Source organism: Streptomyces sp. NPDC088400, assembly GCF_044753355.1.
Taxonomy (GTDB): Bacteria; Actinomycetota; Actinomycetes; order Streptomycetales; family Streptomycetaceae; genus Streptomyces.
Genome location: NZ_JBIVMZ010000012.1, coordinates 112,089 through 227,431 on the forward strand (window position 1 = coordinate 112,089; position 115,343 = coordinate 227,431).

General features: G+C 70.4%; 88 protein-coding genes (2 of these 88 cut by a window edge). 39 read left to right on the plus strand and 49 right to left on the minus strand.

Annotated elements, in window-relative coordinates; all coding sequences use genetic code 11:
* From ACIQD6_RS27475 to ACIQD6_RS27490, 4 genes are all read left to right on the plus strand, one after another.
* Window positions 1–558 carry the 3' portion of a mannitol dehydrogenase family protein gene (locus tag ACIQD6_RS27475; protein ID WP_401887152.1) on the plus strand. It extends 996 nt beyond the left edge of the window, so only the last 558 of its 1,554 coding nucleotides appear in the window; its start codon lies off the left edge, out of view; the stop codon is at window positions 556–558.
* A 96-nt stretch (window positions 559–654) separates the two neighbouring features.
* Window positions 655–1,689, plus strand: coding sequence for an NAD(P)-dependent alcohol dehydrogenase (locus ACIQD6_RS27480; protein ID WP_401887155.1), 1,035 nt, complete (start codon window positions 655–657; stop codon window positions 1,687–1,689).
* A gap of 130 nt (window positions 1,690–1,819) precedes the next feature.
* Window positions 1,820–3,256: an MFS transporter gene (locus ACIQD6_RS27485; protein ID WP_401887158.1), complete on the plus strand. Its 1,437-nt coding sequence runs from the start codon at window positions 1,820–1,822 to the stop codon at window positions 3,254–3,256.
* A 126-nt stretch (window positions 3,257–3,382) separates the two neighbouring features.
* The gene (locus ACIQD6_RS27490) at window positions 3,383–4,540 is read left to right on the plus strand and encodes an ROK family transcriptional regulator (RefSeq protein WP_401887161.1); all 1,158 of its coding nucleotides are present in this window, start codon (window positions 3,383–3,385) and stop codon (window positions 4,538–4,540) included.
* Between the two features lie 41 nt (window positions 4,541–4,581).
* Here the strand turns inward: ACIQD6_RS27490 and ACIQD6_RS27495 are convergent, their stop codons facing one another.
* Window positions 4,582–5,346, minus strand: a complete 765-nt coding sequence (locus tag ACIQD6_RS27495; protein ID WP_401887163.1) for a GntR family transcriptional regulator — start codon at window positions 5,344–5,346, stop codon at window positions 4,582–4,584.
* Between the two features lie 317 nt (window positions 5,347–5,663).
* Here ACIQD6_RS27495 and ACIQD6_RS27500 point away from each other — a divergent pair, with 317 nt between their 5' ends.
* From ACIQD6_RS27500 to ACIQD6_RS27510, 3 genes are all read left to right on the plus strand, one after another.
* A complete protein-coding gene (locus ACIQD6_RS27500; RefSeq protein ID WP_401887166.1) occupies window positions 5,664–7,286 on the plus strand; it encodes an alkaline phosphatase D family protein in 1,623 nt (540 codons plus the stop codon).
* A 330-nt stretch (window positions 7,287–7,616) separates the two neighbouring features.
* On the plus strand, window positions 7,617–9,152 hold the full coding sequence (locus ACIQD6_RS27505) for a GNAT family N-acetyltransferase (RefSeq protein WP_401887168.1): 1,536 nt from the start codon (window positions 7,617–7,619) through the stop codon (window positions 9,150–9,152).
* A 229-nt stretch (window positions 9,153–9,381) separates the two neighbouring features.
* Complete coding sequence (locus ACIQD6_RS27510) at window positions 9,382–11,064, plus strand: DUF885 domain-containing protein (RefSeq protein WP_401887171.1); 1,683 nt, start codon at window positions 9,382–9,384, stop codon at window positions 11,062–11,064.
* Between the two features lie 81 nt (window positions 11,065–11,145).
* Here ACIQD6_RS27510 and ACIQD6_RS27515 read toward each other — a convergent pair whose 3' ends face one another.
* Window positions 11,146–12,210: a glycoside hydrolase family 113 gene (locus ACIQD6_RS27515; RefSeq protein WP_401887173.1), complete on the minus strand. Its 1,065-nt coding sequence runs from the start codon at window positions 12,208–12,210 to the stop codon at window positions 11,146–11,148.
* Between the two features lie 188 nt (window positions 12,211–12,398).
* Complete coding sequence (locus ACIQD6_RS27520; RefSeq protein WP_401887176.1) at window positions 12,399–14,279, minus strand: DUF2334 domain-containing protein; 1,881 nt, start codon at window positions 14,277–14,279, stop codon at window positions 12,399–12,401.
* A gap of 588 nt (window positions 14,280–14,867) precedes the next feature.
* Here ACIQD6_RS27520 and ACIQD6_RS27525 point away from each other — a divergent pair.
* The 3 genes from ACIQD6_RS27525 (at window position 14,868) to ACIQD6_RS27535 (ending at window position 18,438) form a co-directional block, all read left to right on the plus strand.
* Window positions 14,868–16,109: a glycosyltransferase family 2 protein gene (locus tag ACIQD6_RS27525; protein ID WP_401887179.1), complete on the plus strand. Its 1,242-nt coding sequence runs from the start codon at window positions 14,868–14,870 to the stop codon at window positions 16,107–16,109.
* 362 nt (window positions 16,110–16,471) lie between these two features.
* Complete coding sequence (wecB, locus tag ACIQD6_RS27530; RefSeq protein ID WP_401887516.1) at window positions 16,472–17,734, plus strand: non-hydrolyzing UDP-N-acetylglucosamine 2-epimerase; 1,263 nt, start codon at window positions 16,472–16,474, stop codon at window positions 17,732–17,734.
* Window positions 17,731–18,438: a family 16 glycoside hydrolase gene (locus tag ACIQD6_RS27535; protein WP_401887181.1), complete on the plus strand. Its 708-nt coding sequence runs from the start codon at window positions 17,731–17,733 to the stop codon at window positions 18,436–18,438. Before wecB ends, ACIQD6_RS27535 begins: the two co-directional genes overlap by 4 nt.
* Before the next feature lie 240 nt (window positions 18,439–18,678).
* On the opposite strand, the gene ACIQD6_RS27540 is transcribed toward ACIQD6_RS27535, so the two are convergent.
* The 17 genes from ACIQD6_RS27540 to ACIQD6_RS27620 form a co-directional block, all read right to left on the minus strand.
* Window positions 18,679–19,521: an ABC transporter permease gene (locus tag ACIQD6_RS27540; RefSeq protein ID WP_401887183.1), complete on the minus strand. Its 843-nt coding sequence runs from the start codon at window positions 19,519–19,521 to the stop codon at window positions 18,679–18,681.
* 1 nt (window position 19,522) lies between these two features.
* Window positions 19,523–20,335 (minus strand): ABC transporter permease, encoded by an 813-nt coding sequence (locus ACIQD6_RS27545; RefSeq protein WP_401887186.1) that lies wholly within the window; start codon window positions 20,333–20,335, stop codon window positions 19,523–19,525.
* A complete protein-coding gene (locus tag ACIQD6_RS27550; protein ID WP_401887188.1) occupies window positions 20,332–21,456 on the minus strand; it encodes an ATP-binding cassette domain-containing protein in 1,125 nt (374 codons plus the stop codon). The genes ACIQD6_RS27545 and ACIQD6_RS27550 overlap by 4 nt, the downstream gene beginning before the upstream one ends.
* Complete coding sequence (locus ACIQD6_RS27555; RefSeq protein WP_401887191.1) at window positions 21,449–22,582, minus strand: glycosyltransferase family 4 protein; 1,134 nt, start codon at window positions 22,580–22,582, stop codon at window positions 21,449–21,451. Before ACIQD6_RS27555 ends, ACIQD6_RS27550 begins: the two co-directional genes overlap by 8 nt.
* 38 nt (window positions 22,583–22,620) lie before the next feature.
* On the minus strand, window positions 22,621–22,977 hold the full coding sequence (locus ACIQD6_RS27560; RefSeq protein ID WP_401887194.1) for a hypothetical protein: 357 nt from the start codon (window positions 22,975–22,977) through the stop codon (window positions 22,621–22,623).
* Window positions 22,978–23,050: 73 nt separating this feature from the next.
* Window positions 23,051–24,061: an NAD-dependent epimerase/dehydratase family protein gene (locus ACIQD6_RS27565; protein WP_401887196.1), complete on the minus strand. Its 1,011-nt coding sequence runs from the start codon at window positions 24,059–24,061 to the stop codon at window positions 23,051–23,053.
* A gap of 19 nt (window positions 24,062–24,080) precedes the next feature.
* Window positions 24,081–25,427 carry a nucleotide sugar dehydrogenase gene (locus tag ACIQD6_RS27570; protein ID WP_401887198.1) on the minus strand — a complete coding sequence of 449 codons (1,347 nt, stop codon included), beginning with the start codon at window positions 25,425–25,427 and terminating at the stop codon, window positions 24,081–24,083.
* Window positions 25,428–25,461: 34 nt separating this feature from the next.
* Window positions 25,462–27,138, minus strand: coding sequence for a carbamoyltransferase C-terminal domain-containing protein (locus ACIQD6_RS27575; protein WP_401887201.1), 1,677 nt, complete (start codon window positions 27,136–27,138; stop codon window positions 25,462–25,464).
* Between the two features lie 34 nt (window positions 27,139–27,172).
* Window positions 27,173–28,012: a phytanoyl-CoA dioxygenase family protein gene (locus ACIQD6_RS27580; RefSeq protein WP_401887204.1), complete on the minus strand. Its 840-nt coding sequence runs from the start codon at window positions 28,010–28,012 to the stop codon at window positions 27,173–27,175.
* Window positions 28,009–29,241: a glycosyltransferase gene (locus ACIQD6_RS27585; protein WP_401887206.1), complete on the minus strand. Its 1,233-nt coding sequence runs from the start codon at window positions 29,239–29,241 to the stop codon at window positions 28,009–28,011. Before ACIQD6_RS27585 ends, ACIQD6_RS27580 begins: the two co-directional genes overlap by 4 nt.
* A gap of 83 nt (window positions 29,242–29,324) precedes the next feature.
* The gene (locus ACIQD6_RS27590; protein WP_401887209.1) at window positions 29,325–30,242 is read right to left on the minus strand and encodes a phosphotransferase family protein; all 918 of its coding nucleotides are present in this window, start codon (window positions 30,240–30,242) and stop codon (window positions 29,325–29,327) included.
* Between the two features lie 57 nt (window positions 30,243–30,299).
* Window positions 30,300–31,988, minus strand: a complete 1,689-nt coding sequence (locus ACIQD6_RS27595) for a carbamoyltransferase (protein ID WP_401887212.1) — start codon at window positions 31,986–31,988, stop codon at window positions 30,300–30,302.
* 95 nt (window positions 31,989–32,083) lie between these two features.
* Window positions 32,084–34,066, minus strand: a complete 1,983-nt coding sequence (locus tag ACIQD6_RS27600) for a carbamoyltransferase (protein WP_401887518.1) — start codon at window positions 34,064–34,066, stop codon at window positions 32,084–32,086.
* Window positions 34,067–34,079: 13 nt separating this feature from the next.
* Entirely contained in the window at window positions 34,080–35,240 is a 1,161-nt protein-coding gene (locus ACIQD6_RS27605) for an aspartate aminotransferase family protein (protein WP_401887214.1), read from the minus strand.
* A gap of 689 nt (window positions 35,241–35,929) precedes the next feature.
* On the minus strand, window positions 35,930–38,950 hold the full coding sequence (locus tag ACIQD6_RS27610) for an AAA family ATPase (RefSeq protein ID WP_401887217.1): 3,021 nt from the start codon (window positions 38,948–38,950) through the stop codon (window positions 35,930–35,932).
* Window positions 38,947–40,113, minus strand: coding sequence for an exonuclease SbcCD subunit D (locus tag ACIQD6_RS27615; protein WP_401887220.1), 1,167 nt, complete (start codon window positions 40,111–40,113; stop codon window positions 38,947–38,949). The genes ACIQD6_RS27610 and ACIQD6_RS27615 overlap by 4 nt, the downstream gene beginning before the upstream one ends.
* A complete protein-coding gene (locus ACIQD6_RS27620) occupies window positions 40,110–40,730 on the minus strand; it encodes a YigZ family protein (protein ID WP_401887222.1) in 621 nt (206 codons plus the stop codon). Before ACIQD6_RS27620 ends, ACIQD6_RS27615 begins: the two co-directional genes overlap by 4 nt.
* Window positions 40,731–40,793: 63 nt before the next feature.
* Between ACIQD6_RS27620 and ACIQD6_RS27625 the strand changes: the two genes are divergently transcribed.
* Together ACIQD6_RS27625 and ACIQD6_RS27630 are read left to right on the plus strand one after the other, a co-directional pair.
* The gene (locus ACIQD6_RS27625; RefSeq protein WP_401887225.1) at window positions 40,794–41,243 is read left to right on the plus strand and encodes a CoA-binding protein; all 450 of its coding nucleotides are present in this window, start codon (window positions 40,794–40,796) and stop codon (window positions 41,241–41,243) included.
* An 84-nt stretch (window positions 41,244–41,327) separates the two neighbouring features.
* Window positions 41,328–42,308 (plus strand): acetylxylan esterase, encoded by a 981-nt coding sequence (locus ACIQD6_RS27630; protein ID WP_401887228.1) that lies wholly within the window; start codon window positions 41,328–41,330, stop codon window positions 42,306–42,308.
* 97 nt (window positions 42,309–42,405) lie between these two features.
* Here the strand turns inward: ACIQD6_RS27630 and ACIQD6_RS27635 are convergent, their stop codons facing one another.
* Entirely contained in the window at window positions 42,406–43,449 is a 1,044-nt protein-coding gene (locus ACIQD6_RS27635; protein ID WP_401887230.1) for a LacI family DNA-binding transcriptional regulator, read from the minus strand.
* A complete protein-coding gene (locus tag ACIQD6_RS27640) occupies window positions 43,446–45,959 on the minus strand; it encodes a glycoside hydrolase family 2 protein (protein WP_401887233.1) in 2,514 nt (837 codons plus the stop codon). The genes ACIQD6_RS27635 and ACIQD6_RS27640 overlap by 4 nt, the downstream gene beginning before the upstream one ends.
* Window positions 45,960–46,263: 304 nt before the next feature.
* Here ACIQD6_RS27640 and ACIQD6_RS27645 point away from each other — a divergent pair, with 304 nt between their 5' ends.
* From ACIQD6_RS27645 to ACIQD6_RS27655, 3 genes are all read left to right on the plus strand, one after another.
* Complete coding sequence (locus ACIQD6_RS27645; RefSeq protein WP_401887235.1) at window positions 46,264–47,607, plus strand: ABC transporter substrate-binding protein; 1,344 nt, start codon at window positions 46,264–46,266, stop codon at window positions 47,605–47,607.
* Window positions 47,608–47,690: 83 nt separating this feature from the next.
* Window positions 47,691–48,692, plus strand: a complete 1,002-nt coding sequence (locus ACIQD6_RS27650; RefSeq protein ID WP_401887238.1) for a carbohydrate ABC transporter permease — start codon at window positions 47,691–47,693, stop codon at window positions 48,690–48,692.
* Window positions 48,689–49,603, plus strand: a complete 915-nt coding sequence (locus tag ACIQD6_RS27655; protein WP_401887241.1) for a carbohydrate ABC transporter permease — start codon at window positions 48,689–48,691, stop codon at window positions 49,601–49,603. Before ACIQD6_RS27650 ends, ACIQD6_RS27655 begins: the two co-directional genes overlap by 4 nt.
* 3 nt (window positions 49,604–49,606) lie before the next feature.
* Here the strand turns inward: ACIQD6_RS27655 and ACIQD6_RS27660 are convergent, their stop codons facing one another.
* Window positions 49,607–50,185: a helix-turn-helix domain-containing protein gene (locus ACIQD6_RS27660; RefSeq protein ID WP_401887244.1), complete on the minus strand. Its 579-nt coding sequence runs from the start codon at window positions 50,183–50,185 to the stop codon at window positions 49,607–49,609.
* Between the two features lie 651 nt (window positions 50,186–50,836).
* Here ACIQD6_RS27660 and ACIQD6_RS27665 point away from each other — a divergent pair.
* The 5 genes from ACIQD6_RS27665 to ACIQD6_RS27685 all read left to right on the plus strand — a co-directional run bounded on the left by ACIQD6_RS27665 (window position 50,837) and on the right by ACIQD6_RS27685 (window position 55,369).
* On the plus strand, window positions 50,837–52,609 hold the full coding sequence (locus tag ACIQD6_RS27665; protein ID WP_401887247.1) for an ATP-binding protein: 1,773 nt from the start codon (window positions 50,837–50,839) through the stop codon (window positions 52,607–52,609).
* A 118-nt stretch (window positions 52,610–52,727) separates the two neighbouring features.
* Window positions 52,728–53,147, plus strand: coding sequence for a roadblock/LC7 domain-containing protein (locus tag ACIQD6_RS27670; RefSeq protein WP_401887250.1), 420 nt, complete (start codon window positions 52,728–52,730; stop codon window positions 53,145–53,147).
* Window positions 53,144–53,500 carry a DUF742 domain-containing protein gene (locus ACIQD6_RS27675; RefSeq protein WP_401887253.1) on the plus strand — a complete coding sequence of 119 codons (357 nt, stop codon included), beginning with the start codon at window positions 53,144–53,146 and terminating at the stop codon, window positions 53,498–53,500. Before ACIQD6_RS27670 ends, ACIQD6_RS27675 begins: the two co-directional genes overlap by 4 nt.
* Complete coding sequence (locus ACIQD6_RS27680; RefSeq protein WP_401887256.1) at window positions 53,481–54,095, plus strand: GTP-binding protein; 615 nt, start codon at window positions 53,481–53,483, stop codon at window positions 54,093–54,095. Before ACIQD6_RS27675 ends, ACIQD6_RS27680 begins: the two co-directional genes overlap by 20 nt.
* On the plus strand, window positions 54,092–55,369 hold the full coding sequence (locus ACIQD6_RS27685) for a cytochrome P450 (RefSeq protein ID WP_401887259.1): 1,278 nt from the start codon (window positions 54,092–54,094) through the stop codon (window positions 55,367–55,369). Before ACIQD6_RS27680 ends, ACIQD6_RS27685 begins: the two co-directional genes overlap by 4 nt.
* A gap of 153 nt (window positions 55,370–55,522) precedes the next feature.
* Here ACIQD6_RS27685 and ACIQD6_RS27690 read toward each other — a convergent pair whose 3' ends face one another.
* The 3 genes from ACIQD6_RS27690 to ACIQD6_RS27700 form a co-directional block, all read right to left on the minus strand.
* On the minus strand, window positions 55,523–56,749 hold the full coding sequence (locus ACIQD6_RS27690) for a cytochrome P450 (RefSeq protein ID WP_401887261.1): 1,227 nt from the start codon (window positions 56,747–56,749) through the stop codon (window positions 55,523–55,525).
* A 194-nt stretch (window positions 56,750–56,943) separates the two neighbouring features.
* Window positions 56,944–57,600, minus strand: coding sequence for a DedA family protein (locus ACIQD6_RS27695; protein WP_401887263.1), 657 nt, complete (start codon window positions 57,598–57,600; stop codon window positions 56,944–56,946).
* Between the two features lie 157 nt (window positions 57,601–57,757).
* Window positions 57,758–58,195 (minus strand): DUF4442 domain-containing protein, encoded by a 438-nt coding sequence (locus ACIQD6_RS27700; RefSeq protein WP_401887520.1) that lies wholly within the window; start codon window positions 58,193–58,195, stop codon window positions 57,758–57,760.
* A 109-nt stretch (window positions 58,196–58,304) separates the two neighbouring features.
* Here ACIQD6_RS27700 and ACIQD6_RS27705 point away from each other — a divergent pair, with 109 nt between their 5' ends.
* A complete protein-coding gene (locus tag ACIQD6_RS27705) occupies window positions 58,305–59,369 on the plus strand; it encodes a hypothetical protein (RefSeq protein WP_401887265.1) in 1,065 nt (354 codons plus the stop codon).
* Between the two features lie 132 nt (window positions 59,370–59,501).
* Window positions 59,502–60,854, plus strand: coding sequence for an MFS transporter (locus tag ACIQD6_RS27710; protein ID WP_401887268.1), 1,353 nt, complete (start codon window positions 59,502–59,504; stop codon window positions 60,852–60,854).
* Here the strand turns inward: ACIQD6_RS27710 and ACIQD6_RS27715 are convergent.
* Window positions 60,816–61,661 carry a spermidine synthase gene (locus ACIQD6_RS27715; protein ID WP_401887271.1) on the minus strand — a complete coding sequence of 282 codons (846 nt, stop codon included), beginning with the start codon at window positions 61,659–61,661 and terminating at the stop codon, window positions 60,816–60,818. The genes ACIQD6_RS27710 and ACIQD6_RS27715 overlap by 39 nt on opposite strands.
* Window positions 61,662–61,780: 119 nt before the next feature.
* On the minus strand, window positions 61,781–62,950 hold the full coding sequence (gene tuf, locus ACIQD6_RS27720) for an elongation factor Tu (RefSeq protein WP_401887274.1): 1,170 nt from the start codon (window positions 62,948–62,950) through the stop codon (window positions 61,781–61,783).
* 324 nt (window positions 62,951–63,274) lie between these two features.
* Between tuf and ACIQD6_RS27725 the strand changes: the two genes are divergently transcribed.
* The gene (locus tag ACIQD6_RS27725) at window positions 63,275–63,991 is read left to right on the plus strand and encodes a TVP38/TMEM64 family protein (protein ID WP_401887277.1); all 717 of its coding nucleotides are present in this window, start codon (window positions 63,275–63,277) and stop codon (window positions 63,989–63,991) included.
* A gap of 31 nt (window positions 63,992–64,022) precedes the next feature.
* Here ACIQD6_RS27725 and ACIQD6_RS27730 read toward each other — a convergent pair whose 3' ends face one another.
* The 4 genes from ACIQD6_RS27730 to mutA all read right to left on the minus strand — a co-directional run bounded on the left by ACIQD6_RS27730 (window position 64,023) and on the right by mutA (window position 70,693).
* A complete protein-coding gene (locus ACIQD6_RS27730) occupies window positions 64,023–65,087 on the minus strand; it encodes an enoyl-CoA hydratase/isomerase family protein (protein WP_401887279.1) in 1,065 nt (354 codons plus the stop codon).
* A 506-nt stretch (window positions 65,088–65,593) separates the two neighbouring features.
* Window positions 65,594–66,586 (minus strand): methylmalonyl Co-A mutase-associated GTPase MeaB, encoded by a 993-nt coding sequence (meaB, locus tag ACIQD6_RS27735; RefSeq protein ID WP_401887282.1) that lies wholly within the window; start codon window positions 66,584–66,586, stop codon window positions 65,594–65,596.
* Between the two features lie 4 nt (window positions 66,587–66,590).
* On the minus strand, window positions 66,591–68,813 hold the full coding sequence (gene scpA / locus ACIQD6_RS27740; RefSeq protein ID WP_401887285.1) for a methylmalonyl-CoA mutase: 2,223 nt from the start codon (window positions 68,811–68,813) through the stop codon (window positions 66,591–66,593).
* A complete protein-coding gene (gene mutA, locus ACIQD6_RS27745) occupies window positions 68,813–70,693 on the minus strand; it encodes a methylmalonyl-CoA mutase small subunit (RefSeq protein WP_401887288.1) in 1,881 nt (626 codons plus the stop codon). The genes scpA and mutA overlap by 1 nt, the downstream gene beginning before the upstream one ends.
* A gap of 383 nt (window positions 70,694–71,076) precedes the next feature.
* Between mutA and ACIQD6_RS27750 the strand changes: the two genes are divergently transcribed.
* Both ACIQD6_RS27750 and ACIQD6_RS27755 read left to right on the plus strand, forming a co-directional pair.
* The gene (locus tag ACIQD6_RS27750; RefSeq protein WP_401887291.1) at window positions 71,077–71,949 is read left to right on the plus strand and encodes an undecaprenyl-diphosphate phosphatase; all 873 of its coding nucleotides are present in this window, start codon (window positions 71,077–71,079) and stop codon (window positions 71,947–71,949) included.
* Between the two features lie 133 nt (window positions 71,950–72,082).
* On the plus strand, window positions 72,083–72,253 hold the full coding sequence (locus ACIQD6_RS27755; RefSeq protein ID WP_401887293.1) for a hypothetical protein: 171 nt from the start codon (window positions 72,083–72,085) through the stop codon (window positions 72,251–72,253).
* 131 nt (window positions 72,254–72,384) lie between these two features.
* On the opposite strand, the gene ACIQD6_RS27760 is transcribed toward ACIQD6_RS27755, so the two are convergent.
* Window positions 72,385–73,059 (minus strand): formylglycine-generating enzyme family protein, encoded by a 675-nt coding sequence (locus ACIQD6_RS27760; protein ID WP_401887296.1) that lies wholly within the window; start codon window positions 73,057–73,059, stop codon window positions 72,385–72,387.
* Window positions 73,060–73,298: 239 nt separating this feature from the next.
* Here ACIQD6_RS27760 and ACIQD6_RS27765 point away from each other — a divergent pair, with 239 nt between their 5' ends.
* A complete protein-coding gene (locus ACIQD6_RS27765) occupies window positions 73,299–73,796 on the plus strand; it encodes a hypothetical protein (RefSeq protein WP_401887299.1) in 498 nt (165 codons plus the stop codon).
* Window positions 73,793–76,594: a GMC family oxidoreductase gene (locus ACIQD6_RS27770; RefSeq protein WP_401887302.1), complete on the plus strand. Its 2,802-nt coding sequence runs from the start codon at window positions 73,793–73,795 to the stop codon at window positions 76,592–76,594. The genes ACIQD6_RS27765 and ACIQD6_RS27770 overlap by 4 nt, the downstream gene beginning before the upstream one ends.
* An 85-nt stretch (window positions 76,595–76,679) precedes the next feature.
* On the opposite strand, the gene ACIQD6_RS27775 is transcribed toward ACIQD6_RS27770, so the two are convergent.
* From ACIQD6_RS27775 to ACIQD6_RS27805, 7 genes are all read right to left on the minus strand, one after another.
* Window positions 76,680–78,029, minus strand: a complete 1,350-nt coding sequence (locus ACIQD6_RS27775) for an MFS transporter (protein WP_401887304.1) — start codon at window positions 78,027–78,029, stop codon at window positions 76,680–76,682.
* 93 nt (window positions 78,030–78,122) lie between these two features.
* Window positions 78,123–79,640 (minus strand): FAD-dependent oxidoreductase, encoded by a 1,518-nt coding sequence (locus ACIQD6_RS27780; protein WP_401887307.1) that lies wholly within the window; start codon window positions 79,638–79,640, stop codon window positions 78,123–78,125.
* A complete protein-coding gene (locus tag ACIQD6_RS27785) occupies window positions 79,637–80,158 on the minus strand; it encodes a hypothetical protein (protein WP_401887309.1) in 522 nt (173 codons plus the stop codon). The genes ACIQD6_RS27780 and ACIQD6_RS27785 overlap by 4 nt, the downstream gene beginning before the upstream one ends.
* The gene (locus tag ACIQD6_RS27790; RefSeq protein ID WP_401887311.1) at window positions 80,158–81,576 is read right to left on the minus strand and encodes an aspartate aminotransferase family protein; all 1,419 of its coding nucleotides are present in this window, start codon (window positions 81,574–81,576) and stop codon (window positions 80,158–80,160) included. The genes ACIQD6_RS27785 and ACIQD6_RS27790 overlap by 1 nt, the downstream gene beginning before the upstream one ends.
* Window positions 81,569–82,939, minus strand: a complete 1,371-nt coding sequence (locus ACIQD6_RS27795; RefSeq protein WP_401887314.1) for an NAD(P)/FAD-dependent oxidoreductase — start codon at window positions 82,937–82,939, stop codon at window positions 81,569–81,571. Before ACIQD6_RS27795 ends, ACIQD6_RS27790 begins: the two co-directional genes overlap by 8 nt.
* Complete coding sequence (locus tag ACIQD6_RS27800; protein WP_401887316.1) at window positions 82,939–83,865, minus strand: glycosyltransferase family 2 protein; 927 nt, start codon at window positions 83,863–83,865, stop codon at window positions 82,939–82,941. Before ACIQD6_RS27800 ends, ACIQD6_RS27795 begins: the two co-directional genes overlap by 1 nt.
* Before the next feature lie 564 nt (window positions 83,866–84,429).
* Window positions 84,430–84,963, minus strand: a complete 534-nt coding sequence (locus ACIQD6_RS27805; protein WP_401887319.1) for a hypothetical protein — start codon at window positions 84,961–84,963, stop codon at window positions 84,430–84,432.
* Window positions 84,964–85,350: 387 nt separating this feature from the next.
* On the opposite strand from ACIQD6_RS27805, the gene ACIQD6_RS27810 reads away from it, so the two are divergent.
* Both ACIQD6_RS27810 and ACIQD6_RS27815 read left to right on the plus strand, forming a co-directional pair.
* Window positions 85,351–87,165: a rhamnogalacturonan lyase gene (locus ACIQD6_RS27810; protein WP_401887523.1), complete on the plus strand. Its 1,815-nt coding sequence runs from the start codon at window positions 85,351–85,353 to the stop codon at window positions 87,163–87,165.
* Window positions 87,166–87,245: 80 nt separating this feature from the next.
* Window positions 87,246–88,052: a pectate lyase gene (locus tag ACIQD6_RS27815; RefSeq protein ID WP_401887321.1), complete on the plus strand. Its 807-nt coding sequence runs from the start codon at window positions 87,246–87,248 to the stop codon at window positions 88,050–88,052.
* A 149-nt stretch (window positions 88,053–88,201) separates the two neighbouring features.
* On the opposite strand, the gene ACIQD6_RS27820 is transcribed toward ACIQD6_RS27815, so the two are convergent.
* The 3 genes from ACIQD6_RS27820 to ACIQD6_RS27830 all read right to left on the minus strand — a co-directional run bounded on the left by ACIQD6_RS27820 (window position 88,202) and on the right by ACIQD6_RS27830 (window position 92,461).
* The gene (locus ACIQD6_RS27820; RefSeq protein ID WP_401887323.1) at window positions 88,202–89,641 is read right to left on the minus strand and encodes an Nramp family divalent metal transporter; all 1,440 of its coding nucleotides are present in this window, start codon (window positions 89,639–89,641) and stop codon (window positions 88,202–88,204) included.
* Between the two features lie 117 nt (window positions 89,642–89,758).
* Window positions 89,759–90,709 (minus strand): phosphoglycerate dehydrogenase, encoded by a 951-nt coding sequence (locus ACIQD6_RS27825; protein ID WP_401887325.1) that lies wholly within the window; start codon window positions 90,707–90,709, stop codon window positions 89,759–89,761.
* A gap of 444 nt (window positions 90,710–91,153) precedes the next feature.
* Window positions 91,154–92,461 carry an aldehyde dehydrogenase family protein gene (locus tag ACIQD6_RS27830; RefSeq protein WP_401887328.1) on the minus strand — a complete coding sequence of 436 codons (1,308 nt, stop codon included), beginning with the start codon at window positions 92,459–92,461 and terminating at the stop codon, window positions 91,154–91,156.
* Window positions 92,462–92,888: 427 nt separating this feature from the next.
* Here ACIQD6_RS27830 and ACIQD6_RS27835 point away from each other — a divergent pair, with 427 nt between their 5' ends.
* Window positions 92,889–94,109, plus strand: a complete 1,221-nt coding sequence (locus tag ACIQD6_RS27835) for a Cmx/CmrA family chloramphenicol efflux MFS transporter (RefSeq protein WP_401887331.1) — start codon at window positions 92,889–92,891, stop codon at window positions 94,107–94,109.
* 161 nt (window positions 94,110–94,270) lie between these two features.
* A complete protein-coding gene (locus ACIQD6_RS27840; protein WP_401887526.1) occupies window positions 94,271–98,572 on the plus strand; it encodes a molybdopterin-dependent oxidoreductase in 4,302 nt (1,433 codons plus the stop codon).
* A 40-nt stretch (window positions 98,573–98,612) separates the two neighbouring features.
* On the opposite strand, the gene ACIQD6_RS27845 is transcribed toward ACIQD6_RS27840, so the two are convergent.
* Together ACIQD6_RS27845 and ACIQD6_RS27850 are read right to left on the minus strand one after the other, a co-directional pair.
* On the minus strand, window positions 98,613–100,220 hold the full coding sequence (locus ACIQD6_RS27845; RefSeq protein WP_401887333.1) for an AbgT family transporter: 1,608 nt from the start codon (window positions 100,218–100,220) through the stop codon (window positions 98,613–98,615).
* Complete coding sequence (locus ACIQD6_RS27850; protein ID WP_401887336.1) at window positions 100,220–101,503, minus strand: amidohydrolase family protein; 1,284 nt, start codon at window positions 101,501–101,503, stop codon at window positions 100,220–100,222. The genes ACIQD6_RS27845 and ACIQD6_RS27850 overlap by 1 nt, the downstream gene beginning before the upstream one ends.
* A 151-nt stretch (window positions 101,504–101,654) precedes the next feature.
* Here ACIQD6_RS27850 and ACIQD6_RS27855 point away from each other — a divergent pair, with 151 nt between their 5' ends.
* Window positions 101,655–102,752 carry an Lrp/AsnC family transcriptional regulator gene (locus ACIQD6_RS27855; protein WP_401887339.1) on the plus strand — a complete coding sequence of 366 codons (1,098 nt, stop codon included), beginning with the start codon at window positions 101,655–101,657 and terminating at the stop codon, window positions 102,750–102,752.
* Window positions 102,753–102,859: 107 nt separating this feature from the next.
* On the opposite strand, the gene ACIQD6_RS27860 is transcribed toward ACIQD6_RS27855, so the two are convergent.
* Window positions 102,860–104,146, minus strand: coding sequence for an acyltransferase family protein (locus ACIQD6_RS27860; RefSeq protein WP_401887342.1), 1,287 nt, complete (start codon window positions 104,144–104,146; stop codon window positions 102,860–102,862).
* Between the two features lie 41 nt (window positions 104,147–104,187).
* Window positions 104,188–106,485, minus strand: a complete 2,298-nt coding sequence (locus ACIQD6_RS27865; RefSeq protein ID WP_401887344.1) for a glycosyltransferase — start codon at window positions 106,483–106,485, stop codon at window positions 104,188–104,190.
* A 657-nt stretch (window positions 106,486–107,142) separates the two neighbouring features.
* On the opposite strand from ACIQD6_RS27865, the gene ACIQD6_RS27870 reads away from it, so the two are divergent.
* From ACIQD6_RS27870 to ACIQD6_RS27880, 3 genes are all read left to right on the plus strand, one after another.
* Window positions 107,143–108,141 (plus strand): sporulation protein, encoded by a 999-nt coding sequence (locus ACIQD6_RS27870; RefSeq protein ID WP_401887347.1) that lies wholly within the window; start codon window positions 107,143–107,145, stop codon window positions 108,139–108,141.
* A gap of 113 nt (window positions 108,142–108,254) precedes the next feature.
* A complete protein-coding gene (locus ACIQD6_RS27875) occupies window positions 108,255–108,614 on the plus strand; it encodes an ArsR/SmtB family transcription factor (RefSeq protein WP_401887350.1) in 360 nt (119 codons plus the stop codon).
* Window positions 108,615–108,737: 123 nt separating this feature from the next.
* Window positions 108,738–110,102 carry an MFS transporter gene (locus ACIQD6_RS27880; protein ID WP_401887353.1) on the plus strand — a complete coding sequence of 455 codons (1,365 nt, stop codon included), beginning with the start codon at window positions 108,738–108,740 and terminating at the stop codon, window positions 110,100–110,102.
* Window positions 110,103–110,160: 58 nt separating this feature from the next.
* Here ACIQD6_RS27880 and ACIQD6_RS27885 read toward each other — a convergent pair whose 3' ends face one another.
* A complete protein-coding gene (locus ACIQD6_RS27885) occupies window positions 110,161–110,760 on the minus strand; it encodes an RICIN domain-containing protein (RefSeq protein WP_401887355.1) in 600 nt (199 codons plus the stop codon).
* A 255-nt stretch (window positions 110,761–111,015) separates the two neighbouring features.
* On the opposite strand from ACIQD6_RS27885, the gene ACIQD6_RS27890 reads away from it, so the two are divergent.
* On the plus strand, window positions 111,016–111,474 hold the full coding sequence (locus tag ACIQD6_RS27890; RefSeq protein WP_401887358.1) for a nuclear transport factor 2 family protein: 459 nt from the start codon (window positions 111,016–111,018) through the stop codon (window positions 111,472–111,474).
* A gap of 97 nt (window positions 111,475–111,571) precedes the next feature.
* Entirely contained in the window at window positions 111,572–113,392 is a 1,821-nt protein-coding gene (lnt, locus tag ACIQD6_RS27895; protein ID WP_401887361.1) for an apolipoprotein N-acyltransferase, read from the plus strand.
* Here the strand turns inward: lnt and ACIQD6_RS27900 are convergent.
* The gene (locus tag ACIQD6_RS27900) at window positions 113,316–114,221 is read right to left on the minus strand and encodes a Gfo/Idh/MocA family protein (protein WP_401887364.1); all 906 of its coding nucleotides are present in this window, start codon (window positions 114,219–114,221) and stop codon (window positions 113,316–113,318) included. The genes lnt and ACIQD6_RS27900 overlap by 77 nt on opposite strands.
* 228 nt (window positions 114,222–114,449) lie before the next feature.
* On the opposite strand from ACIQD6_RS27900, the gene ACIQD6_RS27905 reads away from it, so the two are divergent.
* Together ACIQD6_RS27905 and ACIQD6_RS27910 are read left to right on the plus strand one after the other, a co-directional pair.
* Entirely contained in the window at window positions 114,450–114,980 is a 531-nt protein-coding gene (locus tag ACIQD6_RS27905; RefSeq protein ID WP_401887528.1) for a DinB family protein, read from the plus strand.
* A gap of 160 nt (window positions 114,981–115,140) precedes the next feature.
* On the plus strand, window positions 115,141–115,343 hold the 5' portion of the coding sequence (locus ACIQD6_RS27910) for a hypothetical protein (protein WP_401887366.1). The gene runs 235 nt beyond the window's last position; the window shows 203 of its 438 coding nt (coding positions 1–203); the start codon lies at window positions 115,141–115,143; its stop codon lies beyond the right edge, outside the window.

Below are 115,343 nucleotides of genomic sequence, written 5' to 3' on the forward strand. Positions count from 1 at the left end.
GACGAGTATCTGCCGAGCCTGACCGTGCCCGCCGATGTCGACCTCGATGATTATGTGGGGCAGTTGTTCGACCGCTGGGGCAATACGGCCCTGGGCCATCGCACCCGGCAGGTCGGTTCCGACGGGTCGGTGAAGCTGCGCCAGCGGGTACCCGACCCCGCCCTGCTCCACCTTCGCGCGGGCCGGATGCCGCACCATCTGGCGCTGACCGTGGCGGCGTATCTGTGCTGCGTGGCGCCGCCGCCCGGCTTCTCGCCGGGGCCGCAGGCCGCCGCCATGGTGGATCCGGCCCGCGAGAGGCTCGCCGGGATCACCGGCCGGGCTCCCCTCGGTTCCCGTGCCGCCGACGCCTCCGGCGTCGAAGCCGTCCTGGCGAGCGGGCTGCTCGGCGACGGGCTCACCGAATACCCGGCCTTCGCCGCCCGTATCGCCGAACTCATCGGCGTCATCGTCCGCCACGGACCGGCCGCCGCCGCGGCCGATGCCTTCGGTGCCGATGCCACCGCGGACGCACGTGCCGTCGGTGCCGCGGAGGGGGTGGCACGGACCGGCCACTGACAGCGTTCCCTCCCCGATTCCCTTCCGATACCTCCCATCCCTCCCGTCTCTCCCATCCCTTCGACCCACTCCGGACGCTCACAAGGACGTGAGAACGTGTTCGCTCCCGATTCGACCCGCGCCGCCGTACTGCACGGCCCGGGTGACCTCCGTATCGAAGACATCCCGCTGCGCGCCCTCGGCCCCGACGACGTGCTGGTCACGGTCGACGCCGTCGGGGTCTGCGGCTCCGACATGCATTACTTCGCCGACGGCCGCAACGGCCAGAACGTCCTGCGCCAACCGACGGTGCTCGGACATGAAACCGCCGGGACCGTCACGGCGACCGGTTCCGGTGTGGCGCTGGAGGCCGGTACCCGTGTCGCGGTGGAACCCGCCGTGGGCTGCGGCACCTGCCCCACCTGCCGCTCCGGGCGCTACAACCTCTGCCCGGTGGGCGTCTGCCTCGGGTCACCCCCGACCGACGGCACCTTCGCCGAGTACGTCATCGCTCCCCGCCGCGCCGTACACCCACTGCCCGACGCCATCCCGCTGGAGGTCGGCGCGCTGATCGAGCCGCTGGCCGTGGCGGTATGGGCGGTGCGGCGGGCGGAGGTCGAACTCGGTGACCGGGTGCTGGTCACCGGAGCCGGCCCGATCGGCATCCTCGTCATGCAGGTGGCGCGGGCCGCCGGGGCGGCCGAGGTGATCGTCACCGATGTCAATGACGCCCGGCTCGCGCAGGCGCGTGCACTCGGCGCGAGCGCCGTACTGAACACGGCCGACCGCGCCCCCGAACTCACCGGTGTCGACCGGCTGCTGGAGTGCTCGGCCCATCCGGCCGCCCTCTGGCAGGGGCTGCACACCCTGCGCCCCGCCGGCCGGGCGACCGTCGTCGGGCAGGCCGCGCCCAGCGTCGATGGTCTGCCGCTCGCGCATCTCCAGCGCTGGGAGATCGAGTTGGCGACCGCGTTCCGTTACGCGCACGCCTTCCCCACCGCCATCGCGATGGCCGCCGACGGCCGGGTGGATCTCGCGCGGGTGCTCACCGGACGGTTCCCGCTCGACGACGCGGCCGACGCGCTGCGCGCACCGGTGAAGGATCCGTCGCATCTCAAGGTCGTCGTCCGTCCCGGTGACCGGGCCGTCTGACCCTCTCCGAATCTCGTACCGCACCCCGCTCCGCACCCTTCCTCACTCACTCCTTCACTCCACCGTTTTGCCCTACTCCGGGCCGCTCCGCTCCACTTTGGAATTCGATCCGTTCAAGGAGGCATGGATCATGGACAGCAACACCGCTCCCGCCGCGACACCGCTGCCGTCGTCGGCCGACGCCCCGTCCGGGGAACCGCCCGCCGACCCCAAGGCCGTACGACGCGCCGCCTGGGCCGGTCTGATCGGCACCGCGCTCGAACAGTACGACTTCGTCATCTACGGCACCGCCTCGGCGCTGATCTTCAGCGACCTGTTCTTCCCCAACGTCTCGTCGTCCGTCGGCATCCTCGCCAGCTTCAGCACCTATGCGGTGGGGTTCGCCGCCCGGCCGCTCGGCGGGCTCTTCTTCTCCCGTTACGGGGACCGCCTCGGCCGCAAGTGGGTGCTGGTCGCCACACTGCTGCTGATGGGTGGCTGCACCCTCGCCATCGGCCTGCTGCCCACCTACGGCCAGGTCGGACTGCTCGCCCCGATCCTGCTGCTGATCTGCCGCATGGGGCAGGGCTTCGGCGCGGGCGCGGAGCAGTCGGGAGGCGCCACCCTGCTCACGGAGACGGCTGCCACCGGACAACGCGGGAAGTTGTCCTCCCTGGTCATGGCGGGCGCGGCGCTGGGCACGGCACTCGGCGCGGTGGCCTGGATACTCGCCCAACGGCTGTCCGACGACGCCCTGATGACCTGGGGCTGGCGGCTGGTCTTCTGCAGCAGTCTCGTCGTGACCGTCGTCGCCATGGTCATCCGGCGGAAGCTGAACGAGAGCCCCGTCTTCAAGGAGCTCAAGCAGCAGCATGAACGGCCCACTTCGCCGGTGAAGGAGGTCTTCAAGCACGGCCGGAAGCCGATGTTCCTGGTCCTCTTCATGAACTTCGGCATCAGCACACAGTCGTACACCTACCAGGTCTTCATGGCCTCCTACCTGGTGTCCACCGTGGGCGTCGACAAGGACTTCGTGCCGGAGGTACTGCTACTCGGCGCCATCTGCGGCGGTATCGCGGCGATCAGCTTCGGTACGCTCTCGGACCGCTTCGGGCGCCGCCCGGTGTACACACTGATCCTCAGCGCGCTGGTGCTGCTGCCGGCTCCCACGTTCATCGCGCTGAACTCCGGGTCCAAGGTCGCGATCACCGTGGCGATCGTCGTCGGCTTCATCCTGGCCTGTCAGGGCGCGGTGGGCGTACAGATGAGCTACTTCCCGGAGCTGTTCGGAAACCGCTACCGCTACGCCGGGGTCACCCTGGGCCGGGAGTTCTCCTCCGTCATCGGCGGCGGGGTCGCGCCGCTGATCTGTACGGCGCTGGTCACCGCGTTCTCCGGCTCCTGGATTCCGGTCGCCGTGTACATGATGCTGGTCACAACGGTCAGTCTCATCGCGACCCGGATGTCCCCGGAGACACTCGACCGCGATCTCAACACGGCCGCCGACAGCACGGACCCCGCCGCGTCCCGCGCCCGGCAGGAACAGGCCCCGCGCACCGGCCCGTTGGAGGGCGCGGCCCTCGACTGACCACGGGCGAAGGGTCGTTCGGGAGCCGGGCCCGCCCCCTCGGCACTCGCCGCGCCCTCGGCCACCGAGTAGCATCCGGCACACACTCGAACACCGGAACACTCGGACCAGCGGGGAGGACAGGCCTTGGGGCGGCTGACCGGCGGAGACCCTTCCCTCCTGCGGCGGATCAACTCCGCGGTGGTCCTCCACTCCCTGCGGGGCGCCGGGTCGTTGACGCTCACGGATCTGACCCGGGCCACGGGTCTGTCCAGGCCGACGGTCGAGGGTGTGGTCGAAGGGCTGATCGAGGCGGGCCTGGTCATCGAGTCCGCGCCGGAGGAGGGCGGGGCCCGCAGGCAGGGCCGCCCGGCACGGCGGTTCCGGTTCCGGGCCGAGGCGGGGCATCTGCTGGGCATCGAGATCGGACCGCACCGGGTGGCCGCGCTGCTCTCCGGGCTGGACGGCCGGATCGTCAACTCCGGTTCGCGGGAGGTCTCGGAGAAGGCCGACGCGGACGAACGCCTGGAGCGGGTCCGCCTCGTCGTCGCGGACGTGCTGCGGCGGGCGGGAGTGGCGCGCGGTTCCCTGCGGGCGGTGGGTGTCGGCAGCCCCGGCATCGTGGAGGCCGACGGGACCGTCCGGCTCGGCACCGCGCTGCCCCAGTGGACGGGACTCCCGCTCGGCGAACGGCTGCGCCGCTCGTTCCGCTGTCCGGTGCTGGTGGAGAACGACGCCAACGCGGCGGCCGTGGCCGAGCAGTGGAAGGGCGCGGCAACCGACTCCGACGACATCGTCTTCGTCCTGGCCGGGCTCAGCCCCGGGGCGGGCGCCCTGATCGGCGGGCGGCTGCACCGCGGCTTCGGCGGGGCGGCCGGTGAGATCGGCGCGCTGCACCTGCTGGGGCGCGAGGTGACACCGGAGACGCTGCTGTCGATGACGGACGAGCCGCTCCACCCTCTCGACGAGCAGGCGGTGGCCAAGGTCTTCGCCCATGCCAAGGAGGGCGACGCGAGCGCCTGTGCGGCTGTCGAGCGGTTCATCCAGCGGCTGGTGCACGATGTGGCGGCGCTGGTACTGGCGTTGGATCCGGAGCTGGTCGTGATCGGCGGCTGGGCGGCCGGGCTCGACGGCGTACTGGATCCGCTGCGCGACCAGTTGTCCCGCTACTGTCTGCGCCCGCCTCGGGTGACGCTCTCGCTGCTCGGGGAGGCCGCGGTGGCCACGGGCGCGCTGCGGCTGGCCCTCGACCATGTCGAGGAGCAGCTGTTCGCGGTGGAGGGAACGGTGACGGCCCGCCGCTGAGCGACGGGCCGTCATTCTGGAGACGGGTACCTGAGGCCGGTTCAGGAGGCTTCGCGCTCCTGCGGCTGGTCGCTGATCTCCAGGTCGCCGGAGTCCCCGAAGGTGAGCCGGCAGGTGTCCGCGCGGTACGTGGCCACCGAGACGGCGGCGATACGGCCCTCGACGACATAGCGCGTCGTCACCACCAGGACCGGGGCGCCCGGGAGGCGGTCCAGCTCCTTGGCGTCGTCCGCGCGCGCCGACCCCAGCTCCACCGCGCGCTCCTGGCCGTCGAGGCCGAGATGCTGGAGCTCACGCAGGACGGCGCGGGCGCGGGCGGGTCCGGACGGCGCGTCGATGGCGGAGAGCCCGGGCACCGACGAGGACGGTACGTGGAGCAGCTCGGCGGCCACGGACTGGCCGTGCGAGACCCGGATCCTGCGGACCGTGTGGATCTCTTCGCCGGTGTCCGACTCCAGCAGCCGGACGACGGCGGTGGACGCGGGCGCCGTGGCGCAGTCGAGCGGACGCCAGGAGTCCTGTGCGGCGCCCGGCCATTCGTGCTGGACCGTGGAGACGTCCACGCCGAGTCTCGGCGGGGCGACGGTCGTGCCGACTCCGCGGCGGCGCTGGAGCCGGCCTTCCAGCTCCAGTTGTTCGAGCGCCTGCCGGAGCGTGGCGCGGGCGACGCCGAAACGGGCGGCCAGTTCACGCTCGTTGGGGAGGATCTCCCCCACCGCGAAGTCCGAGTCGAGTGCTTCGCCGAGCACGTTCTTGAGATGCCAGTACTTAGGCTCCGGCACCGATTCCAGCTGCGTGGTCCCCACCCTGCTCCTCCGCAATCGCCGTCTGTCCGGCGGGTTTTCCCTGACCTTATTTATTAAAGGTTCCTGCACTAACTAGCGACCATAGGACCGCACACCCCCTTGGTCAAGACCAATACTCCGCCCACCACCAAGGGGAATCGCACTGTGGAGTCGGTCCTTTACAGAACGTTCGTACCGGGGTGACAGTCGCGGCACAAACCCGAGCACCTCGTCCCACTCCGGTCTGCTTTGTTCACTCGGGGTTAGCACTCCGGCCGCCGCCAGGCGTTAGGCATGGCATCACAGCCCCGGCTCTCATCTGCCCAGGAGACTCCTCGATGTCGCACGACCCCCAGAAATCCTCACGCCGCTCACCGGCCACCGACGCCCCCGCCGCCCCCGGCCGCCGCGGCGTGCTGCGTGGTTCGCTCGCCGCTTCGGCGGCGCTGGCCCTGCCCGGCGGCGCCCTTGTCGCGGCCGCCGCCCCGGCGCAGGCCCTGTCAGGACGGCCGCGCGCCGGCTGGGGTGTACAGGCGGGCGATGTCACCTCGTCCAGCGGGCTGGTGTGGGTGCGGTCCGACCGGCCCGCGCGGATGATCGTGGAGACCTCGGCCACCGAGTCGTTCCGCCGCGCCCGCGCCTGGCACGGCCCGCTGCTGGGCCGCGGCACCGACTTCACGGGGACGGTCCCGCTGCACGGCCTCCCGGCGGGTGAGCAGGTGCACTACCGGGTGACGCTCGCCGATCCCGAGGACCCCCGCCGTACCGGGGAGCCGGTGTACGGCACGTTCCGTACGGCGCCCACGAAGCGCCGTCAGGATGTCCGGTTCACGTGGTCGGGCGACGTCGCGGGTCAGGGCTGGGGAATCAACCCGGACATCGGCGGCTACACCGTCTACGACGAGATGCGCCGGCTCGACCCGGACTTCTTCCTGTGCAGCGGCGACAACATCTACGCGGACGGGGTGATCGAGCCGAGCGTGACGCTGCCCGACGGCCGCGTCTGGCGCAACATCACCACCGAGGAGAAGTCCAAGGTGGCCGAGACCCTCGCGGAGTACCGGGGCAACTTCCGCTACAACCTGCTCGACTCCAACGTCCGGCGCTTCAACGCCGCGATCCCGTCGATCACTCAGTGGGACGACCACGAGGTACGCAACAACTGGTACCCCGGACAGATCCTGGACGACGACCGCTACACCGAGAAGAACGTCGATGTGCTCGCCGCCCGCTCCACGCAGGCGTTCCGTGAGTACTACCCGATCTCGACGCTGCACGCGCGCGGGGCGGACCGGCGTGTCCACCGGGTGGTCAACCACGGCCCCCTGCTCGATGTGTTCGTCCTCGACATGCGGACGTACCGCAACGCCAACTCCCCCGGACGGCAGACCGACGACACGACCGGCATCCTGGGCGCCGAGCAGCTTCAGTGGCTCAAGCGTGAGCTGTCGCGTTCGCGCGCGACGTGGAAGGTGATCGCCGCCGACATGCCGATCGGTCTGGTCGTGCCGGACGGTACGGCGAACATCGAGGCGATCGCGCAGGGCGACCCGGGTGCCCCGCTCGGCCGGGAGCTCCAGATCGCCGACCTGCTGCGGTACATCAAGCACCAGCGGATCACCGGCACACTGTGGCTGACGGCGGACGTCCACCACACGTCGGCGCAGCACTATCTGCCCGAGCGGGCCGCGTTCAAGGACTTCGAGCCCTTCTGGGAGTTCGTCACGGGCCCGATCGCGGCGGGCCAGTTCCCGGCCAGCGCCCTGGACAGCACGTTCGGCCCGGACCGGGTCTTCGTCAAGGCACCCGAGGGGCAGAACCTCTCCCCCATGGAGACGCCGCCGCTCTTCGGCGAGGTGGAGATCGACGGCGTCAGCGGGGAGCTGACGGTCCGGCTGCGCGAGGAGGGCGGCACGGTGCTGTTCAGCAAGGTGCTCCAGCCGGGCAAGGTCGGCCAGTAGAGGCCTACCGGTAGGGGCCCGACCGGTAGGGGGCCGACCGCCTCCGCCCGGGCACCTGCCCGCTCGACCACTCCCTGCCGCACCCGCGGCTCCTCCGGGCCCGGACCACTCGGTCCGGGCCCGGAGTGGGAGAGAGAAGAAGGCGGCCACGCGAGCGGTCTGTCCACCCGTCTGCCGGCCCGGGCCGCGCGCCCGCCATTTTGCGTCGCTGAGCCGATCACTCCACTCCAAAAATGGTCAAAGGTGGCACAAATGGGATCAGATCCATCCTTAACCCATCAGTCACAAACCGTTCGTGATCGCGCAACACCATTCCGTCAGAGTGAGGTCATGACCAATGTGACATCTGCGAAAAGTGCCCGGCGCCCCCACCACTGGCGGCGGGATCTTGTCGAACTGGCCGCCCTGTTCACCGCCGTGGCGGTCGCCGACGCCGTGGCCAACATGATCGTGCACGGTCCCGACGGAGCGTTCCTGCTGGTCGTCTCCGCCGCGGCACTGACCGCCACCGCCACGTTCCACACATGGTGGGCACGGAGGCACGGTCATGCCCCTCCGGCGTCCGGCACGGGCGGGGCCGAGTCCGGCGATCCGGCTTCGCCCGGCACTCCGGCCGCGTCCGTCTCGTCGGCCGCTCCGTCCGTACGGAACGGAAGCCGAACGGGACCGGCGGCCCTGGCCGATCCGGCGGACACCACGCTCTGGCGGATGCGGACCACCGTGCGCGACGAGCCCGGCAGTCTCGCGGCACTGTGCACCACCTTCGCCGCGCACGGCGTGGACATACTGACCCTCCAGACCCATCCGCTGGCCGAGGGCACCGTCGACGAATTCCTGCTGCGCGCCCCGGCCGCGCTCCAGGCGAGGGACCTCACCCGCGAGGTCTCGGCCGCCGGCGGCAGCAGCACCTGGATCGAGCGCGCCGACGCGCACGACCTGGTGGACACCCCGACCCGGGTGCTCGGCCTGGCCACCCGTACCGCCCTGGACACCGCGGAACTTCCCCTCGCACTGCGCCAGTTGCTCGGCCGCTGCACCATTCACTACCTGCCCGCGGCATCGGTCACCGGCCACGCCGCCGGGGAGAGCGCGCCCGTCGAGGGGGCGCTGGACGAGACGGAGATGCGGCTGCGCGACCCGAACGGCGGCAGCATCACCGTCGAGCGCCCGTATCTCCCCTTCACACCCACCGAGTTCGCCCGCGCCCGCGCGCTGGTCGAGCTGGACACCCGGCTCGGTCCGCGCATCCCCCGCAGCAAGGACGTCCTCACCCTCCCGGAGGGTGAGGAGATCACCGTCCGCCGCGCCGACCTGGACGATCTCGACGCCGCCCGCGCCATGCACACGCGCTGCTCCGACCACACGCTGAGCCTGCGCTACCACGGCCCCTTGGACGACGCCGACCGCTATCTGGACCATCTGCTCAGCCCGCGCTACGGACGTACGCTCGCCGTCCAGACGGCCTCGGGCAGCCTGGTCGCCCTCGGCCATCTGCTCTGGGACGGTGACGAGACCGAGATCGCCCTGATCGTCGAGGACGCCTGGCAGCGGCGGGGTATCGGCTCCGAGCTGCTCGACAGGCTGGTCGCCCTCGCCGTCGAGGCCCGCTGCTCCAGCGTGTACGCGGTCACCCAGGCATCGAACACGGGCATGGTCGCGGCGATGCGGGACCTCGGACTGCCCCTGGACTACCAGATCGACGAGGGCACCCTGGTCATCACGGCCCGGCTGGACCCGGCGGCGGTCCGGGCCCGTGCCGAGCGGGCGGACCGCACCGAGCGGACCGAGACGTACAAGAGGGCCGGCCGTACCGAGCGGATCAAGACGTACGAGCTGCGCGAGCAGCACGAGCAGGCGGATCGCTGACCGCGCGACCCACGCACCACCCACCGCCGCCCCCGGCCCGGCCACCGTGCCCGGCCGGGGGCGGCCCCCATTGGTCCCCGTCCCGTCTCCGTCCACCTCCCGCGTCCCGCGGGGTTTGGCCGGATCGGGGCGCGGCCGACGCCCCGATCCGGCCAACCCCGGGCCGTCGCGGCGCGCGGGACGGAAAGCCGAGGTGACGGAGAACGGCTGTCTTCGAGAGGATGTCGGCATGTCAGACACAACCGGCAGCGCGCTGCCCCGCCAGGTCGCCGACGCCTACGTCGACGCACTCATCGCACTCGATCCGATCACCGGCACCTACCTGGGGGTCGCGGAGAGTTCCGGGCGTCTCCCCGACTTCTCCCCGGCCGGTCAGCGGAAGCTGGCCGACCTCGGCCGCGCGACACTCGCCCGGCTCGACGAGGCCGAGAAACTGCCGGGCGCGGACAGCGACGCCGAGCGGCGCTGCGGTCGGCTCCTGCGCGAGCGGCTCACCGCCGAACTCGCCGTCCACGACGCCGACGAGGGGCTGCGCGGGGTCAGCAACATCCACTCCCCGGTGCACCATGTCCGCGATGCCTTCAGCCTGATGCCGACCGCGACGGACGAGGACTGGTCGGCGATCGCCGAGCGGCTGCGGGCCGTACCCGCCGCCGTGGAGGGGTTCCGCTCCTCGCTGGCCCTCGGTCTTGAGCGGAAGCTGCCGGCCGGCCCCCGGCCGACCGCCACCTTCATCGGCCAGCTCACGGAGTGGGCGGGCGAGGGACGTGGCTGGTTCGAGGAGTTCGCCTCGGCCGGCCCGGACTCCCTCCGTACCGAACTGGACGGCGCGGCCCGGCTGGCCACCGCGGCCGTCGCGGAGTTCCGGGACTGGATGCGCGACGTCTACGCACCGGCCGTCGAGGGCGCGCCCGACACCGTCGGCCGGGAGCGGTACGCCCGCTGGTCGCGGTACTTCAACGGCACGGACCTCGATCTGGACGAGGCGTACGCGTACGGCTGGTCCGAGTACCACCGGCTGCTCGCCGAGATGAGAACCGAGGCCGACAAGATCCTGCCCGGCGCGGGCCCCTGGGAGGCGCTCGCCCACCTCGACGAGCACGGCGAGCACATCGAAGGGGTCGACGAGGTCCAGGCGTGGCTCCAGGGCCTGATGGACGAGGCGATCGAGGCGCTGGACGGCACCCACTTCGAACTCGCCGAGCAGGTACGGAAGGTGGAGTCCCGGATCGCCCCGCCCGGCGGGGCCGCCGCGCCGTACTACAGCAGCCCGTCCGAGGACTTCTCGCGCCCCGGCCGCACCTGGCTGCCCACCATGGGCGCGACCCGCTTCCCTGTCTACGACCTGGTGTCGACCTGGTACCACGAGGGTGTGCCGGGCCACCATCTCCAGCTCGCCCAGTGGACGCTGGTCGCCGACCGGCTCTCCCGCTACCAGGCGACGGTCGGCATGGTCAGCGCCAACGCGGAGGGCTGGGCGCTGTACGCGGAGCGGCTCATGGACGAGCTGGGCTTCCTGCCGGACGCGGAGCGCAGGCTCGGTTACCTGGACGCGCAGATGATGCGGGCGTGCCGGGTGATCGTGGACATCGGCATGCACCTGGAGCTGGAGATCCCGGCGGACTCGCCGTTCCACCCGGGCGAGCGCTGGACGCCCGAGCTGGCGCAGGAGTTCTTCGGCAACCACAGCGGCCGGCCGGCGGACTTCGTGGAGAGCGAGCTGACCCGCTACCTGTCGATGCCGGGCCAGGCGATCGGCTACAAGCTGGGCGAGCGCGCCTGGCTGCTCGGCCGGGAGAACGCCCGTAAGGCGCACGGCGACGCGTTCGACGCGAAGGCGTGGCACATGGCGGCGCTGTCGCAGGGCTCGCTGGGCCTGGACGATCTGGTGGACGAGCTGTCGAAGCTCTGATCCCTGGCGGACGGTACGACGACGGCCAGCTCGGGCCTCTCGGCTGAGCCCGGCCGTCGTCAGCGGGTAGCTGCGGCTCGCTCACTCCCGCCACCAGTCGCGCAGCACCTCCTCGGCGGGCTTGCCGTGCGGTGTGTAGGCCAGGCGCCGCGCGGTCTCGCCGCTGTCCGGCCAGTCGTCCCACATCCACCAGCACACTCCGGCCCACCACGGCCGGCCGTCGAAGGCGGTCAGCAGGGACTGGTAGGCGGCGGACTGTTCGTCCGCCCCGGCGCGCCCGCTGACGGTCCAGGAGTACGGGGCCGCGGCGGTGCCGTGCTGGCTGACGTATCCGGCCTCGGTGAACAGGATCTTCTTGTCCTGCCGGGCGGCGAACGCGGCGAGTTCGGTGACGATCGGTTTCCAGCCCTTCGCCAGCCGCGCCGGGTCGGTCGTGGCGGAGTCCGCCAGTGGCCAGTAGGCGTCGATGCCGATCAGGTCGAGGGAGGTCCAGAACCGGATGCGGGCGTACTCGTCGTAGTTGGCGGCGTAGGTCAGCGGGCCCCGGTAGGTGTCGCGCACCGCGGCGATCACCTTCGTCCAGCGGCCGCGGTCGGTGGAGGTGCCGGCCAGTTCGGTTCCGACGGCGAACTGTTCCACGCCCAAGTCCTCGGCCAGCGCGGCGTAGTGGGTGATGAAGCGTTCGTAGGCGGTGAACCAGGCGTCCCGGTCGGCCGGCCGGATGCCGGCCCGGTCGCCGCCGTCCATCAGGTCCACATGCGGTTTGAGCATCACCTTCAGCCCGGCGGCGTGGGCCAGGCCGACGATCCGGCGCACACTGCGGTCGCTCGCCGTCTCCTCGCTGGTGTGCATGGTGGAACGGCCGGTCCCGTCCTGGTACCAGGTGGGGGTGAAGACCACCCACCGGGCGCCGGTGTCGGCGATCTGCCGCAGATAGGTCCGGGCCTCGGGCCGTTCGTAGTCGTCCGTGTTCCAGGCGGGCAGGGTGATCCCCCGTACCGGTTGCGACGGCCCCCCGCCGGGCGTCGCGGAGCCGGTGGGGCCGCCGGGCCGCGGGGCGTGCGGGGCGTTCCCGCCGGCCGAGCATCCGGTCAGGACGGCGACGGCGGCGGTCACCGCCGCGGTCGCCCGCCTCAGCGCTTTCATCGGGGCAGAGCCTTCCTCGGGCGTGGCCCGGGTGACACGCGCCGTTCCCGGCCCGCGCGAGGCGGACCGGGAACGGCGACGGGTGGTGAGTTCCGGACATGGGACGTGAGAGACATGGAACGTGAGAGCCGGGACTCACGAATCGTGAGATGTGGAGCGTGAGTTGTGCGGCGTGGGACCGGACCGCGTCAGATCAGGCTCTCGGGGCTGACGAAGGTGTAACCGAGCGCCAGAATGCCCTCCACGGTCTCCTTCAGCGGCTCGACGGGCTGGTAAGGGTGGTAGTAGAAACTGGCGAAACCGTCCCGCACGGCGAGGTTGGCCTTCGCGTTCTTGATCAGGTCGGCCGCCAGCCGGGGCGGGTTGTTGTTGTGGGCCTCCGGCTCGTAGCTGCCCAGGTTCTCCGGGAGCACCTTCGTGCCGTAGACGTCGGTGACCGGGTACGGGAAGAACTGCCCGAGGTAGCGGCTGTTGTCGGTCGGGGCGCCGCTCAGCGTCCCGGAGAAGTACAGCGGACGCTCCATCCGGGCCTCGAAGTTCTGCGCGAACACCTTGTAGTCGGTGGCCGAGGCGGCGTAGTGCGGTGTGGTCCACAGCTTCGGCTTGGGCAGGCCCACCCGCGCGAACTCGGCCAGGGCCGCGGTGACCCGTCCCTGCGCCCACTCGGCGGAGTCCTCGGTCGCCGGACCGTCGTAGACCACCGTGTCGGTGGCGTCCACGTGGGCCTGGAAGAACTCGAAGTCGTCGGCGGTCAGCCCGTTGTACGGGTTGTCCGCGTTCCCGTACTGGTGGGTGTAGCCGTGGTCCATCAGCACCGCGCCGTTGGCCAGCATGTACTTGAGGGTGTTCACCAGCGCGGGCCGCTGGGAGAGCCGGACGGTACGCGCCACGCCGTTGTTCTGGACACCCTTGGGGTCGCTGTACACCGGGATGACGTTGATGCCGTACGGGATGTTCTGCGACTTCAGGTAGTCGGCGACCGCGCGCATGCTGGTGGCGTCGGACATCGGTGTGATGTCCTCCAGGCGCACCATGGCCCGGTGCTGCTCGGCCGTCTGCGGGGCCAGCGCGTCGAAGAGCAGGTCCTGGAAGGCGAGGAGCCGGTCGGTCTCGGAGACATAGGTGAAGGGGATCTCACCGACGTACGTGAGGTTGCCGGAGCGGATCGCCCACGGGGAGGTCTTCTCCGTGCCCCCGGCCGTGTCCACCGCCTGGGCCACCTCGGTCACCTGCGGATAGCCCGCGCCGGTCTTGAGGGCGGGGTGGAGCACACCGCCGTCCTGGCCCGCCGGAATCTTGCGGGTGAGCTCCTGGCCCTTGTACTTGACCTTGGTGATCTCGCCGACGCTGCCGTTGTTCTCGTAGAACGAGGACGTCGGGTCCCAGCCGTACCGGAACTCGAACTCCTGGAGGCTGACGGAGTTCGCCATGTTCCAGATGTTCTCGCCGACCCAGACCACCGGCCGCTCGGACAGCAGGGTGTCCAGGTAGAAGTCGTCCGGCACGGCGTCGGGGAGCTCGTCGCCGTAGTAGGTGGAGCCGATGTAGACGGTGGCGTCGAAGGTCTCCATCAGCCCGGCGGTGTACTCCTGGACCGGCTTGGCGGTCACGGTGCCGAAGTGGCCGCCGAGGTTCGCCACCCCCATCGCGTAGAGCTCGCCGAGGTGTCCGAACGGGCCCGCCGTGTCGTACAGCACCAGCGTCTTCGCCTCGCCGGGCTCGGCGGCGCGCGGCGCTGTCGCGGCCCGCGGCGCTTTCCTGGCCTGCGGCCCGGTGGCCGGGAAGGAGAGCCGGGACGGCTTCGATGTCCGGTTCTCGCCGGTGTGTCCTGCGGCCTTCTCGGCGCGCCGTTCGGCGTCGGCGGACCGGTGCGCGGCGGCCCAGCCCTTGACATCCTCGGCGCGCACGCCGGTGGAGGAACCTTGCGGCGCCGACCGGTCGGCGTCCCCGCGCCCGTCCCGAGCGACCGCCGCCGTCGGCGCCAGGAACGCACCGCCCAGCAGGGCCGTGATGGCGAGAGCGATCAACGCCAGCCAGGCCGGCCGTGATCTTCTCCAGGGTCCACTCATACTCTTTACCCCCTCGATTTCGGTCCCGCATTGCGTGGAACGAGGCACTGGGAAAGCAAACGATCATGGCCGATTCGCGACGCCAGGATCGTGCCCGAGCCGTCACAAAATTCCACAGGCGGGAATACGGAGCTGAACAACCCCGATAGTTCTGACCATTCCTACCGGCTGTCAATGGGGCCTACGGGCATGGGTCCTACGGGCAGAAGATTGCGCTTTGAAAATTCAACAGAAGAACCCTCCTACCGAGGTGGGGTGTCTGGTACTTTCCGTAAGCGCGCAGAGGTCGGCCCGTTGGGGACGGGTCCAACGCCCCTGCGCCGAACCGAAGGTGGGGGTGGGGGGACCGATGTACGGTAGGTCTGCTTTGGGATCAGCGCTGCCCTTGGTGGGTCTGGCGGCGGCGCCGGAAATGATCCCGGGAATTCCGGTGGCCAGGGCTTTACAAGCGACCGCCGGGGCGGGCTTTCTGTTGTACTGCCTGGTTGTTTTCGGACTCCTGGTGGCCCGTTTGCGATTACGTGTCCGTCCCGCCGTGACCGATCCGAGCGCCGCCGGGCGGCCGGACCGGGCCACGGTGGACCAGTCGTGACCGATGAGCCCCTGATATGGGCCAGCATCGGCATCATCGCCATGGCCGGTACGTACAACTTCGGTCTGTTCCTGCTCTCCCGGCGCCGGGTGCCGCACCGTCCCGACTCCGGCGAGCAGCGTTTCTACGTCTTTCTGCTCGCCTGCCTCAACGAGGAGAAAGTGCTGGCCGAGAGCCTCGCCCGGATCACCGCGCTGCCCGCCGGGAACTGTGTCGCCCTGGTCATCGACGACGGCTCCGACGACCGGACGGCCGAGATCGCGCGGGCCGCGGATCCCGAACGGGTGTGGCTGCACCGGCGTGAGCTGCCGAACGCCCGGCACGGCAAGGGCGCGGCGCTCAACGACGGTGTGCGCCGACTGCGCGCCTCGGGCCTGCTCGGCAGCAGGGACCCGCAGGACGTGATCGTGTGCGTGGTGGACGCGGACGGCCGGCTGGACCGGCATGTGATCGAGGCGGTCGACCCGTTCTTCAACGACCGGCGGACCGGGGCCACCCAGATCGGTGTCCGGATGTACAACCGGCGGGCGGGACTGCTGGCCCGGCTCCAGGACATGGAGTTCGTCGTCTACGGCGACATCTTCCAGAGCGCCCGCCGCTTCATCGGCAGCGTCGGGATGGGCGGCAACGGCCAGTTCATGCGGCTGTCCGCGCTCGACTCGCTGGGCGAGGATCCGTGGAGCGACAGCCTGACCGAGGACCTGGATCTCGGGGTGCGGCTGATAGCACGCGGCTGGACCAACCAGCACTGCACCACGGCGGCGGTCTCCCAACAGGCCGTGCTGGACCTGCGGCGGCTGGTCCGCCAGCGCTCCCGCTGGTTCCAGGGGCACCTCCAGTCGGCCAACCTGGTCCCGCTGATACTGCGTGACGTGCCCGGCCGGGCGGCGATGGACCTGATCTACCACCTGTCCAGCCCGGTGCTGATCCTGCTCACCTCACTGCTGCCGCTGTCCTTCCTGGTCGCCGTACTCGGTACGGTCGCCGGCTCCATCCAGGCCGGCCGCCCGCTGGTCTCCGTGATGTGGTTCCTCGGCCCGTACGTACTGTCGTTCACCGCGGCCTGGATCTACGGGTTCGTGTACCGGGGGCGCGAGCGGTCGCTCGGCGCGCTCCACGCCGTCCTGCTCGGGCATATCTTCGTGCTCTACGGCTACATCTGGTTCGCGGCCGGGTGGTGGGGGCTGTGGCGGACCGTCACCGGCAAACGGACCTGGCTCAAGACCGCCCGTACCTGATCCGCGTACCGCACCACACCGCACGACCAGCACCGCGACCGGCGCCGCATCACACCGCGTCATCAGCACCACACCGCGCCGCCCGAACCGCACTGCGTACCTCGTACCTCGTACCTCGCACCGTGCCGTCCGATCCGTGGAACCGCGCACTGTGCTGTCCGAACCGTTCGTGCTCCTTCCGCTCACCTTGCCAGGGGAGACTCATGTCGTTATCAGAGAGACCCAGCAGATCAAGCAGACCCGGCGGACCTGACGGCCCCGTTCCCTCGTCCACGGACGCGGCACCCGGGCCCCGTCCCGCAGGGCCCGCTCCGGCCCCCCTCCTGAACCCCGTCCCGGCCCGGTCCGGCGCCGTGCGCGCCATGGTCGTGCTCGGCACCCGTCCGGAGGCGATCAAACTGGCCCCGGTGATCCGGGCGATGACCGCCTCCTCGCTGTTCCAGCCGGTGGTGGTGACCACCGGTCAGCACCGCGAGATGCTGCAGCAGATGCTCGGCATGCTCGGGGTCGGGGTGAAGTCCGACCTGGCGGTGATGCGGGACCGGCAGCGGCTGTCGGAGCTGACCGCGCGGCTGGTGGACGGGCTGGGCACGGCGATCCGGACCGAACGGCCCGACCTGGTGGTGGTCCAGGGCGACACCACCACGGCGCTGTGCGGCGCGCTGGCCGCCTTCTACGAGCGTGTCCCGGTGGCCCATGTCGAGGCGGGTCTGCGGACCGGTGTACTGGACAACCCGTTCCCCGAGGAGCTCAACCGCAGGCTGATCGGCCGGGTGGCCCGCTGGCACTTCGCCCCCACCGCACGGGCCGCGGGCCACCTGCGGGCCGAGGGCGTACCGGCCGAGCAAGTGATCACCACGGGCAACACCGTCGTCGACAACCTGCTGTGGGTCCTGGCGGAGGGCGCCGGGCGCAGCGCCTTCCGCACCGACGGCCGGCGGGTGCTGCTGACCCTGCACCGCCGGGAGAACCAGGGCGACCGGATGCGTTCGATGGGCGCCGCACTGCGCCGGCTGGCCGACCGGGGCGACGTGGAGATCGTGCTGCCGCTGCATCGCAGTCCGGCGGTACGGGAGGCCCTGCTGCCCGCGCTGGCCGGCCACCCGGGGGTGAGGGTGGTGGATCCGCTCGACTACCTGGACTTCGCCGCCACCCTGGAGGCCTGCGACCTGGTGCTGACCGATTCCGGCGGGCTCCAGGAGGAGGCTCCCAGTCTGGGCAAGCCCGCGCTGGTGCTGCGGACCACCACCGAGCGCCCGGAAGCGGTGGAGGCGGGGGCGGCCCGGCTGGTGGGCACCGACCCGGAGACGATCCTGGCCGCCGCCGAGCGGCTGCTGGACGACCCGGACGCGTACCGGCGGATGGCCGGGGCGGGGAACCCGTTCGGCGACGGCCACGCCGCCGAACGTATCGTGGCCCGGCTCACCGAGGACTTCGGCGGTGAACCCGCCCCGGAAACGGCCTACTTGGGCGAGTGGGCGAGTATCCGGGACACGGCGGCGGAGAACGGACGCACCTCACGTGACACGGCCGTCGCGTCCGCTGCCGCCGCCTCCGTCGCCTCGGCCGTCGTTCCCGCACCGGGGCGGGGCGACCCGGCCGGCTCGTATGATCCGGTGGCATGACATCCGTACGGTGGCGTACCTGTCTGCGGATCGGGGGGCTCCTGCTGGCCGTCGCCCTCGTGGTGAGCGGTGGGCTGGTGCTGGCCGGGGTCTGGGACGAGGAACGGCGGCCCGAGCCGGTCGAGTCCTGGCAGGACGGTTCGGTGCACGGCCCCTGGCGGTCGGTGTTCCACGGCTACGGCGGCAACACCGGCGGGGCGGACGAACTGACGCTCGCCCCCCGCGCAGCCCGCGAACGGAGCCGTACACACGCCGGCCTGGTGGTTTCCACCGCCCGGTACGAGCGCCTGGACTACCGCGCCCGGATGCGCACCGTCGAGCAACTGCGCGCGACCGACCCCAACCCGTGGGAAGTGGCATGGCTGGTGTGGGCGTACACCGACCCGGAGCACTTCTACTACCTGGCGCTCAAACCCAACGGCTGGGAACTGGGCAAGCGCGACCCCGAGTACCGGGGCGGTCAGCGGTTCCTGGCCACCGGTACTCCCCCGTTCCCGGTCGGCGACTGGTCGGACGTCCGGGTGCGGCAGCGCGGCCCGCGGATGACGGTGGAGGTGGACGGCCGTACGGTGGCGGACTTCACCGACCGGGAACGCCCGTACACGGAAGGCAGTGTGGGCGGGTACACCGAGGATGCCCGCGTGGAGTTCCGTGACATCAGCGTCTCGCCGGAGCGGTCGGCCACCGCCGCGCGGATGCGATGAAATGCGCGGCCGGGGGTGCTCGGCCGGTGTCAGTGTCGGTGTCAGTTCCGGTGTTACGGCGGTATGGGGCACCGGAACTGACACCGACACCGGCATTCGCCTTTCCGACGGCGGACATCGACTGGCGGACATCGACATCGCCGATATCGAACTCGCGTTTTAGCAATTAATTCAGGCCGTAGGCACAGCAGTTCGAGTTCCGGTTCGAAAAGCGGGGCAGCCCTCGCATCGACGCGGGCTTCAGCCGTTCACCCCCTGGTACCGGTGGACGCTCGCGTTCCACAGCAGCCGACTCGCCACGAAGGCGACGAGCCCGACGGCGGGAGCGGCGAAGGCGAGCGGGACGGGGACGGCGGTGCCGTCGAGGTGACCGGTGATGACGGCGGCGGGGAGGTAGGCGATGAACGCGACCGGCAGCACGTAGGTGAGAAGGAGCTGGGCGGCCGCCGGGAGGATGCTCAGCGGATACACCGCGAACGTCGCCATCACGTTCTGCACCCACCACGACCAGAACTGCCAGCCGGGGAAGTGCAGCGCCACGCTCGACATCACGATCACCACGGCGGCCTCCAGCAGGAATCCGCCCAGCACCCCGGCCACGAGGTAGGCGATCCGCAGCCCGGTCCACGGCAGGTCGAACCACATCACCGACACGGTGAGCATGGTCGCGGCCACGGCGAGGTCTCCGAACGCGTTGACGCCGAAAGAGGACAGCTGGACCTGGCGGAACACCGACAGCGGCCGCAGCAGGTAACCGTCGATCCGTCCCTCGCGGACGATCCGGCCGACCATGTCGACGGGCCCCAGGATCAGCGTGACGAGGCCATGGCTGAACAGGCGCATACTCGCGATCAGCAGCACCTGCTGGCTCGACCAGCCGCCGAGGCCCGGGAAGCGCACCAGCAGTACCGAGGCGAAGACCACCACGGACGCCTGCCACACGACCCCCAGGGCGATGCCCATGACGAATTCGGTGCGGTACTCAAGTGCCGCGCGCAGGTTCATCTTCGTGATGGACCAGGCGATGCGCAGCCTTCGTGCCCGGCGGGTCCCCCTGAGTCCTTCCTTGACGGCGTGATTCATGTCAGCCGCCCTGGACCAGAACGCGCCGGGCCGCCCGCGCCCACATCCAGCGGGTCAGGACCGCCAGCGCGGCCACCCACGCCACCTGCACGGCCACCTGCCCGGGGACACCCGGCATCGGGACGCGCCCGGTGTAGATGGACATGGGGACGCTGATGATGCCCTGGAAGGGCAGTACGGAACTCATGGTCCGGAACCAGTCGGGGAAGAACCACAGGGGCGCGAAACCGCCCGCGAGCAGCGTCTGCACGAACTCCATCAGTTTGACGAGCTGGCGGTTCATCACCGTCCAGAAGCACAACAGGTCCACCACCAGGCGCAGTTGGTGGGCGATGACCTGGCCCAGCAGCAGGCTCACCGCGGACGCCACCGCCGCCTGGGCCGAGACGGGGGGCGCCACGACGCCGAGGCTCAGGCAGACGGTGTACCCGGCCGCGAGCCAGAGCATGGCGTAGGCGATCTCTCCGCAGGAGCGCGCCAGGTGATAGCGGCGGGGCGACATGGGACGCACGAACCAGTACAGGATGGTGCCGGCGTACACGTGGTCGGCGACCGTGTCCGACGTCGTGGTACCGACGCGCAGGTGCGTCACCATGGCCGCGAGAACGGCGTAGGTCACCGCCTGTTCGTAGGTCACACCCGCCGCCGTCGGGGTCCGCGCGTACAGGGCCCGCCACAGGGCCGAGGCCAGGAAGACCCAGATGGCGAGTCGCACCACCGTGCCCATCAGCCGACCGGGCAGCAGGGTCTCGGTCATCGGGGTGAGCCGGGCCACCAGCCAGTGGCGGCGGGGCAGGACCGCGCCCCGGATCACCGGCCGCTCCTCCCCTGCCCGCTGCCCGCCGGCGCGGCGGCGGGCAGGGCGGCCCGGTCCTCCGCGGTCCGGGTGGACCGGTACACCGCTCGCATCACGTCCTCCAGGTCGTCCGTCTCCACCGCGACGCTCTCGACGTGGAAGGCGCGCACGACCCGCGCCAGCGCGTCGTCCACCCGTATCGGGTCGGGGGCGCCCTCGTGCGGGCCGAACACCACCACAGGGCCGTCCTCGCGGACGACTCGAATGCCGGGAAGGTCACGGCACGGCCCCGGACCGAGCAGCGTCACACGCAGACGCCACGAGCCGCCATAGTCGCGCCGGATGTTGTCGAGGGAGTCGTCCACGATGACGCGTCCGTCGTTGATGACCAGTACCCGGGCGGCCAGTTGGGCCACCTCGGCCATGTCGTGCGTGGTGAGCAGGACAGTCCGTCCGCGGTCGCGCACCTGAGCCCGCAGGAACTCCCGGACCTGCTCCTTCACCACCGCGTCCATGCCGATGGTCGGCTCGTCCAGGAACACCACGGGCGGGTCGTGCAGCAGCGCGGCGGCCAGGTCGCAGCGCACTCGCTGTCCCAGGGAGAGATGCCGCACGCGGGTGTCCCAGAAGTCCGACAGGCGCAGCAGGTCGTCGAATTCGGCGAGCCGCCGGCGGTAGGCCCGCGGGTCGACCTCGAAGATGTCCCGCAGTATCGCCAGCGAGTGGCGGGCGGGCAGGTCCCACCACAACTGGGTGCGCTGGCCGAACACCGCGCCCACGTTGTGGGCGTTGCGCTCCCGGTCCCGGTGCGGCACCAGGCCCGCCACCCGCAGTTCGCCGGAGGTCGGCACGAGGATGCCCGTGAGCATCTTGATCAGCGTGGACTTGCCCGCGCCGTTCGGGCCCAGCAGCGATACGAGCTGCCCCTCGGGCACGTCGAAGGACACCTCCCGTACGGCGGCTCTGGCGACCCTGCGCGGCGCCACCAGGGAACCGAGCGCCCCCAGGACACCCGGTCTGCGCGTCACCGTGTGGAACACCTTGCACAGGTCCCGGACCTGGATCACCGGGCCGCCGCGCCTCTCTCGGGACCCGTCGGCACCGGTCCGGTCCGGTGCGGCCCGCCTGCCGTCACGCATGCGACGCACCCCCATGACCCGCCCGGCCGAGCGCCTGCCGGTAGAAGGCGAGGGTCGCGCGCGTCATCGGCTCCATGGTGTACCGCTGCTCGAACTTCCTGCGGGCCGCGTCCGCGCAGCGGTCGGCGACGTCCTTGTTCCCCAGCAGGTACGCGACGGCTTCGGCCAGTTCCCGCGGTGCCCCGGGCGCCACCAGCAGCCCGTCGACCTGATCGGTGATCAGCTCGGTCACTCCTTCCACCGTGGTGGTGATCACCGGGATGCGGCTGGCCATCGCCTCCAGGACAGTCAGCGGACACGCCTCCGACCTCGGCTTCGACGGGGCGATCAGTGCCGCCGCGCCCAGCCGGGGGTGGATGACGTCGAGTACCTCCCCGTGGAAGACCACCACGTCGTCGAGCCTCCTGTCCGTGACGAGGGCGCGGTATTCGGCCGACTGCGGGCCGTCTCCGAAGACGTGCAGCACGGGGCAGTCCGGGCCGGACCGTTCGCGCAGCAGCTCCATGGCGGCGATGGCGGTGTCGAGTCCCTTCGGCTCGGCCAGGCGTGCGGCGTAGACCAGATGACGCCTGCCGTCCCGGGGAAGCAGGTGGCCGGGCTCGCAGTCCGCGGGGTCGGGCACGCCGTTGGGGATGTGGACCACCCGCTCCGGGGGTACCCCCTCGCGCACCAGCAGGTCCCGGGCGGCGCCCGCCACGGTGATGACATGCAGATCAGTGCCGGTCATCAGGTCTCGGTCGTACGGCGCGAGTTTCACCACGTGCTGGGTCTGGACGAGAGGCACGTCCAGCCGCCGCGCCAGCAGACTCGCGATCCCCAGACCGGCGCTGGGCAGATGGGCGTGGATGAGGTCGGGCCGCAGGGCCGCGACGCGCGGGTGTGCCTGGACCGCCGCGTCCGCCAGGGCGTGCTGCCGCGAGACGTCCTTCTTCTCCGCCAGGTGCAGATCGGTGTCCACCAGGACGGGAATGGACCATTTCTCGCAGGCCTCGGACAGGCGCCCGTGCCTCGTGGTGAGGACGACCGGGTCCCAGCCGCACTCCCGCTGCCGCCGGGCCAGCGTGAGAACCGACCGCACCACACCGTTGACCGTCATCGATGTAGCGGCATGAAGTACGCGTGGCACCGCTGCTCCTTCTCGTTCCCGGGGACGGCGGCCGGTGTTCACGACGGCGGAACGGGACGGGCGGGCGGCCCGCCGTGGCGTCCGGCGCCGTGCAGCGCCCGTACCGCACAGGTCGTGGCCACCACGGCCGCCCTGGCGCAGGCCAGTGCCTCGCGTGCCAGCCGGACGGCCTCCTGGTCACCGTGGCTGTCCTGTTGGGCTCTGTCCGAGGCGGCGGCGATCTGCAGTGCCGCCTCCAGCGAGGCGATACCCGCCTCCCTGAGAGCGTCGCCGCGGTCGCCGGTGCTCATCAGCTCGTCCAGGGCGGCGGCGATGAGCCGTGTGGTCGACGGCACCGCCTCAGCCTGTTCCGTCACGGCCCGCTCACGCGTCGAAGTCACTGTCAGGAATCCCATCGGACGTATCGGAGGGCGCGGGGCCCGGCCGGCCGGCGGGGCGCGGCGCGAGAGCCGGGTCCGGCGCCGCCGGTCAGGAGTCGCCGCCGAGCACTTCCTCGCGCACCCACTCGACGACTTCGTCCACCATGGCCTCCAGCGTCATGGCGGGGTCGAACCCCAGCAACCGCTTGGCCTTCCCTATGTCGGGGTGGCGCGCCCGCACGTCGTTGGGAAAACCGGGCACGTGCTCCAGGACCAGTGACACGCCCGGGTTGACCCTGTCCCACACAAGTCGCGCGAGCCCCTCGATGGTGCGGCCGTGGGGGCCGGAGAGGTTGAAGTCCTCGTTGGCCGCCGCTTCCCGCTCCATGGCGAGGGCGATTCCGGTCGCCATGTCGCGTGCGTAGGTGAAGGTACGGAACTGCTGTCCGTCCCCGAGGATGCGGAAGGGATTCTCGCGCCGCAGGGCACGCTCGGCGAAATCCGGAATCACATGGCCCCGGACGAGGCCCTGTCCGGTCTCCCCGTGGGCCGTCAGGCGCTCGCCGGCGCCCACGCAGTTGAAGGGCCGGACGATCGTGTAGGGCAGGCCGTACTGCTCCCGGGCGGCCTTCGCGTAGTACTCGACGGCGAGTTTCTGGAAGCCGTACGCGGTGGCCGGCGGGGGGAATTCGAGCTGGTCGCCCTCCGTGATGTTCCCGTCCTCGACCTTCTCGAAGACCATGGAGGAGCTGACGTAGGTCACCTTGCGGAGCGCTCCCGTGCGGTGTGCCTCGATACCGGCGTAGGCCGCGGCGCTCACCAGCCGGTTGTTCTCCGCCAGGATGTCCAGGGGCAGTTCGGCCATGTACCGTACGCCGCCGATCAGGGCGGCGTTCGCGATGAAGTGCTCGCAGCCGTCCAGGAGTTCACGCAGGAGCGTCCGGTCCCCGGCGTCGCCGAGGACCGAGGTGTACCGGGGGTGGTCCGGCAGGGACCGGGCGGGCCGCCCGTACTTGGAGAGATTGTCCAGCCCGACCACGGTGTGGCCGCGGGCCAGGAGTTCCTCGACGAGGTATCCGCCGATGAACCCCGCCGCGCCGGTCACGAGCACCTTCGTCATGTCGTGTGCCACCAATCGGTCAGCCGGGTCGGGATACGAGGAACTGGCCCTCGCCGAACGCGAGGTAGGTCGTACCCTGCGGAAGCTTCCCGCTCTCCCGGGCGTGCAGGGCCCATACGTCGTAGATGACACAGCCGGTGTCGGCGTGCCCGGCCACGTCCGCCAACGGCATGTCGGCGTAGTCCTTGTGGTTGGTGCCGATGATGACCACCTGGGCCCCGTAGACCGTCTCCTTGACGGTGGCGCAGGGCTCGTAGCCGAGATCGCTCTGCCGTTGCCTGCTCACCAGCGGATCGTGCGAACGGACCCTGGCCCGGGGGAAGCGTTCGCGGATGCGGTCGATCAGGTCGACGGACGGGGACAGGCGCGCGTCGTCCGTCGGGGGGTCGCCCTTGAACGCGACGCCCAGCAGCGCGATGTCCGGCGGGCCGGTGGCCGTGAGTTCCCGCGCGTGGTCCAGGATCACCTCGGCCATCCGGGACGGCACGCCGTCGTGTAACCGCGAGACGCTGTCCAGCAGCGGGGAGGCGCTGGGGGTGAAGTCCCCGAACGCCCGGGCGAGGATCTTCGCGTCCTTCGGCAGGCATGATCCTCCGGCCGGTCCGGGCAGCGGTATGGCTCCCCGTCCGTATCCGCTGGAGGCGGCCCGGTGGGTCTCGCTCATGCTGACACCCACGCTCTCGCACAGCCGGGCCAGTTCGTTGGCGAAGGCGAATATCGTGTACCGGAAGGAGTTGCAGGCGAGTTTGGCCATCTCCGCCGTCTCCGGTTCCGCGACGTCGACGATCCGGTCCGTCAGATCCTGGAAGAGCCGGGCGGCCCTGGCCCGGGCGCGGACGCTGTCGCCCGCGACGATCTGGGGGAGGCTGCGCAGTTCCTCGACCGCGAGCCCCTGCACGGTCCGTTCGGGGCAGAAGGCGATGTCGAGGTTCCGGCCCTCGGCCGCCAGGTAGCGGTCCCGGAGCCGCCGGGTGGTGCCGACCGGGACGGTGGAGCGCAGCACCACGAGGGCTCCGTCGCCGGCCACCTCGGCGAGCTCCTTGATGACGGATTCCACCTGGGCGAGGTCGGGCCGTCCGTCGTTGTCGACGGGGGTGCCGACACACACCACGTACGCGTCTATCGCGGGATCGCCCGGGATGGTGTCGAGGACGCGCAGCCGTCCGCTGTCGATGGCCTCCTCCAGCTGAAGTCCGTCTTCGTGTACGTGTGAGGTCTTCTCGGAGAGCATCCGGCAGATCTCCCGGTCGCGCTCGACGCCCACCACGTGCCGGCCGCGCGCGGCCAGCGTGACGGCCAGGGACGTTCCCACGTAGCCGAGGCCGATCACGCACACCTTGTGCGGCCCGGTGCCTGATTCACCCACTGTCGTTGCTTCCTTCCTTGTGGCAGGGCCCCTGTCAGGGGGCGGTGGGCGCGGCGGAGGAGGCGGGCCGGTCACGCAGGACCACGATCCGGTCGTCCAGGACGATGAAGTCCAGTCCGATGACGTGGGCTGCCTTCAGCGCGTCGGCGGGGGCGTCGACCAGGGGCTCGCCGCGGGTGTTGAAGGACGTGTTGATCAAGACCGGTTCGGCGCCGGCCGCCCGCATCGCCAGGAGCACGTCATGGACGATGCCCGTGTCGCTGTCGGCGACCTGGGGACGTGCCGTGCCGTCGACGTGGCTGATGGACGGAACGGTGGCGCGGCCGGTCGCGCTGACCTCCGCCGCCCCGACCATGTACCGGTGCAGCAGCGGGCCGGCCTTCCAGTGGACGTCCTCGCACTCGGCCAGTCCGACCGGGCCCAGGGGCCGCCACAGTTCCCTGCCCTTCGCGGTGTTGACCCGGTCCTTCATCGCGGCGCTGCCCGGATAGGCGATGATCGACCGATGGCACAGGGCTCGCGGCCCCACCTCGGCCCTGCCCGTCACGACGGCGCCGATCTGGCCGTCCAGCAGGCGCGCGGCGATGTCGGCGGGGTCGGCGCCGCCCGCGGTCAGCCCCGCCGTGTCCAGTTCCCGGTCGACGTCCTGCCGCCGCAGGGGACGACCGAGGTACGGGTCGAGCGGGCGGCCGGTGTATTTCGGTGGTGCCACGGTCCAGGCGGCGCCCAGGGAGACGCCGATGTCGCCCGCGACCGGGGGCACGTAGACCGTCCCGGGAAGCAGGCCGTTGGCGGAGCAGTTCAGGGCCACGCCACCGGACAGGCACAGGTCCTGGATGCCGGTCGTGCGCCGGGCGTTCGCCGCCAGCAGTCCCATGACCTCCTGCAAGCTGTGCTGTGCGCTCCATGCCAGCCGTACCGCGTCCTCGTCCTCGTGGAGGACGTCCGACGGCGTTCCGCGGTAGCTGAAACCCAGCCGTGCGAAGTGCTCGTGCCACGCCTTGATGACCTCGCCGTGGGTCGCGTGTTCCGGCAGGTCGAAGGGGGGCGACCAGGCACCGTCCGCCACGTCGAACACCGGGAGGGGCGCCACGCCGCGGGCCCGGCCGTACGCGGCCAGTCCCATCGTCTTGCCGGCCTCCAGGAAGTACAGCCCGATCGCACGCGACACGGCGTCGTACATGTAGCCCACGGAGTGCGGCAGGGGCCACCGCGCGTGGCGCTTCATCGGCCGGCCGTACGCGGCGGAATAGATGGAGACGCTCTCCTCGTCACCGTTCCCGTCGACCACCACGACGGCGGCCTCCCGCATGCCGGAGGCGTAGAAGGAGAGCTGGGCGTGCGCGAGGTGGTGCGGTACGTAGACCACGTCCGGATAGTCGAACGGGCCGAAGCTGTGCCCGAGACACCGCTCGACGAAGTCGCGGGTGTCGCCGAACTGCCAGGTTCTGCCGGGCAGCGGGGGATCGAGCCGGTCGAGGTCGGTGCGGGCGGCCTGGCGCGGAAGGTCCCAGCCCAGTGCGATGACGTCGATGTCCCGCGGTGTGATGCCCACCAGGTCCAGGCACGCCTGCACCGCGTTGCGCGGATACACGTGCACCCCGTGCTTGACCCGGCTGACGCGCTCCTCCTCGATGAGGGCGTGCACCGTGCCGGTCTCGTCGATCAGGCACGCCGCGGTGTCGTGCCAGCCGAGGGGAGGCGCGTTCAACCCAAGAATCCACATGGCTTCTCCGTTGTTCCGGTCACAGCGGCCCTTGGTCGTCGGGAAAGATGCGGTCGGTGTTCACCGGACCGGTTCTGCTGGGACGTCCCATCCAGTGGCGCGGTATCCCGTCCACGACGCCCAGACCCTGCCAGGCGTCGTAGCCGAGGAGCGCCCGTGCCCTCGGTGACAGCCCGGAGCGGATCTCCGGGTCGAGCGACCGGAAGACGTTCTCCTGTTGTCTGAGGAACGGCACGCAGTAGTAGGCGAAGATGCCGTGCCGGTGCTGGTCCTGGGAGGTGTTGACGCCGGTTCCGTGCCACACGCGGCCGTCCAGCAGGGCGATGCCGCCGGCCGGGCCGGTGATGGAGACGGTGCGGATGTCCTCGGTGACCGGTCTGCGGCCGAGCAGATGCGTTCGGGGTATGACGCGGGTGCCGCCGTTCTCCTCGGTGAAGTCGTCGAGCATCCATACGACCTGGAGCGTGGCCGCGTAGGTCCACGGCTCGGTGATGTACTGCTGGTCGGTGTGCAGAAGTTGGGGGACGTTGTCCGGGTGGGCGACGTTCGCCGTGATGCTGGACAGCAGCGGATGCGGTCCCAGCACCCGCTCGGCGAACTCGACGGCGACGGGGTGCTCGATCAGGTCGACGAAGCACGCGCCCCGGTTGAGCAGGTTGAACACCCGCTGGTTTCCGTTGGAGAACCACGCCTGCCCACTGTGCTGCTCCCGCTCGGCCACCTCGGCGACGCAGCCGCGCAGTTCCTCGACCTCCCGCGGGCTCAGCACGTCCGGGATGGTGGCGAATCCCTCGGTGTCCAGATCCTTCATGGCCCGCTCCACGGCGTCGTCCCGCGCCGCCCAGTCCCATGTCCTCATATCCCCGATCCCTGTGTCTGTGGTGGCCGGTCCGCCGGGATCAGCCGCGACGGACGCCCTGCCAGTGACCGCCAGGCGTCGCCCAGGTCGCGGGCCGTCTCCTCCCAGGTGGTCAACTCGGCGGCGGCCGCCCGTTGGGCCCTGCTGCGACGGTCCCTGGACGTCGCGTCCTCCAGAAGGGCGACGACCGCGCCGGCGAACGCCTCCGGCTCGTCGTGCACCGCCATCTGGGCGGTGATGCCGCCGGGGAAGCCCTGGGCCCCCACCGGGCTGGTCACCACCGGAACCCCTCTGGTGACCGCTTCGAGCATCTTGAGTTTCACCCCGCCCCCGACCCGCAGGGGGCAGACGAACAGGTCCGCCGCGTCGAGGGTGTCGCGGATGGAGTCGACGAAGCCCGTCACATCGACCCGCGTCCGCCCGGCGGCCAGCCGTCGGATCTCGTCGCTGGGGCCGCGTCCCACGAAGGACAGCCGGGCGGCCGAGTACCGGTCGGCGACTCGTGGCCAGATCTCGGTGAGCAGGTGTACCGCCGCGTCGTGCGTGGGCGGATACGTGTAGTCGCCGACGAACACCACCGACAGCTCCTCCCCGGGCGGCGCGGCGGTGCGCCGGTCCGCCTCGGGGGACAGCAGGTCGAGGTGGTCGCACCCGTGGGGCACGTACACCGGTCTGATGTCCGGGGCGACTTCGCGCATGTGGTCGTAGTCGTCCTGGCTGACCACTCCGCACAGGTCCGCCCGGTGCCACTGCTCCCGTTCCAGCCGCTCGGTGGCGCGCCAGGTGTCCAGGCCACCGGCCAGGGCGTCCCACTGCCGGTCGATGAGGTATTCGATGTTCTCCTCGACCAGCATGACCGCCGGGAGCGGCGCCCCTCGTGCGTCCGAGCCGGTCGGCGGGTCCGGAACGGGAAGGTACTGCATCATGTAGTAGCCCTCGACGTGCACCAGGTCGACGGCGCCGGAGTCCAGCATCTCCGCCACGTCCTGCCGCATGCGGTGGCTGCGCTGCTGCCACATCCGCTGCGGGATCGGCTCGGGCCGGTCCGCCGGCGGGTCGGCCTCGTAGAGCCGGACGGAGTCGCAGTATCGGCCCATCTCGGCGACGCCGGTGGCGTCCACTTCCAGGAACCTGGTGCAGACCCACAGATGGATCGAGAAGTCCCGGCTCAGCCTCTTGATCATGTTGTATTCGCGGAGCTGGCCTCCGCTCAGTGGCGGAGAAGACATTCTCGAAGTGATGTACAAGACCGACGGCTTCTTCACTGTGCTCCCTCCGTGGGGCGGACTCCAGTGGCGTACTCGTCCCGGGCTCAGAAATTGTTCAGCAGAGCCTGGAGGTAATTTTCCAGACGTGCGATGTCGGTCGCGCCGAATGACGACTCGATGGGTTCCGGCGTGAGATCGACAAGGGTGCGCAGATCCCAGTAGGGGTGGTGGGAGAATCGACCGGGGGCGTTTTTGGTATAAGCCGCCAGGAATTCGTCGGCGGCTTCCTTTCCATACCCCACGACAAGGTTCCAGCGCATATGGGCGATATCGATGGAGGCGGGCCCCTGGGAGGCGTATCCCCAGTCCACGATCCCGGTGAGCCGACCCTCGGTCCACAGGGTGTTGCCGAAGTGGTAGTCCCGGTGGATCAGGCACGACTCCTCCGGCGGCGGGCCCGCGGCCACGATCTCGAAGGCACGCAGCCACAGGTCGGGGTGCCGGCACGGGGCCGGCACCCTGGGGTCCTCCAGGGAGTTGTACGGACGGTAGGGCGGCAGCTCCTGTTTCACGCGCAGTTGGTGCGTCTCGACGGCCGCGAGCGCGAGTTGCTCCAGGAAGGAACCGAGATCGGCGGGCCCGGGGTCCGGCGCGCTTCCCGGCAGAAAGCTCATGAGCAGTGCCGGCACATCGCAGTGCCGGCCCCGTTCGTCAGCCGCCAGCGGCCGCGGCGTGGCGAACGATGTGGCGGCGACGGTCCGCAGCGCCAGCGCTTCCCGCGCCACGGTGAAATCCGGGTCCGTCACCTGCCAGTCGGGGCGCGCCCACCGACGCAGAACCACGGTGTGGAATTCCCCCCGAGGATCCTTCAGAACAATAGCGTGAATTGCGCTGGAAACACCACCGGTCAGCCGCCGAATTTCGGTGACCGTACTCCCCGGTTCGAAGGTGCCACGCACCCATTCGACCGCCGCCGACGGTGGCACGGCGGTCAGATACGGCTTTTCCGGTGCTGTTCCCACGGTCTTTCCTTTCGCGAACCTGATTCAGCGGTGGGCGGCGCCCGACCGGGGCAGCCCTTACTGGGCGGAGTCCCTGACCGCCAGGTAGGAGCCGATCGCCAACGCGTCGGCCCCGCATTCGATGAACGTACGCACCGTGTCCTGAGGCGACGAGCACAGGGGTTCCTCGGCGACGTTGAGCGAGGTGTTGACGAGGACAGGAATCCCGGATATTCGTTCGAACTCGCGGATGAGTCCGGCGTACTTCGGATTGGTCGTCCCGGACACCGCCTGAGGCCGTGCGGAGCCGTCGACGTGCACCACCGCCGGGATGAGGTGCCGCGCCTCGGGCCTCACCCGGGCAGCGACGATCATGAACGGGCTGGCGGTCCCGGTGAAGTAGTCGTCGAAGCGTTCGGCGAGGACACTGGGCGCCAACGGCCGCCACATCTCGCGCCGTTTCATCTGATTGAGCCGTACCAGTGTCGCGCGCGAGCGCGGATCGCCGAGCAGGCTGCGCGCCCCCAGCGCCCGCGGACCGGCCTCGCCGCGCTCCTGGTGCCAGGCGACGATGCCGCCGTTCGCGATGATGGCGGCCGTGCGCCGCAGCAGTTCCGGGGTGTCGAGCTTCTCGGCCCGCAGTCCGGCCCGCTTGAGTTCCGCCTCCACGTCGCTGTCATCGGTCGGCTGCCCCCAGTACGCGTGCGTCATGGGAGTCCATCCGCCCACGTCCTGTCCCCAGCGGTGGCCGACCACGAGCGCCGCCCCGAGGGCCACCCCGGCGTCGTGGGCCATGGGCTGCACCCAGACCTCGTCGAAGATGCCGGACTCGGCGAGCAGCCCGTTGATCGTGCAGTTCAGGCCCACTCCGCCGGCCACGACGAGCCGCGAGTGGCCCGTCAGTTCCCGCAGACGCCTCGTCAGCGCGAGGACCACCTCCTCGGCTGCGCGCTGGACGGACGCGGCGAAGTTCGCGTACGCCATGACGTCCTCCGTGCAGCCCCGCGTGTAGGGGAAGCAGGTGCGCTCGAAGTGGTCGACGAGCTGGCTCATCCGGTCCTCGATCAGCGCCCTGCCGCGCAGGCCCGACTCCTGGACCGGGCACCAGCGAATCCCGTCCGGCCCGTATTCGAGGCCCACGTCCTCGGTGGGCCGCCCGTAGGGGGCCAGGCCCATCAGCTTTCCGGCGTTGTCCCGTCCCAGACCGATGTAGTCGCAGGCCGCCTCGTAGAAGAAGCCCAGCGACACGCCGACCGGGTGGCTCTCCAGGACGCGGATGCCGTCGGGGCCTCCCACCGCGAGAGACGTCGAGCAGTCCTCGCCCATCGCGTCCATGATGAGGATCGCGCACTCCTCGAACCCGCTCGGCCAGAAGCAGCTGCCGGCATGGGCGTCGTGGTGGCGCACCGGCACCAGCGGCGGACGCCGTCCTTCGCCGAACACACGATGGGGGAACAGCCAGTCGGGGCTGTCGTAGGGGAGCATGACGGGCCGGCGCTCTCCCTCGTACCCCATCCACTGCGCGAGCAGGTCGTGTTCGGATCCGAGCGCCACCGCGTCCACGTCGCCCAGGGTGATGCCCGCGAACTCCAGGCAGAACCGCAGGGCGTCGGCCGGTGACTCGCCGAGCGCGCGCTTGTTGCGCGACACTCTCTCCTGCTCGATCGTCACGATCAGCTCGCCGTCTTTCAGAAGCGCGCAAGAACTGTCGTGCGGACCGTGGTTGAGGCCCGCCAGCCAGCCCGACCTGAGGACTGCCTCCGTCACGTTCCTGTCTCCTTTCTGGGAGGTGGTGTCCCCTGTTGGGGACGACCGGCCGAGCGCTGCGCCGGCCGCGCCGGTGTCGCCGGTGCGGCAGGTGCTCATGGAACGGGCGTGAGGCTGATCAGACGGCGCTCCCACAGCGCCCACAGCTCTGCGACGGTCTGCGTGGCGTCGTCCGGCCCGTCCAGCAGGTCACCGACCGGCACTCCGGGACGTTCGGCGGCCCGCCGGACCAGCGCCGCGGTGGCCCGGCCGACCTCGTGGGCCTTGTGCGGGACGCTGCGGCGGCGCAGCACGCATGTGTCGCCCCGTGCGTCGTGGCGCGTCTCCACCAGGCAGTACGGGGAGAGGGCGAGGCGCAGACCGAGCACCTCCTCCGGCGCCACATCGCGCTTGGCGACCAGGTACGGGCCGAGCACGACGTACGCCAGTCCGCTGGTGAGCAGGGTGCGCAGCACGTCGTGGGCGTCCTGCACCATCGGTTCCGCGTAGTTGTTGAAACTCGTGTTGAGCAGGACCGGCACGCCGGTGAGTTCCCCGAAGGACTCGATCAGCCGCCAGTACAGCGGGTTCTGCTCCCGGCCGACGACCTGCACCCGAGCGGTGCCGTCCACGTGGGTCACCGCTCGCAGTACCTCCCTCTGATCGGGGCGTACGTCCACCACGAACCCCATGTAACTGTGGTCCGCTCGGGTGGCGGGCAGGTCGAAGAAGTCGGCGGCGCGGGTGTCGAGGACCGCGGGCGCGAGAGGCCGGTATTCCTCACGGCCTTTGATCAGCGTGTTGACCAGGTCGCGGTTGGCTTCGGGACGCGGATCCGCCAGGATGCTGCGGTTGCCGAGGGCACGCGGACCGTACTCGGACCGGCCCTGGGCCCAGCCGATCACCTCGCCGTCGGCGAGCAGCCGGGCGGCCTCGGCCGCCACGTCGCGCGGTTCGCGCCAGGTGACGAACCGGTGCCACCGCCCCAGTTCCCGGGTGAGTGCCTCCCGGTCCGGCAGGGCCGGGCCGAGATAGGCATGAGGGAGCCGGACCGGCTCACGGACCGGCCCGCGCAGGGCCCGGTCGACCGCGTAGGCCGCGCCCAGGGCGGCCCCGCCGTCGTGCGACGCGGGGTGGACGTAGACGTCGAGGAAGGACCCCTCGCGCAGCAGCCTGCCGTTGAGGCTGGTGTTCTGTCCGACACCACCGGCCAGGCACAACGCGGGCAGGCCGGTCCGGTGCTGCCAGTACCGGACCAGGTGCAGCACCACCTCCTCCAGCAGACGCTGCGCGGCGGCCGCCAGGTCGGCGTGGACGGGGCCGAAATCCTCTCCGGCGCGGCGGGGCAGGAGGCCGGCGTCGAGCAGCAGGCCCGGCACCGCGGCCACGTCGAGTTCGTAGTCTCCCTCGCGCAGGGTGCACAGCCGGGACAGCAGACCGTGGAAGCGTTCGGCGTCCCCGTACGGGGCCAGCCCCATCACCTTGTACTCGTCGAACCTCTCGTAGCCGATGAACCGGGTGATCTCGGTGTAGAAGTGGCCGAGGGAGTTCCGCCGCGAGTAGGAGACGAGCCGCGTCAGCCCGGTGGGCCGGCCCGCGAAGAAGCTGACTCCCTCGCATTCCCCGTTGCCGTCGATCACCGCGACCAGCGCCTCGGCCAGTCCCGAGTCGCGGTAGGCCGCCTCGGCGTGGGTCAGGTGATGCTGCACGAAGTGCACCCGCTCGGAGCCGAGGCTGCCTCCCAGTTGCTTCTCCAGCCGTTCCCGCACCAGGTCGCGGCTGCCGCGGAAGGGCATCTCCGGGCGGGCGACGCACTCCAGCCGCAGTTCCCGGTCGGTGAAGTCCTCGGCGAAGAAGTAGGCGACCGCGTCCAGGTCGTCAAGGCCGAGCCCCGCCTGTTCGAGGCAGGCGGCGGCTGCCCGCAGCGGGAACCGGTTGGTGTGCTTCTCGCGGTTGAGCCGTTCCTCCTCCACCGCCGCCACGACCGTGCCGTCCACGACGAGGGCCGCGGCGGCGTCGTGGAAGAAGGCGTTGGGGACGTCGATCGGGTAGTCGTCGTACTCGGTCCCGAACAGCCCAGAGATGCCGAGGACGTGCATGTCCACACTCCAATCACACGGCGAGAAGCTGACGGACCGCCTGGTATCCGTCCCTGGCGGCGGCCACTGCGTGGTCGATGTCGTCCGGGGACATCGCCGCGCAGACGAACCAGTGGTGCGAGGCGTGGAAGAGCACTCCGCTGCGGGCGGCCACCCGGCAGAACTCCCGGTGCGCCGCCGCCGCCAGGTCCGGCGGCAGGTCGAACGCGTGGAACGGCATGGGCGGGATCCCGGTCACCCGGGCCGGAACCCCGGTCCGGGCGATCTGCTCGCCGAGCCCGGCGACCAGTCGGCGGCCCAGGTCCCACAGCCGGTCCGGCACCTTCTGTTCGGCGATCTCCCGGATGGTGGCGACCGCCGCCGCGAACCCGTCGCCGCCGCGGAAGAAGACCGAGGTGGCGGAGATCCGCTCCGCGTCCGCCATGACGGCGGCCCGGCCGGTGACCGCGGAGATGGCATAGCCGTTGCCCATCGCCTTGCTGAGCGCGACCAGATCGGCGTCGACCCCCAGGTACTGCTGGGCCCCGCCGAGCGCGAGCCGGAAGCCGGTACGGACCTCGTCCAGGACGAACAAGGCACCGTGCCGGTGGGCGAGTTCCCGGCACCGGGCCACGAAGTCGTCCCGGGGAAGCTCCGTCTCCAGCGGCATCATGACGACGCAGGCCACCTCGTCCGGGTACGTGGCCAGCAGCCGCTCCAGGCCGGCCACGTCGTTGTAACCGAAGGTCGAGGTCAGCAGTCGGCAGGCGGCGGGTACCCCGGGAGGCCGTGGCGCGCACCAGTCGTGCCACCCCTGGTAGCCCCAGCGCAGGACCCGCTCCCGGCCGGTATGGGCGCGGGAGATCCGGACGGCCGCCTCGGTGGCGTCCGAACCGGTACGCAGAAACAGCGCCCGCTCCGCGTTGGGTATGTACCGGCTCAGCAATCCGGCCAGTTCCACCTGTCTTGGGGTGCGCAGTGTGGGCGAGACACCGGCGCGCAGCTGCTCGATGACGGCGTCGTCGACCGCGTCGTGGGCGTGGCCGAGCACCACGCTGCCGAAGCCGAGCACCATGTCCAGATAGCGGCGCCCGTCGACGTCCTGGACATACGCGCCCTTCGCACGGGCGGCGAACAGCGGTCTGTCCGGTTCGGCCGCCGCTCCCGGATCCAGCAGATCGGGGAGCGCTCTCATGGAGACGTCCAGTGTGCTGCCCAGAGTATGCAGGTCATGGGATTCCAATGAATATCCCTTTCCTCGCACAGGAATTCCGTCGGGTGACTCATGAGGGCCGTCGGCGACGCCGCGCCCCCCATTGCCGGTCGGTCTTAATCGCCTGCTTTCAGACGGATTTGAAACAGGCCCGTTGCCGAGCTGTCCGAAGCCGGAACCACAGAGGCCGGGGTGCGGCGCGGACCGGCGAAGGGCTCCTCACAACTCCTCCACGTCACCGGTCAGCGGTTCGAGTGTGATCGCGAGGATGCGCACATGCTCTGGATTCAGGTTCCGCGGCATCGAGGAGGGACCGGCGGCAGAATCGTTTCTGCATCGACAGGGCGGGCGAGCGTTTCCGTGCCTTCATAACCGCGCATGCATTCCATTCGTTTGCTCTGTGCAAATGCGTGGAGCGCTGGGCGTCACCGGGATGCTAGCAACAGCAAAGTCAGGTATTCCATACTTCTGTCAGCCGATGGCCGGATCGAAGAGTGCGTGGTTGACATCCAACGGCCTTTCACGCTCCACGCGTTGACCAGCGCCGACCCGTCATGTGTCCGGCTCGGTCAGGGGCCCGCAGGTCGTGGTCACGCCACGCGTATCGCGATCTATGGCCGAAAACGTGCGGGGCACTGCCGACTTGGACCGGACCTCCGTCACCGCGGCCGTCAGCTCTTCGCGCCGGTCCTCTGGCCCGGCAGGCGCCTGCGGACCTCCGAGCCGTTCCTGTTCTTGACGATCTCCAGCTGGGTGGGGATACGGCGGCGCAGATCGGCGACATGGCTGACGATGCCGACGCTGCGGTCGCGTTCCCGCAGCGAGTCGAGCACATCCAGGACCTCGTCCAGCGTCTGGTCGTCCAGGCTGCCGAAGCCCTCGTCGATGAAGAGGGTGTCCAGCCGTACGCCCCCGGCCTCGTCGGTGACGACGTCCGCCAGGCCGAGGGCGAGGGCGAGGGACGCGAAGAACGTCTCGCCGCCGGAGAGTGTCGCTGTGTCCCGGCCGCTGCCCGTCCAGGCGTCCACGACCTGGAGCCCGAGTCCCGATCGTCGCAACCCGCCCGCTTTCGCGTCGGAGTGGACCAGGGCGTAGCGGCCCGAGGACATCCGCTGGAGCCGTACGGTGGCCGCCGCCGCGACCTGTTCGAGGCGGGCCGCCAGGACGTACGACTCCAGGCGCATCCTGCGTTCGTTGTCGGCGGAGGTGCCCGCGGTGAGTCCGGCGAGGCGGGCGACCCGGTCGTGTTCCTCGCGTACCGGGCCGAGCTTTCGCACCTCGGCCTCGGCCTGCCGGGAGAGCCGGCCCAGTTCGGCGCGGCGTTCCCGGGCGGTGGCCGCCGCGGACGAGGCGTCGCGCAGGGCGCGCTCGGCCGTGTCGTGGACGGTCCGCGCGGCGTCCGGTTCGGCGGGCGGGTGGTCCGCGGCGGCCCGGGTCTCCGGTTCGGCGAGCCGGTCGGCGATCGCGGCGGCCTCGGCCTGCCAGTCGTCGACGCGGTGCTGGAGTTCGCGCCGGGCGGTGTCGGTGAGCAGGGCGGCCGCCGCGGCGGCCGGAGTGTCGAAGCCGGCCCGGTAGGCGGCGCTCGCGAGGTGGCCGTGGGCCTCCTTGAGCCGGAGCGCGGTGGTGTCGACGGAGCGTACGGCTTCGGCGGCCTCGGCGAGAAGCCTGGCCTGTCGCTCCAACTGCCCGGCGCGGTCGGCGACACTGGCGGCGTCTCCACGGGCGCGGCTCAACTCACCGTGCAGCACGCCCTGTTCACGTTCGAGTGCTTCGCGCCGGGAGGTACGGGCGGCGGCTCGCCGTTCGGCGTGCTGCTGGGCGGAGAGCCGGCCTTCGTGCTCACGCTCGGCGCGGCCGAGGGCCTCGCGGGCCGCGTGCGTACCAGCCGCGAGGCGGCGCGCCTCGGCGTGTTCCCGCTCCAGCCGTTCGGCGATCACGGTGAGTTCGGCGGCGGTCGACGCGCCGGCCTCGGCGTCGGCCGCCGCGTACCGCTCCCGTACGGAGGCATGCTCACGCTCGGTCTCGCTCCGGGCCCGGTCGGCTCGCCGGTACGCGGTGAGCGCGGTGTCCTCGGCCGCCTGGTCGACATGGCCGTCGGCGGCGCGAGCGGGCTCGGGGTGGGCGGCGGAGCCACAGACAGCGCAGGGTTCGCCGTCCTCCAGCCGGGCGGCCAGCTCGGCCGCGATGCCCCGCAGCCGTCGTTCTCGCAGGTCGAGCCATGTCTCGTGCGCCGTATTCGCCTGCTCCCGGGTGGCGTTGAGCCGCTGTTCCGTGTCGGTGGCGGCCGCTTCCAGGGTGTCGCGACGACGGGCCGCGTCGAGCCGGTGGCGGGCGAGTTCGAGCTGCCCGACGAACTGTTCGGCGCGGGTCGCGGCCTCCTGCGCGGCCTCGATACGGTCCCGCAGGGCCTGTCGTTCGGACTCCCACCCGGCCAGCCAGCCCGCCGTTTCCAGGAGGATGTCGTCGTCGGAACGGGCCTGCCGGTCCAGGTCGGCACGTTCGGCGGAGATCTCCGCGCTGCGGTGTTCCGCGCGCCGGGCGGCGTCGAGGGCGCCGAGTTCCTGGCGTACGGTCCCTTCCCGCGCGGCGAGTTGTTCGGCACCGGCGTCGGCGAGAGCGGCGGGAAGCAGTCGGCGCGCGTGCTCGTACGTACCGGACGCCACACGCTGGGCCCGCTCGGCGTCGTCCCGCAGAGCAAGCGCCGGTGCGACCAACTCCGCCTGGTGGCCCCGCTTCAGCCTCGCCTGGGCGTGCTCGCACTCGGGGCGGCCGGCTTCGAGTGCCTCGGCGCGCCGCCGTGCCTCCGTGAACCGCTCCTGAAGCCGGGCCAGTTCACGCCCGGAGTCCAGGGCCGACCGGGCGGCCGCGAGGCGGAGCTCGGCGGCGGACAGCGCCAACTCGGCGATGTCGGCACGTTCGTGGGCGACACAACGGGCGACCGCCGCCCACTCCAGAACGGCCGCCGCGAACCCCGCGTCTCCCGGCTGCCGCTCGGGCAGCGGCGGCACCGTACGCTCCCCCGCCGCCTGCGCGGTGCGCTGGGCGATGCCGAGAAGCCTGTCGTCACCGGCACGTACCTGATGTTCGGCGGTACGGCGCAGCTCGGCGAGCCGCTCCTCCACGGCCGCGAAGTGGCGGGTGTCGAAGAGCCTGCCGAGGAGTTTGCCGCGCGCTTCGGCGTCGGCGCGCAGAAAGCGGGCGAAGTCGCCCTGGGGCAGGAGCACCACCTGGCAGAACTGCTCCCGGCTCATCCCGAGCAGCTGACCGATCTCCTCACCGATCTCCTGGTGGGAGCGGCTCTGCGCCCGCCATTCGCCGCTCGCGGCGTCGTACTCCCGCAGCCAGCTCTGCGCCTTCTCGGTGGTGAAACCCTTGCTGCGCTTCTTGGGACGCGACTGCGCGGGCCGCCGCGTAACCTCCAACCGCCGTCCGTTCACCGTCAGTTCGAGACACACCTCGGTGTACGTACCGGTCGGGGCATGATCGCTGCGCAGGCCGGCCCCGGGGCTCTGCCGGGCGCCCGGCACGGCGCCGTACAGCGCGTAGCAGACCGCGTCCAGCACGGAGGTCTTCCCGGCACCGGTCGGGCCGTGCAGCAGAAAGAGCCCGGCAGCCGACAGCTCGTCGAAGTCGACCTCCTGCGTGGTGGCGAAGGGACCGAACGCGGTGACGGTGAGCCGGTGCAGCCTCACGGCGTCACCTCGCGTACCACCGCGTCGACCCGCACATCGTCGAACGCGCCCCGCAACACGGCGCGTTCCTCCTCGTCGGGCCCGGCCCCGCCCCGCACATGCGCCACGAAATCCTCCGCGATCTGCTGGTCGGTACGGCCCGCGAGACGCCGGGCGTACGAGGCGAGCGGGTCGTCGTCGCCCCGCTCGGGATCGAAGAGAAGACTCAGCGTGTGCGGGAAGCGCTCGGCGAGACGCGCCATGGGATCGGCCGGGCGCACGGCATCGGTCAGCGTCGCCTCGACCCAGGACTCCTCGTGGCGGGCGAGCTCCGGATCGTCCAGAAGCCCGTCGAGCGGCCCACGGATCCGGGCCAGGGCACGCGGCACCGGGCAGTCGATCCGCTCCGCCGCGATCTCGCCGCGCGGCCCGAGATCCACCAGCCACATGGTCTTGCGGTGCGCGGTCTCCGAAAAGGAGTACGCGAGCGGGGAACCCGCGTAACGGACCCGCTCGGTCAGGGCCTGAGAACCGTGCAGATGGCCGAGGGCGACATAGTCGACACCGTCGAAAACACCGGCGGGCACCGAGGCCACACCACCGACCGTGATGTCCCGCTCGCTCTCGCTGGGCGCGCCGCCCGCGACAAAAGCGTGCGCGAGCACAACAGAACGGATGCCCTCGTCCCGCCCCGCGAGATCGGCCCGCACCCGCTCCATGGCAGCCCCCAGCACCGCCTCGTGCCCCGCCTTCGACGTCTTGAACTCGTCGCGTACCAGCGCCGGTTCAAGATACGGCAGACCGTAGAAAGCCACCTCGCCATGGGCGTCGGAGAGCAGTACGGGCGTACCGCAGTGAGCCGGATCGGTCCGCAGATGAATCCCCGCGCGCCCGATCAGCCCCGCGCCGACACCCAACCGGCGTGCCGAGTCATGGTTCCCGGAAATCATCACGGTCGGCACCCCGGCCTCGGCCAGCCGATGCAGCGCCTGGTCGAACAGCTCCACGGCGGCGAGCGGCGGCACGGCCCGGTCATAGACATCGCCGGCAACCACAACGGCGTCCACCTCGCGGGCACGGACAGTGCCGACGAGATGATCGAGGAAAGCGGCCTGAGCGTCGAGCAGACTCACCCGGTGGAAAGACCGCCCCAAATGCCAGTCCGACGTATGCAGAATCCTCAAGAAAACGCCTCCCCGCCCAGCGACAGCCCCGCCGTCCCCGCCGTGACATCCCCCAGCCACGCCCGGAACCCCTCTACCTCCGCCTCCGGCAACCCCACCTCAATCGTCACCGCATCCCCGTACCGCACCGCCCGCACCACCCGCCCCGTCGTCCGCAGGTCGTTCTCCAGCCTGCCCGCGCGCTGGTGGTCGATGGTGACCGTGGCGAGCCGGTAGCGCTGCCGGATCCGGGTGCCGACCGCGTCCAGGGCTTCGCCGACCGCTCCCCCGTACGCCCTGATCAGTCCGCCGGCGCCGAGCTTGACCCCGCCGTAGTACCGGGTGACCACCGCGACGGTGTACCGCATCTCCCGGCGCATCAGCATCTGGAGCATCGGCGCCCCAGCCGTGCCACCGGGCTCGCCGTCGTCGTTCGCCCTCTGTACGGACGCGTCGGCGCCGATGACGTACGCGAAGCAGTTGTGGGTGGCCGTCGGGTGCTCCTTGCGGACTCGTGCGACGAAGTCCTGCGCTTCCTGCTCGGTCGCCACGGGCGCCAGCGCGCAGAGGAAGCGCGACCGGTTGATCTCGGTCTCGTGCACGCCCGCGCGGGCGACGGTCCGGTACTGCTCCTGCATCCCCCCACCCTATGCGCGGGCGGGACACGGGAATGGCCGGGGCGGGTGACCCGTTGCCCTGCCATGTGCGCAGACGCAGGTACGGACACACATACAGATACGGACGCGACCGGAACTGCCGAGACGGTCCGCAAGATCCTCACCCGGTCCGGCGACACCTGGGCCGTGGTGGGCCTGTCCAACAACCCCTCGCGCGCGGCGTACGGGGTCGCGGCCGTGCTCCAGCGCTTCGGGAAGCGGGTCGTACCGGTGCATCCGAAGGCCGAGACGGTCCACGGCGAACAGGGCTACGCCTCGCTCGCGGACATCCCGTTTCCCGTCGATGTCGTGGATGTCTTCGTGAACAGCGAGTTGGCGGGCGCGATCGCGGACGAGGCGGTGGCTCGCGGGGCGAAGGCCGTCTGGTTCCAGCTCGGGGTGATCGACGAGGAGGCGTACGAGCGGACCCGCGCGGCCGGTCTCGACATGGTGATGGACCGGTGCCCGGCGATCGAGATCGGTGCCCTGCGATAGCGGTGGACCGGCCGGGAGCAGGGTAAACCGGTACAGCACGCTGACGTTGTCCCCCATCATTCCGTGACGTAAGGAGCCCGAGCCTTGCCGCTCACCGATCTCCCCCTCGACCAGCTCCACGACTATCAGGCCGGTATACCGGCACCGGCCGGTTTCGACGCCTTCTGGCGGGAGACTCTGGCCGAGGCCCGCGCCGTCGGCGAAGCCACGAGCGTGACGCCGTGCCAGGACACGCTGCTCACCGCGTTCGACGTCTACGACGTGCGGTTCCCGGGCTGGCGCGGGCAGCCGGTCGCGGCCTGGCTGACCGTCCCCCGAGGCGCCGAAGAGCCGCTGCCCACCGTGGTGAAGTACATCGGTTACAGCGGTGGCCGGGGCCTGCCGACCGATCATCTGGTCTTCCCTGCCGCCGGCTACACCCAGTTGGTGGTCGACAGCCGTGGGCAGGGGCACGACACACCCGACCACGGTGAGGGGGACGGCAGCCAGTGGTACGGGGGCTTCATGACACGCGGCATCGAGGATCCCCGCCATTACTACTACCGGCGCCTGATGACCGACTGCGTACGCGCGGTGGACGCGGCCCGTGCGCTGCCGCAGGTCGACCCGGAGCGCGTCGTCGTCCAAGGCGGCAGCCAGGGGGGCGGGCTCGCGCTCGCCGTCGCGGGCCTCGCGGGCGATCTGGTGGCCGGCGTCCTGACCGACGTACCGTTCCTCTGCCATTTCCGCCGTGCCGTCGAGATCGCGCCCGAGGGCCCGTACCCCGAGATCGCCGCATACCTGCGGTGGCACACCCGGGACGATCCGGAGCGCGCCTTCGCCACCCTCGACCACTTCGACGGAATCCACTTCGCCACCCGCGCCTCGGCCCCCGCGCTGTTCAGTGTGGGGCTGATGGATCCCATCTGCCCGCCGTCCACGGTGTACGCCGCCTACAACGGCTACGCGGGCGCCAAGGACATCCGGGTCTGGCGCTTCGCCGACCACGGCGGCGGATACGGATCGACGGCGCAGGAGCAACTGGCCTGGCTCCGCGACCAGAACCTCGCACCGAAGCCCCGGTGACAGCGGTAGCAGCGTGCAGTAGCAGCGGTGACGGCGGCAGCAGCAGTGACGGGGCCGCAGCAGCACAGTGAGAGCCCGCCCTGACGCGGGGCCGTGGTCACCCGGCCACGGCCCCCCGCGGCGCCTGCGCGGTGGAACCGCGCGGTGTGAGAGCGGGAGTCGGTACGGGATGGGACTCGGCCGGGCCTCCGTCGATCACCTCGAAGAGGGTACGGGCCACGTCGGCGCCGAAACCGTGCACATCGTGGCTCATGGCCGAGAGGGTGGGGTGGGTGAGCCGGCACAGCTGGGAGTCGTCCCAGGCGAGCAGGGAGAGGTCGGTCGGCACGGAGAGCCCCATCTCCGCCGCCACGGCGGCACCCGCGACGGCCATGATGTCGTTGTCGTAGAGGATCGCGGTCGGACGCCGCGCCGAGAACAGCAGCGAGCGGGTGACGCGGGCGCCTTCCTCGCCCGCGAAGCCCGTGGCGACCTGACGTCCCTCGTCCAGGCCCAACTCCCGTACCGTCGCGTCGAACGCGGCGGCGCGGATCGCACTGTGCCCCAACGTCTCCGGCCCGCCGACCCGTACGATGCGCCGGTGGCCGAGCGCCGCCAGATAGCGCACCGCCTCGGCGACGGCAGCGGCGTCGTCCGTCCAGACGGACGTGAGGCCGCCGGTGAGGTCCGGATGGCCCACCGCCACGGCCGGCAGCCCGAGTTCCTTGAGCGCGGGGACGCGTGGGTCGTCCTCGTGGAAGTCCACGAGGATCGATCCGCTGATCCGGTGCCCCCGCCACCAGCTCTCCTGCAAGGCGACTTCCTCGTCCAGGTCGCGCACCAGCCGGAGCAGCAGCGAGCAGGACCGTTCGGTCAGCACGCTCTCGATGCCCGAGATGAACTCCATGTAGAACGGTTCGAGCCCGAGCAGTCTCGCGGGCCGGCAGATCGCGAGCCCGACCGTGTCCACACGCCGGCTGGACAGGCTGCGCGCGGACAGGTTCGGCTCCCAGCCCAGTTCGCGGGCGGCGGCGAAGATACGGTCCCGAGTGGCCTCGGAGACGCCCGGCTTGTGGTTGACGGCCAGGGACACCGCGCCCTTCGACACCCCGGCCCTGGCGGCGACGTCCTTGATGGTGACGCGTGACGTGGGCGCGCTCACGCGGCCTCCACGCAGAAGAGCGCGGCCCGGACCCGCTCCTCCGCCAGGTCTGCCGCGTCCGGCCACCCGCTGACGCGGATACGGACCTGCTCGCCGGGCAGCAGCGTCACCATTCCTCGGTCGGCGCGGGCCCCCGGGCCCAGTCGGTCGGCCTGAAGGAGCAGGTCCCGTACGAGCGTGTGCGCTGTCACCACGACATCGGCGGCCCTCTCCTCCCCGGCCGCGTCACCGTATCCGTCCCCGCCCCCGGCCGCGTCACCGTATCCGTCCCCAGTCGTGCGTCCGTCTCCGGTCACGGGCTCCACGGCCACCTCGAATCGCGGCACCGGATAGGCGAACTCCTTGTCCCGTACGGCGAATTGGAGGGAGCGCAGCCCGTCGGCCTCCGCGACCAGGAACTCCTTCGTTGATCCCTCAGAGGGTACGAGGCCCGTCGGCACCGAGGCGTACGCGACGGCCCGGGGCGCGGCCGTGAGTTCAACGGCCGCTTCCGCCAGGGTCGTTCCGTCACTCGCCATCCGGCGGAGCGTGACCGTGGTCCGCCAGGCGTCGGCCGCCTGGTTGACGGCGACGACGGCCGGCGACCCGTCCCGCTCCTGAAGGGTGAGCAGCCGGTCGGCGTAGACCCGGCGCAGCTCGTGGTAGAGCGGTTTGAGCCGGCCGTCCCCGTCGATGGCCGCCCAGGAGGTGACGGGCCAGCAGTCGTTGAGCTGCCAGACGATCGCGCCCGCGCAGACGGGCCAGTGGGACCGCCAGTGTTCGATGCCGTGGGCGACGGCGCGCGCCTGGACGACCTGGGCAAGGTAGTGCCAGCGGTCGAAGTCGCCCTCGGGCGGCGCGAAGTGGCGGGCGAGGCCGCGGTTCAGCTTTCCGTTGCCGTCCTCGGCCTTCTGGTGGTGCAGCATTCCGGGCGAGTCCGGAGTGAGTTCCTCGCCGGGCAGCGCGCGGCGCAGGGTGGCGTGCGCGGGTGGCGCCTGCCAGCCGAACTCGGCTACGAAGCGCGGCACTTGGGCCCGGTACTCCGTGTAGTCGACGTGGTTCCACACGTCCCAGGAGTGATGGGTGCCGTGGGCGGGGTCGTTGGGGTGGTGGTCCCAGGAACCGGACCAGGGGCTGCCCGCCGTGTACGGCCGGGTGGGGTCGAGTTCGGCGACGATCCGGGGCAGCAGGCCCAGGTAGTAGCCCTCGCCCCAGGAATCGCCGGCCAGTTCCGGCTCCCAGCCCCAGTCCCGGAAGCCCCAGAGGTTCTCGTTGTTGCCGTTCCACAGGACGAGGCCGGGGTGCGGCATGAGGCGTACGACGTTCTCGCGGGCCTCGGCCTCCACCTCCCCTCGCAGGGGCTGCTCCTCGGGGTAGGCGGAGCAGGCGAAGGGAAAGTCCTGCCAGACCATCAGGCCCAGTTCGTCGCAGACGTCGTAGAAGGCGTCGGTCTCGTAGATGCCGCCGCCCCATACCCGTACGAGATCGGCGTTCGCCTCGGCCGCCCGGGTGAGCCGGTCGCGGTAGCGGTCCGGGGTGACGCGGGACGGCAGGACGTCGTCGGGGATCCAGTTGACGCCCCGGGCGAAGATCCGCTCACCGTTGACGACGAGGGTGAAACCGGTGCCGTGCCGGTCGGCGCTCCGGTCCAGCTCGATGGTGCGGAAGCCGATGCGGCGGCGCCAGGAGTCGAGCGGACCGCCCGCGCCCTCCGGAGCACCGCTCCCACCATGCGCGTCATGCAGCGTCAACTCGATGTCGTACAGGCATGGTTCGCCGTATCCGCGTGGCCACCACAGTCGGGGGTCCTGGACCTCCAGGACCACCACGGCCTCGTCGCCCTCGACATCGGCCTCCGCCTCCACCCCGGCCACGGCGGCGCGCGCGGAGAGCCGCCGCCCCTCTCCCCTCGCCGTACGGTCCACATCGACGCGCAGTTCGACGCGCCCGGTGTCTCCGTCGACCGTCACCAGCGGCCGGACACGGGCGATACGGGCGGTGGACCAGTGCTCCAGCCGGACCGGCTTCCAGATTCCGGCGGTCACCAGGGTCGGGCCCCAGTCCCAGCCGAAGGCGCATGCCATCTTCCGGATGTACTGGGAGGGTTCGGGATAGACGTTGGGGCGCTCCCCCGTCCGCGCCCGGACGGCGGCGGCCTCCGTATAGGCGGAGGTGAACCGCACGCTCAGCTCTCCGTCGAGCCCGGTCACATCGAATCGGAAGCCCCGGTGCATGTTGCGCGTGGAACCGAGCGTCTCCGTCGCCAGTGTGATCTCGGCTGCGGTGTCCAGCCCGTCGAAGACCAGGTCGGTGCGCTCGTGACTCCCCTCGTACGGGGCGACGGCCGTGCTGTACGTCCAGTCCCGGCGCCCCACCCAGGCGACCTCGTGCTCGTTCGTGCCGAGGAACGGGTCGGGGAGGCGCTCGGCCGCCAGCAGATCGGTGTGGACGCAGCCCGGCACCTGGGCGGGCAGCAGGTCCCCGTCGTGGTGCAGGCTCCAGCCCGCCGCGAGTTGGGTGACGTCCTTCATGTTCGGCTCCCCTCACGCATGTTCGGCTCCCCTCGGGCGGTCACACCGGTGGGGAACGAAGAAGCCTCAACCTAGCCCCGCGCCGACACCCTGTCCATAAAGCGTTTCAGTAGCCCGGCCGCCCTAACTCTTTCCCGCTCGTACCGACTTGACCTGCGATGACTGCATGACTCCCGAAGAACGAGCAACGACTGCAAATCGTCGGCGAATTCGTGCCTTTACCGGTTGACCACCGCCTGGCATAGTGCCGACGGTCCCACCGAACCTGAGAGCCGTCGAGTGACCTCTGAAGGGATCCGGGCACATGCATAAGAAGCACATGCACAGGAACGGGAATGGGAAGACGTTCGCCGGAGGATTACTCGCCACCGCGATGCTGACCGTCGCGGGGTGCGGTGGCGGAGGCACCCCGTCGGACGAGGCCGCGACCGCTCCCGCTCGTCCGGGAGACGCCTCGGGTGAGATCAAGGTCCTCACACACCGGACCGACCTCGTGCAGAACGGCACGATGAAGGCCTACGCCGCCGAATTCAACAAGACCCACCCCAAGGTGAAGGTCACGTTCGAGGCCATCACCGACTACGAGGGTGAGGTCAAGATCCGTATGAACACGGATGATTACGGCGATGTGCTGATGATCCCGAACGCCGTCGCCCAGAACGACTACCCCTCCTTCTTCGCCCCCTTGGGCAGCACGTCGGAGCTGAGCAAGAAGTACCGCTTCACCGACAAGTCGACTGTCGGCGGGAAGGTGTACGGCACCGCCTCCGTCGGCAACGCGAACGGATTCATCTACAACAAGGCGGTCTGGAAACGGGCCGGCGTCACCGACTGGCCCACCACTCCCGGGCAGTTCATCGAAGACCTCAAGAAGATCAAGTCGCGGACCGACGCCGTCCCGTTCTACACCAACTTCAAGGACGCCTGGCCGCTGACGCAGTGGACCAGCGTCCTCGGCTCCGTCGGCTGCGACGCGAAGGCGAACGACAAGCTGGTCGACTCGTCCGACCCCTGGGCCAAGGGCGGCGATCTGAACACGGCGGACACCCTCCTCTACGACATCGTCCACGACAAGCTCGCGGAGAAGGACCCGACGACCACCAACTGGGAGAACTCCAAAGGGCTGATCGCGAAGGGCGAGATCGCCACCATGCAGCTCGGCTCCTGGGCGATCACCCAGATGCGGGACGCGGCACGGAAGGCGGGCAGGAACCCGGACGACATCGGCTACATGCCCTACCCCGTTCAGAGCGACGGCGTGTTCTGCTCCATGCTCAACCCCGACTACCTCCAGGCCGTGTCCGTCCACTCCTCGCACAAGCAGGCGGCGCGCGCCTGGATCGACTGGTTCACCGACGCCTCGGGCTTCACACAGAAGGAAGGCTCGATCCCGACGCTCAAGGGGGGTGCGCTCCCCTCGACGCTCAAGCCCTACGGCGACGCGGGCGTCAAGCTCGTCGAACTGTCCCAGGCGAAGTCCGCACAGGTGAACACCATCGACAACGCCGCGGAGATCGGCCTCAACAAGCCGGACTACCGGCAGAAGCTGGTCGATCTCGCCCGTGGCGTCGAGCGGGGCAGCCTGGACGACTACTTCTCGGACCTGGCCGAGCGGTGGCACGAGGCGGCGAGGACCGCCGGTTCCTGACGGATCACGGCCGACGGGGCACCGGGCCGTGGAGCCCGAGCCTTGTAGGCCCGCCCGCCTCTTCGGACGACGAAAGGGCCGACATGACCGAGAGAACGGGCACCGGCACAAGCACAATCAAGGGCACAGGCGCAGAGCGTTCGGCTGTCGCGAAGACAGCAAACACAGCGACGACAGCAAAGACGGCGCAGTCCTGGAAGCCCTGGAAGTCCTGGAAAATCCGCTCCCTGCGCCGCATCACACCCTGGCTCTTCCTCGCGGTCCCCCTGGTGCTGCTGATCACGTTCACCTATGTCCCGGTCGCGAACATGATCTTCTACAGCTTCACGGACTGGGACGGAGTGAGCCCGGACCGGCGGTTCACCGGCATCGACAACTACCTCGAACTGTTCACCCGGCCCGAACTGTTCCGGGTGTTCTTCGTGAGCTTCTACTACGTGGCGGCGTCATTCGTACAGATCGTCGCGGCCCTGTACTTCGCGACCGTCCTGAGCTTCAACCTCCGCTTCAGGAACCTCTTCAAGGGGATCCTGTTCTTTCCCTATCTGATCAACGGAGTCGCCATCGGCTTCGTCTTCCTCTACTTCTTCCAGGACGGCGGGACGCTGGACTCCGTACTGTCCTGGTTCGGCGCGGATACGGACCGCGCCTGGCTCGGGACCCCCGAGTCGGCGAACACCTCCCTCGCGGGGGTGTCGGTCTGGCGCTTCACCGGACTCAACTTCGTGCTCTTCCTCGGCGCGATCCAGTCGATTCCCGGTGAGCTGTACGAGGCGGCGCAACTCGACGGCGCGGGCCGGTGGCACCAGTTCCGGCACATCATCGCGCCGGGCATCAAGCCCGTCCTCAGCCTGAGCGTGATCCTGGCGATCTCCGGTTCGCTGTCCGTCTTCGAGATCCCGTACATCATGACCGGCGGCGCCACGGGCACCTCGACCTTTGTCATCCAGACGGTCAAGCTCGCCTTCCAGTTCAACAAGACCGGGCTGGCGTCGGCCGCTGCCGTCGTACTGCTCCTGATCATCCTGCTGGTCACCTGGATCCAGCGGCGACTGGTGCCCGACGAGAGGGTGGATCTCGTATGACCAGGCCCCCCGGCCCTGACTCTGCCCCAGCCACTGCGACTGTCCCTGCCACTGCCACTGTCCCGGCCACTGCCCCGGCCGTGCGGAGGCCCCGGCTCCTCGGCGCCACCCTCACCTACGCGTCGCTGGTCATCGCCTCGTCGGTGGTGCTCGTCCCGCTCGTCGTCGTCCTCCTCACGTCCCTCAAGACGTCCCGGGAACTCTCCGACGGCGGCGCGCTCTCCCTGCCGCACGACTGGCTGAACTTCGCCAACTACGTCACGGCCTTCAACGACGGCCGGATGCTCACCGCCTTCGGCAACACGGCCTTCATCCTGCTCTTCTCGATCTCGGGCACGGTGGTGATCGGTTCGATGACGGCGTACGCGATCGACCGGTTCGACTTCCGGCTGAAGAAACTGGTGGTCGCGCTGTTCCTGATCGCGACGCTGGTGCCGGGCGTGACCACCCAGGTGGCGACCTTCCAAGTGGTCAACAGCTTCAACCTGTTCGACACCCGGTGGGCCCCGATCCTGCTCTACATGGGCACGGACATCGTCTCCGTGTACATCTTCCTGCAGTTCATCCGGTCGATCCCGAACTCCCTGGACGAGGCGGCCCGGCTGGACGGGGCGAACGCGTTCACCATCTACCGGAAGATCATCTTTCCGCTGCTCAAGCCGGCGGTCGCGACCGTGGTCATCATCAAGGGCATCACGGTCTACAACGACTTCTACATTCCGTTCCTCTATATGCCGTCCGAGGATCTCGGCGTCATTTCGACGGCGCTCTTCCGCTTCAAGGGCCCGTTCGGCGCGCACTGGGAGAACATCTCGGCGGGAGCGATCCTGGTCATCGTCCCGACGCTGGTGGTGTTCCTCTTCCTCCAGCGGTTCATCTACAACGGTTTCGCCCGGGGCGCCACGAAGTGACGGTCAGCTCGACCGCACCGGCGGGATGGAGACGGACATGATCATCTCGACCTGATCGGCACCGTCGTTGCGGTAGCTGTGCGGGACACCCGCCTCGAAGGTCGCCGACGCGCCCGCCGGTACGGCGTGCGGTTCGCCGTCGACGACGAGGCTCAGCTCACCTGCGGTGACGTGGAGCAGCTCGGTGGCGCCCGCCGGATGCGGGTCGGAGGACATGGAGTCGCCCGGCATCAGCGTCCAGGACCAGAGTTCGAGCGGGCCGCGGGCCTCGGTGCCGACCAGCAGTGCGGCCCGGCTGCCCGCCTCGGTGGACCACATCCGTACGGCCTGGTCCTCGGGCACGATCCGGACCTGGGGGCCGCGCTCGTAGTCGAGGAGCGTGGTGATGCTCACGCCGAGCGCGTCGGCGAGCTTGACCGTGGTGCCGACGCTCGGGTTCGTACGGGCCTGCTCGATCTGGATGATCATTCCGCGGCTGACCCCCGACCGGGCGGCCAGGGCGTCGAGCGTGAAGCCCCGCTCACCGCGCCAGCGCTTGAGGTTGCGGGCGAGCGACTGGGTGAGCTGGTCGAGGTCCGACACATTCCATCCAATATGTTCAACGAAAGAGTTCGACCGACTGCACTGAGGCGCAGCGCGCCGATCATTCGTCGCACTGTACTGCGAGGCCTTCCCCTGGCAGCACCGTTCGTCGGACCCGGGGTCGAGGCCGGGCAACATCGCTGCGGTGAACGTGACCTGTTCCCCGATGACGCAGTGGTCACCGAGTTCGATCCAGGCCGCGCCGAAGACCGTGCCCTGCGCGGGGACCTGGGAGTGTGCTGTGACATTCGCCCCATGGGTCTCCGCCCCACATGTCACCCACCATGTCACTCACTTGGCTGAAACGCACCGACCACCACAGCATTGACGCTGCGTCGGAAGACGGTTGGACGACCATCGGACAAGCAAAGTCGCTGAACAGACATGGTGTACGCATATGACAGAGCGAATTGCGGCGCTTCCCAACTATCACACCCCCTTGACTCGGGGGTGACTTCGGGACGAACTCCTCCGTTCCGTGGGCTCTGACGGATCCGTGTCATCGCGTACGGCCTCACGTGGTTAGCATGAGCGCCACATGCGGTGCGGAAGATCGCCGTCCCCATCGGTGTCCGATCCCGCCCGTGCGGCCGAACCGCGCAGGTCGGCCGGTATGTTTCCCCCCGCACTCAAGTACCGAGGGACCGCGGAATGTCAGTGCCTGTCGCCCCCAATCCGCACCGGATACGCACCTCACGGTCTCGGTCCACGGCCGTACCCCTGATCCTGGTGGTGGTAGCCGGAGCGGCCGGAGGCGCGGTGGCCGTGGCCGCCCCCGAACCGGCCCGTACCTGGGTCGCCATCACGGTCGCGGTCTCCTGGCTCTGTGTGACGGTCGCCGTCGTCACCGCCGCCCTGCTGCTGCGACGCGGCCGGCGTGCCACGCTCGCGGCGGACAACGACGCCAGGTCGGCGCGGACCCAACTGGCCCAGACCGGCGCGGAGTCCGCGCATCTGCTGAATGTCACCCTGCCCGCGGTGGTCAAGCGGGTACGTGACGGAGCGGGCGCCGACGAGACACTCGCGGCCACACCTCCGCCGTCCGATCCGCAGGTGCGCCGCGTCCTGGAGATGTTCACCTCGGAGCTCGCGGGCTCCGAGCAGCGGGCGGCCCGCGCGACGGCCGACAGCGAGACCGCCGTGCGCCGGCTGGCCCAGGCCGCCGACGATCTGGACCTGCTGATCACGAAGACGCTGCCCGCCGCGATCGGCGGGCTGCGCTCCGGCGGCTCCGCCGACACGGTGCTCGGCGGCATCGAGGCACCCTCGGACCCGCGGCTGCGGATCCTGGTCGACGCGGTGGTCAGGGACTTCGCCCTCAGCGAGCGGCGCGGTGCCGCCGCGCAGGCGGCCAGCGCCAAGGCGCTGAGCCGGGTGCAGGCGAAGGCCGTGAGCATGCTGGCCGATCTGCGGGAGATGCAGGACCGGCACGGCGAAGAGGTCTTCGGGGATCTCCTCAAGCTCGATCACAACACCTCGCAACTCGGGCTGCTCACCGACCGGTTGGCCCTGCTGATGGGCGGCCGCGCGAGCCGCGCCTGGAACAAGCCGATCGGCATGGAGAGCATCCTGCGCGGCGCGGTGGGCCGTATCGCCGCCTACCAGCGGGTCCGGCTGCACTGCTCCAGCCATGCCGCGATCGCCGGGTTCGCCGCCGAGCCGGTGATGCATCTCCTCGCCGAACTGATGGACAACGCGGCGAACTTCTCCCCGCCGATCGACGAGGTCCATGTCTACGTCGAGGAGCGCACCGCCGGCATCGTGGTGACCATCGAGGACAGCGGTCTGAAGATGGCCGCCGCGGCGATGCGGCGGGCGGAGGAGTCCGTGTCCGGGCGGGTCACCGACCTCGCGAAGCTCCAGGGCACCCGGCTCGGCCTGGCCGTGGTGGGCCGGCTGGCCGCCAAGTACCACATCAGCGTCAACTACCGGCCGTCCTCCCGGGGCGGTACGGGAGTGGTGGTGCTGTTCCCGCCGCAGCTCCTCGCCCAGCAGCGCGGTGCTGCTCCCGAGCACTTCCTGCGGCGCCCGGCGCCGGAGACGACCGTGCCCGCGCCCGCCACGCCGCCGGTCGCCCCGGCCCCGGAGACCCCGGCAGCCCCTCCCGCCCCACCCGTCTCGCACGAGCCACCCGTCTCGTACGACCTGCCTGTCTCGTACGACCCGCCCCTCTCGTCGGGTACGGCCGCTTCGCCGCCCCCGCCCGCCCGGTCCGCCCCGGCGGCCGGTCCCCAGCTGGCGACGCCCAACGGGCTGCCGGTGCGCCCGCCCGGCCGCACCATGGCCGCGGCCGACCGCGGCCGGCCCCAGCCGGAGGCGGAGACCGACAGCCCGAAGCCGCCCCGCGACGCGGGCTCCCAGTTCGGTGCCTTCCACCGCTCGCGCCGTTCGCCCAACGGCCCTTCCGGGACTCCGGCCGAGTAGGGACTGCGCTCTCCCCGTACGGCGCCCGGGGTCTCGGCGCCCATCCCCACCCAGAACGCGAGATCGGAGGCACGGGCCGGTGACTGGATTCTCAGGTACATCCCGCCCCACGCACACCATGCAGACCACTGACAACAGCGTGACCTGGCTCCTCGAGAGCCTGTTGGAACGCACTCCAGGAACCCGGCACGCCCTGGTGCTCTCCCGCGACGGGCTGAAGCTCTGCTGGAGCCGCCATCTCACGCTCGACCAGGCCGACCAGCTGTCCGCCATCTGCTCGGGCATCCAGGCGCTCGCCCAGGGCGCCTCGGTGGAGTTCGGCAACGGCAGCGGCGGTGTCCGGCACTCGATGACCGAATTCCACGGGGGGCTGCTGTTCATCGTGGAAGCCGGGAACGGCGCGCATCTGGCGGTGGTGGCCGAGGACGGCGCCGACCCCGGTGTGGTGGGCCATCAGATGTCCGAGCTGGTCGAGCAGATCGGTGAGCATCTGCGGGCCGAGCCACGCGACTCGGCCGGGAAGAGTTCACCGTCATGATCCGCCGGCCCGTCGACATGGGGGATCCCGACCGGCTGTACACCGTGACAGGTGGCCGCAGCCGGGTCGATGACACCACGTTCGACCTGGTCACCCTGATAGTCAGCGAGTGCGAGCCGACCCCGGGGATGCAGTCCGAGCATGCCCGGATCCTCGAACTGTGCCGCCATCCCACCGCGGTCGTCGAGCTCTCCGCAGAGCTGAGACTGCCGGTGATGGTGGTACGGATCCTCCTCGGTGACCTCCTCGCGACGGGCCGGATCACCGCCAGGCATCCCCGTATGGCACGTTCCGCCGACCTTCCCGAATCCGCCCTCTTGCAGGAGGTGCTCCATGGGCTCCGCAACCTCTGAACTGCCGGTCCGTACGCCGTTGGCAGACGCGGCCGAGACCGGACTGAAGATCGTCGTCGTGGGCGGATTCGGCGTCGGCAAGACCACGCTCGTCCGGTCGGTGAGCGAGATCCGTCCGCTCAACACCGAAGAGGTCATGACGCAGGCCGGAATCGGGGTCGACGAGACGGCCGGGCTGACCACCAAGACCACCACGACCGTGGCCTTCGACTTCGGCCGGATCAGCCTCAACCAACGCATGGTGCTCTATCTGTTCGGGGCACCCGGGCAGGAGCGGTTCTGGTTCCTGTGGGACCGGCTGTTCTCGGGCACGCTCGGCGCGGTCGTCCTGGTCGACACCCGCCGGATGAGCGAATCCTGGTACGCCATCGACCGGTTGGAACACCATCAGACCCCGTTCGTGGTCGCGGTCAACCGGTTCGACGACGACGTCTCGGCGTTCTCGCTGACGGAGATCCGCCAGGCGCTCTCGCTGCCGGATCACATTCCGCTGATCGACTGTGACGCGCGGGTGCGTTCGTCCGGCAAGAACGTCCTGATCACCCTCGTGGACCACCTCTACGAACTGGCCATGGCCCGGGAGATGACACCGTGACCGACCCCACCACCGACGCCGCGGGACCCGTACCCGGTCAGGCCCCTCCCCCGGGCTGCCCCGCGCACGCGGGCGCGGTGCCGCTGAGCGGGCTGGAGTACCAGCAGACCCCCTCCCAGCTGTACCGCTCGCTGCGCAGGGAGCACGGCGCGATCGCCCCGATTCTCCTCGACGGGGACATTCCCGCCTGGCTGGTGCTCGGTTACGCGGAAGTCTCCTACGTCACCAGCCACGACGAGCTGTTCGCCCGTGACTCGCGGCGCTGGAACCAGTGGCCGAACATTCCGGCGGACTGGCCGCTGATGCCGTTCGTCGGCTACCAGCCGTCGCTGCTGTTCACCGAGGGCGCGGAGCACCAGCGGCGGGCCGGTGTGATCGCCGAGGCACTGGAGGCCGTCGACCAGTTCGAACTCGCGCATATGTGCAAGGAGATCGCCGAGGGTCTCATCGACGTGTTCGCCGGCAGCGGGCAGGCCGAGCTGATGGCCACGTACGCGCACGCGCTGCCGATGCGTGCCGTGGTCCGGCTCTGCGGTATGCCCGCCGACAGCGTGGACACCGACGATCTCGTACGGGACCTGAAGATCTCGCTGGACGCCGCCGACGGTGACGATCCGGTCGCCGCGTATCTGCGGGTGCAGGAGCGCATCGAGCGGCTGGTGAAGGACAAGCGGAACAGCCCCGGTCCGGATGTCACGTCCAGGATGCTGGCGCATCCGGCCGCGCTGACGGACGAGGAGGTCGTACAGGACCTGATCACCGTCATCGCCGCCGCGCAGCAGCCGACGGCCAACTGGATCTGCAACACCCTGCGTCTGCTGCTGACCGACGACCGGTTCGCGCTGAACGTGTCCGGCGGACGGCTGAGCGTCGGCCAGGCGCTGAACGAGGTGCTGTGGCTGGACACCCCGACGCAGAACTTCGTCGGCCGGTGGGCGGCGCGGGACACGCAGCTCGGCGGCCGGCACATCAAGGCGGGCGACTGCCTGGTGCTGGGGTTCGCCGCGGCGAACACGGATCCGCAGATCTGGCCCGAGGGGCATGTGGGGGCGGAGAACTCCGCGCATCTGTCGTTCAGCAACGGTGAGCACCGCTGCCTCTATCCGGGTCCGCTGCTGGCCGACGTCATCGCCCGGACCGCGATCGAGACCCTGCTGGAGCGGCTGCCGGACGTGGTGCTGGCGGTGGAGCCGGACGAACTGACCTGGCGGCCCTCGATCTGGATGCGGGGACTGACCGCGCTGCCGGTGCAGTTCACGCCGACGGTGCAGTAGCGAACGCCCCTGCCGGACCAGGGGATCGGGGATCGGGACATCGGAGGTTCGAGGATCCGGGGTTCCGGGATCCGGTCTTCGGGGATCCGGGATCAGGCCTTCCCGCAAGGCCGGCCGCCGGGCCCGGGAGCGTACCGGGCCCGGCGGATGCCGTCACGACGGAACGGGTGTGAACTCCACCGGCAGGGACTGCGGTCCCCGGGTGAACACCCCCTGCTCGACCGGGTCGAAGCCCTCGGCCAGCCGCAGGTCGGGCATCGCGTCGAGCAGTTGGCCGACACCGGTCTCGACCTCCGCCTTGGCCAGCAGGGCCCCCACGCAGAAGTGCCGTCCGAGCGCGAAGGCCAGATGGTCGGCGGCGGCGGAGAAGGCGGTCGTGGTGGTCAGATCGTCGCGGAAGATATTGAAGCGGTCCGGCTCCTGGTACCGGGAGCCGTCGCGGTTGGCGGAGCCGATCAGGCAGGTGACCGTGGCACCGCTCGGTATGGTCCCACCGCTGACCTCGACGTCCCGCGCGGTCTGCCGCATGATCATCTGTACCGGCGGGGTGAACCGCAGGGTCTCCGCGAAGGCCCGGTCGATCAGAGTACGGTCCTCCCGTACGGCCGCCAGCTGTTCGGGGTGTTGCAGCAGGTTCGCGAAGATGCTGGCGATCGCCTTGTCGGTGGTCTCGCCGCCGGCGGCGAGCAGCAGGCTGCAGAACGCCTTGATGTCCTCGTCACTCATCCGTACGCCGTCCACCTCGGCCGCGCAGAGCGTCGAGAGCAGGTCGTCCCCCAGGTTGTCCCGCCGGTCCCGGATGATCGGCAGCATGTACTCGGCGAACTCGACGCGCGTCCGCTCACCGGCCGCCGCCACCTCGGCATCGCCGGACAGATTGCCCAGGAAGGCGATGACCGTGGTGTACCAGCCGTGGAAACGGTCGTGGTCGGCCTTGTCGAGGCCCAGCATGTCGGCGATGACATTGACCGGAAAACGAGTGGCGTAGTCCCGTACGAGGTCGGCGGATCCGGTGTGCCGGAACGAGTCGATCAGCTCTCGGGAGTTGCGGTCGACAACGGGCAGGAACTTGTCCCTGAGATCGCTCCCCCGGAAGGCCGGAGCGACCAGCGCCCGGCGCACGGCGTGCTCACGCCCACTGAGCTGGAGGATCGTCTTGCCGTGCACCGGCTCGATCTGCCAGTCGTAGTTGTCGGTGGTGAACACCGACTCCTTGTCCTTGAAGGCGCGTTCGACGTCGTCGTACCGGGAGATGATGTAGCTCCGGGTGGCCTCGTGCCAGATGAGCGGTGCGCTCTCCCGCATCGCGCGATAGGCCGCGTAGGGGTTCGCGGCGAATTCGGGCGACAGGATGTCGGGGACCTGCTGTGCGGTGGCCATAGGGCTCCCTCGGTCGGTACGGCCCGGTCCATAACGGGCAAGGCCCCTAAGGCTATTGATCATCCAGCGCCAAAAACAGGCCAAGCGTGCGGCTACCTGCTACCGATGCGATAAAGACGGTCGCTCACGGTGCCTGTACGCGCGCGGCCGGCCTGTCGGCCGACCAATCAGTCAGTCGGCCCATCAGTCAGTCGTCAGTCGGCGGCGGGTACGGCGTCGGGCTCGCCCGGCGTCGGCTCGGCCTTCGCGGCGGCCTTCTTCGCGCGGTTCTTCAGGACGAGCATGGAGGTCAGCCCGATCAGCACGGCGACCACGAGGCCCAGCCAGGAGAAGCGCTTGAGCCAGGCCTCGGCGACCACACCCACCGAGTAGATGACGGCGGTCGTACCGCCCGCCCAGACGATTCCGCCCAGTACGTTGGCGGTCAGGAACTTCCAGTACGGCATGTGCAGTACGCCCGCGAGCGGCCCGGCGAAGATACGCAGCAGGGCGACGAAACGGCCGAAGAAGACCGCCCACATGCCCCACTTCTCGAACGACCGCTCCGCCATGGCGATCTGGGCCTCGCCGAAGTGCTTGGGGAATTTCGCGTCGAGCCGGGCGAGCAGCGGCCTGCCGCCCTTGCGGCCGATGGCGTAGCCGATCGAGTCCCCGATGATCGCGCCGGCCGTGGCGCAGGCGGCCAGGATGTAGACGTTGATGTCGCCGTGCTGGGAGGCGAGCAGCGCCGAGCTGACGAGGACGATCTCGCCCGGCAGCGGGATACCGAGGCTTTCGAGCCCGATGACCACCCCCACCAGGAGATAGATGCTCACTGCGGGGACGGTCTCCAGCCACTCCTGGACGTGCAACGCCGGTTCCTCCCGAAATCCCCGAGCCGCTGTCCCTGACCCGCTGTCCCTTGACCGTCGCTCACCGGTCACTTGCCGGCCGGTCACCCCGGGCCGCTTACCGCGCACCCGCCGACGAGGCGGGTGCGCGGGAAGCCTACCTGGTGGGTGGGTACGGTCAGGAATGCGGGCGCAGCGTCCAGACGACCGTCATCTCGCCGGTGACCGCTCCGTCATCGCGGGTGAGGGCGATGGCCACGGGGAATTCGGGGCGGGCCCCGGCGTCCAGTTCCGCGACGACGTCCGCCACCGGACGGCCCAGCGTCGCGGTGGCCGTGACCACTCCCATGGCGAGCTTCCGGTAGCCGATCTCCGCCTTGACGGCGAGCGGAACGGCGCGCTGGAGCTGGTCACCGAAGGCGGCGAGCACGATCGCGCCGCTGGCGGACTCGGCGAGCGTGAACATCGCTCCGGCGTGCGGTCCGCCGACGTGGTTGTGGTAGTCGGGCTGATCGGGCAGCCGGACAACAGCACGTTCGGCGGTGGTCTCCAGGAACTCCAGCCCGAGGGTGCGGGCCATCGGGACGGTGGCGGCGAGGGTCTCGCCGACGGACATCTGTTCAGGGCTCATGAGAGCCGATGTTACCCGCGAGTAGGGGAGTTTCACCATCCCCTGACAGGGCGGCCGTAGCAGCGCCGGGGCGCCCCCTCTATCGTTACTGGCCATGTGGCCAGGACAGCAGCCGCCCGGGGGCGAGCAAAACCCGCAGGACCAGAATCCGAATCCGTACCAGCAGCCGGGGTACCAGCAGCCGAATCCGTACCAGCAGCCCGGCTACCAGCAGCAGCCCGGGTATCAGCAGCAGCCGGGCTACCAGCAGGGGCAGACCGGGCAGCAGCCCAACCCGTACCAGCAGCCGACCACACCGCAGTACGCGGTACCGGGCCCGCCCGGCCCGCCCGGTCCCGCACCGGGCAAGAAGAAGACGACGGTCGTCGCGGTCGTCGCCGCCGCGGTCGTCGTCATCGCGGCCGCGGGCACCGCGTTCTTCGTGATGAACAAGGACGACGAGAGCGGCAAGAGCGACAAGGCGGACGGTGCCGCCAAGCCCTCAGCGCCCAAGGAGCCCACCTCGTCCGCGCCCGTGGACAATCCCCGGGACGGCTCGTCCGTGGCCAAGCCGCTGATCGCGGGCTGGAAGGTCGTGACCAACCCGAAGCACGGGACGCAGTTCGACGTTCCCGCGGACTGGGAGGTCTCAGGGGCCGGCGTCCACTCCGGGTTCGAGGACGAGCAGAAGGGCGACGGCTCGCCCGTCATCACCTTCTCCGCGCCCGCCTTCTACAAGTCCAAGTGGTGCTCCCAGGACACCAACAAGGACGGCAAGATGGAGGACAGCAGCCTCGCCGGCACCGGCACCAAGGGCGGCGAGGGCGCCAAGAGCACGGAGTCGGCGGCGCGGAGCGAGGCGGGGACCTGGGTCTGGGCGGCGTACGACCAGGAGGAGACTCCGGAGGTCGCCGCCAAGGGCAAGGTGAAGATCAGCAAGTCCGAGGCGTACACGACGAAGTCCGGGCTCAAGGGTCACTTCGCGACGGCCACGGCCACGGGTGTGGCCAAGACGGACAAGTGCGACACCGACGGCAAGTCGATCGCCTTCACCTTCACCAACGCGAAGGGCGACTACGCGACGTGGGTGCTGTACACCAACAAGGGTGTGCCGGACGAACTCCCGGACGAGACGATCAAGAAGATCATGAGCACGGTCCGGCTGGCGAAGGCGTCCTGACGTCTCGTCCTTCCGACCGCTCGTCCTACTGACCTCTTGTGCTTCTGACGCGTCCACCTCATGCGACCGGCTCGTGCGCGGCGGTCGGGAAAACCGGTTGGCAACCGGGCGCGGGGCCGCGATAGTCCCCGGGTGACCTCACCCGCCGACGCCGAACGCCGCACCCGCCGCCCCGCCTGGGCCGGCCGCAACTACACACTGCTGACCGCCGCGGCGATCGCCACCAATCTGGGCAGCCAGGGTGCGCTGATCGCCTCGGCGTTCGCGGTTCTGGAGTCCGGTGGCGGCGCCGGCGATGTGGGGCTGGTGGCGGCGGCCCGTACGATTCCGCTCGTCCTGTTCCTGCTCGTCGGCGGCGCGCTCGCCGACCGGCTCCCCCGGCACCGGGTGATGGTCGCCGCCAACGCCCTCAACTGCGTGTCCCAGGCCGCCTTCGCCGCCCTCGTCCTCACCGGCGACCCCCTGCTGTGGCAGATGATGGCGCTGGCCGCTCTGGGCGGTACCGGGCACGCCTTCTTCAGCCCTGCCTCCGAGGGCATGCTGATGTCCAGCGTCACCGACGAACAGGCAGGCCGTGCCTTCGCCCTCTACCGGATGGCGATGCACGGCGCGGGAATCGGCGGCGCGGCCCTGGGCGGCGCGCTCATCGCGGTGATCGGCCCCGGCTGGGTCCTGGCCGTCGACTCCGCCGCGTTCCTGGTGGCCGGAGCGCTGCGCGCCTTCCTCGACGTCAGCCATATTCCGCCGCGCGAACCCGGCGGCGGCATGATCTCCGATCTGCGCGACGGCTGGCGGGAGTTCGTCGGGCGGCCCTGGCTCTGGACCATCGTCGTACAGTTCGCGGTGGTCAACGCGGTCTTCGTGGCGGCCGAGGCGGTGTACGGGCCGCTGGTGGCCCGGGACGAACTCGGCGGGGCGGGCCCCTGGGGCCTGGCGCTCGCCGCCTTCGGCGCCGGAACCGTGGGCGGCGCCGTGCTGATGGTGCGCTGGAAGCCGCGCCGGCTGCTGCTCGTGGGCACACTCTGCGTCTTCCCGTACGCCCTCCCGGCGGCCGGACTCGCGGTGCCTCTGCCGATCGCGGGCCTGGTGGTGCTGATGTTCGTGTCGGGCCTGTCGGTCGAGGTGTTCGGCGTCTCGTGGATGACGGCGCTGCATCAGGAGATCCCGGAGGAGAAACTCTCTCGGGTCTCCTCGTACGACATGTTCGGCTCGATCGGGATGATTCCGCTGGCCACGGCCCTCGCGGGGCCGGTGGAGAGCGCCTTCGGACGTACGCCCGCGCTGTGGGGCTGCGCGGCGCTGATCGTGCTGCTGACGGCGGCGGTGCTGGCCGTCCCGGACGTACGGCGGCTGACCCGCCGTACGGACACGGAGAAGATCGCGGCGGGCCCCGCGGACTCTCCCGCCTCCCCCGCCTTCCCCGACTTCCCCACGTCTCCCGCTCCGTCAGCCGATGCTGAAGGCGCCGTCGGGCGGGCGGGGTGACGGCACCGCGCCGCTGTCCCGTACCGGGACCGCGCCCCCGGTGAACCGGCGCAGCACGCGGCCGTGTTCGACGCGGGCGGGAAAGGCGTCCGAAGCGGTACGGCGGGCCAGGGCCACCGTGTCGATCTCGGTGTGCGAGGCGACCAGGACGGCGTTGCCGAAACGCCGGCCGCGCAGGACGGACGGCTCGGCGATCAGCGCCAGCTCCTCGAAGACGGCCGCGAAGGTGGCCAGTTGGGAGCGGAGGAAGTCGAAGGGCGCCCCGTCGGCGAGATTGGCGGCGTAGACCCCGCCGGTCCGCAGCACCCGCGCGGCCTCGCGCGCGTACTCGACGGAGGTGATGTGGGCCGGGATCCGGGAGCCGCCGAAGACATCGGCGATCAGCACATCCACCGAGCGGTCCGGTGTCTGTTCGAGCCTGCGGCGGGCGTCCGCGCCGTGCACGGCGATCCCGCTGCCGTCCGGTATCGGCAGCCACTCGGCGACCAGCGCCAGCAGTCCCGCGTCGGCCTCCACCACCTGCTGCGCCGAGCCGGGCCTGGTCGCGGCCACATAGCGGGGCAGGGTGAACGCCCCGCCGCCGAGATGGAGCACGGTCAGCGGCTCCCCCTCCTGCGCCGCGCAGTCCACGACGTGGGCGAGCCGCCGTACGTACTCGAACTCCAGATGGGTCGGCTCGTCCAGGTCGACATACGACTGGGGAGCGCCGTCGACCGTCAGCAGCCAGGCCCGCTCCCGGTCCACGTCGGGCAGCAGTTTGGCGGTGCCGCGGTCCACGGCACGCAGGACGGGGATCGGTTCGTTCACCGTCCCATTGTGCGCCCCGCACGGACGGGGGAAGGTGCCCGAAGGCGAGTGCGCACGGCCCCGCGCCCGCCTCCCTCGGGTACGGGAGACGGACGCGGGCCGCCCTCGCACGCTGCGGGTCAGAGCAGCGACGTGACCGTGCCGGCGCCGACCGTACGGCCGCCCTCACGGATCGCGAAGCCGAGCCCCGGCTCCAGCGGTACGTCACGGCCCAGCTCCACGGTCAGGGACACCGTGTCGCCGGGGCGCGCGACGGCCGCCTCGCCCAGGTCGATGTCGCCGACCACATCGGCCGTACGGATGTAGAACTGCGGCCGGTAGCCGCTGGTGACCGGAGTCGTACGGCCGCCCTCACGCGCGGAGAGGACGTATACCCGGGCCGTGAAGCGCCGGCTCGGGACGACGCTTCCGGGCGCCGCCACGACGTGCCCCCGGCGGACCGCGTCGCGCTGCACGCCGCGCAGCAGCAGCGCCACGTTGTCCCCGGCCTCCGCGGACTCCATGGGCTTGCCGAAGGTCTCCAGCCCGGTGACCACGGTCTCCGTCTCGGCGCCCAGCACCTCCACCCGGTCGCCGACCCGTACCGTGCCGCGCTCGACCGCGCCCGTGACGACCGTGCCGCGCCCGGTGATGGTGAGAACGTTCTCCACCGGGAGCAGGAACGGCGCGTCCGTGTACCGGACGGGCATCGGCACATACGTGTCGACGGCGTCGAGCAACGCCTCCACGGCCGAGATCCAGCGCGGGTCGCCCTCCAGCGCCCGCAGGCCCGACACCCGGACGACGGGCGCCGCGTCGCCGCCGTACCCGTGCTCGTCGAGCAGTTCGCGGACCTCCAGCTCGACCAGGTCGGTCAGCTCGTCGTCGCCCGCGTCGGCCTTGTTGATCGCCACGACGATGTGGTTGACGCCGACCTGGCGGGCGAGCAGCACGTGCTCGGCGGTCTGCGGCATGATCCCGTCGAGCGCGGAGACGACGAGGATCGCCCCGTCGAGCTGGGCCGCGCCGGTCACCATGTTCTTGATGTAGTCGGCATGGCCCGGCATGTCCACATGCGCGTAGTGCCGGGTGTCGGTCTCGTACTCGACGTGCGCGATGTTGATGGTGATCCCGCGGGCGGCCTCCTCCGGCGCCCGGTCGATCCGGTCGAACGGGACGAAGGTGCCGGTCCCCCGGTCGCTGAGGACCTTGGTGATCGCGGCGGTCAGTGTGGTCTTGCCGTGGTCGACATGGCCCATGGTGCCGATGTTGAGGTGCGGCTTGGTGCGCACGTATGCCGTCTTGGGCATGATTCCCTACTCGGACTCGAAGCGTGAGCGGGACCCCTGAGCCTTGCCGACCCTCCCCCTGTGGGGTCCGCCGGACGTTCCGGGAAGGGTCAGCTTCGGGCGCCGCCGAAGGGCGCCGCTGCCGCGGCCGCGTGGGCCGCCGCTGCGTGGGCGAGGAATGCGGCAGCCTTCGGCGCGTCCGCGACTGCGGACGGCGCTGCGAGGAAGGCGTACCGGGACATGACGCTGATCCTGGCCCATGGCGCGGACGGCGTCGAATGGTTTTCCGGCGGCGTGGGAGGCGCATCACGGCGATCACCCGCACACGTCGGTTACTCTCCCCAAATGCTCGACACCGCCGCCCGGCCGTCTCCGGACCCGGGTTCCGCCCGGTCCGTCCGCTACGCCCGGGTGCTGCTCTCGCCCTGGTCGCGGTTCTCCCTGCTCCTCGTCATGCTGGGCACGGCAGCCGCGTTGGTGCTGCTGTACGAGCCGCAGAGACTGCTGACGGACGGCTGGCCGGCGGGGGTGGGCGGGGGCGCCGCCGTGGTGCTGTTCGCCGTGGCGTACGGAATGTGCGCCGTCGCGTTCGTCCCACGCCCGCTGCTCAACCTCGCGGCGGGCGCGCTCTTCGGCTCACAGTTCGGACTGGCCGCCTCGCTCGCGGGGACGGTGCTGGGCGCGGGGATCGCGTTCGGGCTCGGCCGCTTCCTGGGGCAGGAGGCGCTGCGCCCGCTGTTGCGGGGACGCTGGCTGACCGCCGCCGACCGGCAGTTGAGCGGCCACGGCTTCCGGTCGATGCTGGCGATCCGGCTGTTCCCCGGGGTGCCGTTCGCCGCCGCCAACTACTGCGCCGCCGTCTCGCGCATGGGGTGGGCGCCGTTCCTGCTGGCGACGGGCATCGGTTCCGTCCCCAACACCGCGGCGTACGTGGTCGCGGGCAGCCGGGCGACGGCGCCGACATCGCCCGCGTTCCTGCTCGCGATGGGCTTCATCGTGGTCACCGGCCTGGCCGCCGCGGTGGTCGCCTGGCGCAAGCGCCACCACCTCGGCGGCCGTTGACCCCGCGAACCCGCCGGCGGGTCCTGTCCTCTCAGGGTCGTACGGCGTGCGAGGACGGGGCGAGCCCGAGGTCACCGCCGGGCGGCGGGGCGAAGAACCGTGCCACGTCCGCGTCCGTGACCTGTCCCAGCTCCCTCGGCGACCACTGGGGCGTCCGGTCCTTGTCGATGACCTGGGCGCGGACGCCCTCCGGCAGATCGGGGGTGGCCAGCGCGGCGCACGAGGCACGGAATTCCTGGTCGAGCACCTCCTCCAGCGTCGTCAGCCGCCGGGCCCGGCGCAGCGAGGCCAGCGTCGCCTTGAGGGCGGTGGGCGACCGGGTCAGGATCGTCTCGGCGGCTTCCTTCGCCGCCGGGTGTCCGTGACCGAGCAGCCCGCTGACGATCTCCTCCACCGAATCGGCCGCGTAACAGGCGTCGACCCACTCGCGGTCCGCGGCGAGTCGCCCTTCCGGCGCGATCGACTCGTACCGCCGCACCGTCTCCCGTACGTCCCCGTCGGCGAGTTCACCACGCAGCGCGGGCAGCCGGTCCGCGGGTACGAAGTGGTCCGCGAGCCCGCACAGTTGAGCATCGGCGGCGCCCACCGCCCGTCCGGTCAGGGCGAGATGCGTGCCCAGCTCGCCCGGCGCCCGGGACAGCAGATACGTCCCGCCCACATCGGGGACCAGGCCGATTCCGGTCTCGGGCATGGCGACGGCGGACCGCTCGGTGACGATCCGTACGTCACCGTGCGCCGAGACACCGACTCCGCCGCCCATCACGATGCCGTCCATCAGCGCGACATACGGCTTGGGGTAGCGGGCGATACGGGCGTTGAGCCGGTACTCGTCCCGCCAGAAGAGGAACGACTCGCCGCCTCCGGTGCGCGCGTCCTCGTAGATCACGCGGATGTCGCCACCCGCGCACAGCCCACGCTCTCCGGCCCCGGAGATGACCACGGCGGCGACGCTGTCGTCCCGCTCCCACTCCGTCAGCGCCTCGGCGATCCTCCGCACCATCGGACGGGTAAGGGCGTTGAGGGCGCGCGGGCGGTTCAACGTGATGTGGGCGAGGTGGCCCACCCGGCCGATCAGTACGGGTTCCTCGTGAGCCATCCGGTTCCTTCCCTGGTCCGATACGTCCCGGCCAGTATCAGGCCAGGCCCGTGCGGTGGGTGGTGGGTGCGGGTGCCGGGGCCTCCGGAGGCGCATGTCCGGACTGCATGATTTACGGCGCGTGCGGCTTTGTTCTCCGGGTGCAGCCCGGTGTGCGCCACAAATCACGCTCTACGTCCGGACACGTCACCTCCTGCGACCCCGACCCCCTCCCGCCGGATCCCCGCCTGCCGCCCGGTGGTACACCTCATCCGCCCGCCTGCCCGGCGGGGGTGGTCTGTAGCGGGCGGTGAAGGGGGCCGCGCAGGGGTCGTGTCCGGAACGTAAAGCGTGATGTGTGGCGCACACCGGCCAGTCAGCCGACGACGAGACCCGCACGCGCCGTAGGGGGTCCGGGGGTGTCCCCCGGGAAGGCACAGCATGCAGTGCAGGACATGACCCCGGAGCGGCCACCGGCCACAACCCGCACACAACCACGCACCGGCACCACACCCCACCCACTCGACTCAACCGCGCCAAGCGGCCACCGCCTCGATCAGCCGCTCCGCGGCCAGCGTCGCCGTCAGCCGCCCCTCCCGTACCTCCCGCTCCAGCGATGGCGCCAGCTCCCGTACCCCCGGGTCCTCCCGCAGCCGGTCCAGAACGTGGTCCCGGACCATCGACCACGTCCAGTCGACCTGCTGGTCACGGCGCTTGCGTTCCAGGCGGCCGTCCGCGTCGAGGACCGCCCGGTGCTGTTCGAGCCGTTCCCAGACGTCCGGCAGACCGGTCCCCTCGCGCGCGCTGCAACTCAGCACCGGCGGCGTCCAGGCCGCGTCCGCCGGATGCATCAGCCGTAGCGCGCCCGCGAGTTCACGTGCGGCGGAGCGGGCGTCGCGTTCGTGGGGGCCGTCGGCCTTGTTGACGGTGATGACGTCCGCCAGTTCCAGCACGCCCTTCTTGATGCCCTGGAGCTGGTCCCCGGTGCGGGCAAGGGTGAGCAGCAGGAAGGAGTCGACCATCTGGGCGACGGTGGTCTCGGACTGGCCGACACCCACGGTCTCGACGAGCACCACGTCGTACCCGGCGGCCTCCATCACGACGATGGTTTCGCGTGTCGCCTTGGCGACCCCGCCGAGCGTGCCCGCCGTGGGTGAGGGGCGGACGAACGCCGCCGGGTCCACCGCCAGCCGCTCCATCCGGGTCTTGTCGCCCAGGATGGAGCCGCCGGTCCGGCTGGAGGACGGGTCGACGGCCAGGACGGCGACCCGGTGGCCGAGGCCGGTGAGCAGGGTCCCGAGCGCGTCGATGAAGGTGGACTTGCCGACGCCGGGGACGCCGCTGATGCCGATGCGGCGTGCTTTCCCCGCGTGCGGCAGCAGTTCGGTCAGCAGTTGCTGGGCGAGCTTGCGGTGGTCGGGGCGGGTGGACTCCACGAGGGTGACGGCTCGGGCGATGTACGAACGGGAGCCGTCCAGTACGCCCTTGGTGTAGGCGGCGATGTCGATCCGTGGTGGCACGCGCTCACCGCTCGGTGCCGGTGGCGAGAGGCTCGTGGCCCAGCGAGGTGGCGAGCCCCGCCAGCAGGTCGCGCGCCGCGTCCGGGATCACCGTGCCCGGCGGGAAGACGGCCGCTGCGCCGGCCCGGTGCAGTTCCTCGATGTCATGGGGCGGGATCACCCCGCCGACGACGATCATGATGTCCTCCCGGCCCTCGGCGGCGAGTTGTTCGCGCAGTGCCGGTACGAGCGTGAGGTGTCCGGCGGCCAGCGAGGAGACGCCGACGATGTGCGCGTCCGCCTCGACCGCCTGCCGTGCCACCTCGGAGGGCGTCTGGAACAGGGGGCCGACGTCGACGTCGAAGCCGAGGTCGGCGAAGGCGGTGGCGATCACCTTCTGGCCCCGGTCGTGGCCGTCCTGGCCCATCTTGGCGACGAGGATGCGGGGGCGGCGGCCTTCGGCCTGCTCGAAGTCCTCGACGGCCGCGCGGGTGCGTTCGACGGCCGGGGAGGTGCCTGCTTCGTTGCGGTACACACCGGAGATCGTACGGATCTGGCCGGAGTGGCGCCCGTACACCTTCTCCAGGGCGTCGGAGATCTCCCCGACGGTCGCCATGGCGCGGGCCGCGTTCACGGCGAGTCCGAGCAGGTTGCCTTCGAGGCCGGGGCCGGGGCCCGCTTCGGCCGCCGCGGTCAGTGCGCGCAGCGCGTCCTGGCAGGCGTTCTCGTCGCGTTCGGCGCGCAGGCGGCGGAGCTTCTCGATCTGCTGGGTGCGTACCGAGGAGTTGTCGACCTTGAGTACGTCGATCTTCTCGTCGGTCTCGACCCGGTACTTGTTGACGCCGATGACGGGCTGGCGTCCGGAGTCGATCCGCGCCTGGGTGCGGGCCGCCGCCTCCTCCACCCGGAGTTTGGGGATTCCGGCGTCGATGGCCTTGGCCATGCCGCCGGCGGCCTCGACCTCTTCGATGTGCTGCCAGGCGCGCCGGGCGAGGTCGTAGGTGAGCTTCTCGACGTACGCGCTGCCGCCCCAGGGGTCGGTCACCCGGCAGGTTCCGGACTCCTGCTGGAGCAGGAGTTGGGTGTTGCGGGCGATGCGGGCGGAGAAGTCGGTGGGCAGGGCAAGTGCCTCGTCGAGGGCGTTGGTGTGCAGGGACTGGGTGTGGCCCTGGGTGGCGGCCATGGCCTCGACGCAGGTACGGGTGACGTTGTTGAAGACGTCCTGCGCGGTGAGCGACCAGCCGGAGGTCTGCGAATGGGTGCGCAGGGACAGCGACTTGGCGTTCTGCGGGTCGAACTTCTTGACGAGCCTGGCCCAGAGGAGGCGGGCGGCCCGGAGTTTGGCGATCTCCATGAAGAAGTTCATGCCGATGGCCCAGAAGAAGGAGAGCCGGGGCGCGAACGCGTCGACGTCGAGGCCGGCGCCGAGGCCGGCGCGCAGGTACTCCACGCCGTCGGCGAGGGTGTAGGCCAGCTCCAGGTCGGCCGTGGCGCCGGCTTCCTGGATGTGGTAGCCGGAGATGGAGATGGAGTTGTAGCGGGGCATCTTCTGCGAGGTGTACGCGAAGATGTCGGAGATGATCCGCATCGAGGGCGTCGGCGGGTAGATGTAGGTGTTGCGGACCATGAACTCTTTGAGGATGTCGTTCTGGATGGTCCCGGCCAGCTTCTCGGGCGGTACGCCCTGTTCTTCCGCGGCGACGATGTAAAGGGCGAGGACGGGCAGCACGGCGCCGTTCATCGTCATCGAGACGCTCATCCGGTCGAGCGGGATGCCGTCGAACAGCTGGCGCATGTCGTAGATGGAGTCGATGGCGACGCCTGCCATGCCGACGTCGCCGGTCACCCGGGGGTGGTCGCTGTCGTAGCCGCGGTGGGTCGGCAGGTCGAAGGCGACCGACAGGCCTTTCTGTCCGGCGGCGAGATTGCGCCGGTAGAAGGCGTTGGACTCCTCGGCCGTGGAGAATCCGGCGTACTGCCGGATGGTCCAGGGCTGGTTGACGTACATCGTGGGGTACGGGCCGCGCAGATAGGGCGCGATGCCGGGGTAGGTGGAGAGGAAGTCGAGCCCCGCCAGGTCCTGTTGGGTGTAGAGCGGCTTGACGGCGATGCCCTCGGGGGTTTCCCAGAGCAGGTCGTGGTCCGCCCGCCCGGTGTTTTCCTTGACGGCTGTACGCCACTGGTCCTCGGTGGCCGCGGCGTGGTCGCCGGGGCCCAGCTCGATCTCGGAGAAATCGGGGATCCGCATCACGCCACTCCCATCCGGTCGAGGACGGAGGTGAGGACGGCGATCGCGTCGCCGCCCGCGACGACGAACTCGTCGACTCCGGCCCGTTCATAGGTCTCACGCTGTTCGCCGGGCCGGCCGGCGAGGAATACCCGTGCCGCGCCCGCCGATTTGAGCGCTTCGGCGACGGGCGCGGCCTGGTCGGCGTAGAGCGCGTCGCTGGAGCAGACGCAGGCGACGGTGGCGCCGCTGCGGGTGAAGGCGTCGGCCGCGGTGTCCGCGTCGACCGACACCGGGTCGTGGACCGGCTCGATCCCGCCGGCCTGGAAGAGGCCTGCGGCGAAGGAGGCGCGGGCCGTGTGGGCGGCGGCCGGGCCGAGTGCGGCGAGGAAGACGCGCGGCCGGGTGCCGGTGGCGGCGAGATGTGCGTCGGACCGGGCGCGGAGCGTCTCGTACGCCTCGTCGCGGCGGACGGTCGGGAGTCCGCCGCGGGGCGGATCGGGAGGTGTGTCCCGTTCGACCGGGTCCTGGTCGATCTGGGGGAACTCACTGACGCCGGTGATGGGTTCGCGCCGCTTGGCCAGTCGGGTGGTGCGGTCGGCCCAGGTGGCGGCGAGCCGTTCGCCGATCATTCCGTCGCGCAGGGCGGCCCGTTGGCCTCCCGCGCGTTCGATCTCCTGGAACCATGTCCAGGCCGCGTGGGCGAGTTCGTCGGTGAGCGCCTCCACGTACCAGGAGCCGCCTGCCGGGTCGATGACCCGTCCCAGGTGGGACTCCTCCAGCAGGATCGTGGAGGTGTTGCGGGCGATCCTGCGGGCGAACGCGTCGGGCAGTCCGAGGGCGTGGTCGAAGGGCAGTACGGTCACGGCGTCGGCGCCGCCGAGTCCGGCGGCGAGCGAGGCGACCGTGGTGCGCAGCATGTTCACCCAGGGGTCGCGCCGGGTCATCATGACCGGCGAGGTCACGGCGTGCTGGCGCTGCGCCCCGGCGTGCGCGGGGGCGCCGCAGACCTCGGCGACCCGGGCCCAAAGCCGCCTGGCGGCCCGGAGTTTGGCGATGGTGAGGAACTGGTCGGCGGTGGCCGCGTAACGGAATTCGAGCTGGGCGCAGGCCGCTTCGACGGAGAGTCCGGCCGCGGTGAGGTCGCGCAGCCAGCCGACGCCGGTGGCGAGCGAGCAGCCCAGTTCCTGCGCGTCGGAGGCCCCGGCCTCGTGGTAGGGGAGCGCGTCGACGGAGATGGCGCGCAGTCCGGGGTATTCGCGGTGGCAGAGCGCGGCGAGTCCGGCTGCTTCCGTGATCGCCTCTTCGGCCGTTTCCCCTCCCGTACGGGCGAGTTGTCCGACCGGGTCGGCGCCGAGGGTGCCCCGGGCTGTGTGCCGCTCGACGCCACGCTTGTCGTACAGCCTGAACAACTCGGCTGCGGCGGGCCCGAATTCGTCTCCGGCGTCGAGGGCGACCGGCGCCAGGTCGAGATAGACCCCTTCGAGCGCCGTGGCCAGCCCGGACACGGGGACGCCGGAGGATCCGACGGAGAGCCAGAGGGAAGTGACCCCGTTCTCCAGGTCGCTGAGCACGGCTTCGTTGGTCCGTACGGGGTCGGGGCGCGTGTGGCGCTGCCGTACCTCCCAGCCGGAGACCGCGGCTCCCTCGGGGCGTCCGCCCCGGGTGAAGGGAGCTAAGCCCGGATAGCCCGCGTCGCCCGGGGCGTCCTCCGAGGTATAGAGCGGACGGGTGGTGAGCCCGTCCTGGAGCTGTGTGGACAAGGCTTCTTCGGCTGCCGTCCCCGCCGCGTCCCGACCCGTTTTGCGCAGAACGCCTTCCACCAGGCTCTGCCACTGTTCGCGGGTCGCATCGGGGAATTCGGCGGCCAGGGAAAGCCCGTTCTCAGGCAGGACCGTCATGGCCAGATTTTAGGTCAGCGCATCGAATGAGCAGCAGAGCACACGGCTGTGACCTATCCCTCTCAATAACGAGCTGGAGTCAAGGTTTTCCCAAGGCGCACCCCGTGTACGACGCCGCGTGTCGCCGGTCGGTCTCCTGCTGTCCGATGCCCGCTCCCGCCTCACCCGCGCCCCTGTTCGCGCTCGGGCTCGTGCTTGGGCGCGCGCTTGGCGCGCGCCCGCCGTACGCCTGACGTATCCCTGTGGCTCCACGAGCTGCCGCCGTCCCGTAACCCCCGGACGTTACGCTTCGCACGACCTCGATCCTCAGCCCCTCAATCCGCCACCGCGCCGTGGTCCCCGCCGGCCGGTGCACACCCATTTCTTGGACGGCGTAGCACTTCATGTCTTGGTTCGAATCTTTCATCCTCGGGCTCGTCCAGGGGCTGACCGAGTTCCTCCCCATCTCGTCCAGCGCGCATCTGCGCCTGACGGCGGCCTTCGCGGGCTGGCACGATCCGGGCGCGGCGTTCACCGCCATCACCCAGATCGGCACGGAAGCGGCCGTCCTGATCTATTTCCGCGAGGACATCGCCCGCATCATCTCCGCGTGGTTCCGCTCTCTGACGAACAAGGAGATGCGCGGTGACCACGATGCCCAGATGGGCTGGCTGGTGATCGTGGGCTCGATCCCGATCGGCGTGCTCGGCATCACCTTCAAGGACCAGATCGAGGGGCCGTTCCGTGATCTGCGTCTGATCGCGGTCACGCTGATCGTGATGGGCATCGTCCTCGGCGTCGCCGACCGCCTCGCGGCCCGTGACGAGACCGCCGCCAGGCACCGTGCCGTCAAGGAGCGCAAGTCGCTGAGGGATCTGGGGGTCAAGGACGGTCTGATCTTCGGCTTCTGCCAGGCCCTGGCGCTGATTCCGGGCGTCTCCCGCTCGGGTGCCACGATCAGCGGTGGCCTGCTGATGGGCTACACCCGCGAGGCGGCGGCCCGCTATTCGTTCCTGCTCGCGATCCCCGCCGTGCTCGCCTCGGGTGTCTTCGAACTCAAGGACGCCGGAGAGGGCCATGTGTCGTGGGGGCCGACGATTTTCGCCACGCTCGTCGCGTTCGTGGTGGGATATGCCGTTATCGCCTGGTTCATGAAGTTCATCACGACGAAGAGTTTTATGCCGTTCGTGATTTACCGGGTGCTGCTCGGGATCGCGCTGTTCGTCCTGGTCGGTACGGACACCCTGAGCCCGCACGCGGGCGAGTCGGGCGGCTGACGGACGCCCGGCCGGGGGAACGGGCCACGAGTGGTCGGACGGCGTGCCACGAGTGGTCAGGTGTGGGTCAAGTGTGAGCAAGGACGCGCCCAGAACGGTGTTTCGGCGCCGTTACTGCCTCTAGGGTTGTCACATGTCCTTCACTTCCGCATCCGCTTCCTCGGCTTCTGGTGCCGTAGCGGCCAATGATCGGATCCGCGCGCTCGTCGACGCGGCCGACGGAACGTGGCCCGCCGAGGCGTACGAAGTACTGCTGCTGGAGTGGGCCGCGGCCCTCCACGACGACATCGACGAGGCCGCCTAGCGAACCGGTCGGCGGCCCCGGTCACTCCTCTTCTTGTCGGCCGCCCTTTCATTCTTTTCCCCCCGGTTCATTCTTGTCCGGGGGGTCATTTCTGTCCGGTGAATTGTTACCGGTGGCCTCGCATGCGCGCGTCAGCCCACGAGGGAACGCGCGACGCGGAACCCCACGTCGTCGATCCGGAAGGTCGGGTGGCTGCGGCGCCGCACCGAGGCCCGGCAGCTCCAGGGCTCGTCGAACCACCCGCCGCCGCGCAGCACCCGGTAGGTGCCGTAGACCTCGGCGTCGTAGGTGTCCCAGCACCACTCCCACACGTTGCCCAGCATGTCGTACAGGCCCCACGCGTTGGGCTGTCTGCCGCCCACCTCGTGCACGCGTTCCTGCGAGTTGCCGCGGTGCCAGGCGATCTCGTCGAGCTCTCCGTACCGCGCGCCGGTCGTGCCGGCCCGTCCCGCGTGCTCCCACTCGGCCTCGGTCGGCAGCCGGTATCCGTCGGCGGACGCGTCCCGGGCGACCCCCTCGGCCTCGGCGTGAAGGCGGTACGCGGGCGCCAACCCCTCGTGCTGGGACAGGCCGTTGCAGAACCGGACCGCGTCCAGCCATGAGACACCCTCGACGGGCAGCCGTTCGCCCTGCGCGGTGCTCGGCCGCGCCCCGGTCACCTGCTCGTACAGCGCCTGGGTGACCGGAACCGCCGCGAGCCGGTACGGCGCGAGCTCGACCGGCCAACTGCGCCGCGTTCGCCGGTCCGACAGCGTCACCTGTCCCGCCGGTATGGCGATCATCTCGTTCACCGCACTCACATCCATGAGCAGATGATCACACGCCCCGCGTGTACGCCCCTCGCAATTTAGACCGGTCGGTCTTACGGGGCAACGTAGCGCCGCAGGCCCCTCGTTCATGGCGATTCCTTCCAAGCGACCCGGCTTCGGCGCATGAACGAGAAGGTGGAGAGGTAAGGATCGCAGCGCGTGTAGTTGGCCTGGGTGGCGCACACCCGGAGGAGGGGGATTCGGCCGATGGCGTCAGCGAACGGCGGGGACACCGGATGAACGGTACGGATTCCAGCGGCGTCACGTCCGCACGCGAAAGGGAGGACGCCGAGCGGTTCATCGGCCTCTCCGTCGCGCTGACGGGCTTCGACGCCGCCGAACTCGCGGAGACGGGTATGGCGGAGATCTACCGGTCGACCGTGTTACGGGAGGCCGGTCCCCTGTCCTACGACAGGCTCGTCGCCGCGCTGACCGATACGGCGAGCCTGCCCGAGACCTTGATGAGCAAGGACGGGGACGGGGAACTGGTCGAGCTCGCGCGGGCGGTGTGCCACCTCTGGTACCTGGGCGTCTGGCCCGGACTTCCCGAACACGGCTTACGCAAAGGAAACATGACGGCGAGTCACTCTCCCTACGTGGTGTCCGACCGTGCCTACGCGGAAGGCCTGGTCTGGCGTTGTCTCGGCAGTGACGCGCCCGGCACCGGGGCGCCCGGCCACGGCTCCTGGGCCAGGCCGCCGGCCGGTGTCCCGACCGAGAGTGGGGCCCGTTGACCAGCGGTCGGAACGCTGAAGAGCGCATAGACGCGATCATCGTCGGGGCGGGCATCGCGGGATCGCTGGTGGCGAAGCAACTGGGAGAGCGCGGCTGGCGGGTCCTGGTGCTGGAGGCCGGCCTGGGCGACGGTGACCAGGGCCATGAGCGGGCGGTGGACCTGGACCGGTACCGGTCGGCGCCGGCGAAGGTCCCCGGCGCGGCGATCGCGCGCAATCCGCTCGTCCCGTCACCTGATGTGCCGGACCTCGGTGGCACGCCCGGCGGTGGTTACCGGGCCGACGGGTACTTCGTCCAGAACGGCCCGCTCCCCTATTCGAGCGGCTATCTGAGGGTCAACGGCGGTACGGGCACGGCCTGGACGGGCCTCACCCCGCGGATGCACCCGGAGGACTTCCGTACCGGCGCCCTCGGCTACGGCCGCGACTGGCCCATCGGCTACGACGAGTTGGAGCCGTACTACCGCGGCGCCGAACGCGAACTCGGCGTGGCCGGTGACCTGGCCGAGCAGCGGGAACACGTCGATCTGCCCTTCGCAGAGGGGTATTCCTTCCCGCACCGTCCGGTCCCGGCCAGCCACCTCGACCGGATGCTGGCCGAACGGCTCGACGGTCAGCACGTCCAGGATCCGTCGCAGCCGCACCCGACCGCGCTGCGGGTCGTGGGGACGCCTCAGGCGCGCAACAGTTCGGCCACCGACGAACACGGGCCCGTCTGCGAGGGCAGCGCGAGTTGCATCCCCATCTGTCCCACCGGCGCGAAGTACACACCGCGGCGTACACAGGACCGTTGGGCCCCCGGCGTCACCCTGCTCACCCGCGCCGTCGTCGACCGGATCCTCACGGACCCCACCGGCCGGATCACCGGCGTCGAGTATCAGCGGTACGACGACCCCGCGCGCCCCGCCGCTGTCACCCGGCGTACGGTGCGCGCGAGCGTGGTCGTACTGGCCGCCCACGCGATCGAGAACGCGCGGCTGCTGCTCGCCTCCGGTCTCGCCAACTCCAGCGACCAGGTCGGCCGGAACCTGATGGACCATCCGGTCCTGCTCACCTGGGGCCTCATGCCCGAGCGGACCGGCCCGTACCGAGGTCCGGGGTCCACCTCCGGCCTGGAGGGGTTCCGCTTCGGACCGGCCCGCGCCGTCCGCGCGCCCTTCCGTGTCGAGATCGGCAACTGGGGCTGGGTGTGGGCCGTCGGCCCGCCCGACCACGAGGTCGCGAGCATGCTGCACCAGGGGGACCCGGCGGCGCCCGACGGCCGAGGCCTGTTCGGCACGGCGTTACGGCAGGCTCTCAGGGACCGGGTCGGACGCCAGTTCGCGTTCCAGTTCGAGATGGAGCAGAGCGCCGACCCCGCCAACCGCGTCACCCTCGATCACCGGCACCGTGACCCGCTGGGCAGTCCGCGCCCCGTCCTGACGTACGACGTGTCCGACCATGTGAAGCGGGGCATGGCGGCGGCCAAGGCCGTCTCCGACCAGATCTTCGCCCTCGCCGGGGCGGAGGACCACAGCCGGTACGAGCCGGGGCCGTTCCAGCCCGGGTGGTTCGAGTACGAGGGCAGGCCGTACGCCTACCGGGGCGCGGGCCACGGCGCGGGCACCCACATCATGGGCGAGCGCGCGGCCGATTCCGTCGTCGACTCCTGGCAGCGCTGCTGGGACCACCCCAATCTGTACGCCGTGGGCTGCGGCAGCATGCCCTCTCTCGGCACCTCCAACCCGACCCTCACCATGGCCGCGATCACTCTGCGCAGCGCCGAGCGGATCCACCGCGACCTGACCGAGCTGCGTGACGCGGTACGGCTGCGGTCCCCCGCGACAACGGCCTGGACCGGCCCCGCCCAGGGCTCCGGCCGGAGTTCCGACCACGGCCCTCTTTCCCGTCCCCTTCACGGCCCGACCGAGGGTCCCGTCCGAGGAGAGTCCCGCCCCATGGCCCATGACCTCACGCTGCCGCCCGTCACGGCTCCGTACCTGCTGCCCTTCCACTACGGCGCCCTGCACAACATCGGTCTGGACTACCTGGTCGACCCCGGCCCGGTGCGCGACATGCTCGCCAAGCGCCATCCCGACCTGACCGCCGCGGACTTCGGCGGCCGGGCGTGCGTCACCGTCAACTACCAGCTGTACTTCGCTCAGTATCCGAACGGCGGCGGCATCACCCAGGAGATCGAGTACAGCATCATCGCCCACCCCACCGCGAGCGCCGACCGCCTCGCACGCCTGTCGTACGAGGAGTTCGCCCAGGGCTTCGACCAGACCAAGCTGCTCGGCATCGCCCGGCTGCATGTGCTGTGCGACAACCCGCTGGCCATCGAGGCCGGCACGTTGCTCTTCGGAGAGCCCAAGTATCCGGCGTGGTTCGAGTCGGTCATGCCCTCGCCCAACGGCCCGGCCGGCGACGACACATGGACCGTCACCTGCAAACAGGCCACGCTCGCTCCGTCCGGTGACGGTCTCGACCGCCGGGAGTCGACGCTGTTCTCGTTCGAGGCCGATCTGAGGGGGCTGCCCCGTCTTCCGGTCAACAACACCCCCATCACCGGCTACGGCACCGACCCGACGGGCCGCCCGCTGGCCGGCCCCCTGAACGTCTACCAGCCGTACCAGTACCTGCCGTTGGCCGACGGCGCGGCCGAGCGCGTGCGGCTGCGCGTCCACGACGCGTCGTCGGAGATCGGCGCCGACCTGACCACCCTCATCGGCGACGCCCCGGCCGCCGGGGCGTGGACGTACCAGTCGCCTCCGGTCGCCGCTCACAACCGGCCGTACTACGTACCGCGAGCGACCTGAGCGCTATACGCGACGGCACTTCCCGATCCGTATCCGTGGCCGTGAACCGGGCCCGTACGGAATCGGGAAGCGCCGTGTCACGCGGTCAGAGGTCCCTTTCTCCGGCCACCGCCCCGGGTCGCGGTCCGGTCTCCAGCGGCAGGTCCGGGGCCGGAGCCAGAGCCGAAGTCGAAGCCGGGGCGGGGCTCGAAGCCGGGGCAGAGGCGGCCACCAGGACTTCTCCGCCGCCCCGGGTGACCCGCGCCAGCCACCAGGTCGTGACCAGGCAGATCGCGGCCAGGACGCCCAGTACGACGGGCACCGCCCGGACGCCGGACAGTTCGATGGCCTTGCCGAGCGCCGGTCCCGCCGCCACACCGCCCACCATCGACGCGGCGATGACCAGGGCGCCCGCTCGCCGGGCGGCCGGAACCGCCCGGTTCAGCCACGGCAGTCCGGTCGGGAAGATCGGTGCGATGAACAGGCCGACACCGGCGTACGCGTACGGCGCGAGCCCCGGAACGACGGCCAGCAGCAGGCATACGGTCATGCCCGCGCAGCTCACGATGATGATCGCCGGCTCCGACCAGCGCAGGGTCAACGGCGCGACCAGGAACCGTCCCACCGTCATCATCAGCCAGTAGACGGAGGTCGCGGACGCGGCGACCGCCGTGCCGTAGCCCACCGTCTCCAGGTGCGTGGGCTCCCAGCCGCCGACGCCGGCCTCCACCCCGACATGGAAGACGTACAGCAGGACGAAGGCCCCCAGCAGCGGTCCCGTCCGGCGCATCCTGGACGGGCCCGGCCGGGCCGCCCCGGTGGCGGTTCCCGCCGTGGTGCCTCCGGCCGCGTCCCCGGGCGGGGCCTCCCGGTCCCGTACCCCTCGCAGGGAGAACAGCAGCGACGCGGCGAGCACGGCGAAGCCCGCGAAGACCGCCGGATAATGGTCCGCCCCGAGCAGGCCGATCACCGCGGGTCCGGCGATCGCGCCGATACCGAAGTGCGCGTTGAGGATGTTGAGCATGGCGGGGCTACGGCGTCCGAAGCCGATGGCGAAGAGCTGGTTCAGCCCGTAGTCGATTCCGCCGAAGCCGAAGCCGGTCACCAGCGCCGCCAGGAGGGCCAGTGGCCAGTTGGGGGCGAGGGCGAAGGTCAGGCTGCCGGCCGCCATGAGGGAGTAGGAGGTGCCGAGCAGCATCCGGTTGCCGACCCGGCCCTGGATCCGGTCGAAGGCCAGCACCCCGACGACGCCGCCGATGAAGTGCGCGCTCAGGCCGAGTCCCGCGCCGGACGGCGAGAGGCCGAAGTCCTTCCGCAAGGCGGGGATGGCGGGTCCGTACAGCGACTGGAGCGCGCCGATGAGGACAAATCCCACACAGGAGGCGACCACGGCGGACGGACTGAACAACCGCTCGCTGTCGGCTGTTTTCCGCAGGCGGTCAGGGGCTCTGCTCATGAAGTCTCCGGTTCGAAGTGCGAGGAACTGCGATGAACGAGGACAGGGTGGGAACAGGAGGGGCGAGGGTTCCTGGTTCCCTTGCGGGGCTGTTCAGTGGGCTGTTGAGTCCTTGCCGGCCCCTTCGAGGAAGCGGGTGGCGATCTCCTGGGCGAACGCCATGATCGTCCCCTGCGGGCTGATACCGGTCCCGCCCGGCAGCACACTGGCGTCGCACAGCCGCACGTTCCGGAATCCGTGGGGCCTGCCGAATCCGTCGCACACACCACCCCGGTCCGCGAGCCCCATGCGGCAGGAGGCCATGCCGTGTACGGACACCAGCTCCCAGTCCGCCGGGGTGACACGGGCGCAGAACTCCTCGACGTCGAGCAGGTCGCGCAGCGGTCCGGCCGTGGCGACCGGCGGGACGAGTTCCACGGCCCCGGCGGCGAACAGCAGGCGTGCGCTGTCGCGGAAGGCGGTACGGAGTCCGGCGTGGTCGGCGGCCGTCATACCGTGCCTCAGGAGCGTGCCGCCCAGCGGAGTGGTGCTGAGACGGGCGTGTCCGGCCGGCCGGACCTGGGTGGTGAACACCCCCAGCCGGTCGATCTGTTCGAGCAGCCGCTCGACGGTGCCCGGCCCGTGCGAGGCGACGGCGGCGGCCAGGCCGCCCGGGGTGACGTTGGACGGCATCATCAGCACACCGCCGTGCGTGAACTCCTGGACCTGGGCGGTGAAAATGGTGCCCTCGCGGGCCCGGACGTCCTCGTCGAAACGGGCGACCGTACGCAGGTTGACGTGCAGGGCGATCTCGCGCCCCGCGCGGTCCGGGTGGATCCGGCTGCGTTGCAGCAGCGTCGGCGTACCGAGCGGTCCCGCGGCCACGAAGAGCGCGCGCGGCCGGTAGAGCGACCGCCGTCCATGGCTGTCGACGGTGAGGACACCCCGTACGTCACGGCCGTCGTGCTGGATCCGCAGGGCGCGCGTCCCGGGGACGATCTCGGCGCCGAGTGCCTCGGCTTCGGGGAGGTAGCTGAGCGCCATGCTCTGCTTGGCGCCGCTGACGCAGCCGGTGGTGCACCGGTTGCGGTGGGCGCAGCCCCGTACGGCACGCCGCGCGTGCTGCCAGGACCAGCCGAGCTTGTCCGCGCCGGCGGCGAGCAGTTCCGAGTCCCGGTTGCCGTCGCCGTGTTGCTGGGTGATGACGCCGAGGCGCCGGGTGATGCGCTGGAGATGGGGGGCCAGGTCCTGGGACCGGTAGCCGTCGATGCCCGATGTGGTCGCCCAGTCGTCGAGCAGGTCGGGTGGCGGTTCCCAGAACAGGCCGCCGTTGACCACGGTGGTCCCGCCGACGCAGCGGCCCTCGCCGTACGCGATGGTGGGGCGGCCGAAGATGGGCGTGAGCCCGCCCTGCCGGTACAGCCGGCGCATGTTCTCGGCGGGGGTGGCGGCGGCCAGTTCGGCCGTGCCGACCCGGGGGCCTTCCTCCAGGATCGTGACGTGGCGCCCGGCCGCGGCCAGTTCCAGAGCCGCGGTGCCGCCGCCCGCGCCGGATCCGATGACGAGGATGTCGCAGTCGTGGACGGGCAGGTCCCGGGTGCGGGTGCCGCGCCGGAGGAGGTCGCGGATCATGCGGCCCCCTTCTTCGGCCCGTCCTGTGGCTTCTCCCGTACCGGCGGCCCACCCTCGGAGTTCGCCCGTACCGGCGGCACGTCGTTTCGTAACGGCGGGCCGCCCTCGGGCTTCTCCCGTACGGGCAGCCCGTCCAGTGCTCCGTACAGGGCCAGTGTGGTGCTCGCGCGTACCACCTCGGAGAAACCGGGGAGGGTCCCCAGCCGGGCCATCCCCTTGCGGCCCGTCCGCGCCGAGGCGCGGTCCAGGCGGGCCCCGGTCACGAGCCGGAACACCGTGGGCAGCAGGCGCAGTACGACCGTGAAGCCCAGGCGGTACGGCAACGGGAGGGTTTTCAGAGTGCTGTTGACATGGGTTTCTGCCGCGGCGGCCGCCTCCGGATCGCGCAGGCAGCTGTACTGGCGCGCCCAGTAAGCGGGCAGACCGCTCGCCCGCAGCGCCCCTCCGTGCGTCGGAAACGTGGGTGAGGTCGCGGTCGGCCGTGCCGGGCGGGAGCGCGCCATCTGGGTCAGTCGCATCAGGCGGTCACCTTCTCCTTCACGAACCCGGCCAGGAGCCGGGCCGCGCCCTTGCTGAGCACCGCGTCCAGCGCGGTCAGGAAGATGTCCGTCTCCGCGGGCCCGGCGACCAGCGGCGGCGAGGCGATCAGGGCGATCCGCCGGTTGGAACCGAAGAAGGTCAGCACGCCGTGTTCCCGGTACAGCGCGGCGACCACGGCTCCCGTGAGCAGCTTGGACACTGCCTGAGGGTCCTTGGCGAGGGCTGTCGGCAGGGCCGCCCTGATCCGGTCGGGAATCCCGGGCCCCTGGTTGAGGAACACGCCGTGCAGCGCGCCCCGGCCCCGGGTACCGGCCACCAGCCGTGGATGGCGGGCCGCGATGTCGGCGAGCCCGGCTTCGAGTTGTTCGCCCAGCCGACGGGCCCGGCCGGGGAAGTCCTCCTCCACCGCGACGGCGACGGCCTCCAGCGCGGTGGCGGTCTCCTCGCCGAAGCCGTAGTACGTGGTGCTGTGCAGGGTGGCGTCGCCGAGGTTGTCGTACGCCTTGCGGAAGACCGGTTCCCGGGCCACATAGCCGGAGATGGACGCCTTGCCCCCGCCGAAGGATTTCGACATGGCCACCACGTCGGGGAGCAGACCGGGGTGGCGCATGAAGTGGAACAGTTCTCCGGTCTTGCCCCAGCCGGTGTACACCTCGTCGAAGATCAGCACGATGTCCAGTTCGGTGCAGATCCGCCGTATCTCCCGCAGGAATTCCGGCGAGCACTCCCGCAGGCTGGACGCGCTGAAGGGTTCCAGGACGACCGCGTACACATCGCTGGTCCCGTCGGATCCCCGGTGCCGCTCCAGGGCGAGGGCGAAGGAGTCGAGATCCCCGTAGGCGAACGCGTCGGTTCCGGGTATCCGCGGGAAGGGGAAGTGGATCTCGGGCGAGGCGGTCAGGCTGCCGGCGCCCAGCAGTTTGCCGTGGAACGCGATGTCCGTGTGGAGGATCGTCCCCCGGTGCCCGGCGTGATACTTGTACGCGAGTTTGACGGCCCCTTCGACCGCCTCGCCGCCGGAGTTGGGGAAGTAGCTGATGTTCAGGTCCCCGGGCAGCAGGGTCGCGAGGTTGTGGCTCAGGGCGGCCACGTAGGGGGAGAAGAAGTTCTTGTGCACCTCCATCCGCCGCTCCCGCTGGAAGCGTTCGCGTACGGCGAGGATGCGCGGGTGGTTGTGCCCGTGGTTCAGCACCCCCACGCCCCCGGTGAAGTCCAGGATCCGACGGCCGTCCCGCAGGTGGATCCAGGCTCCCTCCGCGTGATCCACCAGGTCCCGGCCGAAGCCGAAGGACCCGATGAGCGAGACCTGGCTGCGGCTGACATGGTCGCGGTACAGCTCGTGGACCCGGTCGATGCCGAGGGCCTCGCACTCGTCCAGTGTGATCAGGTCAGCCATGGTCCACCTCGTCGGCGGAGAGGTGGCGCAGCCGGTCGGCGATGAGACGCGCGGCCGAACGTCCGTCCCTGACCGCGTAGTTGGTGCCACGGTCCTCGGGGAAGACCTGCGCCATGCTGGCCAGGTAGAGCCCCGGCACCTGGGTCCGCAGCGGTGGCATGGTCTTGGTGTAGCCGGGGGTGATCACCGGCTGGGCGTACTCCGCGCGCCAGACGTGATAGCCGTCGACCCAGCTCCTGTCGAAACCGGGGAACATCCGACGCAGGTGGGGGAGGCTGTATTCGAAGACCTGCTCGTCCGTCATCCGGTACAACTCGGCGTCGGTCGGCAGGTATTTGGACAGATAGACCACGTGGCGCCCGCCGTAGCGGGAGGGGTCGTCCATGTTGGTGTGTTCGATGACGCCCACGTAGGGGAAGGTCGGGTCGTTGACGTTCAGCCAGTACGTCTCGGACAGGCGGCGGTTGTTCTCCAGCACCAGGCACACGTTCGCCAGGTAGGGCACCTGCCGCAGTTGCCGGTTCAGCGCGGGGACCGCCGGGTGGCCGGCCTCCGGTCCGGACAGCAGTCCGGCGGCCAGCGCCGGAGCGGTGGTGACGAGCACCTGGCGGGCGGGGTGGAACCGGCCGGCCGCGGTGACTCCTGACACGCCGTCATGACCGGCGTGCACGGTCTCCGCCGGCGCCTCCGTGACGATGTCCACGCCCAGTTCGGCCAGCCGCTTGCGCAGCGCCGTCAGCAGCGCCTCGCTGCCGCCGCGCAGGTAGTACAGCGTCTCGCTGCCCGATTTCGTCCGGCTGCCGCCGCGCAGATGCAGTTTGGTCCACATCCAGGTCGCCCCGACCTGCGGCGCGTACGAGCCGAACTTGCCTTCCAGCAACGGCCGCCAGACGACCTCGTACACCTTGCGACCGCCCAGCGAGACCAGCCAGTCCTCGGCGGTACGGGACTCCAGCTCGCGCCAGTTCCGTACCCGGCCCGCGCGCAGCGCCATCAGGCCGAGCCGCAGGCGGTCGAGGAGCGACAGTGGCGCGAAGCGCAGTACGTCGATCGGCTTGGACAGCCGGTAGACGGAGTTCGCGTAATACATTCCGGTGCGGGTGAGGTGCGGCTCCATCAGGTCGGAGACGCCCAGCTCCGCGCAGAGTTCCAGCATGTCGTCGTCCGAGGCGAACCAGTGGTGGTAGAAGCGCTCCAGCCGCCGTCCTCCGACGTCGAAGCTTCCCGCGAGGCCGCCCACCTCGCTCTCCCGCTCCAGTACGCGGCAGCTGATCCCCTTCGAGGCCAGCTCCAACGCGGCGGCGAGGCCGGTGAATCCGGCCCCGACGACCAGTACGTCGATGGGCTCCTCCGCCGCGCTCATCACGCCACCTCCTCGACGGCCGGTACCGGGGACGAATCCGCCACCGGGCTGGAGGTCCGTTCGCTGATCACATAAGCGGGGCGGTCCTCCACGTGCCGGAACACACCGCGCATGTACTCCCCCAGGACCCCGATCGCCAGGGTCTGGATCCCGAACATGGCCGCTGTCAGCGCCGCCTTGGGGTCACGGCGCGAGACGGCGATGCCGCCGGCACCGGCCAGCGAGGCGAGGCCCAGATAGGCGGGGGCCCGGAGCGGTGCGGCCGAACCGGAGATGATGCCGCGCCGGGACAGCGCCAGCATCTTGCGGAGCGTGTATTTCGACTCTCCCGAGGCCCGCGATCCGCGCTGATACTCCACGGCCGTCTCCGGAAATCCTGCCCAGCTGATCGCGCCGCGGAGGAAGAGTTCGTTGTCACCGAGCCCCGTCAGCAGATCGACCACGTTCCTGTCGAGCAGCCTGAAATCCCCCGTGTCCAGCGCGACCGGGTGATCGGACATCGCTTTCAAGATGCGGTAATAAGCAAATGCGGACAGCTTTTTGAAGTAGCTCTCTCCCTCTCGTCCACTGCGTCTGGCGGAGACGACGGGCCAGCCCTGCCGCCATAAGGAGACCATCTCCGGGATCAGTTCAGGAGGGTCCTGAAGATCCGCGTCGATGAGGACGACCGCGTCCCCCACCGCTTCTCGCAGGCCGGCCAGGCAGCCTGCCTGGTGGCCGAAGTTACGGCCGAACCGCAGCGCGCGCACGGACGGTTCCCGCGCCACGAACTCCTGGATGACCGACCAGGTGCCGTCCACGCTGCCGTCGTCCACATACAGCACTTCGTATTCCGCGCTCCGGTCGGAGCCGATGACACCTATGAGCCTGGAGTGAGTTTCCCGGAGCACGGCCTCCTCGTTGTAGCAGGGCAGGACGATGCTCACCAGATACGAATCATTCTTTCGTGCGTACACCTGACTGACGGACACGTGGCCTCTCCCAATTAACGATGGTGCGGAGGATGGCTCGTTTCCTCGGATCATACGAATGAGTCGGCGCCAACAGATCGCCGCTCTGTCGCATTTATTTCGCTGATCGTGTTTCATTTCGGAGCTTCACCCACGCCCGGATTCTCTGTCAACCCACCCCCAGCAATCGAGACAATCGTCCTCGGTCGCTCCGGACCCGGGCGCCGCGGGCCGACCGGCCGCAGATCTGCGACGACCCATCCAGCGCCGGGATCGGCCCGTGCGTGACAACAACTGGTTCCAGCCGACGGAATCAGGCGTTCCACCCCATGACTTCGCGCCCGCCGGGCCGACGGAACGCACACGCCTGCTCCCCGGCCTTTATGACCGAAATCAATAGAGCGGGAACATTTCATGTTTGCTGAGCGGTCGGACCGGAAACCGAAGCCGACGCCGGGAAAGACATCGGGCCACATCGGACCAATTCACCGACATCACGCCCTCTTATCGGAATATCATCCCGGGTTACCGGTAGGTGCACTAGAGGTAGCGCGCCCGAATCTGGCAGTGCGGCGGATCGTTCGGCAGGTCCGCGATGTCGGGCCGGCCCGGACTCACGGGCTCGTACAGCGAATCCATCGGAATGAGGGTGCCGCCCATCAGAGCCGCCGCCACCGCGAGCCCCGCCACGAGACTGGCCGACGCCCCGGCCGGCAGGGCGATCCCCACCACGCACGCGGACAGCCACAACCAGGCGGTCAACCGGGCCCCGTACGCGATGTGCCGCCTTCCCGAGGGAGCAGCCGGGAACACCCACGCGGCCTGTCGACGCGCGAATTCACGCCGCCGGTTCTCGCTTCCCCGCACCATGACCCGTATCTCCCGGGAGCAGAGACCGCACCATACGGCGACACGCTGCCGGCGAGCGGAATCGACCGTCACCACCTGCTCCTGCGCCCAGTACGGCGATTCGGTGCCGTGACAGTCGTTCACCCGTCTGTGCGCGACGCTGATACCGACCCTCTCCTGGCCCAGGATGACCGCCGCCCTCCGCCGCGATACCCACGTCGCCACCGGTTTCCTGTCCCCTCCCGGCGATGTTTGCCCGGTCGCGGCACCGGTCCGGCCTGACATACGTGACATACCCCCGGGGCAACACCCCACCCGCCGGAGCCCGTATCCGGCCGGTCTCCGACGGTGCGCCGCACGGGAGTCGAGCATCTGCACGAGGCTGCCGGGCGCCCGCGAAAAACTCGTGCCGCGCACGGCAACCTTTCCCGTGCGGGCGGCGACTAGGGGGCGCAGGGTCTCAATTCCCCCCCACCCCTGGAGGATTCCGTGCGGTTCAACGTCAGTTCGTACGAGGCGGCCCCCGGGCGCCCGCCAAGACCCGGGCGCCCGCGCGTCCTTGGCGGGGCGCTGGGCCTGCTCGCGACGGCCTGCGCGGTCGTCGCCGGCCTGATGACGGCGGCGTCCGGCTCGGCGCAGCCCGGGGATCGCACGGAGACGGCCGCGGCGCGGTCCGGAGAGCGTGCGGTGGCCGCCGCGCAGCTGGAGCGGCTCGACCGCGGCCTGGTCAGTGTCCACACGGGCAATGACAACCTGGTCAGTTGGCGCTGGCTGGCCACGGACGCGAGCAACGTCACCTTCAACCTCTACCGCGGCTCCGCCAAGGTCAACACCGAGCCGATCACCACCGCCAACTATCTGCACAAGGACGCGCCGAACTCCGCCGACTACACGGTGCGCGCGGTGGTGAACGGTACGGAACAGGCCGCCTCACCCAGCGCGATCCAGTTCCGCGCCGGCTACCTCGATGTGCCGATCTCGGCCCCGGCGGCCGGCTCGGACTACACGTACGAGGCGAACGACGCCTCCGTCGGCGACCTCGACGGGGACGGCGACCTCGACATCGTCCTGAAGTGGCAGCCCACCAACGCCAAGGACAACTCGCAGTCCGGGACGACCGGTAACACCATCGTCGACGGCTACACCCTCCAGGGCCAGCGGCTGTGGCGGATCGACCTGGGCCGCAACATCCGCTCCGGCGCGCACTACACGCAGTTCCAGGTCTTCGACTACGACGGTGACGGCAAGTCCGAGGTCGCGATGAAGACCGCCGACGGGACGGTCGACGGCACGGGCAAGGCGATCGGCAACGCCTCCGCCGACTACCGTAATTCCTCCGGTTACGTACTCAGCGGCCCCGAGTTCCTGACGGTGTTCAACGGACAGACGGGCGCCGTGCGCAGCACCGTCGACTATGTGCCGGCGCGCGGTACGGTCTCCTCCTGGGGCGACTCGTACGGCAACCGTGTGGACCGCTTCCTTGCCGGGACCGCCTACCTGGACGGCAACAAGCCGTCGCTGATCATGGCGCGGGGCTACTACACCCGTACGGTCATCTCCGCCTGGGACTTCACCGGTGGCCAGCTCACCCGCAAGTGGACATTCGACACCAACAGTTCCACGAACAGCGGCAAGGGCTACGACGGCCAGGGCAACCACGCCCTGAGCATCGGTGACGTGGACGGCGACGGCCGGGACGAGATCGTCTACGGCTCGATGGCCGTGGACGACAACGGCTCCGGTCTGTGGACGACGAAGAACGGCCATGGCGACGCCGCCCACCTGGGCGACCTCGACCCGTCCCGGCCCGGTCTCGAATACTTCAAGGTCGACGAGGATTCGTCCAAGCCGTCCTCCTACTTCGCCGATGCCAGGACCGGCCAGGTCCTGTGGCAGACGGCGGCGAGCGGCGACAACGGCCGCGGCGTGGCGGCTGACATCTGGGCGGGCAACGACGGCGCCGAGATGTGGTCGGCGGCCGACGGCTCCATACGCGACAAGTCCGGCGCCACCAAGGGCCGCAAACCGTCCTCGATGAACTTCCTGTCCTGGTGGGACGGCGACCCGGTGCGCGAGCTGCTCGACGGCACCCGTATCGACAAGTACGGCACCGCCTCGGACAGCCGGCTGCTCACCGCGTCCGGGGTGCACTCCAACAACGGCACCAAGGCCACCCCCTCGCTCTCCGGCGACATCCTCGGTGACTGGCGCGAAGAGGTCATCTGGCCCACCACCGGCAACACGGCGCTGCGCATCTACTCGACGCCCCACCTGACCGACCGGAAGATCACCACGCTGCTGCACGACCGGCAGTACCGGACGGCGCTGGCCTGGCAGAACACCGCCTACAACCAGCCCCCGCACCCCAGTTTCTTCATCGGCGACAAGATGCCCACGCCGCCGCGACCGACCATCACCACCCCGTAGCTCCCCTCGAACGTTCCCTCTCGAACGTTCCCTCTGAATCACGTAGTTCCCACCCTCGAATCACAAGGAGCCACCCCCAAATGACCGACATCAAGGGCAAGAACCTCAAGCGAAGGCGCCGGGTGATCGCCGGCGGCATCGGTGCCATCGCCCTCACTCTCGGCGCACTCCCCTCCGGCCTGAACCTGTCCACCGCCGAGGCCGCCACCTGGCCGTCCGCCAACGGCAGCGAGGCTGTCGGCGCCACCAAGAGCATCAGTGGTTCCGTCGACGGTGGCATGAAGCGCTACTACGGCACGGGCGACCTCGGCGGCGACGGTCAGGGCGAGGGCCAGGACCCGATCTTCCAGCTCGCGGACGGCGCGACTCTGAAGAACGTGATCCTCGGCGCCCCCGCCGCCGACGGTATCCACTGCGCCGGCAGCTGCACGCTCCAGAACGTGTGGTGGGAGGACGTCGGCGAGGACGCGGCCACCTTCCGGGGCACGGGCAAGACGTTCAACATCGTCGGTGGTGGCGCCCGCAAGGCCGCGGACAAGATCTTCCAGTTCAACGGCGGCGGCACCCTGAACATCTCCAACTTCTCGGGCCAGGACTTCAAGACTTTCGTCCGCTCCTGCGGCAACTGCTCCAGCCAGTACAAGCGCACGATCAATGTGACCAACACGGAGATCATCGCGCCGGGCAGTGTCATCGGCGGGATCAACACCAACTACGGCGACTCGCTGACCCTGCGCGGTATCACCATCGTCGGGGACAGCAGCAAGAAGATCGTGCCCTGTCAGAAGTACATCGGGAACAACACCGGTGCGGAGCCGACGAAGAACGGCACCGGACCCGACAGCACGTACTGCAAGTACGCGGCCTCGGACCTCACCTACAGGTGAGCCGGTAACGCTCCACACGCGCGCGCCGCGTCCGCCTCGCCCGTCAGGGGCGGGGCGGGCGCGGCGCGCACCGTTTTCAAGGAGTCGGTACAAGGAGTCGGTACGTCGGTACAAGGAATCGGTACAAGGAGTGCGGTACCAGGGGCGGTTCAGGATCCGGTGAGGCTGACACCGAAGACTTCGAGGATCCCGTACACACCGAGGAACACGATGGCCGCGCTGCTGACGCCGAGCGCCACCGTCAGCCAGACGCTGCCGCGGAAGCGCCGCTCCACTCCGGTGGCCCGCAGCCGCCACGCGGCGATCACCACCGCGAGCAGGAAGACCCCGCCGCCGAGTCCGCCGACCTGCACCATCAGGACGGGCGACTGTACGAAGAGGAAGAGCGAGGCCCAGACGGTGGGCAGGCAGTACGTGAGGATCTGGATCGTACGGCGGCGGGCCCGCACGTCTTTCCAGTCGACGACCCCGAGCATCCCGAGGGTGTTGGTCCACAAGCGCGGCACACTCGCGGTGGAGCCGATGAGTGTCGAGAAGAGGACCGTGATGGCGCCGACGAGGAACACGTACTCGGCCCAGGGGCCCATGGTGTCGGTGTAGATGCGCGACAGTGTGCTGATCATCGAGTTGCCTTCTGGCACCAGCTTCTGCGGGTTCAGTACGGCGGCGCCGATGACGTAGAAGGAGAGGGTGCACAGCGTGCAGATCAGCCAGCCCGCCGCGACATCGAGGCGCATCACTTTCAGCCAGCCCTCGGCCCGGCGCGCCCGGTCCTCGGTGCCGTCGTCCGGGCCGGTCCAGCGGGCGTAGCCCTTCTCCAGGCACCAGTACGTGTACGTCGTCATCTCGTCGGCGCCGACCCCCGTGATGCCGAACATGGCGAGGGCGACTCCGGCGGTGCCGGCCGGGATGAGGAAGCTGAGCCCCTCGCCCAACTCGCCGGTTCCGTAGCCGAATTCGGTCAGCGGGAGGCCGAGCGCGAGTCCCACGGTCACGAGGGTGAAGATGACGACCGAGGCGACGCAGAGGCGTTCCACCATGCCGTACTTGTTGGTGCCCAGCAGGGCGATCGCGAGCGCGGTGACGAGTACGGCCCACACGGCCAGCGACCGGAAGCTCAGTGCCTCGCCGGTGATCGGCCACAGGATGGAGCAGGCGGCGGCGGTGCCGCCGATGATGCCGCCGCGCTGGAACATCTTGGCGAAGTCCATGCCGATCCAGAGCCAGTTGATCCAGCTCACGGGCCCGATGCGGGGACCTATCTCGCGGTAACCCTCCAGCGCGGTACGGCCGTTGAGGATGGTCCAGCGGGCCAGCTCCATCTGGACCCAGACCTTCACCCCGGTGCTGATGATCACCAGCCAGAGCAGGGCGAAACCGGCCCTGGCGCCGAGCGATGTGGTGACGATCAGTTCGCCGGACCCGACCACGGCGGCCGACAGGACGAACCCGGGGCCGAGGTGGCGCAACCGCCCGGCGAAGGCGGTCGGTGCTTCGCGGACGTCTTCGGCGCGCAGCGCGTACGGGTCGGCCGGCACGGCGGGCGCGGCCGGGGTTCCCGGCATCGTCCGTGTCGTCATTTTCGGCATGACAGATCCTTGGGTTCGCCCGGCATCGTTGCCGGACACGGGAACAGAAAGGAGTGGAACGGTCGGAACGGCGGTTGAGAGGGAAGGGAGTTGAGGGGAAGAGAGATGAGGGAAGGGTCAGCGGGCCGGGCGCAGCGGAGACTCCCCCGCCAGGACCCGTACGACGTCCTCGGCGATCATGACGCCCATGGCCCGGTTGGCTTCGTGACTGCACGCCGCCATGTGCGAGGTGAGCAGGACGTTCGGCGCGGTACGCAACGGGCTGTCACCCAGGGGCTCTTGGGCGAACGCGTCGAGTGCGGCCCCGCCGAGATGGCCGTCCTTGAGCAGACCGGCGAGCGCCTCCTCGTCCACGAGACCACCACGCGCGGCGTTGACCAGGAGCGCGCCGGGCTTCATCGACGCGAGGCGGCCACGGTGCAGGAGCGGGCCGGAGCCGGGGTCCGCGGGCAGGTGCAGGCTGACGATGTCCGCCTGTGCGAGGCAGTCGTCGAGGCCGCCGGGCCGCGCGCCCTGAGCGGCGATGTCCTCGTCGCCGACGTACGGGTCGTGGGCGAGCACCGTCATGCCGAAGGCCAGCGCGTAACCGGTGAGGAGCCGGCCGATGCGGCCGAAGCCGATGACGGCCAGGGTCTTTCCGGCGAGTTCCGGCCCGAACAGCTTCGGCCAGTCCCCGTCGGAGACCCGCTGATGCGAGGCGGTGATACGGCGGGAGGCATCCAGGATCAGGCCGAACGTGAACTCGGCGACGGCGCGGGAGTTGCTGCCGGGCGCGCAGACGACAGGGATGCCGCGAGCGTGGGCCGCGGCCAGGTCGATGGTGTCGACGCCGACCCCGTGCTTGGCGATGACCTTGAGCCGGGCCCCGGCGTCGATGATCTCGGCGGTGATCAGATCCATGCCGACGACCAGCGCGTCGGCGTCCGCGACCCGCTCCAGCAGTTCGCCGCCGGGCAGGGCCGCGTCCTCGTACGGCCGCGACGGGCCCGCCCCGGCCTGTTCGAGGAGTTCCCAGGGCTCGCGGGAGAAGCGCGCGAAGGTGGGAGTGGTGATGAGAGTGGTGCTCATACGGGGGTCTCCTGGTCCGCCGGGGCGGGATCGGGCGGAGGTACAGGGCGAGGTGCTCGGCGGAGGTACTCGGCAGGAAGGGTTGAGGGCCTTGATGGCTGAGGGGCCTTGAAGGCTGAACGGCCAGAAAGATGTCGCGCCGAAAAGATGACACGCTTGCGTGCAGTGCGCAAGAGGTCGCGCGCGTTGTGCGCAGTCTTTATCGTCGCCGACTGCCGAGACCGTCCGCTTACCGGCATGTGCGCACGCCATGCATGGCTGCTTCCCGGCATACCCTGGGCTCGGTTCACCCTGCTCGGGACCGTCACACCACAGGAGATTGCGCGGATCGCGCAGAAAGTGGATCGCGCAGGAAGACGGTTCACGGAGAAGCGGATCGCGGAGAAAGAAGAGAGGACTGAAGCGGCACGGGCGCGGCGCGGCGGCCGCGCCCCGGCCGAAGGATCAGTTCAGCGGCTTGTCGACGACCGCCTTCGCGTGACTGAAGGTGTCGATCGAGTACTCACCGTGGTACCGCCCCATGCCGCTCGCGCCGACTCCGCCGAACGGCAGCTCGGGCATGGCCAGATGAGACACGGGGAGCCCGAAGGTGAGCGCGCCGGAGGAGGTCTCCCCCGTCAGCCGCCGCTTGGTCTCCTCGGTCTCGGTGAACGCGTACAACGCCAGGGGCTTGTCACGGTCGTTGATGAACGCGATCGCCGCGTCGAGGTCCGGTACGGAGACGATCGGCAGGACGGGCCCGAAGATCTCCTCGCTCATCACGGGAGCGTCCGGCGAGACGTCCGCCAGTACGGTCGGGTCGATGTGGCGGGTGGCCCGGTCATGGCCACCGCCGAGGACGACGCGTCCGTCGCCGAGGAACGGGGCCAGCCGGTCGAAGTTCCGCTCGTTGACGATCTTTCCGTAGTTCGGGTTGCCCGCCGGGTCCTCCCCGTACAACTCGTGGACGGCGGCGGCCAGGTGTGGCTCCAGCTCCGACGCCGTGTCACCGATGGCGAGGACATAGTCGGGAGCGACACAGGTCTGACCCGCGTTGGCGAACTTCCCGCGCGCGATCCGCCGCGCGGTGACCGCCAGGTCCGCGCCCGGCTCGACCACGACCGGGCTCTTGCCGCCGAGTTCCAGGGTGACCGGGGTGAGGTGCTTGGCGGCGGCGGTCATGACGATGCGTCCGACATTGCCGCTGCCGGTGTAGAAGATATGGTCGAAGCGCTGTTCCAGCAGGGTGGTGGTCTCCGGGATCGCGCCTTCCACCACGGCGACCGCGTCGTTGTCGAGGTACCCCGGCACCAGCTCGGCGAGCACGGCGGAGGTCGCCGGCGCGAGCTCGCTGGGCTTGATGACGACGGTGTTGCCCGACGCGAGCGCGCCCACCAGCGGAGCGAGGACGAGCTGTACGGGGTAGTTCCACGGGCCGATGATCAGCACCACGCCCAGGGGGTCCCGTACCACCTGGGCCCCGGCGGGAAGGAAGGCGTCCGGGACGGCGGCGGGCCTGGGCCGCAGCCACTCCTCCAGGTGCGCGACCGTGTGGTCGAGCTCGTTGAGGGTGAACCCGATCTCGGCGCGGTACGCCTCGGCCGGGTTCTTGCCCAGGTCCGCGAGGAGGGCCGCCTGGAGTTCCTCGCTCTTCTCGGTGAGCAGCCGGCGCAACGCTTCGAGCTGTCCGAGCCGCCAGGAAAGCGGCTTGGTCCGGCCGGTGTTGAAGGTCGCGCGCAGCCGCGCGACGGCGGCGGGGATGGCGGGGGTCATGGTCCTGCTCCTTGCTCGGCGGTGTGCGGCCGCCGCTTTCGGTGTGCCGTGTGCGGTATGCCCTGTGCGGGCCGAGATCTCCGTACGTCCGGCCTGCTCAACCACCGTATTACCTACCGGAACCGACACCTCGTCGGCGTTCGACTACACTGCCGCTGTGTCCAGTCCCGAGGCATCAAGACTCTAGCCACCGGTCGTCCGGTGGCCTCCTCGCGTTGTCGCGTCGCATTCCCCGCCCCCGCCCATGAGGCCACGGGCGCGGTGCGGCGCAGTCGCTGAGCGCTGAGCGCCGCCACCGGATCGCCGTAGTACGGGCTGTGTTCCACCACCGCTGTGTGTCGCCTTCGCGATGTCACTGCCGGGTGTGTTGCCCGGCCCGTTCGTGTCGAAGTTTCTCGATTCCTCACGTGGCTGCGGGAGTTCTGTCATGCCCTTCGCTCTGTACCTGCTCGGACTGGCGGTCTTCGCCATGGGAACGTCCGAGTTCATGTTGTCCGGCCTCGGCCCGGACATCGCACGCGACCTGCACGTATCCATCCCGGTTTCGGGGTATCTGACCTCGGCGTTCGCGGTCGGGATGGTCATCGGGGCGCCCCTGATGGCGATCCTGAGTCTGCGCTGGTCGCGACGTCACTCGCTGCTGTTCTTTCTGGTCACCTTCCTGCTCGTCCATGTCCTCGGCGCGGTCACCACCAGCTTCGGGGTCCTGCTGGTCACCCGGGTCGTCGGGGCGCTGGCCAACGCCGGGTTCCTGGCGGTGGCCCTGGTGACCGCGACCGCGATGGTCGAGCCGAACGCCAAGGGCCGCGCCACCTCGGCCCTGCTCGGTGGCGTCACCGTCGCCTGTGTGGCGGGCGTCCCCGCCGGTGCGCTGCTCGGTCAACTGTGGGGCTGGCGCTCGGCGTTCTGGGCGGTGGCCGTCGTGTCGGTACCGGCCGTCTTCGCGATTCTGCGGGCGGTGCCGACCGGCTCTCCCGACTCCCCCGGGTCCGTCGGCCCGAGCGCGCGCAAGGAGTTGCGGGCCCTGCGCGGTCCGCGCCTCCTGGTGACACTGCTGCTGGGCGCCCTGGTGAACGGTGCGACGTTCTGTACGTTCACGTACCTCACGCCCCTGCTGACCACCGTCACCGGGCTCGGCTCCGGATGGATCCCCGCGCTGCTGGCGCTGTTCGGTCTGGGTTCGTTCGTGGGTGTCGCCGTGGGCGGCCGGAGCGCCGACGTACGGCCGGTCCCGTTCCTGGTGACCGGCGGGGTGGCACTGCTCATCGGCTGGATCGTGTTCGCGGTCACGGCCGGGAACCCGGCGGCGGCGGTCGTTCTCGTCTTCGTCCAGGGAGCCCTCTCCTTCGCCGTCGGGTCCACGTTGATCGCGCGGGCCCTCTACGCGGCGACCGGGGCACCGACCCTGGCCGGCGGGCTCGCCACGGCCGCTTTCAACGTCGGCGGCGCGATCGGTCCCTGGCTCGGTGGAATCGCGATCTCGGCGGGGCTCGGTTTCCGCTCGCCCCTGTGGGTCAGCGCCCTGCTGGTGGCGCTGGCTCTGGCTCTGGCCGCCGCGAGTGTGGCGCGAGCGGTACGGCGCCGGTCCTCACGCCCGGGTCAGGACCACTGTGCAGGGGCCGTAACCACTCACACTCGCCGGACGTGACACCTGGGTAACCGGTATTTCGTAGGGTCAGGGGCCGAGTACCCGCATACGCGTCCGACGACGAAATCCGAACGCACATCCGATGGAAGAGTCACGGCCCAGGCGATCCGGCCTGGGCCGTGACCGTCCGAGCGCGAAAGAGGCCGCCCGTGACCGCACCCGTGACCGCACCGAACCAGCAGGCCGAGAGCACCGCAGCCCAGGTGCGGACCGTCTGCTCGTACTGCGGTGTCGGCTGCGGGATCCTCCTCGATGTCAGCACGGGCGCCCACGGCCGGCGGACCGTCCGCAAGGCGTCCGGCGACAAGGCGCACCCAGCCAACGGCGGCAGGCTGTGCACCAAGGGCGCGACGAGCGCCGACCTGCTCGCGGCCACCGGACGGCTGACGACCGCGTCGGTACGGCCGGAGCGCGGCGCCGAGCCGGCGTCCCTCGCCATGGACGCCGCGATCAAGGAGACGGCACGGCGGCTACGCGCCGTCCTCGACCGGCACGGCCCGGACGCCCTCTCCTTCTACGTGTCCGGCCAGCTGACGCTGGAGGCGCAGTACCTGGCGAACAAACTGGCCAAGGGCTTCGTCCGCACCAACCAGATCGAGTCCAACTCCCGGCTGTGCATGGCCAGTGCGGGCAGCGGCTACAAGCTGTCGCTCGGCGCGGACGGCCCGCCCGGCTCGTACCAGGACTTCGAGCACGCCGATGTCTTCCTCGTCATCGGCTCCAACATGGCCGACTGCCACCCCATCCTCTTCCTGCGCCTCATGGAGCGGGTCAAGGCGGGCGCGAAGCTGATCGTGGTCGATCCCCGGCGCACGGCCACCGCCGCCAAGGCCGATCTGTTCCTCCAGATCAAGCCGGGTACGGACCTGGCGCTGCTCAACGGACTGCTGCGGCTGCTGGTCGAGAACGGTCACACCGACCCGGTCTTCATCGCGGAGCACACCGAGGGCTGGGAGGCCATGCCCGCCTTCCTCCAGGACTACTCACCCGGCACGGTCGCGGAGATCACCGGCATCCCGGAGTCCGACATCCGCGAGGCCGCCCGGACGATCGGCGCCGCGGGCGAGTGGATGAGCTGCTGGACCATGGGCCTGAACCAGAGCACTCACGGCACCTGGAACACCAACGCGCTGGTCAACCTGCATCTGGCGACCGGGGCGATCTGCCGTCCCGGCAGCGGCCCGTTCTCGCTGACCGGACAGCCCAACGCCATGGGCGGTCGCGAGATGGGCTATATGGGGCCGGGCCTGCCGGGCCAGCGATCGGTGCTGGTGGACGAGGACCGGGCCTTCGTCGAGGACCTGTGGGGCGTCGGGCCCGGGACGGTGCGCGCGGACGGGTCCGGCAAAGGCACCGTGGAGATGTTCCGGCGGATGGCGGACGGGGACATCAAGGCGTGCTGGATCATGTGCACCAACCCCGTCGCTTCGGTGGCCAACCGCAGGACCGTCATCGAGGGCCTGGAGGCGGCGGAACTGGTCATCACCCAGGACGTCTTCGCCGAGACCGAGACCAACGCCTACGCCGATGTCGTCCTGCCCGCGGCCCTGTGGGCGGAGTCCGAGGGCGTGATCATCAACTCGGAGCGCAATCTCACGCTCAGCCGGCAGGCCGTGGATCCGCCGGGTGAGGCCTGGCCGGACTGGCGGATCATCGCGCGGATCGCCTGCGAGATGGGCTTCGAGGACGCGTTCGACTACGGCAGCGCCGAGGAGATCTTCGAGGAGATCAAGCGCGCCTGGAACCCGAAGACCGGCTACGACCTGCGCGGGGTGACGTACGAGCGGCTGCGCGGCACCCCCGTGCAGTGGCCCAGCGCGTCCGTGGACGGCCCGGACCGCAACCCGGTCAGGTATCTCAACGACGGTGTCAGCCAGACCCTGACCGAGCGTGCGGACGGGACCCGGCCCCGGCTGGTCTTCCCCACCGCCTCCGGCCGCGCCGTGTTCTTCCCCCGCCCGCATGTGCCGGCGGCCGAGATGCCCGACGACGACTACCCGTACGTCCTGAACACCGGCCGGCTCCAGCACCAGTGGCACACCCTGACCAAGACCGGCAGGATCGCCAAGCTGAACAAGCTCAACCCCGGCCCCTTCGTGGAGATCCACCCCCAGGACGCGGACGCGATGGGGATCGCGGAGGGCGACCGCGTCGAGGTCGCCTCCCGGCGGGGCCGGGCGGTGCTGCCGGCCGTGGTGACCGACCGCGTACGGCCGGGGAACTGCTTCGCTCCCTTCCACTGGAACGATCTGTACGGCGAGTACCTCAGCGTCAACGCGGTCACCAGCGATGCCGTCGATCCGGTCTCCTTCCAGCCCGAATTCAAGGTCTGCGCCGTGTCGTTGACGCGGGTCGCGGCTGCGCCGCAGGCGTCGCGTACGGGAGACGAGTCCGAGGCCGGGACAGGAGCCGGGGTCGACAGTGATACCGCCCCAGGCACCACAGGCGCAGGCGGCTCGATGGCGGTGCTGGCCGGACTGTTCGGGATCGCCGACGCGACACCGCCGGTGCTGACGGACGAGGAACGCCGCTACCTGTCCGGTTTCCTCGCGGGGATGGGCGCCGCCGGACTCGGTGACGGACTCGGCAAGGGACTCGACAACGCGTCCGGAGCCGGGCCCGGGGCCCGGGCTTCCGGTACGCCGGTGCTGCCCCCGCACGCGCCCCTCGCCCCGGATCGCGCCCTCTGGGTCGACGGGGTCCTGGCCGGGATGTTCTCCCGCTCCCCCGCCGGACCCGTCCCCGGCACCGCACCGGGATCTCCCGCGCCCGCCTCCCCCCGGCCCGCCGACGGACCCTCCGGTGCCACGCCCGGACGCGAGGTCGTCATCCTGTGGGCCTCCCAGACAGGCAACGCCGAAGAGGTGGCGGCCGCCACCGCGCGACGGCTGGCCGACGACGGCCGGGAGGCGCGGCTCCTCAGCATGGACGACGGCGCGCCGGACGCCCTGCCGCGCGGCGCCGACCTGCTCATCGTCACCAGCACGTTCGGTGACGGCGACGCTCCCGACAACGGCTCCCGGTTCTGGGCGACCCTCAGCGCGCCGGACCTCCCCCGGCTGGACGGCGTACGATACGCCGTTCTCGCCCTCGGCGACTCCTCGTACGACGACTTCTGCGGCCATGGCCGCCGTATCGACGAGCGGCTCGAAGAACTGGGCGCCGTCCGCCTGGTCCCCCGTACCGACTGCGAACCGGACTACGAACAGCCTGCCGGGCAGTGGCTCGACCAGGTGCTCACCGCTCTGAACACATCGGCGGGACCGGCCACCAACACTCCCGCCTCATCATCCGTCCCGGCACAGACACAGACACAGACGCCACCAGCGCCCGCTCGCCCCTCCAAGGCCGCGCCCGCCACCGCCCGGCTGGCGGGCAACCGGCTGCTCAGCCTCCCCGGGGCCGGCAAGGAGGTACGCCGGTTCACGTTCGACACCGGCGACAGCGACGCCCCGCTCGTCTACGAGGCCGGGGACGCGCTCGGCGTACAGCCGCTGAACTGCCCGGACCTGGTCGCGGAGTGGCTGGCGGTGACCGGCCTCGACCCCGGCGCCGCGATCGAGGTCCCGGGCCTCGGGTCAGTGCCGCTCGGCGAAGCCCTGCACCGCCATCTGGACATCGCGAAGATCACCCCCGACCTGCTGCGCCTGGTCGCCGAACGCACCCACGACCGTACGGTCAAGAAGCTCCTCCGCCCGGACAACAAGGGCGAGTTGGCCCAGTGGACCTGGGGCCGGCAGGCCGTCGACATCATCGCCGAACACCCTGTCCGCGCCGGGGCCGCCGAATGGGCCGCCTGCTTCAAACGCCTCCAGCCGCGCCTCTACTCCATATCGTCGAGCCCGCTGACCGACCCGAACCGTATCGGTCTGACGGTCTCCGTCGTCCGGTACGACAACCACCGGGGCCGACCGCGCAAGGGCGTCGCGTCGGCCTTCCTCGCCGACGCCGCTCCCGGCAGCCCGGTGCCGGTCCACGTCCAGCGCTCGGCCCATTTCCGCCCACCGGCCGACCCGGCCACTCCCATGGTGATGGTGGGCCCCGGTACGGGAGTCGCCCCCTTCGTCGGCTTCCTCGACGAGCGGCGCGCACGTGGCCACCAGGCCCCCAACTGGCTCTTCTTCGGCGAACAGCGACGCGCCACCGACTTCTACTACGAGGAGGAGCTGGACGAGTTGCGCCGCGAAGGCACCCTGACCCGGCTGGACACCGCCTTCTCCCGCGACCAGCGCGCCAAGGTCTACGTCCAGGACCGGATGCGGGAACACGGCGCCCAGTTGTGGTCCTGGCTCCAGGACGGCGCCCACTTCTATGTCTGCGGCGACGCCTCCCGGATGGCCAAGGACGTCGACCGCGCGCTGCGAGACATCGCGGTCGCCCATGGCGGCCTGGACGAGGACGCGGCGGCCCTGTACGTCAAACAGCTCTCCGCCGACAAGCGCTACGCCCGCGACGTGTACTGACCCGGCCGGACCGCCCGGCCGCCCCTTCCACGAGGACCCCTCAGCGGCCGGGCATCTCGATGCCGGCCCCCGGCCCCAGCGGCAGGCCGAATCCGTAGAAGATGCCGAGGATCGCCAGCCACACCACCAGGAACGGCACGACGAACACGGCGAGCCGGGAGATGAGTGTGCCGAGGCGGGCGTCCGGTTCGTAGCGGCGGAGCATGGCCAGCAGGAGGAAGACGTAGGGGTTCATCGGCGTGATGATGCCGGTGGCGGAGTCGCCGATACGGAAGGCGGCCTGGCTGAGTGCCGGGGTCATGCCGAGCAGCATGAACGCCGGTACGAACACGGGCCCGACCAGGGACCAGAGGGCCGACCCGGAGACGATGAAAAGGTTGAGGCAGGCGACCAGCAGGACGAACGCGACAATGGCCCAGAAGCCGGTGAGGCCGATGGAGTTGAGCAGCGCGGCGGCCTTCACCGCCAGCAGCACACCGACGTTGGACCAGTTGAAGACGGCGATGACCTGCGCGGCGACGAACATCAGGACGACATAGCCCGCCATGTTCCTGACCGAGTCGGCCATGGCCGTGACGACGTCCTCGGTGCCGGACAGGGCCTTGACCGTGTAGCCGTAGGTGAGTCCGGCCAGCAGGAAGGCGCCGAACAGGACCGGGACGATGCCGCTGAGGACCGGCGAGGGTACGAAGGCGCCGCCCTCACCCCGCAGTGGAGCCCCGGAAGGCAGCCACAGGACGAGAACGGCCGCCGCGTACACGGCCAGGACGAGGCCGGTGCGGAGCAGTCCCCGGCGCTGCGCTGGGGTGAGGGTCAGGCTCTCGTGCTCGGGCTCGTCGTCGGCCGGGCGGTAGGTGCCGAGGCGCGGTTCGAGGACGCGGCTGATCAGGAATCCGCCGAGCATTCCGAGGACGATGCTGCTGGACGCGGTGAAGAAGTAGTTGATGAGCAGGTGGATGTCGAGTCCGTCGGCGGCCGGCAGGACGGAGGCCGCCTGCTGGGTGATGCCGACGTAGAGGGCGTCGAGCGAGCCGATGGTGAACCCGGCGGCGTAGCCGGCGCCGACGCAGGCGAAGCCGCCGATGAGGCCCGCGACAGGGTGGCGGCCCGCGCTCTTGAAGACCATGGCCGCGAGCGGTGGGAGCACGATGGAGGCGACGTCGCTCATCATGTGGGCCTGGCAGGCGATCAGAGCCACGGCGTACGGCAGTACGGAGCGGGGGGCGCGGGCCAGGGTGGCCCGCATCACGGTCTCCAGCAGGCCGGCCTTCTCCGCGAGCCCGACCGCCATGATCATGACCAGCACGGCCGCGATGGGCGGGAAGGTCGCGAAGTTGGGGATCAGGTTCTCCAGCAGCCAGCGCAGGCCCGCGCCGCTGAAAAGCCCGTTGATGTCCTTGGTCTCGTCGGTGCCGGGGACGGTGACGGAGACGCCCGCGAGGGCGAGCGCCGTGGAGACGGCGGCCAGGACCGCGAAGAGCGACGCGAACAGGGCGATGGGGTTGGGCAGCGCGTTGCCCGCCCGCTCGATCACGGAGAGTACGCGGTCGAGCCGTCCGGGCCGTCCGGTGCCGGAGGGGTCGTGGTCCGGGGCGCCCCGGTCCGGGGGCCCGCCGCCCTGGGTGGCGGGATCGGCCAGTGAGGGCATCAGGACTCCTTGCCGGTTGGGGGTGCGGCCGGGAGCAGGAGGTCCTTGCGGATGATCCCGTCCTGGACGACGCACAGGATGTTGGCGGGATCACCGAGCACCCCGATGTCGGCGAGCGGGTCGCCGTCGCAGATCACCAGGTCGGCGGTGCGGCCGGGGGCCAGCGTGCCGAGCCGGTCGGCCACACCGAGGAGTTCGGCGGAGGTGCGGGTGCCGGCGACGATGGCGGCCATGGGGTCCATGCCCAGGTCCACCAGGTAGCTGAGCTCCATCAGGTTCACCCCGTGCGGGCCGACCGCGGCGTCGGTGCCGAGCGCGATCCGGGCGCCGCGCTCGATGGCGCGGGCGATGTTCTCCTTGGTGATGCCGGACCAGCGGACCTTCTTCTCGTAGTGGTAGGCGGGCATGGTGGCCTTGTTGATGCCCGCGTACACCGTGGAGAGCGTCGGGACGACGAAGACGCCCCGCTCCCCGGCCAGGTCCAGGGCCGGGTCGTCCAGCCCGTAGCCGTGCTCGACGCTGGTGACTCCGCCGCGGATGGCGTTCAGGATGCCCGCGTTGCCCTGGGCGTGGGCGGCGACCGGCTTGCCGCCGTGGCGCCGGGCCTCATCGACGACGGCCCTGATCTCCTCCTCCAGGAGCCCCTCGTCGTCGGGCTGGTCGTAGGGGCTGCCCATGCCGCCGGTGGCACAGACCTTGATCAGGTCCGCGCCTTCGCGCAGCACCCGGCGTACGGCCAGGCGCGACTCGTCCGCGGTGTCGGCGATCTCGGACATCCCGGCGGTGAGGTCGGTGCCGTCGGGCATGCGCAGGTCGGCGTGGCCGCCGGTGTGGCTGATGATCCGTACGGCCGTGTGCAGCCGCGGGCCCACGATCCGCCCGCTCTCGACGGCGGTGCGGTAGCCCGCGCTCAGACCGCCCAGGTCACGGGCGGAGGTGATGCCCGCGTCGAGGGTCTGCCGCAGCCGGGTCGCGGTGTCGAACGTGACGAGAACGGGGTCGAGTTCGGCCCGGCGGCTGGGCGGCGAGCCGTGCGCGTACGCGAGGTGCACATGGCAGTCGAAGAAGCCGGGCAGTACGGTGCGGCCGCCGGCGTCGATGACCCGTGCGGCGTCCGTCGCCGCCGGCGCCGTCGCGGCGGGGCCCGCGTAGGTGATCGTCCCGTCGGCGTCGGCCATGACGACGGCGGGGGCCACGGGGGCCGCTCCGGTGCCGTCGATGAGGGTCGCGTTCTCGACGCGCAGCGGGGTCCTGGGGATGTCGGTCGTCAGGGGATCCGTCATGGGATCGGTGTCACTCCTCAGGTGAAAGGAATACGGGCCCGGGGCAGTCTGTGTCCCCGAGTACGAGGAGTGTCGGAGATACAGGTAAATCGCGTGTTACCGTGCAGGCTTCCGCCGCCATTGGACCGGAATACGCAGGGATACGCCGCTCATGGAGATGCAGTCTTCCGCCACCCACCGGCCGGACCAGGCCGGTCCCGCCGTCCTGGACGAGCTGGACCGAGGCGTGGTGCACGCGCTTCAGATCCACCCGAGAGCCCCCTGGACGCTGGTCGGGGAGGTGCTCGGGGTCAACCCGGTGACGGCGGCGCGTCGTTGGCAGCGGCTGGAGGACGCGGGCCTGGCCTGGGTGACCGCCTATCCGCAGCTCTCCGACCCCCGGATCGTGGTGACCGGCATCGTCGAGGTCGACACGGAGCCCGGCATCGGGGAGGACGTGGCCAAGGCCCTGGCCGCCGACCCCTCGGTGGCGAACGTCAAGCTCACGGCAGGCGGCCGGGATCTGGTGGCCGCCGTCCAGGCCGGCGGCCTGGAGGAACTGGCCCGCCTGACCACCCTGCTGTTCCGGGGCACACCGGGGGTACGGGCGACCCGTACGCATGTGGCGACCGGTGTCCCCACCGAGGGCAGCCGGTGGCGGCTGCGCAGCCTCGACGCGGCGCAGTGCGCGCGGCTCGAAGAGGCCCGGCCGCACGAGTCGGCTCCTCCCGACGCGACGGTGGCCGAACAGGCGCGGAGCGCCCCCGGCGGGGACGCCCTGGACGCGCGGCTGCTGGAACTGCTGTGTACCGACGGCCGGATGTCGGTACCGGACCTGGCGACGGCGACCGGCGGGGGCCTCACCACGGTCCGGCGCAGGCTCGGGGCGCTGCTCGCGTCACGGGTACGGCTGCGCTGCGACCTGGCCCGGCCCCTGTCCGGATGGCCGCTGTCCGCCGTGTACTTCGCGTCCGTACCGGCCCAGCACCTCCAGGAGACCGTCGGAGTGCTGTCCGGGGTGCAGGAGGTACGGTCGTGCTCGATCACGGCGGGCCCGCACAACGTGGTGATCGACGTCTGGCTGCGCACCCTGGCCGACGTGCACGCCTTCGAGGCGCATCTGTCCCGTCGGCTGCCCCGGCTGGCCATCGACGACCGTTCGGTGGTGCTGCGTACCGCCAAGCACATGGGGCGGCTGCTGGACCGGGACGGGCGCTGTGTCGGTGTCGTACCGCTGCGCCTTCCACAGGGCCCGCGCCGCCCTTCCTGAACTCCCCCTTTTCTAAGGCCCTTACGCCGAAGGCCCTTCCGTCCCGGCGAAGTGCGGGTACGGAAGGGCCTTCGGCGTGTGACGGAACTCCCGCCTGGCCTACGGGCCTACCGGGCGACGTCCGGGTAGAAGTCCCGCGGCTTCCCGGAGCGGTCCTTGAGGCGGCCGAGCAGACTGGACGGGTATTCGATGACCCAGTAGCTCAGCACGGCCGCGGGGAGCGCGACCAGCAGCACGACCAGCACCGCCAGGGGGAAGGCCGCCTGATCGGCGGGCAGCAGCCCGGTCTTCTGGAGCTGGAGCATGACTGGCTCGTGCCAGATGAAGAGGCTGTAGCTGACCAGCCCGATGTAGGTGAGCCAGCGCGCCCTCAACAGGCTGTGCCAGCGCACCTGTTGGGACACGTGGATGGTGCTGAAGACCAGCAGCGCCCACATCAGGCTGGTGAGCGGGTGGTAGAAGGTGTACGTGAAGTTCACCGCTGTCGAGTCCAGCGACACGTAGTACGCGCCCGCCGCCGCGACCACCGAGAGGGCCACCGACCAGCGTGCCCGCAGCTTGCCCCGGTCGCCGAGGGCGACCATCAGCACGGCCAGGCCCATGCCCGCGGCGAAGCCGCCGAAGCGGGCCTGCGGGCCGAAGTACACGGGCCAGTTGGTGTGCGGCACCGCCAGTCCGTAGTGGGCGACCGTGATCCAGATCAGCGGGAGGACGAACAGCAGCAGGCAGCCTGCCGCGCACACGGCAACCCGGGCGCCCCGGCGCTGGATCGGCCGGCAGATCCGTACCGCGAGCGGTCCGAGCACGACGAGCGCGAGGTAGAACACGACCTCCAGCGACAGGGACCAGACCGGGCCCAGGGTGTAGAAGATCTGTTCCTTGCTGAACACATGGGTGAAGGTGAGGTGCTGGACAAGATCCAGCCAGTTGCCCGGCAGGCTCGAATTGCGGGTCGACCACACGACCAGGACCGCGGTGAAGTACAGCGGCACGATCCGTATCGCCCGTCGGAACAGGAACACCCCGGCCGGGCGTGTGGAGCCGCCGTCGATCGCGGCTCGCGCGTACGACAGCGTCAGCAGGTACGCGGACAGCACGAAGAAGAGGTCGATCACCTCCAGGGAGAGCAGCGCTCCCACGTACGGGCTGTCCACCGGCGGGTGGGAACCGTTCGCGTCGTAGCGGTAGTACAGCTGCCATACGTGGAAGATGACCGTGCTCAGCGCGGCCAGACCACGGAAGCCCTGGATCTCCTGGGCCTTGCTGCGGGCCGGTGCTCCCTCGGGCCCCGAACCGGTGGCACCGGCAGACGCCTTGCCGGGCCGGGGCGGGGACGCCGACCCCGACTCGGCCCCGGGCCGGGACGACGGCTTGCTCACCGTCGGTGTACTCACCGCGGACGCGTTCACGATTGAGGCGTTCACCGCTGACGTACTCACGACCGGTCCGCCCCCTTCTTCGCGGCGGCGCGGGGTGTGACCCGCCACTGCCGTTCTCCCAACGCCTCCTTCAGGCACGCCTGGCGCGCCAGCATGTTCTTGAAGTGGGTGTAGAAGAAGGTCGTGACGAAGACGTACCGCCAGAACCAGCTGCGGCGGCGCCGCAGTTCCGGTACGGCGAGCCGCCAGGCGAACGCGGCCTGTACCACTCCGGCCGACAGCGTGAACAGTGTCGCCAGCAGGCAGACCGGCACCGCCCAGTCGAGCTCCGTCACACCGCCCGCCTTCCACGCCGAGAACACGATGATGGGCAGCATCTGGAGTGTCAGCCACGGCTGTACCTCACGCCAGCCGAGCAGGACGAAGAGCCCCAGTTTCTGGCGGGGTGTGAACTCCGGCGAACGCAGGCCGCGCCACAGGTGCTTGAGCGAGACCTGGAGCCAGCCCTGGGCCCAGCGCGAACGCTGGTTCCACAGCGACTTCAGTGTGGTGGGCGCGAGTTCCTGCGAGACGAGCGTACGGTCCATGGTGATGCGGGCGCCCTCGTTCAGCGCGCGCAGGGTGGAGTCGATGTCCTCGGTCAGCATCGACCCGTGCATCCGGGTCCGGGCCAGCAGGTCGGTGCGCCAGAACCCGTTGGAGCCGCCGAACACACCGAATCCGTACAGCCGGGTCCGGCCCGGGTGGCTCACCGCGTAGATGGACTCGAACTCCACGGCCACCAGCTTCGCGACCCAGGAGCTGTCCCCGTTACGGATGACACAGTGCCCCTGGACGACGTCGTAGCCGTTCGACAGCCAGTGCCAGGCGTGCTGGAAGGCGTTCGGAGCCGGGTGGTGGTCGGCGTCGAAGATGCCGACCATCTCGCCGTGCACGCGGGTGACCGCCGCGTTGATGTTCTGTGCCTTGGACGTGCTGCCCTGTACCTGGAGCAGCACCAGGCGCGGGTCGCGGCGTGCGATCTCGCGGAGTGTGTCCTCGACGGGCAGCGGGTGCGGCGTGTTGTACGCCAGCATGATCTCCAGGTCGTTCGGATAGTCCAGGCGCAGGAAGGACTCGACCGTGTCGACGATGGTGGCGGCCTCGTTCGGCAGGTACGCGGCGATGACCGCGCTGGCCGGCGGATACGGCTGCCCGGGGTGCTCGGGACGCTCCTCCTGCCCGGCGGAGCGGTCCTGCCCCTTGGCGCCACCGGTCGCGGTGAGCGTTCCGGGCCGGTCGGACGCGGCTGATCTGTCCGCTGTTCCCGGCCCGTCGGGACGGGGAGTCGCGTCGAGCGAGTACACACACTCCAGCACGATCAGCACCGCGGACACCACGAGCCCGGCCACCACGACCCAGTACATGGCCGATCCGAGGTCCCAGCCCAGCAGGTACAGCTGCTGGTACAGCAGGAACGGTACGGCCACCCCGATCAGCAGCACCACGACCGGGGACGCCGCGGACAGCAGCGCGCGGACGGCCCCGCCGAGGCGGCGCGGGCGCCGGTGCACCGGCGCCGCGCGCATCCACGGCGCGTACATGACCGGACGCAGATCCCGGTGTCCGATCGCCTCGTCGACGGCGTCCCGGGCCTTTTCGACGGCCTGGGTGTGGTCGGCGCATCCGTCCAGCGGGGTCCACCCGATCGCGGGTGTCAGCCGTACGTTCTCGTCGGCGACGACGAACCGGGTACCGGCCACCGCACTCGCGAATCGCTGGAGGCTGCGGCGCGCACCCTCGTCGTCGATGCCGGGCATCAGCATGAGCAGGTGGCCGTCGTCGTCCCAGCCGAGCCGGTCGCACGGGCTGCCGAGCTTCTCCGCCACGGCGGCCAGCCGCTCGGCGACCTCGCGGCGCACACGCGGACCGAGCCGGGTTTCCAGGGCGTCCATCTCGGCCACGCCGACCATGACCATGACGCCGCCGCGGCGGCTGGCCTCGGGGCGCTGGAACTCCCGGTCGAGTTCCTCGTGGAAGTGCGGGCTGGAGTAGAGGCCGGTGCGCGGGTCGAGGAGCAGGCTCTCGACCGGTACGGGCACCCGGCGCAGCTTGGCCTCTATTCGGGCCGACAGCTCGACCGCGTCCGATCCGTCCGCCACGCAGTCGTCGGCCCCGTGCCGGAGCATGTCCACCACGTCGGCCGAGCCGGGGTTGGCGGTGACCATGAGCAGCGGCAGCGCCCGGCCGGCGGGGGCGGCGCGGACCTCGCGGATCACATCGACCCCGTCCCGCTCGTCGTTCAGGGCGACGATCGCGTCCGGGGTGGCTTGCTGTACTTGTGCGTTGACCTGACCGGGTTCGGCGTGGCTCATCTCATGTCCGGTCGACGCCAGACTCCGGGTGAGCCATTCGAGCCGTGGTCCTGGCGCGCCGACCGCCAGCACACGCACCGCGGGGGGCACGTCGGGCGCGGGACCGGAAAGATCCGGATCTGTGACCGTTGAGCCCGACGACGTTTCCGATGGGCTTGTTTGGTGCGAAGTGAGCACCTGATGGTTCCCTTCCTTGCGTGGAGGCGTGCGAACGACCGGTCAGGACCGGATCGGTCTGCCGGTGCATCGGCTTCTTCGACAAGGCCCGCGAGAGCGGGTGCGGGAAGGCGGTGTCGCGAAATCCATAAATGTGGTCCCATCCTGGTCGGATTGTGGGGGGAGGACCGAATTCTGGGCCGTGGTCGATTCGGGTTTCTGTGAGCCCCGTGTGTAAAGACAGCCTCAACGGCCACTGTGACACCGCGCCAACCAGAACGTAACGCGTTGATTAATGCCCGCCTCTGTGTGTAGCGGCGTACGTCACACTCACCGGGAACGGGAGTTCCACACGTGGCCGAAAAGTGGCTGAAAACATGCCCACTTCGCGCGCCCCTTGGGAACCGCTTTACCTTCTGCGGTAGTTCTGAGTGCGCTCAGCAACCCCCGACGTTCAGCACAGCGAACGATGTGCAGCCCAAGAAGGAGTGGACGGCCACAATGGTGTTCAAGAAACTGCTCGGAGCCCTCGGTGTCGGCGGCCCCTCGGTCGACACCGTGCTGGACGGCGGGTCCGCCGTACCGGGCGGTCCCCTGTCCGGCCAGGTGCGCCTGCGCGGCGGCCAGTCGGACGTACACATCGAGCGGATCACGCTGGATCTGGTCGCCCGCGTCGAGGCGGAAGGAGAGGACGGGGAGAGCGAGGGCACGGTCGTCTTCGACCGCGTCACGGTCGGCGGTGGTTTCCGTCTGGCCGAGGACGCGGAACACACCGTCCCGTTCTCGCTGACCCTGCCGTGGGAGACGCCCGTGACCGAGCTCTACGGTCAGGCCCTGGGCGTGGTGCTGGGGGTACGGACCGAGCTGGAGGTCGCCGGCGCGAAGGACAAGGGCGATCTCGACCAGCTGAACGTGTCGCCCCTGCCGGTCCAGGAGGCCGTCCTCGAAGCGTTCGGGCAGCTCGGCTGGGGTTTCAAATCGGCCGATCTCGAACTCGGCCGCATCGGCGGCACCGACCAGCAACTCCCTTTCTACCAGGAGCTCGAACTGACCCCGCCCGCGCAGTACGCGCACGTGGTGACCGAGATCGAGGTGACATTCCTGGCCACCCCCGGCGGCATGGACGTGGTCATCGAGGCCGACAAGCGCGGCGGACTCTTCTCGGACGGGCACGATGCGCTCAACCGGTTCACCGTCTCCCACCACAACGCCGGCGGCACGGACTGGAACGCCGAGGTGGACTCCTGGATGAAGCAGCTCGTCGACCACCACGGCGCGCGTCACAGTGACGGTCACCACGGTGCGCACCACAGCGACGGGCACCATGACGGGCATCACCGCTCCGGCCCGGGCACCGGCGCCGTGGTGGCCGGTGCCGCCGCGGGCGTGGCGGTCGGTGTGGTGGGCGGCATGGTCGCCGCGGAGGTCGTCGACGAGATCGGCGACGCCTTCGAGGCCGAGGAGGAAGAGGGCGGCGAGGAAGAGGGCGGCGACGAGTAACTCCCGTCGTCGACCTCCCGCGCGCGACCCTGAAGGCGTACGGGGCGGTGGCAGCCGACCGCCGCCCCGGAGGCCGGACGGACAGTGTGCGAGGGCGCGCCTACGATACGTTCATGCCCGGACGCCAAGAACCCTCACCAGCGAGCGATGCGCATCAGCACACGCCCAGCGTCCGCGAACTCGCCGCCGCGGCTTCGGTCTTCTCGCTGCTCTCCGACCCCACACGGCTGCATCTGGTGTGGCTGCTCACGCACGGGGAGTCCGATGTGACCGCGCTGGCAGCCGCCTGCGGCGCGGCGCGGCCCGCGGTGAGTCAGCATCTGGCCAAGTTGCGGCTGGCCGAGCTGGTGCAGCCGCGCAAGGACGGGCGGCGCGTGGTCTACGCGCTCTCGGACGGGCATCTGCGCCGCCTGGTGGTCGAGGCGATCAGCCACGCCGACCACCAGGTCACCGGCAAACCCTGGCACGACTGACACCCGTCACCCACGCGTCCGTCACAGCCCCCGCCCCACCTCTCACCTCAACATGTGCATGAATGCGCACACGTGCATTAGATTGGTGGCCGCCCCCGCCCCCGTCGGCCAAGGACGTGTCGCATGCTCGCCGTGCTGCGCAACCGCACGTACAGGCACCTGTTCACCGCCCAGGTCATCGCTCTCGTCGGAACGGGCCTGGCCACGGTCGCCCTGAGCCTGCTGGCCTACGACCTGGCAGGGGCGGACGCGTCCGCGGTCCTGGGCACCGCTCTGGCCGTCAAGATGGTCGCGTACGTAGGAGTCGCCCCGGTCGTCGGCGCGTTCGCCGACCGGATCCCGCGGCGGGCCCTGCTGGTGTCGATGGACCTGACCCGCGCCGTCGTCGCGCTCTCGCTGCCCTTCGTCACCCAGGTGTGGCAGATCTACATCCTGGTCTTCCTGCTGCAATGCGCCTCGGCCGCCTTCACCCCGGCGTTCCAGGCGACGATTCCCGAGGTGCTGCCCGAGGAGCGCGACTACACACGCGCCCTGTCCCTGTCGCGGCTGGCGTACGACCTGGAGAGCCTGTTCAGCCCGGCACTGGCCGCCGGTCTGTTGTCCCTGATCTCGTACAACTGGCTGTTCGCGGGCACCACCGCGGGTTTTCTGGCCTCGGCCGCCCTGGTGGTCTCGGTGCTGCTGCCCAGGCCCGTACCGGTGGAACGCGCGCGAGGCGTCTACACGAAGGCATCGTTCGGTACCCGGCTGTTCCTCGCCACCCCCCGGCTCCGGGCGCTGCTGGCCCTGGACCTGGCGGTCGCCGCGGGCGGCGCCATGGTCACCGTCAACACGGTGGTTCTGGTCCGCGAGGGCCTGGGCCGGGCCGCCGGCGACGTCTCGTTGGCGCTGGGCGCCTACGGCGCCGGATCCATGCTCGCCGCCCTGCTGCTGCCGCGCGCGCTCGACCGGGTCGGCGACCGTACGGTGATGCTGCCGGCGGCCTTCGCCCTGTCCTGCGTACTGGCCGCCGTCTCCCTCGGTACGGCCGTCGCCCCCGGCCCCTGGACCTGGCCGGCGCTGCTCGCCGCATGGGCCCTGCTGGGCGCCGCCACCTCGGTGGTCCTCACCCCGTGCGGGCGCCTGCTGCGCCGGTCCGCCGCGGCAGCCGATCTCCCGGCCGCGTTCGCCGCGCAGTTCTCGCTGTCGCACAGCTGCTGGCTGCTCACCTACCCGCTCGCGGGCTGGCTGGCGGCAGCGGCCGGAATGCCCGTGGCGTCCGCCGTGCTGGCCGCGGTCGGACTGGCCGCCGCGTCCTGCGCCATGGCCATCTGGCCGCGCACGGACCCCGACCGTCTCGACCACCTGCACAGCGAACTCCCCGCCGGGCACCCGCACGTACAGGACGCGGTCCCCACCCACGAAGGCTGGCGGCACGGCCACGACTACCGCATCGACTCCCTGCACCGGCGCTGGCCCGCGCCGCGGCGGCTCTCGGAGAGAGTGTGACCGCCACGGACGCGGGGAGCGGTGCGGACGCGGGGAGCGGTGCGGGAGGCGACGTGGATCAGGAAGCCGGTTCCCAGACGGGCAGCCAGACATCGTTGGCCGCGCCGTTGGTGGAGCAGGTGTACTGGATCAGCGGATTCCCCTTACCGACACCGCCCTTGACGTTCAGGCACTTGCCGCTGGACCGGACGACCACCTGGTACCCGATGCCCTTGCGCACGAACTTCCACTGCTCGTTGCCGCCCGAGCCGCAGGTGTACTGGATGACCGGCGTCCCGTCCGCGCTTCCACCACCCTTGACGTTCAGACACTTGCCACTCCCCTGCGACGCGATCCGGTAGTAACCGCCGCCCGTCGCCGTGGCTTCCCAACGCTCGTTCGCCGTACCGGAGTACGGCCACTGGATGACCTCCGTACCGTTCTCGCTCCCCCCGCCCCTGACGTTGGCCCCCTGCGCCGGGGCCGACGCGAGCCGCAGGCTGAGCCGGTCCACCGTGACCGCTCTGACCGAGTCGGCCCGGGTCGAACCGGGCTGAGCCGATCCGGGCGGAGCCGAATCCGGCTGAGCCGAGGCGACCGGTCCCGACGCGGCCAGGACCAGTGCGGTTCCCACGACGGCGAGGGTCGTACCCACCCGGTTCCGACTGTTTGGCGACATAGATCCTCCTGGCAGCTTTCAGCCGGATTGTCCGGCTAAGCAAGGATCCTGCCAGGCGGTGTGGCGTCCGAGGGCAGGAATGATCTCCAAACAACTCGTTCGTGTGGCGGTACGTCGATCACGCTGACCTGCCGTTTCTCTCCCTCTCCGTGGCTCCACCCTCCGTCGGTGGCGTTCATCGCACTGCGACTGGCTGGTGATCGCCAGCTGTGCACACCTCTTGGTTTGAGGCTCCGGCTCACGGAGACTGAGCCGATGACACAGCGTGTGGATCTCGCGACCGTGATGGACCGGCTGGCCATCGATGAGGTGATCACCCATTACTCGGTGACCATGGACCACGCCGACTGGCCCGGTTTCCGGGCCCTGTTCACACCGGACGGCCGCGCCGACTACACCGCGGCGGGCGGTATCGAAGGGTCGGCGGCCGAGGTCGCCGACTGGCTGGCCGGTACGTTACGGCCGTTCACCGTCCGTCAGCAGCTGATCGTCAACCGGCGACTGACCTTCCAGGACCTCGGCGGGTATCCGGGCGACCGCGCCGAGTTGCGGGCCGACTACCTCAGCCCGCTGCGCCATGAGTCGGGCGAGGACCTGATGACCGGCGGCAGGTTCGTGTTCGGTCTGCTGCGCGCCGATGTGGGCTGGCAGCTCCGTACCGTCGTGGTCGAGGAGATGTGGCGGCGCGTGACGGGTTCCTCCGGCGCGGGCTGACCCCGCTTCGCGCCGCCGCATTCGGGGAAGGACAGCTGGACGGGCAGAGGGACTGATCGGGCAAGGCGGCTGATCAGGCAGGGCGAGGGGGCGCGGTATGCGGATTCCGGCCGGCCGGCACGGCCAGTCCGACAGGCACGGACGGTCCGACGGACACCGACAGTCGTACGGGCACGGACAGTCCGACGGGCACGGGCAGTTGAGTCCCCACGAGGCGTTGGGGCAGTCCGGGGCGTTGGGGCAGTCCGGCGCGCACGGACCTCAAGGGCCCCGGGAGCCGCAAGGGCCGTCCCGTCCGCAGGCGCGGTACGGACAGATACGCCGTCGCCTGGCCTCGCCATGGTGGCGGGGCGCGGCGGCCGTTGTGGCCGGTGCGCTCTCCGCCCTCGCCTTTCCCGCGCCGTCGCTGTGGTGGTTCGCGTACGTCTCGCTCGTGCCCTGGATGCTGCTCATACGGTCCGCGCCCACCGCCCGTCGTGCGGCACTGGACGGCTGGCTGGGCGGCCTCGGCTTCATCGTCGCCGTACATCACTGGCTGATGCCGAGCCTTCACGTGTTCCTCGTCGTGCTGGCCGCGCTGCTCGGCCTGCTCTGGGCGCCGTGGGGATGGCTCGTACGGTCCATGCTCGGCGGAGCGCCGGCCACCGGCCGGGCCGCCGCCGCCCTCGCCGTGGTGCCCTCGGGCTGGCTGATGATCGAACTGATCAGGTCCTGGCAGGGACTTGGCGGCCCCTGGGGGCTGATCGGCGCCAGCCAGTGGGATGTCTCCCCCGCTCTCCGGCTCGCCTCGGTGGGCGGAGTCTGGCTGTTGAGCCTGCTGGTGGTCGCGGTGAACACCGCGCTCACCCTGCTGGTCCCGGCTGCCGGGGCACGGACCACGGCGGCCGCCGGCATCGTGGTGTGTGCCGTCACCATGGGATCGGTCTGGGCCTGGGCGCCGGTGCCCGAACAATCGGGCCGGGCACGGATCGCGGTCGTCCAGCCGGGTGTTGTCGCCGGGGCCGATGCCGTCGAGCGCCGGTTCAGCCGCGGTGAGGCCCTGACCCGCGGCCTGGCCGGGCAGGACGTGGATCTGGTGGTGTGGGGCGAGAGCAGCGTCAGCTCGGATCTCTCGACGCGGCCCGATCTGGCAGCGCGCCTCGCCGCTCTCTCCCGCACGGTCGGCGCCGACATACTGGTCAATGTGGACGCCCGCAGCACCGACGCGTCGGGCCGCGTCGGCATCTTCAAGCGCGCCGTCCTGGTCGGTCCGAACGGCCCGACGGGCGATACGTACGACAAGATGCGCCTGGTGCCCTTCGGCGAGTACATACCGGCCCGCGCCGCACTGGGCTGGGCCACCTCGGTGGGCAAGGCCGCGGGCGAGGACCGGGTGTCCGGCACCCGGCCAAAGATCATGACGCTGCCGGGCGGGGAGCGGGACAGGGCCGAACCCGGAGGCGGCGGACTGCGGTTCGGTCCGCTGGTCTGCTTCGAGACGGCGTTCCCCGACATGAGCAGGCACCTGGTCGCGGACGGTGCGCAGGTGCTGGTGGCGCAGTCCTCCACCTCGTCGTTCCAGCACAGTTGGGCGCCGGAGCAACATGCCTCGCTGGCGGCGCTGCGGGCCGCGGAGACGGGCCGCCCGATGGTGCATGCCACGCTCACGGGCGTCAGCGCGGTCTTCGGACCGAACGGCGAGCCGGTCGGCGGCGAGATCGGTACGGACCGCAGCACGGCCGCCCTGTACGACATCCCACTGGCCCGGGGCACGACTCCGTACGTCAGGTTCGGCGACTGGCCGGTCCACGGCGCCCTCGCCGTACTGGCGACACTCGGCGCCGTGACCGGCGTACGGTCGCTCAGGCGGCCTGGTCCAACGCCGCCCGTACCACTCGCTCGCACAGCTCGTGAGTCCGCAGCGCATCCCGCGCGCTGAGCGTCTTCCCCGCCCGTACGGCATCGAGGAAGGCCAGGACACACTGTTCGATGCCGCGCTGGCGGGCCACCGGAACCCAGTCGCCGCGCCGTCGCACGCTCGGCTGTCCCTTGTGGTCGATGATCGTCGCGAGATCGTGGACGGCCCGCTTGGTGTCCTGTCCCGACACTTCGAGAATCTCTTCGGAGGAACCACTCAGCCGGTTCATCATTCCGATGGCGGTGAAACCGTCGCCGGAGAGCTGGAGCACGACGTGGTGCAGCAGCCCGTCCCGCGTCCGCGCCCGTACGTCGGTGTGCTCGACCGGCCCCGGAAGCAGGAACCGCAGGGTGTCGACGACATGGATGAAGTCGTCCAGGACGAAGGTGCGCGGGTCCTCGGGCAGCCCGACCCGGTTCTTCTGCAACAGGATCAACTCGCGCGGATGCTCCAGACACTGGGCGTACCCGGGCGCGTAGCGGCGGTTGAAGCCCACGGCGAGGCTCACCCCGCGCTCCTCCGCGAGGCCCACCACACGCTCCGAGTCGGCGAGTTCGTACGCGATCGGTTTGTCGACATAGGTCGGTACGCCCGCCTCCAGCAGCCGCGTGACGATCTCGGCGTGCGCGGCGGTCGGGGCGTGCACGAACGCGGCGTCGAGATCCTGGGCCAGCAGCGAGTCGAGACCGGCGTGGCACTGCGCGGCCGGGATGCGGTGGGCCTCGGCGGTCCTCGTCAGGGTGGCGGGGGTACGGGTGTGCAGGTGCGGTTCGACCCCGGGAAGCGTGGTCAGCACCGGCAGATACGCCTTCTGCGCGATATCGCCGAGCCCGATGCAGCCGACCTTCACGAGGGCCTCCCCTGCCAATCCGTTGCCTGCGGCCTGCTGTTGCTGTCTGCTCCTGCTGCCGCGTATCGCTGCCTGCTCCTGCTGTCCACTGTCGTGCCGTCCGGGAAGCATACGTGCGCGGTGACGGCCGCCGGTCGTTGATCCGCGCGGCGTGACGCGGTACGGGGCCGGGGCCGGGCCGGCGCCCACGCGAATAAGCCGTGGCCGGCGCAGGGCCCGTACGTGAGGATGACCGGCATGACGACACCTGAGCGCAACGAACCCTCCACCGTCGCCGGCGAACGCGACATGCTGGAGGGCTGGCTGGAGTTCCACCGCGAGACCCTGGCCGTGAAATGTGCGGGGCTTGACGACAAGCAGCTCCGAGAGGCGTCCGTCCCGCCCTCCGACCTGACCCTGCTCGGTCTCGTACGGCATATGACCGAGGTCGAGAACAGCTGGTTCCGCAACGTCCTGGCCGACGAGAAGGCCGCACCCGTCTACTACAGCGAGGCCGACCCGGACGGGGACTTCCATCACGGCGAGGACGCCACCTGGGAAGAGACCCACGCCGCCTGGCGGGCCGAGATCGCCCACGCCCGTGAACTGGCCGCCTCGCGCGGCCTGGACGACCTCGGCGACGGCCCCCGTCGCCACCGGATCACGGGCGAGCCGTACAACCTCCGCTGGATCTACGTCCACATGATCGAGGAGTACGCGCGGCACAACGGCCACGCCGACCTCCTCCGCGAGCGGGTCGACGGCGTGACCGGCGACTGACCGGGGACCGCCCGGGTCACCGGCGGACGACCGCAGACGACCGAGTGGCCACGCGCGATTGACCTCCGTCACCCGTCCGGGCCAATCGACGCCCTTCCGCTCCCCAACGGCTGCCACACCCAGCAGAGTTGCGTGGATGCACCGAAGAAGAAGCGCAGCCATGGTCCTGGTGGGAGTGGCGGTCACGGCCGTCTCCGGGTGTGTGGCCGTGGAGCCGCACCCCGTACCGGGATCCGAACCAAGGCCCGGGGCGAGCAGCGGGGTCCTCGGACCGGGAGCCGCCGAACCACAGTTCGGCCAGTCTCCGGCCGACGAGGCACTGGAGGAGGCCGTCTCCGCCCGGAGTCCGCGACCGGCTACGCG

Bases quoted from the DNA above. Each gene is read 5' to 3' on its own strand.
- ACIQD6_RS27485 (WP_401887158.1), top strand. From the start codon at position 1,820: ATGGACAGCAACACCGCTCCCGCCGCGACACCGCTGCCGTCGTCGGCC.
- ACIQD6_RS27500 (WP_401887166.1), top strand. From the start codon at position 5,664: ATGTCGCACGACCCCCAGAAATCCTCACGCCGCTCACCGGCCACCGAC.
- ACIQD6_RS27505 (WP_401887168.1), top strand. From the start codon at position 7,617: ATGACCAATGTGACATCTGCGAAAAGTGCCCGGCGCCCCCACCACTGG.
- ACIQD6_RS27510 (WP_401887171.1), top strand. From the start codon at position 9,382: ATGTCAGACACAACCGGCAGCGCGCTGCCCCGCCAGGTCGCCGACGCC.
- ACIQD6_RS27515 (WP_401887173.1), bottom strand. From the start codon at position 12,210: ATGAAAGCGCTGAGGCGGGCGACCGCGGCGGTGACCGCCGCCGTCGCC.
- ACIQD6_RS27520 (WP_401887176.1), bottom strand. From the start codon at position 14,279: ATGAGTGGACCCTGGAGAAGATCACGGCCGGCCTGGCTGGCGTTGATC.
- wecB (WP_401887516.1), top strand. From the start codon at position 16,472: ATGGTCGTGCTCGGCACCCGTCCGGAGGCGATCAAACTGGCCCCGGTG.
- ACIQD6_RS27535 (WP_401887181.1), top strand. From the start codon at position 17,731: ATGACATCCGTACGGTGGCGTACCTGTCTGCGGATCGGGGGGCTCCTG.
- ACIQD6_RS27540 (WP_401887183.1), bottom strand. From the start codon at position 19,521: ATGAATCACGCCGTCAAGGAAGGACTCAGGGGGACCCGCCGGGCACGA.
- ACIQD6_RS27550 (WP_401887188.1), bottom strand. From the start codon at position 21,456: ATGCGTGACGGCAGGCGGGCCGCACCGGACCGGACCGGTGCCGACGGG.
- ACIQD6_RS27560 (WP_401887194.1), bottom strand. From the start codon at position 22,977: ATGGGATTCCTGACAGTGACTTCGACGCGTGAGCGGGCCGTGACGGAA.
- ACIQD6_RS27565 (WP_401887196.1), bottom strand. From the start codon at position 24,061: ATGACGAAGGTGCTCGTGACCGGCGCGGCGGGGTTCATCGGCGGATAC.
- ACIQD6_RS27580 (WP_401887204.1), bottom strand. From the start codon at position 28,012: ATGAGGACATGGGACTGGGCGGCGCGGGACGACGCCGTGGAGCGGGCC.
- ACIQD6_RS27585 (WP_401887206.1), bottom strand. From the start codon at position 29,241: ATGTCTTCTCCGCCACTGAGCGGAGGCCAGCTCCGCGAATACAACATG.
- ACIQD6_RS27600 (WP_401887518.1), bottom strand. From the start codon at position 34,066: ATGCACGTCCTCGGCATCTCTGGGCTGTTCGGGACCGAGTACGACGAC.
- ACIQD6_RS27605 (WP_401887214.1), bottom strand. From the start codon at position 35,240: ATGAGAGCGCTCCCCGATCTGCTGGATCCGGGAGCGGCGGCCGAACCG.
- ACIQD6_RS27620 (WP_401887222.1), bottom strand. From the start codon at position 40,730: ATGCAGGAGCAGTACCGGACCGTCGCCCGCGCGGGCGTGCACGAGACC.
- ACIQD6_RS27625 (WP_401887225.1), top strand. From the start codon at position 40,794: ATGTGCGCAGACGCAGGTACGGACACACATACAGATACGGACGCGACC.
- ACIQD6_RS27640 (WP_401887233.1), bottom strand. From the start codon at position 45,959: ATGAAGGACGTCACCCAACTCGCGGCGGGCTGGAGCCTGCACCACGAC.
- ACIQD6_RS27645 (WP_401887235.1), top strand. From the start codon at position 46,264: ATGCATAAGAAGCACATGCACAGGAACGGGAATGGGAAGACGTTCGCC.
- ACIQD6_RS27650 (WP_401887238.1), top strand. From the start codon at position 47,691: ATGACCGAGAGAACGGGCACCGGCACAAGCACAATCAAGGGCACAGGC.
- ACIQD6_RS27655 (WP_401887241.1), top strand. From the start codon at position 48,689: ATGACCAGGCCCCCCGGCCCTGACTCTGCCCCAGCCACTGCGACTGTC.
- ACIQD6_RS27665 (WP_401887247.1), top strand. From the start codon at position 50,837: ATGTCAGTGCCTGTCGCCCCCAATCCGCACCGGATACGCACCTCACGG.
- ACIQD6_RS27670 (WP_401887250.1), top strand. From the start codon at position 52,728: ATGCAGACCACTGACAACAGCGTGACCTGGCTCCTCGAGAGCCTGTTG.
- ACIQD6_RS27675 (WP_401887253.1), top strand. From the start codon at position 53,144: ATGATCCGCCGGCCCGTCGACATGGGGGATCCCGACCGGCTGTACACC.
- ACIQD6_RS27680 (WP_401887256.1), top strand. From the start codon at position 53,481: ATGGGCTCCGCAACCTCTGAACTGCCGGTCCGTACGCCGTTGGCAGAC.
- ACIQD6_RS27690 (WP_401887261.1), bottom strand. From the start codon at position 56,749: ATGGCCACCGCACAGCAGGTCCCCGACATCCTGTCGCCCGAATTCGCC.
- ACIQD6_RS27700 (WP_401887520.1), bottom strand. From the start codon at position 58,195: ATGTCCGTCGGCGAGACCCTCGCCGCCACCGTCCCGATGGCCCGCACC.
- ACIQD6_RS27705 (WP_401887265.1), top strand. From the start codon at position 58,305: ATGTGGCCAGGACAGCAGCCGCCCGGGGGCGAGCAAAACCCGCAGGAC.
- tuf (WP_401887274.1), bottom strand. From the start codon at position 62,950: ATGCCCAAGACGGCATACGTGCGCACCAAGCCGCACCTCAACATCGGC.
- ACIQD6_RS27725 (WP_401887277.1), top strand. From the start codon at position 63,275: ATGCTCGACACCGCCGCCCGGCCGTCTCCGGACCCGGGTTCCGCCCGG.
- ACIQD6_RS27730 (WP_401887279.1), bottom strand. From the start codon at position 65,087: ATGGCTCACGAGGAACCCGTACTGATCGGCCGGGTGGGCCACCTCGCC.
- scpA (WP_401887285.1), bottom strand. From the start codon at position 68,813: ATGCGGATCCCCGATTTCTCCGAGATCGAGCTGGGCCCCGGCGACCAC.
- mutA (WP_401887288.1), bottom strand. From the start codon at position 70,693: ATGACGGTCCTGCCTGAGAACGGGCTTTCCCTGGCCGCCGAATTCCCC.
- ACIQD6_RS27750 (WP_401887291.1), top strand. From the start codon at position 71,077: ATGTCTTGGTTCGAATCTTTCATCCTCGGGCTCGTCCAGGGGCTGACC.
- ACIQD6_RS27755 (WP_401887293.1), top strand. From the start codon at position 72,083: ATGTCCTTCACTTCCGCATCCGCTTCCTCGGCTTCTGGTGCCGTAGCG.
- ACIQD6_RS27760 (WP_401887296.1), bottom strand. From the start codon at position 73,059: ATGGATGTGAGTGCGGTGAACGAGATGATCGCCATACCGGCGGGACAG.
- ACIQD6_RS27765 (WP_401887299.1), top strand. From the start codon at position 73,299: ATGAACGGTACGGATTCCAGCGGCGTCACGTCCGCACGCGAAAGGGAG.
- ACIQD6_RS27775 (WP_401887304.1), bottom strand. From the start codon at position 78,029: ATGAGCAGAGCCCCTGACCGCCTGCGGAAAACAGCCGACAGCGAGCGG.
- ACIQD6_RS27780 (WP_401887307.1), bottom strand. From the start codon at position 79,640: ATGATCCGCGACCTCCTCCGGCGCGGCACCCGCACCCGGGACCTGCCC.
- ACIQD6_RS27785 (WP_401887309.1), bottom strand. From the start codon at position 80,158: ATGCGACTGACCCAGATGGCGCGCTCCCGCCCGGCACGGCCGACCGCG.
- ACIQD6_RS27790 (WP_401887311.1), bottom strand. From the start codon at position 81,576: ATGGCTGACCTGATCACACTGGACGAGTGCGAGGCCCTCGGCATCGAC.
- ACIQD6_RS27795 (WP_401887314.1), bottom strand. From the start codon at position 82,939: ATGAGCGCGGCGGAGGAGCCCATCGACGTACTGGTCGTCGGGGCCGGA.
- ACIQD6_RS27810 (WP_401887523.1), top strand. From the start codon at position 85,351: ATGACGGCGGCGTCCGGCTCGGCGCAGCCCGGGGATCGCACGGAGACG.
- ACIQD6_RS27815 (WP_401887321.1), top strand. From the start codon at position 87,246: ATGACCGACATCAAGGGCAAGAACCTCAAGCGAAGGCGCCGGGTGATC.
- ACIQD6_RS27820 (WP_401887323.1), bottom strand. From the start codon at position 89,641: ATGCCGAAAATGACGACACGGACGATGCCGGGAACCCCGGCCGCGCCC.
- ACIQD6_RS27825 (WP_401887325.1), bottom strand. From the start codon at position 90,709: ATGAGCACCACTCTCATCACCACTCCCACCTTCGCGCGCTTCTCCCGC.
- ACIQD6_RS27830 (WP_401887328.1), bottom strand. From the start codon at position 92,461: ATGACCCCCGCCATCCCCGCCGCCGTCGCGCGGCTGCGCGCGACCTTC.
- ACIQD6_RS27835 (WP_401887331.1), top strand. From the start codon at position 92,889: ATGCCCTTCGCTCTGTACCTGCTCGGACTGGCGGTCTTCGCCATGGGA.
- ACIQD6_RS27845 (WP_401887333.1), bottom strand. From the start codon at position 100,220: ATGCCCTCACTGGCCGATCCCGCCACCCAGGGCGGCGGGCCCCCGGAC.
- ACIQD6_RS27850 (WP_401887336.1), bottom strand. From the start codon at position 101,503: ATGACGGATCCCCTGACGACCGACATCCCCAGGACCCCGCTGCGCGTC.
- ACIQD6_RS27855 (WP_401887339.1), top strand. From the start codon at position 101,655: ATGGAGATGCAGTCTTCCGCCACCCACCGGCCGGACCAGGCCGGTCCC.
- ACIQD6_RS27865 (WP_401887344.1), bottom strand. From the start codon at position 106,485: ATGAGCCACGCCGAACCCGGTCAGGTCAACGCACAAGTACAGCAAGCC.
- ACIQD6_RS27870 (WP_401887347.1), top strand. From the start codon at position 107,143: ATGGTGTTCAAGAAACTGCTCGGAGCCCTCGGTGTCGGCGGCCCCTCG.
- ACIQD6_RS27875 (WP_401887350.1), top strand. From the start codon at position 108,255: ATGCCCGGACGCCAAGAACCCTCACCAGCGAGCGATGCGCATCAGCAC.
- ACIQD6_RS27880 (WP_401887353.1), top strand. From the start codon at position 108,738: ATGCTCGCCGTGCTGCGCAACCGCACGTACAGGCACCTGTTCACCGCC.
- ACIQD6_RS27885 (WP_401887355.1), bottom strand. From the start codon at position 110,760: ATGTCGCCAAACAGTCGGAACCGGGTGGGTACGACCCTCGCCGTCGTG.
- ACIQD6_RS27890 (WP_401887358.1), top strand. From the start codon at position 111,016: ATGACACAGCGTGTGGATCTCGCGACCGTGATGGACCGGCTGGCCATC.
- lnt (WP_401887361.1), top strand. From the start codon at position 111,572: ATGCGGATTCCGGCCGGCCGGCACGGCCAGTCCGACAGGCACGGACGG.
- ACIQD6_RS27905 (WP_401887528.1), top strand. From the start codon at position 114,450: ATGACCGGCATGACGACACCTGAGCGCAACGAACCCTCCACCGTCGCC.